Origin of the sequence: Thioalkalivibrio sp. AKL10, from assembly GCF_000381845.1 — a bacterium.
In the GTDB taxonomy this organism is placed as follows: Bacteria; Pseudomonadota; Gammaproteobacteria; order Ectothiorhodospirales; family Ectothiorhodospiraceae; genus Thioalkalivibrio; species Thioalkalivibrio versutus.
Map to the genome: position 1 here is coordinate 454646 of NZ_KB907142.1, position 113561 is coordinate 568206.

108 protein-coding genes and 3 pseudogenes (2 of these 111 running past the window's edge) are annotated in these 113561 nt (G+C 66.9%); 64 read left to right on the plus strand and 47 right to left on the minus strand.

What is annotated here, in order from left to right; all coding sequences use genetic code 11:
• The 13 genes from G333_RS0102210 to G333_RS0102270 all read left to right on the plus strand — a co-directional run.
• Positions 1-1959: the 3' portion of a DNA topoisomerase I gene (locus G333_RS0102210; protein WP_019627543.1), read on the plus strand. Its footprint begins 576 nt before the window's first position; 1959 of the gene's 2535 nt are visible here — the last part of the coding sequence; the start codon falls outside the window, past its left edge; the stop codon is at positions 1957-1959.
• On the plus strand, positions 1946-2551 hold the full coding sequence (locus G333_RS0102215) for an L-threonylcarbamoyladenylate synthase (RefSeq protein ID WP_019627544.1): 606 nt from the start codon (positions 1946-1948) through the stop codon (positions 2549-2551). Before G333_RS0102210 ends, G333_RS0102215 begins: the two co-directional genes overlap by 14 nt.
• Positions 2552-2567: 16 nt before the next feature.
• The gene (gene hemF / locus G333_RS0102220; RefSeq protein ID WP_018144654.1) at positions 2568-3497 is read left to right on the plus strand and encodes an oxygen-dependent coproporphyrinogen oxidase; all 930 of its coding nucleotides are present in this window, start codon (positions 2568-2570) and stop codon (positions 3495-3497) included.
• Positions 3498-3520: 23 nt separating this feature from the next.
• Entirely contained in the window at positions 3521-4537 is a 1017-nt protein-coding gene (gene hemB / locus G333_RS0102225) for a porphobilinogen synthase (RefSeq protein WP_019627545.1), read from the plus strand.
• Entirely contained in the window at positions 4534-5382 is an 849-nt protein-coding gene (gene aroE / locus G333_RS0102230) for a shikimate dehydrogenase (RefSeq protein ID WP_019627546.1), read from the plus strand. Before hemB ends, aroE begins: the two co-directional genes overlap by 4 nt.
• A 102-nt stretch (positions 5383-5484) precedes the next feature.
• Positions 5485-6147: an OmpA family protein gene (locus G333_RS0102235; protein WP_019627547.1), complete on the plus strand. Its 663-nt coding sequence runs from the start codon at positions 5485-5487 to the stop codon at positions 6145-6147.
• 192 nt (positions 6148-6339) lie between these two features.
• Positions 6340-6780 carry a type II 3-dehydroquinate dehydratase gene (aroQ, locus tag G333_RS0102240; RefSeq protein ID WP_018176254.1) on the plus strand — a complete coding sequence of 147 codons (441 nt, stop codon included), beginning with the start codon at positions 6340-6342 and terminating at the stop codon, positions 6778-6780.
• A 9-nt stretch (positions 6781-6789) separates the two neighbouring features.
• A complete protein-coding gene (gene accB, locus G333_RS0102245) occupies positions 6790-7245 on the plus strand; it encodes an acetyl-CoA carboxylase biotin carboxyl carrier protein (protein WP_018951815.1) in 456 nt (151 codons plus the stop codon).
• Positions 7246-7296: 51 nt separating this feature from the next.
• On the plus strand, positions 7297-8643 hold the full coding sequence (accC, locus tag G333_RS0102250) for an acetyl-CoA carboxylase biotin carboxylase subunit (protein WP_018938912.1): 1347 nt from the start codon (positions 7297-7299) through the stop codon (positions 8641-8643).
• Positions 8644-8674: 31 nt separating this feature from the next.
• Positions 8675-9556 carry a 50S ribosomal protein L11 methyltransferase gene (gene prmA / locus G333_RS0102255; RefSeq protein WP_019627548.1) on the plus strand — a complete coding sequence of 294 codons (882 nt, stop codon included), beginning with the start codon at positions 8675-8677 and terminating at the stop codon, positions 9554-9556.
• Positions 9557-9784: 228 nt separating this feature from the next.
• Positions 9785-10432, plus strand: a complete 648-nt coding sequence (locus tag G333_RS0102260) for a DUF3426 domain-containing protein (protein WP_019627549.1) — start codon at positions 9785-9787, stop codon at positions 10430-10432.
• 110 nt (positions 10433-10542) lie between these two features.
• Complete coding sequence (gene dusB / locus G333_RS0102265; protein ID WP_018176256.1) at positions 10543-11535, plus strand: tRNA dihydrouridine synthase DusB; 993 nt, start codon at positions 10543-10545, stop codon at positions 11533-11535.
• The gene (locus G333_RS0102270; RefSeq protein ID WP_018144664.1) at positions 11532-11858 is read left to right on the plus strand and encodes a helix-turn-helix domain-containing protein; all 327 of its coding nucleotides are present in this window, start codon (positions 11532-11534) and stop codon (positions 11856-11858) included. Before dusB ends, G333_RS0102270 begins: the two co-directional genes overlap by 4 nt.
• A gap of 93 nt (positions 11859-11951) precedes the next feature.
• Here G333_RS0102270 and G333_RS0102275 read toward each other — a convergent pair whose 3' ends face one another.
• A complete protein-coding gene (locus tag G333_RS0102275; RefSeq protein WP_018176257.1) occupies positions 11952-12713 on the minus strand; it encodes an inositol monophosphatase family protein in 762 nt (253 codons plus the stop codon).
• Positions 12714-12874: 161 nt separating this feature from the next.
• Here G333_RS0102275 and G333_RS0102280 point away from each other — a divergent pair, with 161 nt between their 5' ends.
• Positions 12875-13192, plus strand: coding sequence for a DUF2322 family protein (locus tag G333_RS0102280; protein WP_018938908.1), 318 nt, complete (start codon positions 12875-12877; stop codon positions 13190-13192).
• Positions 13193-13210: 18 nt separating this feature from the next.
• On the opposite strand, the gene G333_RS0102285 is transcribed toward G333_RS0102280, so the two are convergent.
• The 3 genes from G333_RS0102285 to G333_RS0102295 are packed head-to-tail and all read right to left on the minus strand — an operon-like array spanning position 13211 to position 14729.
• Positions 13211-13795, minus strand: a complete 585-nt coding sequence (locus G333_RS0102285; RefSeq protein ID WP_019627550.1) for a histidine phosphatase family protein — start codon at positions 13793-13795, stop codon at positions 13211-13213.
• Entirely contained in the window at positions 13792-14349 is a 558-nt protein-coding gene (ampD, locus tag G333_RS0102290) for a 1,6-anhydro-N-acetylmuramyl-L-alanine amidase AmpD (protein WP_018168377.1), read from the minus strand. Before ampD ends, G333_RS0102285 begins: the two co-directional genes overlap by 4 nt.
• Positions 14346-14729, minus strand: coding sequence for a thioredoxin family protein (locus G333_RS0102295; RefSeq protein ID WP_019627551.1), 384 nt, complete (start codon positions 14727-14729; stop codon positions 14346-14348). The genes ampD and G333_RS0102295 overlap by 4 nt, the downstream gene beginning before the upstream one ends.
• 86 nt (positions 14730-14815) lie before the next feature.
• Between G333_RS0102295 and G333_RS0102300 the strand changes: the two genes are divergently transcribed.
• On the plus strand, positions 14816-16867 hold the full coding sequence (locus G333_RS0102300) for a UvrD-helicase domain-containing protein (RefSeq protein WP_019627552.1): 2052 nt from the start codon (positions 14816-14818) through the stop codon (positions 16865-16867).
• A 2-nt stretch (positions 16868-16869) separates the two neighbouring features.
• Positions 16870-17664, plus strand: coding sequence for an endonuclease/exonuclease/phosphatase family protein (locus G333_RS0102305; RefSeq protein ID WP_081624489.1), 795 nt, complete (start codon positions 16870-16872; stop codon positions 17662-17664).
• Here G333_RS0102305 and G333_RS0102310 read toward each other — a convergent pair.
• Entirely contained in the window at positions 17627-19354 is a 1728-nt protein-coding gene (locus G333_RS0102310) for a potassium/proton antiporter (RefSeq protein ID WP_026330508.1), read from the minus strand. The two genes, G333_RS0102305 and G333_RS0102310, sit on opposite strands and share 38 nt — an antisense overlap.
• 88 nt (positions 19355-19442) lie before the next feature.
• Here G333_RS0102310 and G333_RS0102315 point away from each other — a divergent pair, with 88 nt between their 5' ends.
• On the plus strand, positions 19443-20402 hold the full coding sequence (locus G333_RS0102315) for a lipid A deacylase LpxR family protein (RefSeq protein WP_019627554.1): 960 nt from the start codon (positions 19443-19445) through the stop codon (positions 20400-20402).
• Between the two features lie 10 nt (positions 20403-20412).
• On the opposite strand, the gene G333_RS0102320 is transcribed toward G333_RS0102315, so the two are convergent.
• The gene (locus G333_RS0102320; protein ID WP_026340859.1) at positions 20413-21387 is read right to left on the minus strand and encodes an MBL fold metallo-hydrolase; all 975 of its coding nucleotides are present in this window, start codon (positions 21385-21387) and stop codon (positions 20413-20415) included.
• A gap of 159 nt (positions 21388-21546) precedes the next feature.
• Between G333_RS0102320 and G333_RS0102325 the strand changes: the two genes are divergently transcribed.
• The 3 genes from G333_RS0102325 (at position 21547) to dut (ending at position 24145) form a co-directional block, all read left to right on the plus strand.
• Complete coding sequence (locus G333_RS0102325; RefSeq protein ID WP_019627556.1) at positions 21547-22143, plus strand: DUF502 domain-containing protein; 597 nt, start codon at positions 21547-21549, stop codon at positions 22141-22143.
• A 302-nt stretch (positions 22144-22445) separates the two neighbouring features.
• Positions 22446-23663: a bifunctional phosphopantothenoylcysteine decarboxylase/phosphopantothenate--cysteine ligase CoaBC gene (coaBC, locus tag G333_RS0102330; RefSeq protein ID WP_019627557.1), complete on the plus strand. Its 1218-nt coding sequence runs from the start codon at positions 22446-22448 to the stop codon at positions 23661-23663.
• 20 nt (positions 23664-23683) lie between these two features.
• Positions 23684-24145: a dUTP diphosphatase gene (dut, locus tag G333_RS0102335; protein WP_018951826.1), complete on the plus strand. Its 462-nt coding sequence runs from the start codon at positions 23684-23686 to the stop codon at positions 24143-24145.
• Positions 24146-24169: 24 nt separating this feature from the next.
• Here dut and hmpA read toward each other — a convergent pair whose 3' ends face one another.
• Complete coding sequence (hmpA, locus tag G333_RS0102340; protein WP_019627558.1) at positions 24170-25351, minus strand: NO-inducible flavohemoprotein; 1182 nt, start codon at positions 25349-25351, stop codon at positions 24170-24172.
• 176 nt (positions 25352-25527) lie between these two features.
• Here hmpA and argB point away from each other — a divergent pair, with 176 nt between their 5' ends.
• Positions 25528-26406 carry an acetylglutamate kinase gene (gene argB, locus G333_RS0102345; protein WP_018168391.1) on the plus strand — a complete coding sequence of 293 codons (879 nt, stop codon included), beginning with the start codon at positions 25528-25530 and terminating at the stop codon, positions 26404-26406.
• On the opposite strand, the gene G333_RS0102350 is transcribed toward argB, so the two are convergent.
• Entirely contained in the window at positions 26396-27064 is a 669-nt protein-coding gene (locus G333_RS0102350; RefSeq protein ID WP_018951828.1) for a DUF4124 domain-containing protein, read from the minus strand. The genes argB and G333_RS0102350 overlap by 11 nt on opposite strands.
• Between G333_RS0102350 and G333_RS0102355 the strand changes: the two genes are divergently transcribed.
• Positions 27057-27818 (plus strand): sulfite exporter TauE/SafE family protein, encoded by a 762-nt coding sequence (locus tag G333_RS0102355; RefSeq protein WP_019568856.1) that lies wholly within the window; start codon positions 27057-27059, stop codon positions 27816-27818. The two genes, G333_RS0102350 and G333_RS0102355, sit on opposite strands and share 8 nt — an antisense overlap.
• A gap of 233 nt (positions 27819-28051) precedes the next feature.
• On the opposite strand, the gene G333_RS0102360 is transcribed toward G333_RS0102355, so the two are convergent.
• The 3 genes from G333_RS0102360 to G333_RS0102370 all read right to left on the minus strand — a co-directional run bounded on the left by G333_RS0102360 (position 28052) and on the right by G333_RS0102370 (position 32892).
• The gene (locus G333_RS0102360; RefSeq protein WP_019627559.1) at positions 28052-30235 is read right to left on the minus strand and encodes an HAD-IIB family hydrolase; all 2184 of its coding nucleotides are present in this window, start codon (positions 30233-30235) and stop codon (positions 28052-28054) included.
• Positions 30232-31629: a glycoside hydrolase 100 family protein gene (locus G333_RS0102365; protein ID WP_018168395.1), complete on the minus strand. Its 1398-nt coding sequence runs from the start codon at positions 31627-31629 to the stop codon at positions 30232-30234. Before G333_RS0102365 ends, G333_RS0102360 begins: the two co-directional genes overlap by 4 nt.
• 180 nt (positions 31630-31809) lie before the next feature.
• On the minus strand, positions 31810-32892 hold the full coding sequence (locus tag G333_RS0102370; RefSeq protein ID WP_018938892.1) for an EAL domain-containing protein: 1083 nt from the start codon (positions 32890-32892) through the stop codon (positions 31810-31812).
• 116 nt (positions 32893-33008) lie between these two features.
• On the opposite strand from G333_RS0102370, the gene msrB reads away from it, so the two are divergent.
• Positions 33009-33407, plus strand: coding sequence for a peptide-methionine (R)-S-oxide reductase MsrB (msrB, locus tag G333_RS0102375; RefSeq protein WP_019627560.1), 399 nt, complete (start codon positions 33009-33011; stop codon positions 33405-33407).
• A 54-nt stretch (positions 33408-33461) separates the two neighbouring features.
• Positions 33462-34661: an MFS transporter gene (locus tag G333_RS0102380; RefSeq protein ID WP_019627561.1), complete on the plus strand. Its 1200-nt coding sequence runs from the start codon at positions 33462-33464 to the stop codon at positions 34659-34661.
• A 302-nt stretch (positions 34662-34963) separates the two neighbouring features.
• Here G333_RS0102380 and G333_RS15215 read toward each other — a convergent pair.
• From G333_RS15215 to gshA, 5 genes and pseudogenes are all read right to left on the minus strand, one after another.
• Positions 34964-35170 (minus strand): annotated as a pseudogene (locus G333_RS15215) (hypothetical protein).
• A gap of 374 nt (positions 35171-35544) precedes the next feature.
• A complete protein-coding gene (locus tag G333_RS0102385) occupies positions 35545-38685 on the minus strand; it encodes an efflux RND transporter permease subunit (protein ID WP_019627562.1) in 3141 nt (1046 codons plus the stop codon).
• Entirely contained in the window at positions 38682-39794 is a 1113-nt protein-coding gene (locus G333_RS0102390) for an efflux RND transporter periplasmic adaptor subunit (RefSeq protein WP_019627563.1), read from the minus strand. Before G333_RS0102390 ends, G333_RS0102385 begins: the two co-directional genes overlap by 4 nt.
• Positions 39795-39870: 76 nt before the next feature.
• Positions 39871-40887, minus strand: coding sequence for a glutathione S-transferase family protein (locus G333_RS0102395; RefSeq protein WP_019627564.1), 1017 nt, complete (start codon positions 40885-40887; stop codon positions 39871-39873).
• Between the two features lie 149 nt (positions 40888-41036).
• On the minus strand, positions 41037-42623 hold the full coding sequence (gene gshA / locus G333_RS0102400; RefSeq protein ID WP_019627565.1) for a glutamate--cysteine ligase: 1587 nt from the start codon (positions 42621-42623) through the stop codon (positions 41037-41039).
• A 175-nt stretch (positions 42624-42798) separates the two neighbouring features.
• Between gshA and G333_RS0102405 the strand changes: the two genes are divergently transcribed.
• From G333_RS0102405 to G333_RS0102450, 10 genes and pseudogenes are all read left to right on the plus strand, one after another.
• On the plus strand, positions 42799-43656 hold the full coding sequence (locus tag G333_RS0102405; RefSeq protein WP_019627566.1) for a helix-turn-helix domain-containing protein: 858 nt from the start codon (positions 42799-42801) through the stop codon (positions 43654-43656).
• 140 nt (positions 43657-43796) lie between these two features.
• Positions 43797-44885 (plus strand): class I SAM-dependent methyltransferase, encoded by a 1089-nt coding sequence (locus G333_RS0102410; RefSeq protein WP_019627567.1) that lies wholly within the window; start codon positions 43797-43799, stop codon positions 44883-44885.
• A gap of 152 nt (positions 44886-45037) precedes the next feature.
• Positions 45038-45178 (plus strand): hypothetical protein, encoded by a 141-nt coding sequence (locus tag G333_RS15140; protein ID WP_019568445.1) that lies wholly within the window; start codon positions 45038-45040, stop codon positions 45176-45178.
• 34 nt (positions 45179-45212) lie between these two features.
• Complete coding sequence (locus G333_RS0102420) at positions 45213-45665, plus strand: DUF302 domain-containing protein (RefSeq protein WP_018144698.1); 453 nt, start codon at positions 45213-45215, stop codon at positions 45663-45665.
• A gap of 45 nt (positions 45666-45710) precedes the next feature.
• Positions 45711-46325, plus strand: a complete 615-nt coding sequence (locus tag G333_RS0102425; protein WP_019627568.1) for a hypothetical protein — start codon at positions 45711-45713, stop codon at positions 46323-46325.
• Positions 46325-46846, plus strand: coding sequence for a TlpA disulfide reductase family protein (locus G333_RS0102430; protein ID WP_026340860.1), 522 nt, complete (start codon positions 46325-46327; stop codon positions 46844-46846). The genes G333_RS0102425 and G333_RS0102430 overlap by 1 nt, the downstream gene beginning before the upstream one ends.
• A gap of 126 nt (positions 46847-46972) precedes the next feature.
• On the plus strand, positions 46973-47371 hold the full coding sequence (locus G333_RS0102435; RefSeq protein ID WP_019627570.1) for a hypothetical protein: 399 nt from the start codon (positions 46973-46975) through the stop codon (positions 47369-47371).
• A 66-nt stretch (positions 47372-47437) separates the two neighbouring features.
• Positions 47438-47590: pseudogene (locus tag G333_RS15355) on the plus strand (UDP-2,3-diacylglucosamine diphosphatase); the annotation flags it as partial.
• A gap of 49 nt (positions 47591-47639) precedes the next feature.
• The gene (locus tag G333_RS0102445; RefSeq protein WP_019568449.1) at positions 47640-48041 is read left to right on the plus strand and encodes a hypothetical protein; all 402 of its coding nucleotides are present in this window, start codon (positions 47640-47642) and stop codon (positions 48039-48041) included.
• Between the two features lie 217 nt (positions 48042-48258).
• Positions 48259-49944: an alpha/beta-hydrolase family protein gene (locus G333_RS0102450; RefSeq protein WP_019627572.1), complete on the plus strand. Its 1686-nt coding sequence runs from the start codon at positions 48259-48261 to the stop codon at positions 49942-49944.
• A 12-nt stretch (positions 49945-49956) separates the two neighbouring features.
• Here G333_RS0102450 and G333_RS0102455 read toward each other — a convergent pair whose 3' ends face one another.
• Together G333_RS0102455 and G333_RS0102460 are read right to left on the minus strand one after the other, a co-directional pair.
• On the minus strand, positions 49957-50373 hold the full coding sequence (locus G333_RS0102455) for an ABZJ_00895 family protein (protein ID WP_019627573.1): 417 nt from the start codon (positions 50371-50373) through the stop codon (positions 49957-49959).
• Between the two features lie 94 nt (positions 50374-50467).
• On the minus strand, positions 50468-50830 hold the full coding sequence (locus G333_RS0102460; protein ID WP_019568452.1) for a hypothetical protein: 363 nt from the start codon (positions 50828-50830) through the stop codon (positions 50468-50470).
• A 251-nt stretch (positions 50831-51081) separates the two neighbouring features.
• Between G333_RS0102460 and G333_RS0102465 the strand changes: the two genes are divergently transcribed.
• On the plus strand, positions 51082-51729 hold the full coding sequence (locus tag G333_RS0102465; protein ID WP_019627574.1) for an outer membrane protein: 648 nt from the start codon (positions 51082-51084) through the stop codon (positions 51727-51729).
• 43 nt (positions 51730-51772) lie between these two features.
• On the opposite strand, the gene G333_RS0102470 is transcribed toward G333_RS0102465, so the two are convergent.
• From G333_RS0102470 to G333_RS0102480, 3 genes are all read right to left on the minus strand, one after another.
• Positions 51773-54952, minus strand: a complete 3180-nt coding sequence (locus G333_RS0102470; RefSeq protein WP_019627575.1) for an efflux RND transporter permease subunit — start codon at positions 54950-54952, stop codon at positions 51773-51775.
• 3 nt (positions 54953-54955) lie between these two features.
• Positions 54956-56011: an efflux RND transporter periplasmic adaptor subunit gene (locus tag G333_RS0102475; RefSeq protein ID WP_019627576.1), complete on the minus strand. Its 1056-nt coding sequence runs from the start codon at positions 56009-56011 to the stop codon at positions 54956-54958.
• A gap of 160 nt (positions 56012-56171) precedes the next feature.
• Entirely contained in the window at positions 56172-57227 is a 1056-nt protein-coding gene (locus tag G333_RS0102480; protein ID WP_019627577.1) for a hypothetical protein, read from the minus strand.
• 123 nt (positions 57228-57350) lie between these two features.
• Between G333_RS0102480 and G333_RS0102485 the strand changes: the two genes are divergently transcribed.
• Together G333_RS0102485 and fliL are read left to right on the plus strand one after the other, a co-directional pair.
• A complete protein-coding gene (locus tag G333_RS0102485; protein WP_018951849.1) occupies positions 57351-58187 on the plus strand; it encodes a zinc-dependent peptidase in 837 nt (278 codons plus the stop codon).
• Entirely contained in the window at positions 58184-58591 is a 408-nt protein-coding gene (gene fliL / locus G333_RS0102490; protein ID WP_019627578.1) for a flagellar basal body-associated protein FliL, read from the plus strand. The genes G333_RS0102485 and fliL overlap by 4 nt, the downstream gene beginning before the upstream one ends.
• Positions 58592-58739: 148 nt before the next feature.
• Here fliL and G333_RS0102495 read toward each other — a convergent pair whose 3' ends face one another.
• Positions 58740-59036 (minus strand): hypothetical protein, encoded by a 297-nt coding sequence (locus G333_RS0102495; protein WP_018144712.1) that lies wholly within the window; start codon positions 59034-59036, stop codon positions 58740-58742.
• 86 nt (positions 59037-59122) lie between these two features.
• The gene (locus tag G333_RS0102500; RefSeq protein WP_019611941.1) at positions 59123-61036 is read right to left on the minus strand and encodes an ABC-F family ATP-binding cassette domain-containing protein; all 1914 of its coding nucleotides are present in this window, start codon (positions 61034-61036) and stop codon (positions 59123-59125) included.
• A 265-nt stretch (positions 61037-61301) separates the two neighbouring features.
• Here G333_RS0102500 and G333_RS0102505 point away from each other — a divergent pair, with 265 nt between their 5' ends.
• Positions 61302-62225: a GGDEF domain-containing protein gene (locus G333_RS0102505; RefSeq protein ID WP_019627579.1), complete on the plus strand. Its 924-nt coding sequence runs from the start codon at positions 61302-61304 to the stop codon at positions 62223-62225.
• A gap of 46 nt (positions 62226-62271) precedes the next feature.
• On the opposite strand, the gene G333_RS0102510 is transcribed toward G333_RS0102505, so the two are convergent.
• Together G333_RS0102510 and G333_RS0102515 are read right to left on the minus strand one after the other, a co-directional pair.
• On the minus strand, positions 62272-63210 hold the full coding sequence (locus G333_RS0102510) for a hydrogen peroxide-inducible genes activator (protein WP_018169200.1): 939 nt from the start codon (positions 63208-63210) through the stop codon (positions 62272-62274).
• Positions 63207-63563: a DUF3301 domain-containing protein gene (locus G333_RS0102515; RefSeq protein WP_026289493.1), complete on the minus strand. Its 357-nt coding sequence runs from the start codon at positions 63561-63563 to the stop codon at positions 63207-63209. The genes G333_RS0102510 and G333_RS0102515 overlap by 4 nt, the downstream gene beginning before the upstream one ends.
• Before the next feature lie 96 nt (positions 63564-63659).
• Between G333_RS0102515 and G333_RS0102520 the strand changes: the two genes are divergently transcribed.
• From G333_RS0102520 to G333_RS0102535, 4 genes are all read left to right on the plus strand, one after another.
• Positions 63660-64490 (plus strand): inositol monophosphatase family protein, encoded by an 831-nt coding sequence (locus G333_RS0102520; protein WP_019627580.1) that lies wholly within the window; start codon positions 63660-63662, stop codon positions 64488-64490.
• Positions 64487-65890 (plus strand): adenylate/guanylate cyclase domain-containing protein, encoded by a 1404-nt coding sequence (locus G333_RS0102525; protein WP_019627581.1) that lies wholly within the window; start codon positions 64487-64489, stop codon positions 65888-65890. The genes G333_RS0102520 and G333_RS0102525 overlap by 4 nt, the downstream gene beginning before the upstream one ends.
• Complete coding sequence (locus tag G333_RS0102530; RefSeq protein WP_018169204.1) at positions 65887-67008, plus strand: tetratricopeptide repeat protein; 1122 nt, start codon at positions 65887-65889, stop codon at positions 67006-67008. Before G333_RS0102525 ends, G333_RS0102530 begins: the two co-directional genes overlap by 4 nt.
• An 84-nt stretch (positions 67009-67092) precedes the next feature.
• A complete protein-coding gene (locus G333_RS0102535) occupies positions 67093-68307 on the plus strand; it encodes a TraB/GumN family protein (protein ID WP_018176292.1) in 1215 nt (404 codons plus the stop codon).
• Between the two features lie 338 nt (positions 68308-68645).
• Here G333_RS0102535 and G333_RS0102540 read toward each other — a convergent pair whose 3' ends face one another.
• Genes G333_RS0102540 through G333_RS0102555 form a run of 4 tightly spaced genes read right to left on the minus strand, consistent with a single transcriptional unit; the run spans position 68646 to position 71723 of the window.
• The gene (locus G333_RS0102540) at positions 68646-69644 is read right to left on the minus strand and encodes a zinc-binding dehydrogenase (protein ID WP_019627582.1); all 999 of its coding nucleotides are present in this window, start codon (positions 69642-69644) and stop codon (positions 68646-68648) included.
• 59 nt (positions 69645-69703) lie between these two features.
• Positions 69704-70195: a Slp family lipoprotein gene (locus tag G333_RS0102545; RefSeq protein ID WP_019627583.1), complete on the minus strand. Its 492-nt coding sequence runs from the start codon at positions 70193-70195 to the stop codon at positions 69704-69706.
• 2 nt (positions 70196-70197) lie between these two features.
• Positions 70198-70782 carry a Slp family lipoprotein gene (locus tag G333_RS0102550; protein WP_018951856.1) on the minus strand — a complete coding sequence of 195 codons (585 nt, stop codon included), beginning with the start codon at positions 70780-70782 and terminating at the stop codon, positions 70198-70200.
• Positions 70783-70826: 44 nt separating this feature from the next.
• Positions 70827-71723, minus strand: a complete 897-nt coding sequence (locus G333_RS0102555) for an HDOD domain-containing protein (protein ID WP_019627584.1) — start codon at positions 71721-71723, stop codon at positions 70827-70829.
• Positions 71724-71917: 194 nt separating this feature from the next.
• Between G333_RS0102555 and G333_RS0102560 the strand changes: the two genes are divergently transcribed.
• Positions 71918-72712 carry a dienelactone hydrolase family protein gene (locus tag G333_RS0102560; RefSeq protein ID WP_018144725.1) on the plus strand — a complete coding sequence of 265 codons (795 nt, stop codon included), beginning with the start codon at positions 71918-71920 and terminating at the stop codon, positions 72710-72712.
• A 51-nt stretch (positions 72713-72763) separates the two neighbouring features.
• On the opposite strand, the gene G333_RS0102565 is transcribed toward G333_RS0102560, so the two are convergent.
• From G333_RS0102565 to metH, 5 genes are all read right to left on the minus strand, one after another.
• Positions 72764-74137: a response regulator gene (locus G333_RS0102565; protein ID WP_019627585.1), complete on the minus strand. Its 1374-nt coding sequence runs from the start codon at positions 74135-74137 to the stop codon at positions 72764-72766.
• A gap of 213 nt (positions 74138-74350) precedes the next feature.
• Positions 74351-75904, minus strand: coding sequence for a bifunctional GNAT family N-acetyltransferase/carbon-nitrogen hydrolase family protein (locus G333_RS0102570; RefSeq protein ID WP_019627586.1), 1554 nt, complete (start codon positions 75902-75904; stop codon positions 74351-74353).
• Between the two features lie 57 nt (positions 75905-75961).
• The gene (locus tag G333_RS0102575; RefSeq protein ID WP_018144728.1) at positions 75962-76285 is read right to left on the minus strand and encodes a hypothetical protein; all 324 of its coding nucleotides are present in this window, start codon (positions 76283-76285) and stop codon (positions 75962-75964) included.
• Positions 76282-76674, minus strand: a complete 393-nt coding sequence (locus tag G333_RS0102580) for a PH domain-containing protein (RefSeq protein WP_018938304.1) — start codon at positions 76672-76674, stop codon at positions 76282-76284. Before G333_RS0102580 ends, G333_RS0102575 begins: the two co-directional genes overlap by 4 nt.
• A gap of 136 nt (positions 76675-76810) precedes the next feature.
• Positions 76811-80602: a methionine synthase gene (gene metH, locus G333_RS0102585; protein ID WP_019627587.1), complete on the minus strand. Its 3792-nt coding sequence runs from the start codon at positions 80600-80602 to the stop codon at positions 76811-76813.
• 155 nt (positions 80603-80757) lie between these two features.
• Here metH and G333_RS14180 point away from each other — a divergent pair.
• Positions 80758-81492 (plus strand): annotated as a pseudogene (locus tag G333_RS14180) (arginyltransferase).
• 28 nt (positions 81493-81520) lie between these two features.
• Here G333_RS14180 and G333_RS0102595 read toward each other — a convergent pair.
• Both G333_RS0102595 and G333_RS0102600 read right to left on the minus strand, forming a co-directional pair.
• Positions 81521-82369, minus strand: coding sequence for a methyltransferase domain-containing protein (locus G333_RS0102595; RefSeq protein ID WP_019611935.1), 849 nt, complete (start codon positions 82367-82369; stop codon positions 81521-81523).
• Positions 82366-83184, minus strand: coding sequence for a class I SAM-dependent methyltransferase (locus G333_RS0102600; protein ID WP_018169217.1), 819 nt, complete (start codon positions 83182-83184; stop codon positions 82366-82368). Before G333_RS0102600 ends, G333_RS0102595 begins: the two co-directional genes overlap by 4 nt.
• 492 nt (positions 83185-83676) lie before the next feature.
• Here G333_RS0102600 and purH point away from each other — a divergent pair, with 492 nt between their 5' ends.
• The 3 genes from purH to G333_RS0102615 all read left to right on the plus strand — a co-directional run bounded on the left by purH (position 83677) and on the right by G333_RS0102615 (position 89348).
• Complete coding sequence (gene purH, locus G333_RS0102605; protein WP_019627589.1) at positions 83677-85242, plus strand: bifunctional phosphoribosylaminoimidazolecarboxamide formyltransferase/IMP cyclohydrolase; 1566 nt, start codon at positions 83677-83679, stop codon at positions 85240-85242.
• Between the two features lie 286 nt (positions 85243-85528).
• Positions 85529-86818, plus strand: coding sequence for a phosphoribosylamine--glycine ligase (gene purD / locus G333_RS0102610; protein ID WP_018938309.1), 1290 nt, complete (start codon positions 85529-85531; stop codon positions 86816-86818).
• A gap of 43 nt (positions 86819-86861) precedes the next feature.
• Positions 86862-89348 (plus strand): glycogen/starch/alpha-glucan phosphorylase, encoded by a 2487-nt coding sequence (locus G333_RS0102615; RefSeq protein ID WP_019627590.1) that lies wholly within the window; start codon positions 86862-86864, stop codon positions 89346-89348.
• 15 nt (positions 89349-89363) lie between these two features.
• Here G333_RS0102615 and cysQ read toward each other — a convergent pair whose 3' ends face one another.
• The 3 genes from cysQ to G333_RS0102630 all read right to left on the minus strand — a co-directional run bounded on the left by cysQ (position 89364) and on the right by G333_RS0102630 (position 91692).
• Positions 89364-90197: a 3'(2'),5'-bisphosphate nucleotidase CysQ gene (gene cysQ, locus G333_RS0102620; protein ID WP_018938311.1), complete on the minus strand. Its 834-nt coding sequence runs from the start codon at positions 90195-90197 to the stop codon at positions 89364-89366.
• A gap of 51 nt (positions 90198-90248) precedes the next feature.
• The gene (gene nudE / locus G333_RS0102625; protein ID WP_018144738.1) at positions 90249-90794 is read right to left on the minus strand and encodes an ADP compounds hydrolase NudE; all 546 of its coding nucleotides are present in this window, start codon (positions 90792-90794) and stop codon (positions 90249-90251) included.
• 193 nt (positions 90795-90987) lie between these two features.
• The gene (locus tag G333_RS0102630) at positions 90988-91692 is read right to left on the minus strand and encodes a hypothetical protein (RefSeq protein WP_018939197.1); all 705 of its coding nucleotides are present in this window, start codon (positions 91690-91692) and stop codon (positions 90988-90990) included.
• Between the two features lie 41 nt (positions 91693-91733).
• On the opposite strand from G333_RS0102630, the gene G333_RS0102635 reads away from it, so the two are divergent.
• Positions 91734-92471, plus strand: a complete 738-nt coding sequence (locus G333_RS0102635; RefSeq protein ID WP_018938313.1) for an HAD family hydrolase — start codon at positions 91734-91736, stop codon at positions 92469-92471.
• Here the strand turns inward: G333_RS0102635 and G333_RS0102640 are convergent.
• Entirely contained in the window at positions 92464-92703 is a 240-nt protein-coding gene (locus tag G333_RS0102640; protein ID WP_018144741.1) for a hypothetical protein, read from the minus strand. The genes G333_RS0102635 and G333_RS0102640 overlap by 8 nt on opposite strands.
• Positions 92700-93341 (minus strand): 7-cyano-7-deazaguanine synthase, encoded by a 642-nt coding sequence (locus G333_RS0102645; protein WP_018176310.1) that lies wholly within the window; start codon positions 93339-93341, stop codon positions 92700-92702. The genes G333_RS0102640 and G333_RS0102645 overlap by 4 nt, the downstream gene beginning before the upstream one ends.
• Before the next feature lie 43 nt (positions 93342-93384).
• Between G333_RS0102645 and G333_RS0102650 the strand changes: the two genes are divergently transcribed.
• Complete coding sequence (locus G333_RS0102650; RefSeq protein ID WP_019627591.1) at positions 93385-93846, plus strand: TerB family tellurite resistance protein; 462 nt, start codon at positions 93385-93387, stop codon at positions 93844-93846.
• Positions 93847-94157: 311 nt separating this feature from the next.
• Positions 94158-94820, plus strand: coding sequence for a sulfite exporter TauE/SafE family protein (locus G333_RS0102655; protein ID WP_018938316.1), 663 nt, complete (start codon positions 94158-94160; stop codon positions 94818-94820).
• Positions 94821-94869: 49 nt separating this feature from the next.
• Here the strand turns inward: G333_RS0102655 and G333_RS0102660 are convergent, their stop codons facing one another.
• The 4 genes from G333_RS0102660 to ppsA all read right to left on the minus strand — a co-directional run bounded on the left by G333_RS0102660 (position 94870) and on the right by ppsA (position 99449).
• Positions 94870-95322, minus strand: coding sequence for a DUF4426 domain-containing protein (locus G333_RS0102660; protein WP_018144745.1), 453 nt, complete (start codon positions 95320-95322; stop codon positions 94870-94872).
• A gap of 137 nt (positions 95323-95459) precedes the next feature.
• On the minus strand, positions 95460-96020 hold the full coding sequence (locus G333_RS0102665; protein ID WP_019568473.1) for a YggT family protein: 561 nt from the start codon (positions 96018-96020) through the stop codon (positions 95460-95462).
• A gap of 233 nt (positions 96021-96253) precedes the next feature.
• Positions 96254-97084: a pyruvate, water dikinase regulatory protein gene (locus G333_RS0102670; protein ID WP_018951869.1), complete on the minus strand. Its 831-nt coding sequence runs from the start codon at positions 97082-97084 to the stop codon at positions 96254-96256.
• Positions 97077-99449 carry a phosphoenolpyruvate synthase gene (gene ppsA / locus G333_RS0102675; RefSeq protein WP_019627592.1) on the minus strand — a complete coding sequence of 791 codons (2373 nt, stop codon included), beginning with the start codon at positions 99447-99449 and terminating at the stop codon, positions 97077-97079. Before ppsA ends, G333_RS0102670 begins: the two co-directional genes overlap by 8 nt.
• A 175-nt stretch (positions 99450-99624) precedes the next feature.
• Here ppsA and G333_RS0102680 point away from each other — a divergent pair, with 175 nt between their 5' ends.
• The 10 genes from G333_RS0102680 (at position 99625) to G333_RS0102725 (ending at position 108648) form a co-directional block, all read left to right on the plus strand.
• On the plus strand, positions 99625-100119 hold the full coding sequence (locus G333_RS0102680; RefSeq protein ID WP_051076217.1) for an ATP-dependent zinc protease: 495 nt from the start codon (positions 99625-99627) through the stop codon (positions 100117-100119).
• On the plus strand, positions 100116-101651 hold the full coding sequence (locus tag G333_RS0102685; protein ID WP_018938321.1) for an inactive transglutaminase family protein: 1536 nt from the start codon (positions 100116-100118) through the stop codon (positions 101649-101651). Before G333_RS0102680 ends, G333_RS0102685 begins: the two co-directional genes overlap by 4 nt.
• Positions 101651-102679: an alpha-L-glutamate ligase-like protein gene (locus G333_RS0102690; RefSeq protein ID WP_019627593.1), complete on the plus strand. Its 1029-nt coding sequence runs from the start codon at positions 101651-101653 to the stop codon at positions 102677-102679. Before G333_RS0102685 ends, G333_RS0102690 begins: the two co-directional genes overlap by 1 nt.
• Before the next feature lie 49 nt (positions 102680-102728).
• Complete coding sequence (locus G333_RS0102695) at positions 102729-103211, plus strand: transcriptional repressor (RefSeq protein ID WP_018144752.1); 483 nt, start codon at positions 102729-102731, stop codon at positions 103209-103211.
• A 43-nt stretch (positions 103212-103254) separates the two neighbouring features.
• The gene (locus G333_RS0102700) at positions 103255-103767 is read left to right on the plus strand and encodes a DNA-deoxyinosine glycosylase (RefSeq protein WP_019627594.1); all 513 of its coding nucleotides are present in this window, start codon (positions 103255-103257) and stop codon (positions 103765-103767) included.
• A gap of 148 nt (positions 103768-103915) precedes the next feature.
• A complete protein-coding gene (locus G333_RS0102705; protein ID WP_019627595.1) occupies positions 103916-105247 on the plus strand; it encodes a TonB-dependent receptor in 1332 nt (443 codons plus the stop codon).
• 83 nt (positions 105248-105330) lie between these two features.
• Entirely contained in the window at positions 105331-106257 is a 927-nt protein-coding gene (locus G333_RS0102710) for a metal ABC transporter substrate-binding protein (RefSeq protein WP_019627596.1), read from the plus strand.
• A gap of 92 nt (positions 106258-106349) precedes the next feature.
• Positions 106350-106958 (plus strand): ATP-binding cassette domain-containing protein, encoded by a 609-nt coding sequence (locus G333_RS0102715; RefSeq protein WP_026287955.1) that lies wholly within the window; start codon positions 106350-106352, stop codon positions 106956-106958.
• Entirely contained in the window at positions 106948-107718 is a 771-nt protein-coding gene (locus tag G333_RS0102720) for a metal ABC transporter permease (RefSeq protein WP_018938328.1), read from the plus strand. The genes G333_RS0102715 and G333_RS0102720 overlap by 11 nt, the downstream gene beginning before the upstream one ends.
• Positions 107719-107769: 51 nt before the next feature.
• Positions 107770-108648, plus strand: coding sequence for a hypothetical protein (locus G333_RS0102725; protein WP_018938329.1), 879 nt, complete (start codon positions 107770-107772; stop codon positions 108646-108648).
• A 285-nt stretch (positions 108649-108933) separates the two neighbouring features.
• Here the strand turns inward: G333_RS0102725 and folE2 are convergent, their stop codons facing one another.
• Positions 108934-109878, minus strand: a complete 945-nt coding sequence (folE2, locus tag G333_RS0102730; RefSeq protein WP_081618757.1) for a GTP cyclohydrolase FolE2 — start codon at positions 109876-109878, stop codon at positions 108934-108936.
• Positions 109879-109993: 115 nt separating this feature from the next.
• Between folE2 and dksA the strand changes: the two genes are divergently transcribed.
• The 4 genes from dksA (at position 109994) to G333_RS14565 (ending at position 112977) form a co-directional block, all read left to right on the plus strand.
• A complete protein-coding gene (dksA, locus tag G333_RS0102735; protein WP_018938331.1) occupies positions 109994-110395 on the plus strand; it encodes an RNA polymerase-binding protein DksA in 402 nt (133 codons plus the stop codon).
• A 38-nt stretch (positions 110396-110433) separates the two neighbouring features.
• On the plus strand, positions 110434-111696 hold the full coding sequence (gene zigA, locus G333_RS0102740) for a zinc metallochaperone GTPase ZigA (protein ID WP_019627597.1): 1263 nt from the start codon (positions 110434-110436) through the stop codon (positions 111694-111696).
• Positions 111693-112337: a DUF1826 domain-containing protein gene (locus G333_RS0102745; RefSeq protein WP_026287956.1), complete on the plus strand. Its 645-nt coding sequence runs from the start codon at positions 111693-111695 to the stop codon at positions 112335-112337. Before zigA ends, G333_RS0102745 begins: the two co-directional genes overlap by 4 nt.
• Before the next feature lie 154 nt (positions 112338-112491).
• Positions 112492-112977 (plus strand): hypothetical protein, encoded by a 486-nt coding sequence (locus tag G333_RS14565; protein ID WP_081624490.1) that lies wholly within the window; start codon positions 112492-112494, stop codon positions 112975-112977.
• Positions 112978-113091: 114 nt separating this feature from the next.
• Here the strand turns inward: G333_RS14565 and G333_RS0102755 are convergent, their stop codons facing one another.
• Positions 113092-113561, minus strand: partial view of a histone deacetylase family protein gene (locus G333_RS0102755; protein ID WP_019627599.1) — the 3' portion only. Its footprint extends 454 nt past the window's final position; 470 of the gene's 924 nt are visible here — the last part of the coding sequence; its start codon lies off the right edge, out of view; its stop codon occupies positions 113092-113094.

Genomic DNA, 113561 nt, shown 5'->3' on the forward strand with positions numbered 1-113561 from the left:
GAGTACTGGACGCTCGACGCCCTGACCGAACGCCAGGGCCAGTCGTTCACCGCGCGCCTGACCCACCTGGACGGCAACAAGCTGGACCAGTTCGACCTCAACAGCACCGAACTGGCGCACGACGCCCAGAAACGCCTGACCGACGCCGCCAGCGGCGAGCTCCGGGTCGCCAAGGTCGAGAAGAAGCAGCGCCGCCGCAACCCGGCCGCGCCGTTCACCACCTCGACCCTGCAGCAGGAGGCCTCGCGCAAGCTCGGCTTCACCGCCAGCCGCACCATGCGCACCGCCCAGCAGCTCTACGAAGGGATCGACCTCGGCTCCGGCGCGATCGGCCTGATCACCTACATGCGTACCGACTCGGTGGCCCTGGCCGGCGAGGCGATCGCCGAAATCCGCGGTCTGATCGAGGAGCGCTACGGGGCCAACAATGTCCCCGACAGCCCGCGCCAGTACAAGACCAAGTCGAAGAACGCGCAGGAGGCCCACGAGGCCATCCGCCCGACCTCCGTGCGCCACGTGCCGAACGAGATACGCGATCGCCTGAGCAGCGACCAGGCACGCCTGTACGACCTGATCTGGAAGCGCACCGTCGCCTGCCAGATGATCCACGCAACCTTCGACACCGTCGCCGCCGACCTGGTCCCGGGCGAAACCAGGCACCAGTTCCGCGCTACCGGCTCCACCCTGGTCGACCCCGGCTTCATCGCGGTCTACCAGGAGGGCCGCGACGACACGCAGGACGACGACGAGGACAAGCGCCTGCCGGAGATGGCCGAGGGCGACAGCGTCAAGCTGAACGAAGTCACCGCCGACCAGCACTTCACCGAGCCGCCGCCGCGCTACACCGAGGCCAGCCTGGTGAAGACGCTGGAGGAATACGGGATCGGCCGCCCCTCCACCTACGCCAGCATCATCTCCACCCTGCAGTCGCGCGAGTACGTGGAGATGGATGGCAAGCGCTTCATCCCGACCGACACCGGCCGGATCGTGAACAGCTTCCTGACCCAGCACTTCGACCGCTACGTGGACTACGACTTCACCGCGAAGCTGGAAGACGAGCTGGATGCCATCTCGCGCGGCGAGAAGGACTGGGTCCCGGTGCTGGAAGCGTTCTGGGGCGACTTCCGCGACCGGGTGAAGGAAAAAGAAGAGAACGTGACCCGCGCCGAGGCCGTGCAGTCGCGCGAACTGGGCCCCGACCCGCAAAGCGGGCGCCCGGTCAGCGTACGCCTGGGCCGCTTCGGACCGATCGTGCAGATCGGCACCAAGGACGACGAGGAGAAGCCGCGCTTCGCCGGCCTGCTGCCCGGGCAGAAGATGGACAAGGTCACCCTCGAGGAGGCGCTGGAGCTGTTCAAGCTGCCGCGCGATCTCGGCGAGACCCCCGAGGGCGAACCGGTGATGGTCAACATCGGCCGCTTTGGCCCGTACGTGAAGTACGGCTCCAAGTACGCGTCGCTGGGCCCGGACGACGATGTCTGGACCATCGAGCTGCCACGCGCGCTGGAGGTCGTCGCCGAGAAGAAGAAAAAGGACGCCGAACGCTTCATCAAGAGCTTCGACGCGGAAGGCATCCAGGTCCTGAACGGGCGCTACGGCCCCTACGTGACCGACGGCAACAAGAACGCCAAGATCCCGAAAGAGACCGACCCCAAGTCCCTGACGCTGGAACAGTGCCAGGAACTGATCGCCGCCGCCCCGGAACGCAAGGGCCGCGGACGCAAGGGGGCGACCAAGTCCACGGGCAAGACCGCTAGCAAGACGTCGGCCAAGTCGACCGCCAAGTCGACATCCGCGAAAAAACCGGCGACCAAGAAGAAGGCCACCGCCAGCAAGACGGGCGCGAAGAAGACCACCGCCAAGAAGACCCCGGCGAAGAAGTCGTCTACTGCGAAGTCCGCCAGCGCTGGCGACAACCGCCTGAGTGCCGAACCCTCCGGCGATCGTGGATCGGAATAACGCCCCGCTGCTGACCGCCGAGATCGATCCCGTCGCGCACCACGTGCGCGACGGCGGGGTGATTGCCTACCCCACCGAGGCGGTCTTCGGCCTTGGCTGCCGCCCGGACGCGCCGGAGGCGATCCAACGGATCCTGACACTGAAGGGTCGACCGGCAGCCAAGGGGCTGATCGTGGTCAGCGACCGGCTCGACCGCCTTGCCCCCTGGCTGGCCCCGCTGCCCGCCGACCGCCAGGCCGAGATCGACGCCAGCTGGCCCGGCCCCACAACCTGGCTGCTGCCCGTAACCCCTGACTGCCCCATCCTACTGCGTGGCGAACACGACAGCCTGGCCGTGCGCGTAACCGCCCATCCAGCCACACGTGCGCTGTGCGCCGCCACCGACAGCGCGCTGGTCTCGACCAGCGCGAACCGCGCCGGCGCGGACCCCTGCCGCACCTGGGATTGCGTTGCCTCACAACTCGGGGCGGGCATCGATGCGATCCTGCAGGCAGAATGTGGCGGGCGCGACGCCCCCAGCGCGATCCGCGACGCCCGCACCGGGGCCTGGCTCCGGGGTGAACCGGACCCCGACGCGAACACCGACCACTGATCAACCGGGACGCAGCATGAGCCAGGACAACGTCTCCATCGAGCGCGTAATCGACTACCTGCAGGGCCTGCAGGACCGCATCTGCCAGGGCCTCGAGGGCCTGGACGGCCGGGCCCGCTTCGAGGAGGACGCCTGGGAGCGCCCCGCCGGCGGCGGCGGGCGCACCCGCGTGCTGCGTGAGGGCGCGGTGTTCGAGCAGGCCGGGGTGAATTTCTCCCACGTGATGGGCGACAACCTCCCGGCCTCGGCCACCGCCCACCGTCCGGAGATGGCCGGGCGCTCGTTCCAGGCCACCGGCGTGTCCCTGGTGATCCACCCGCACAACCCCTTTGTTCCGACCTCGCACGCCAACGTGCGCTTCTTCATCGCCGAGAAGCCCGGCGAAGACCCCATCTGGTGGTTCGGCGGCGGCTTCGACCTGACGCCCTACTACGGCTTCGACGAGGACTGCACCCACTGGCACCGTACCGCCGAGGCCGCCTGCCGCCCGTTCGGCGAGCACCTCTACCCGGCGCACAAGAAGTGGTGCGACGAGTACTTCCACCTCAAGCACCGCGACGAACCGCGCGGCGTGGGCGGGCTGTTCTTCGACGACTTCAGCGAGGGCGGCTTCGAGCATGCCTTCGGCTACATGCAGAGCGTGGGCAACGCCTACCTCGACGCCTACGCCCCGATCGTCGAGCGCCGCCGCGCCACCGACTTTGGCGAGCGCGAGCGCCAGTTCCAGCTCTACCGCCGCGGGCGCTATGTCGAGTTCAACCTGGTCTACGACCGCGGTACCCTGTTCGGCCTGCAGTCGGGCGGGCGCACCGAGTCGATCCTGATGTCGCTGCCGCCGCTGGTACGCTGGGAGTACAACTACCAGCCGGCGCCCGGCACGCCCGAGGCCGAACTGTACGAACGCTATCTGAAGCCGCGCGACTGGCTCGCCGAGACTGCCGGCTGACTCCAAACACGCAAGGACCTGGCATGACCGCACCGATCGCCCCCTATCCCGCCGGCCGCCCGCGCCGAATGCGCCGCGACGGCTTCTCCCGCCGCCTGATGCGCGAACACCACCTGCGCGCGGACGACCTGATCCTGCCGGTATTCGTCACCGAGGGCGAGGGCGTGCGCGAGGCGGTGCCGTCGATGCCTGGCGTGGAACGCGTCTCCATCGACCAGCTGCTGGAAGAGGCGGCCGCCGCCGTGCGCCTGGGCATCCCGGCACTGGCGCTGTTTCCGGTGGTTCCGGGCGAGAAGAAGAGCCTGAACGCACAGGAGGCCTGGAACCCCGAGGGCCTCGCCCAGCGCGCGGTGCGCGCACTGAAGGCGGCGCACCCGGATCTCGGCGTGATCACCGACGTCGCCCTGGACCCGTTCACCACCCACGGTCAGGACGGCATCATCGACGACGACGGCTACGTGGTGAACGACATCACCACCAAGGCCCTGGTGAAGCAGGCGCTGTCGCACGCAGCGGCCGGTGCCGACGTGGTGGCCCCCTCCGACATGATGGACGGGCGCATCGGCGCGATCCGCGGCGCCCTGGAGGACGGCGGGCACGTGCACACGCGCATCCTCGCCTACTCCGCGAAATACGCCTCCGCCTTCTACGGCCCGTTCCGCGACGCGGTGGGCTCGGCCGGCAACCTCGGCAAGGGCGGCAAGGAGACCTACCAGATGGACCCGGCCAACGGCGACGAGGCCCTGCACGAGGTCGCGCTGGATCTCGCCGAGGGGGCCGACATGGTGATGGTCAAACCGGGCATGCCGTACCTCGACGTGGTGCGCCGCATCCGCGACGAATTCCGGCGCCCGACCTTCGTCTACCACGTCTCCGGCGAGTACGCGATGCTCAAGGCCGCCGCCGAGCGCGGCTGGCTGGACGAGCGTGCCTGCGTGCTGGAGGCCCTGACCGGCATGAAGCGCGCCGGGGCCGACGGCATCCTCACCTACTATGCGCGCACCGTGGCCGAATGGCTGGCGGAGGACGCGGCGCGATGAGCGAGCCGCGTCCGGATCGCTACGCGGTGGTGGGCAACCCCATTCACCACTCGCTGTCCCCGCGCATCCACACCCTGTTCGCCGAACAGACCGGGCAACACCTCGTGTACGAAGCCCGCCAGGGCACCCCCGGGCAGTTCGCCGAGGAGGTCAACGCCTGGTTCGCCGAGGGGCTCAAGGGCCTCAACGTGACCGTTCCATTCAAGGAAGAGGCCTTCGCCCTGGCCCGGGTGCTGAGCGACCGGGCGCGCCATGCCGGGGCAGTCAACACCCTGTGGCGGGACGGCGACCACCGGATCCACGGCGACAACACCGACGGCGTCGGATTCTGTCGGGATCTCGACCGCCTCGGCTTCGACGTGCGCAATCGCCAGGTCCTGATCCTGGGGGCCGGAGGCGCCACCCGCGGCCTGCTGCAGCCGCTGCTGGAAGGCGCACCCGAGGTGCTGATCATCGCCAACCGCACCGTGGCCCGCGCCGAGGGGCTGGTGGATGCCTTCCGGGATATCGCCCCGGCCACCCGGCTCTCCGCCTGCGGCCTGGACGCCCTGCCGCAGGGTCCGTTCGACCTGGTGGTCAACGCCACCGCCACCGGTCTCGGCGACGATGCACTGGCACTCCCCGAGCACCTCGTCCACGCGGACAGCCTGGCCTATGACCTGGTCTACGGCGCCGGTGCCAAGCGCTTCCTGGACTGGGCCGCCGGTGCGGGCTGTGTACGCGGCAGCGACGGCCTCGGCATGCTGGTGGAACAGGCGGCCGAGGCCTTCTCCATCTGGCGCGGGGTGCACCCCGAGACGGATCCCATTCTGCGTCAACTGCGTCACGAAATCGCTCCCGAATAGCCCACCCACAACCCGGGTTCATGGACGGTTCACGCGCCACAGCGCAAGCTGAACCTATTGCCCCGTATCCGCACGGGGCCAGCGAATACTGGGAGATTCATCATGCAACGCATTCTCGCCCTGGCCGTCACCAGCGCCCTGGTACTGGTGGTGGGCTGCACCACCACGGATCCGTACACCGGGGAAGAACGCGTCTCCCGAGCCACCATCGGGGCCGGCATCGGGGCCGCCACCGGTGCGGTGCTCGGCAGCGTCACCAGCAGTCGCAACCGTACCCAGCGCGCCATGATTGGTGCCGGCATCGGGGCCCTGGCCGGTGGCGCCATCGGCAACTACATGGACCGCCAGGAGGACGCCCTGCGCGAACAGCTGCGCGGCACCGGCGTGAACGTGACCCGCGATGGCGACAACATCATCCTCAACATGCCGAGCAACATCACCTTCGATTTCGATCGCAGCGAGATCAAGCCGCAGTTCCATGACGTCCTCGACTCGGTCGCACTGGTGCTGGAGGAGTTCGACCAGACCGGGATCGAGATCGCCGGGCACACCGACAGCACCGGCCGGGTGGAATACAACATGGACCTCTCCGAGCGCCGTGCCGAGAGCGTGGGTCAGGCCCTGATCCGCCGTGGCGTACAGCCGGTGCGGGTGCACACCATCGGCCTCGGGCCGCACCAGCCGGTCGCTACCAACGACACCGATGCGGGCCGCGAACAGAACCGCCGCGTCGAACTCACCCTGTTCCCGCTCACCGCCGACTAACCTGCACGTTCCGTGCCCGGCACCCCGGCGCTCGCCGGGGCGCCGGGCCGACCCCATTCTGGCGACGTCTCCAGCGCCTCGCGCTGGACACTCCTACCCTTCCTGCGGCAGAATCCCGATCATTCGCTGCATCGTGATTTTTCGGTGCAATCGCGTCCATTCTCGACAGGATCGCTACCGATTCCCCCTGCCATGGCGTCCATACTGCTGCTCAACGGCCCCAACCTGAACCTGCTGGGACAGCGGGAGCCGGAGCGCTACGGCGTACAGACCCTGGCAGACATCGAGACCGACCTTAAAGCCCGGGCGGAACAGGCCGGCGCGACCCTCGACTGCTTCCAGAGCAATCACGAAGGCGACCTGATCGACCGCATCCACGCCGCCGCCGGCGAGGGCGTGGAGCACATCCTGATCAATCCGGGCGGCCTGACCCACACCAGTGTCAGCCTGCGCGATGCCCTGCTGGGCGTCGCCATCCCGTTCTACGAGATCCATATCAGCAACATCCACGCCCGCGAGCCCTTCCGCCAGACCTCGCGCCTGAGCGATGTCGCCGCCGGCCTGGTCAGTGGCTTCGGCGTCATTGGCTACCGGCTGGCGCTGGATGCGGCGCTTGCAGCTATCAAGGACTAAGAGGCTTCCATGGACATTCGCAAGGTCAAGAAACTGATCGACCTGCTCGACGAGAGCGGCATCCACGAGATCGAGATCCACGAAGGCGAGGAGTCGGTGCGCATCACCCGCTCCGCCAGCGGGACGCCCATGGCCGCCGCCCCGGCCCCATTGCCCCCAGCGGCGCCCGCCGCCGCGGCGGCCCCGACCGCAGCCCCGGCGGGCGCGACGGAGGCCGCACCGGAAATGGACGGTCATCGGGTCACCGCACCCATGGTCGGCACCTTCTACCGGGCGCCGAGCCCGGGCTCCAAGCCATTCGTCGAGGTCGGCCAGACGGTGGAGGCCGGCGAGACCCTCTGCATCATCGAGGCCATGAAGATGCTCAATCCGATCGAGGCCGACCAGGGCGGCACCATCCGCGACATCCTGGTCGAGAACGGCAACCCGGTGGAATACGGGCAGCCGCTGTTCATCATCGGATGAACCCATCCGCCGGGCGTCACACCCCCGGCTTCGCTGGAAACAGGTTCGAGCATGTTTGAAAAAATTCTGATCGCCAACCGCGGCGAGATCGCCCTGCGGGTCCTGCGTGCCTGCCGCGAAATGGGCATTGCCACCGTCGCCGCCCACTCCAGCGCCGACCGCGACCTGAAGCACGTTCGCCTGGCGGACGAGTCGGTCTGCATCGGCCCTGCGGCCTCGGGCGAAAGCTACCTGAACATTCCCGCGCTGATCGCGGCCGCCGAGGTCACCGACGCCGGCGCGATCCACCCGGGCTACGGCTTCCTGTCGGAAAACGCGGACTTCGCCGAACGCGTGGAGTCTTCGGGCTTCGCCTTTATCGGTCCGCGCGCCGAGACCATCCGCCTGATGGGCGACAAGGTCTCCGCGAAGCAGTCGATGCTGGAGGCCAACGTGCCCTGCGTCCCCGGTTCCGGCGGCGCCCTGGGCGACGACGCGGACACCAACCTGGCGCTGGCGCGCGAGATCGGTTACCCGGTCATCATCAAGGCCGCCGCCGGCGGTGGCGGCCGCGGCATGCGTGTGGTGCACACCGAGGGCGCGCTGCTGAACGCCATATCGCTGACCCGCAACGAGGCGCAGCAGGGGTTCGGCAATGACACCCTGTACATGGAGAAGTACCTGGAACACCCGCGCCACGTGGAGTTCCAGATCCTCGCCGACAGCCACGGCAACGCCGTGTGCCTGGGCGAACGTGACTGCTCCATGCAGCGACGCCACCAGAAGGTCATCGAGGAGGCACCGGCCCCGGGTATTACCGATGACCAGCGCCAGGCCATGGCCGAACGGCTGATCCGTGCCTGTCAGGAGATCGGCTACCGCGGCGCCGGGACCTTCGAGTTCCTGTACGAGAACGGCGGGTTCTATTTCATCGAGATGAACACCCGGCTGCAGGTCGAGCACACCGTCACCGAGCAGGTCACCGGCATCGATCTGGTGCGCGAACAGATCCGCATCGCCGCCGGGGAACCCCTGGGCTACACGCAGGACGACGTGCGCATCACCGGTCACGCGATCGAGTGCCGCATCAATGCGGAAGACCCCCGTACCTTCATGCCCAGCCCCGGGACCATCCAGCAATACCACGCGCCGGGCGGACCGGGCATCCGCATGGATACCCACATCTACAACGGCTACATGGTGCCGCCGTACTACGACTCCATGATCGGCAAGCTGATCGCCCACGGCAACAGCCGCGAGATCGCGCTGGCGCGCATGCGCGGCGCCCTGGGCGAGATCGTGGTGGACGGCATCCAGACCAACGTCGCGCTGCACCACGACCTGATGATCGACGCGAACTTCCAGCGCGGCGAGACCGATATTCACTATCTCGAGAAGAAGCTCAAGGCACAGGCCTGACCCTTCCCCCTCGCGCCACGAGCCTGATGCCATGAGCCTTGCCGAACTTGAATGCCAGATCAGCCCGGAACAAGCCGAGCCGCTGGAGGACACCTTGTTCGAACTGGGTGCCGTCAGCGTCGAGCTGTTCGACGCCGCAGACGAACCCCTCTTCGAGCCGCCCCTGGGCACCCATCCCCTGTGGTCCACCGTGCGCCTGAAGGCGGTGTTCCCGGACACCACCCAGGCAGACCTCGCCGCCGCCGCGCTGGCGCGCCAGGCGCAGGCCCCGGAGGCGATCCAGGTCCAGGCGATCGAGGACCAGGACTGGGTCCGCGCCGGGCTGGACGGTCTTGGCGCCATCCATTGCGGCGGCGCACTCTGGATCGTGCCCTCCTGGGAGGACGAACCGGCGATCGAGGAAGGCACCTTCGTGCGCCTGGACCCCGGTCTTGCCTTCGGGACCGGCAATCACCCGACCACCGCGATGTGCCTGGCCGCCCTGGCCCAGCAGCCACCGCGCGATCAAGAGGTCCTCGACTACGGCTGCGGCTCGGGCATCCTCGCGATCGCCGCCCTGAAGCTGGGCGCACGCCATGCACTGGGCATCGACATCGATGAACAGGCCGTGCAAGCCACCCGCAGCAATGCCGACTCCAACGCCATCCCGCCCGCACAGATGGAGACGGGGCTGACCGATCACCCTGTGCCCGACGCGGCCTATGACCTGGTGCTGGCCAACATCCTCGCCAAGCCGCTGATCGATCTGGCACCGGAGTTGGCTCGGGCGGCGAAACCGGGCGCACGCATCCTGCTCGCCGGGCTGCTCGAACGCCAGGCAGACGAGGTCATCGCGGCCTACTCTGACACCTTCGATATCGGCGTCGAGGACTGTCGCGAAGGCTGGGCCCTGCTCGGCGGCCGCCGGCGCTAGGGAGACGCTGAGTCATGGACGCGCCCGGCCGAGTCGATCGCTCTCAACGGCAAGGCGCCGCAAGCACAGGATCGCCCGGCTGCAGCAACGCGCCGCAAGCCCATCAACAGGCCCCATCGGGCGAATCCTCGCGACACCTGACGCCCAGCCCGTAGGATGCTGGCCCGCTGCCCCCAATGCGGCGTCACCCACGCCCTCGCCCGCGGGGCCAAGCTCCGCCAGAGGCGAGTGCACTGCTCCAATTGCGATGCCGAGTTCGATCTGTTCCCGGCACTGGAGATCGGCGGCGCGGGCGAACGCGTGTTGGGCCAGGGGCTCCTCCCGGCACGCCAGGCGCCCCTCCACGCCATCGAGCGGGCCCCGGGCGCGGCAATACCCCTCAACATCGAACGCCACGCAAGCCCCCTGGGCTCGGCAAACACGATACGCCGGCGCTCCTGGCCGGGGGTCATGCTGGCCGCCGCCCTGATGCTGCTGCTGGGCGCGCAACTACTGGCAATCCCGCCCGTGGCACCGGACCGGAGCCCCCAGCTGGACCAGGCCCGGGCGCAAGTGTGCGCGGCCCTCCCCTGCCCGACCTGGCACCCGCGGCGCGCCCCTGGCCAAGTCCGCACCTCGGCGCCCGATTTCTTCACCACCAGCGACGGCACTCTGCACCTGCAATTCGTGCTCGAGAGCCCGATCCGGCAGGCCTGGCCGATCCTCGATATTCGCCTGACCGACCAGCTTGGGACGCCCCATGGCACCCTCCGGCTAACCCCCGACGACTACACCGACACCCACGCACCGATGAATGCCCACTCCCCCCATTCCGTGCGTCTGGCCGTTGCCAGCCCTCATGGCCACATCACCGGCATCGAAATCCAGCCCCGGTAATTCCCGGGTCCAAGCTCGCGCGCATTCACATGGTTTCGCGATCGACCGCACCGGAAACCGCGCAGGTTAGCTGCTAGACTGGCCCGCTTGCTCCCGACCCGATAGCCCCGATGCAGCTCGGAACTCACCACTTCCCCGACCCTGTCGTGTTTCTGGCGCCGATGGCCGGGGTCAGCGACCGTCCGTTTCGGTTACTGGCCCGCCGCCTGGGGGCCAGCGCGGCGGTATCCGAGATGGTGACCTCCGACACCCGACTATGGACCAGCGACAAGAGCCGCCACCGCCTGGATCATCGCCAGGAGCCGCGCCCGCGCATCGTACAGTTGCTGGGTAACGAACCCGAGGCCCTGGCCGAGGCCGCACGCGAGAACGTGCGCCGCGGCGCCGACGTGATTGACCTGAACCTCGGCTGTCCGGCCAAGAAGGTCTGCAGCAAGGCCGCCGGATCGGCGCTACTGGGCGAGCCGGAACGGGTGCGCGAACTGCTCCAGGCGCTCACCACCGCGGTCACGGTCCCGGTGACCCTGAAGATGCGCCTGGGCCTCGACCGCGAACGGATCAACGGCGAGACCATCGCGGCCATTGCCGAGGACTGCGGCATTGCGATGCTGACCGTGCATGGCCGCACGCGGGCCGATGCTTATCGCGGAGAGACGGACTACGCCGCCATCGCGCGCATCGTCCGGGCCGTTTCCATCCCCGTGCTCGCCAATGGCGACATCACCGGCCCCGAAAAGGCCCTGCAGGTACTGGATACGACCCGCGCGGCGGGCGTGATGATCGGGCGTGCCGCCCAGGGCCAGCCCTGGCTCCCGGGCCAGATCCGGGCCGCGCTGGCGGGCGAACCGATACCGCCGGCACCCGGGCGCGCCGCCCGCCTGGCCCTGATCGAGGAGCACATTGGCGAACTGCACGCCCAATACGGCGAACCGCAGGGCGTGCGCATCGCGCGCAAGCACCTGGGCTGGTATCTTCAGGGCCTGGGTCTCGACGAGGCCCGCACCCGGGCGGCCCGGGCTGACCTTCTCGCCGCCCCCACGGCCAGCGAACAACTGTGGCGCCTTCGGGCCCACCTGACGGGAATCGCAAGCGAGGCTGCATGAGCATGAACATGCCACTCGAACAGGACCCAGAGGTCCACGAGACGCCGGTTGCAGGCGTCCTCCCGTCCGACTGTGTGCTGGCCGAGTCCGTGCGCCATGCACTGGACCAGTACTTCGAGACCCTGGATGGGCAGAGCAGCCACGATCTCTACGCGCTGGTGATGAACGAGGTGGAGCGCCCCCTCCTGGCCAGCGTGCTGGAGCGCTGCGGGGGCAACCAGAGCCGCGCGGCGGCCCTGCTCGGGCTCAACCGCGCCACCCTGCGCAAGAAGCTGCGCACCCACGGACTGGTGGGAACCAACGGGAACGGCGCCGGAGAATAACCCCCGGCGCCGGCAACCCCATGCGCCCAAACCGAGCCGCCGGGAAGGCGCTTATCCATACGCGACCAGCAGTCGCTCGGATTTGGACGACTGCTAGCCCTTCCAGCCCAAGCGGGTCAGGGCCGTACGATGCAGTTCCGGGGTGGCCGCGGCCAGGACATTCGCGGTCTGCAGGTCCAGTTCGCCGCCAGAGAGGTTGGTGAACACGCCCCCCGCCTCGCGCACGATCACCGCCAGTGCGGCGATATCCAGGATATTCACGTCCGACTCGACGATCAGGTCGATGCTGCCGCGTGCCAGCAGGTGGTAGTGGTAGAAGTCGCCGTAGCCACGGGTGCGGTTCACCTCGGCCGTGATGCCGCCCAGTGCCTTCCAGCCTTCGGCATTCTGCGCCAGGGACTTGAGGTTACCGGTGGACAGGGAGGCCCGCCCCAGATCGGTGGTCTTCTCGACCGCGATCGGGTCGCCATTCAGGAACGCGCCCTGGCCCTTTTCCGCCCAGGCCCGCTCACCAAACTGGATGCCATTGGACAGCCCCAGGATCAGGTCGCCCTTGTACATCAGCGCGATCTGGGTGGAGAAGAACGGGTAGCGACGCACGAAGCTCTTGGTGCCGTCGATCGGGTCAATCAGCCAGACATAGTCGGAATCCATGTCCGACTGCCCGGTCTCCTCGCCGTAGAAACCGTGATCCGGGAAGTGCTCGCGGATCACCTGGCGGATCGCCTGTTCGCTCTCCACGTCGGCCCGGGTCACCGGGGTATCGTCGGGTTTGGTTTCGACGTCGACCCCCGCCTCGTAATAGTGGCGGATTACCTTCTCGGCGGCATCGGCGGCGGCCTGGGCGGCCTCCATGAACGCGCTTCGCGACATGTTCGTGTCCCCTCGACAAAAGCCGCTATCTTAGCATGTGGCGCCTTCGTCGCTGACCCGGCGCGACCCTGCCGCCTTCGCGGGTTGGTTGTCGCCACCGGGTCATGCCCCGATAATGCCGCCATTATTTCGAGGAGCCCGACATGTCCAAGAAGCTGCCCGACGTCAGCAATATCGAACGCCTGGAATTGTTTGGCGAAGACTACAACCCCACCGCAACCATCGAAAACGTGGAAGGCCAGAGCCTGTCGCTGCAGATCTACTACCAGCTGGCGCTGGACTTCGGCGGCATCGGCCCCAAGGCGGCCAACTCGGGGCTGCTGATGTACGGCAGCCACGCCGATGACGCCCGCGCCAACCCCGGCAAGCACCCGAACATCGATCGTCTGATCGACGTGCTGAACAACGACTTCTACCTGTCGGTGAAGGCCGTCCCCAAACGCAGCAACCAGGCCGGGTAAACCGGAGCGGCGTCCGACTCAAACCCGGTTGGCGTGGATCAGGCGCCAGCCCCGGGTCGGGTGCCGGTGCAGGCGGGTGCGGCTGGCATAGTCGCATTCCAACTGGAACAGCCGCGCGTCCGGCACCCCCATCACCCAGCCCACCAGGGCGCGGATCACCCCGGCGTGTACGACCAGCAGCACGCGCTCGGCCTCCAGGGGCCGCAACGCCACCTCGAAGCCGGTCTCCACCCGCCGCCGAAAGTCCGCCAGCGGCTCGGCCCCTGCCGGCCGCGCGTGGACTGGGTCGGCGTAGAAGGCGCGGTACTCCTCCGGCCGGTCACGCTGAAGCTCAACCCGGGTCCGCCCCTCCCAGTCGCCGAAGCCCACCTCGCGCAGATCCGGCGCCAGGGACAGCGGTAAATCCTGTCCGGCGGCGAAGCGTTCAGCGAAGGCGCGGCAACGCTGCATCGGCGAACTGACCACGTACTGCCAGCCGGCCTCGCCTTTCACCGCCTGCTCCATCTGGGCCCACCCGCGCGGGCTCAGCGGATCGTCGCAGCCATGACCGCGATAGCGCTGACCGCCCTCCGGCTCCCCGTGGCGCAACAGATCCACAATCATGCCGTCACCGCCTGCAATTCCCGCCGCAGGCGCGTCCAGTCGAAGCAGGGCCCGGGGTCCGTCTTGCGCCCCGGCGCGATGTCGCTGTGACCCACCAGCCCATCCGCGCCAATACCGGGGTAGCGCGCCCGAAGCCAGCCCACCAACCGCGCCAGTTCGGCGTACTGCGCCGGGGTGAACGGATCCTCGTCGGTCCCCTCGAGTTCGATCCCGATGGAGAAATCGTTGCAGCGCTCGCGTCCGCACCACTGCGACGCCCCTGCATGCCAGGCACGGCGGGAGAACGGCACGAACTGGGTGGCCCACCCGTCGCGGTTAATCAGCACATGCGCGGAGACATGCAACGCCGCGATCTCGGCAAAGTAGGGATGGGCCTGCGGATCCAGCCGGTTCTGGAAGAGCTCGGCGATATGCGGTCCGCCGAACTCGCCGGGCGGAAGACTGATCGCATGCACCACAATCAACTCCGGGTCCTGTCCCGGCGGGCGGGCATCCTGGTTCGGGCTTTCCACCACGCGCGCGGGCGGCCACCAGTCGATGTCGCTCGAGGTCATGGTGCCTCCTCGGGTGGGCGCGCGAGGCAGGCGGTCAGCGCCTCGCGCAGCAGGGGCAACCGGGGCGGGGCCTCCAGGCGACCGTGGTAGGCGCCCGCCTGGAACACGAACAGCGCCGGCAGATGGAAGACCTCGAATTCGCGCACCAGGGCGGTATCCGTCTCGGCGTCCACCACGAACAAGGCAGGCGCATCCGCGGCCGCCTGCCACTCCGCCAGGACCCGCCCCATCACCTTGCAGGCGCCACAGCCCTGGCGCGTGAACAGAATCACCGCCGAGCCCAGCACATCCATCAGGCGCTGATGAAAATCAAACTGGGTCAGACGCGGGAGCGACCCGTCCGTCCCGGCCGCGGCTGCAGTGCCCGACACATCGGTCAATGGCTTACCCTCACCGTTACTGTCTTTATGAATGCTGGATCGTGGGTTAGTTTACGCGCCCCGCTGAGAAGGAATCGATCACCCCGGTGTCTGAACTGAATCCTCAACAACAGGCCGCCGTGACCACCACGGACCACCCACTGCTGGTGCTGGCCGGAGCGGGGTCGGGCAAGACGCGCGTGATCACCGAGAAGATCGCGCACTTGATCGAGCAGCGCGGGCTCGAGGCGCGCCGCATTGTTGCCATCACCTTCACCAACAAGGCGGCGCGCGAGATGCGCGAGCGCGTGCAGGGCCGCCTGGCGCGCGAGCAGGCACGCGGGCTTAGCGTCTCCACCTTTCACACCTTCGGGCTCAATTTCCTGCGCCGTGAACTGCAGGCGGCCGGGCTGCGTGCCGGCTTCTCCATCCTCGACCCGGGCGACTGCCGGCAGTTGCTGCGCGAGATCACCTACCGCGACGACACCGGCTCCGAGGTGGACGCACTGGTCGGCCACATCAGCCGCTGGAAGAACGACCTGATGACGCCGGCGGAGGCGCTGCACGAGGCGAGTCAGATGACCGATGCCCCGGAGGCCATCGCCGCCGCCAACCTCTACCCACGCTACGAGGACGCCCTGCGCGCCTACAACGCGGTGGACTTCGACGACCTCATCAAGCGCCCGGTGGACTGCCTGCGCGATGATCCGGAGCTGCGTAACCGCTGGCAGGACCGCATCCGCCACCTGCTGGTCGACGAGTACCAGGACACCAACTCCGCGCAGTACCAACTGGTGCGCCTGCTGGTTGGCGTCAGTGATGGACTGACGGTGGTGGGTGACGACGACCAGTCGATCTACGCCTGGCGCGGCGCGCGCCCGGAAAACCTCGTGCGCCTGCAGGACGATTTCCCGCGCCTGGAGGTGATCAAGCTGGAGCAGAACTACCGCTCCACCAACCGCATCCTGCACACCGCGAACGCGCTGATCGCGAACAACCCGCACGTGTTCGAGAAGCGCTTGTGGAGCGCGCTGGGCGAGGGCGAAAAGATCGAGGTCATCGGCTGCTCCGACGCCGACACCGAGGCGGCGCGCGTGGTCTCCGAGCTGATGCGCCGGCGTTTCCGTCTCAACGCGGGCTGGGGGGATTTCGCGATCCTCTACCGCAGCAACCACCAGTCCAGGCTGTTCGAGAAGCTCCTGCGCGAGCAGGGTATCCCCTACCGCCTGAGCGGCGGCCAGTCGTTCTTCGAGAAGGCCGAGATCAAGGACCTGGTTGCCTACCTGCGCCTGCTCGCCAACCCGGACGACAACACCGCGTTCCTGCGCGTGGTCAACGTCCCGCGCCGCGAGATCGGGCCAGCCACCCTGGAAAAGCTCGGCCACTACGCCAACCAGCGCGGCACCTCCCTGTTGCAGGCCGCGCGCGGCGCCGGTCTTTCCGAATACATGGATGCCCGCGCCCAGGCCCGGCTGGAGCGCTTTACTGACTGGATTGACGGCTTTCAGCGCCGCGGCGCGGAAGAGTCCCCGGACGTCCTGCTACGCGCCCTGGTCGAGGACATCGACTACGAATCCTGGCTGTTGGAGAACAGCCCCAACCCGCGCGCAGCGACCCGGCGCATGGACAACGTGCGCGAATTCATCGACTGGGTCGGGCGCATGGGCGGAGCGAACACCACGGCCGAATACGGTGATGACGAGGCCGAGGACACCCGCAGCATGGGTCTTGCCGACATCGTCAATCGCATCAGCCTGATGGACATCCTCGACCGCAACCGGGATTCCCAGGACGGCAACGAGTCGGTACAGCTGCTGACCCTGCACACCGCCAAGGGCCTGGAGTTTCCGCATGTCTGCCTGGTCGGCTTCGAGGAGGAACTGCTGCCACACCGCGTCAGCGTCGAAGACGACTCCATCGAGGAGGAGCGCCGGCTGGCCTATGTCGGCCTGACCCGCGCCCAGCAAACCCTGCTGATCACCTACGCCCAAAGCCGAAGCCGCTACGGCGAAAGCCTCGATTGCGAGCCCTCGCGCTTTCTCGACGAACTCCCCGGGGAGCATCTCGACTGGCCCGACGCCAAGCCGCCGGACCCCGAGACCCAGCAGCTCACCGCCCGCGCCCACCTCGCCGGCCTGAAGGCCATGCTCGAAAAATAGGGATGAGGCTCGTCAGCTGGAACTGCAACGGGGCGTTGCGCAACAAGCTCGATGCAATCAGCAGACTGGATGCCGATGTACTCGTCGTTCAGGAATGCGAGGATCCCGCTCACTCGACTCCGGCCTTCCACCAGTGGGCCGGCAATTACCTCTGGGCCGGCGAATCACGGCACAAAGGCATCGGAATATTTCCGCGAAATGGCCATTCGGTTCGTGCCCTGCACTGGTCCGGAAACTTTCAGCTGCCCGGGCTTTCCGGGACCAGCCCGGCCCTCGAATGGGCCACGAACGATCTGAAACTATTTCTGCCGTTCGTGCTGGACGAGAATCAGGTCTTCATCGCTGTCTGGACCAAGGGCAGCAACCAGCAGGCCTTTCGGTACATCGGACAATTCTGGAAATATCTCCAGATCCACCGCGAACAAATCCGTCAGCATCAGGCGGTCATCGTTGGCGACTTCAACAGCAACACGGTCTGGGATCGCCCCGACCAATGGTGGAATCACACCGACGTCGTGTCCGAACTCGAGGCAATCGGGCTGCGAAGCCTTTACCACCACCAGTTCGACGAATCACAGGGCGGCGAGTCCCAGGCCACGTTCTATCTCCAGCGAAACGCGAACAAGCCTTATCACATTGACTACGCCTTCGTACCCCACGACCAGCTGGCACAGAGCGCGATCGAAATTGGCTACCCGACCGATTACTGGCTGAAAGTCAGCGACCACATGCCCCTGCTTTTAACCTGGCAGGACATGATCACGAAGGCTTCAGCAGCTTCAGGCCGACGCGGGTGATGCGGGCGCCGTCCATCTCGCGGATGACCAGGCGCATCGGTCCGAGATCGACGGCATCGCCGACGACCGGTTCGGCCTGGAGCTCGCGACGCAGATAGACCTCCAGGGTTTCACCCTGGCGTTCGGGCGGGACCGGGGCGCCATAGGCCATGCCGACTGCGCCGAGCTGGGCGTCGCCGTTGAGCGCAAATTCGCCGAACACGCTGCGCTCGGTGAGGCGTTCCGGCACCTCGTCCTTGGGCACGAACAGGCGGTCGAGGTCATGCAGATCCGCGGGCGTGACCATGATGTAGAGATGGTCGCCGGCGTGCAGATCCAGCAGCTCCAGGGTCTCCAGCAATTTGCCCTTGCGCAGATGCGCCACCACCCGTGCGCTGCCCGGCAAGCGGAAGTTCGACCAGGCCTCGCGCACCACCGGGGTGGTCTCCGCCAGACGGTAGCCGACCAGCTCCATCTCCTGCTGCCCCGGGATGTCGAGCTCGGTGCGCTGCACCCGCGCGGTGGTGGGGGGCAACTCCAGCCCCAGCCAGCGTGCCGAGGTGGCGACGGTCCAGCCCTGCACCAGTAGCGAGATCAGCACGACGAAGAACACCACGTGGAAGAAGTAGCCAGCCAGTTCCAGCCCGGCCAGCAAGGGGAACAGCGCGAGGATAATCGGCACCGCCCCGCGCAGACCGACCCAGGAGATGAACACCTGCTCGCGCCAGGGAAAGCGGAATGGGTAGAGGCAAATCCACACCGCCAGCGGCCGCGCGATCAGGATCAGCACGGCGGCGACCAGGCCGGCGTCCAGCGCCACCGGCGGGAGCTCGGACGGGGCGACGATCATGCCCAGCATCAGGAACATGCCGATCTGCGCCAGCGAGGCGATGCCGTCGTGGAAGCGCTTGATGTTCTGCGAGGCCTCCAGCGGTCGGTTGCCGAGCAGCAGCCCCGCCAGGTACACGGCGAGGAACCCGGAACCGCCGACCAGCCCGGTGAGCCCGAAGATGGCCAGTGCCCCGGCCATGGCAAACAGCGGATAAAGCCCGGCCGCCATCGGGACCCGGTTGATCAGCGCGAGCAGGGCAAAGCCGCCACCCACCCCGAGCAACGCGCCCAGGCCCATCTGCTGGATGAACTCGACCAGCACCACCAGGCCGAACTGCTGTTCCGGCAGCAGCAGCAGTTCGATCAGCACAATGGTCAGGAAGATCGCCATCGGGTCGTTGGAGCCGGACTCGATCTCGAGCGTGGCGCCGACACGGCTCTTCAGCTCCAGCCCGCGCGAGCGCAGCAGGGAGAACACCGCCGCAGCATCGGTAGACCCGACAATCGCCCCGAGCAGCAGCCCCTCCAGCCAGGACAGTCCCAGCCACCACACGGCGAACGCCCCGGTCAGCCCCGAGGTGACGATGACCCCGAGTGTGGCCAGCCCCAGCGCCGGCTTCAGCCCGATGCGGAAATTGCGCGCCGGTGTGCGCATCCCGCCGTCGAACAGGATGATCGCCAGCGCCGCCGAGCCGATCAGATAGGCAACGGTGATATTCTCGAACACCAGACCGCCCGGGCCTTCCGGGCCCAGCAGCATCCCGATGACCAGGAACACCAGCAACAGGGGCACACCCAGCCGCGAGGTGATCACGCTCGAAAGGATGCTCCCCAGCAGCACGATCGCGGCCAGGAAGATGATCTGGTTGGAGAGGTCCATGCGCCAATCATACCGGAACACCCCCGCATCCCGACGGCGCTCCACCCGCTGGAGAGAGGCTGGCCTGCTGGCCACGGCACTCCTGTGCGTGGCGGTCGCCAGCCCAACCAGCCTGGCCGGTAGCGGCGTCGATGCCTTGCACTTCGAATTCGAGAACGACCTGTTCGGGGGCGAGGATCGCTACTACACCAACGGGGTTCGCATCGGCTGGACGCGCAGCGAGGAACGCGTGCCACCGTGGCTGCGGACTGTGGCGGACAGCCTGCCGTTCTTCCTCCGTCGCGAGGAGCCCGAACGCCTGAAGGCGGCGATCCACCTGGGTCAGAACATGTACACCCCGGAGGATATCGAGCGCACGACGCCGGACCCGGATGATCGCCCCTACGCCGGCTGGCTGTACCTGAATTTCAGCATGGCCGCGGAACACGACAACCGCCTGGACCGCCTGCAGGTCACGCTGGGCACGGTCGGCCCGGCCTCCCTGGCCGAACGCACCCAGAGGGAGGTCCACAGCTGGTCCAGCGCACCGGAGCCAAAAGGATGGGATCACCAGATCGGCAATGAACCGACGCTGATGCTGGCCTACGAACGCCAGCTGCGGGGCCGGTCACACCGCACGCCAAACGGCTGGGGCGCCGACCTGACCCCGCACTGGGGCGCGGCCGCCGGAACCCCCTTCACCTTCGCGAATGCCGGCGCCATCGTGCGCGCGGGGCGCAACCTGCCGGGCGATTACGGCCCGCCCCGAATCCGCCCGGCCCTGTCCGGCACCCACACCTTCGAGACCACCGCGCGCGTCGGCGGCTATGCGTTTGCCGGTATCGACACGCGGCTGATGCTCTACGACCTGTTCCTGGACGGCCCGGTCTTTCGTGACGGGCCATCGGTGGACAAGCACCCCGTGGTGGGCGAACTCACCGCCGGGGTCGTGTTTCATGTAGGCGGGTTGCGCCTGGGCTACACCCATGTCTGGCGCTCGCGCGAATTCAGCGGGCAGGCCAAGGGCGCCGCCGAGTTCGGCTCGCTGCACGCCACCTGGCAGTTCTGAACACGGGGATTCAGAACACCGCGGCCTCGACATCCGGGTACGTGGTAGCCACCGAGCGGTCGATCTTGTCGTCGAAGCCGGGGTAGTGATCGATCAGGTCACCCATGCGCTCGCGCACCAGCGGCACGGTCTCGAAGTCGGCCAGCCCCTGTTCCACACCTTCCTCGATCCCCTCCCAAAGCGTGACCAGATAACGCTGCAGCCGGGCCAGCGTCTGCGCATCCTCCAGCCGACCGTGGCCGGGTACGACCACCGCCGGCTCCAGCGCGATCAGCTCGTCCAGCAGGTCGATCCATTGCGCGACATCGCCATCCCAGACCGACGGCGCACGATCGCTGTAGACCACGTCCCCGGCCAGCAGGACCCGCGTCTGCGGCAGCCAGATGCTCAGATCGCCCGGCGAATGGGCACCCCCGGAGGGAAGAATCACCACCTCGGTGCCGCCAAGGTCACGGGTGATACGCTCGTCCACCGCAACATTCGGCAACAGCGGCGTGGTGTCACCGGTCGCGCCCTCGGTCATCTCGCGGAAATTCTCGACCCAGCCTTCGGCCTCCGTCTCCATACGCGCGGTCGCGGCGGAACCGGCCATGATCTCCGGGTCGGAATCGGCGAAGGCGTGGTTGCCCAGCCAGTGATCCCCGTGGCTGTGGCTGTTCACGATCCAGCGCACCGGCTGATCGGTGACCTCGGCGATCGCCTCGCGCAGCGCCACACCCATGGTCTCGGAGGAACCCGTGTCGAACACCAGCACCCCGTCGTCGGTCACCACAAACGCCATGTTCGCGTTCCAGCCGAGGTTCTCGCGACTGGGGAGATCCCGCGCCGGCGTCATCACCGCATAGACGCCCGGCGCCACCGCCTCGGGCGTCATCGCGTAGTCCTCGGGCGCGGCCGCGTCCGACTCCCCCGCGATGGAGGCCTGCGGTAGCACAACCGCCGAGACTACCAGCGCCAGCACACCCAACCCGGTCCATCTACTCATGATTCACTCCCTCTACCGGCAACAATGCCACTCAAACCCAATTCATAGACTGCACCCGATCACGGAAGTGCCGCCCCGAGCAAGCGTGGACCGGCAGCCGACCGTACTGCGGACGCGGATGCGTTAGCATTCCGGAGACCCCCCTGCACGGAGCCTTTTGTGCGCCGAATCTCCCGCACCTTCCTGACCGGCCTGGCCGCGATCCTCCCGGCCGCGATCACGCTGGCCCTGCTGTGGTGGCTGGGCAGCACCGCCGAGGATGTCCTCGGGGGCCTGCTGCAGGCCGTCCTGCCGGATCTGCTCTACTTCCCGGGCATGGGGATCCTGGCCGGTATCGGCCTGATCTTCGGCCTCGGGGTGTTGCTGCAGGCCTATGTCGTGCGCTGGCTGTTCGACTGGCTGGAGGGCCTGATGCAGCGCATCCCGGTGATCAAGACGATCCACGGCACCGTGCGCGACGTCACCAACCTGCTCTCCGGCGACATCCATCAGCGCTTCGGGAAGGCCGTGCTCGTCACGTTTCCCGGCACCGACTTCAAACTGGTCGGCTTTGTCACCCGCGAGGATTTCGAGGGCCTGCCGGACAACCTGGGGGGGCCGGAGACGCTCGCGGTCTACATGCCCATGAGCTACCAGATCGGCGGCTACACCCTGATGCTGCCGCGCGAGCGGGTCGAGCCGCTGGACCTGCCGCTGGAGGATGCAATGCGCTACGCCCTGACCGCCGGCGTCTCCGCGCGCAAGGACAAAGGCTAAGGAGACGCTGATCAATTCGCACGTCCGCGTTGGTGCCCCATTTTTTCCGAGACAAGGCGCGGTGCGCAGTGCCGTAGTCACTCTACGGTCAAGCGGCGCAACGCAGAATCGGGGAAAATGGGGCGCCAACCCCTTGAGGGCTCGGCCGCCTTGCCTTCTGGATTCGGGCCCGCTGACGGCGTTGCGGCTCGCTTATGTAGCTCGGCTACACTTCGCTCGCCGCGCCTTGTCATCGAGCAAAATCGACTCGAGCGCGAACGTGCGAATTAATCAGCGTCTCCTTAAGGGGTAGAATCCGCCACATGACGGATCACGACACCCAGCCCCGGATACTGGTCGGCGTCAGCGGCGGCATCGCCGCCTACAAGGCCTGCGAGCTGGTGCGCGAGCTCAAGCGCGCCGGCTGCGCGGTGCGCGTGGTGATGACGGCGGGTGCCCGCGCCTTCGTGACCCCGCTGACCTTCCAGGCCCTGTCCGGCGTGCCGGTGCGCACCGAACTGCTGGATGCCGAGGCCGAATCCGGCATGGACCATATCGCCCTGGCGCGCTGGGCCGATCGCATCGTGGTCGCCCCCGCGAGTGCCAACCTGATTGCCCGCTACGCCCAGGGCCTGGCGGACGACCTGCTGAGCACCCTGCTGCTGGCCACCACCGCGCCGGTCACCCTGGCGCCGGCGATGAACCACCGCATGTGGGCACACCCGGCCACGCAGGCCAACATTGCGGCCCTGGTCGAACGCGGCGTGACCCTGATCGGACCCGACAGCGGCGACCAGGCCTGCGGCGAGCAGGGCGAAGGCCGCCTGAGCGAGCCGGCCGCGATCGCGCGCGAGCTGCTACAGCCGGCCGACGCCCCGCTGGCGGGCCGCCAGGTGCTGATCACCGCCGGCCCCACCTTCGAACCGATCGATCCGGTGCGCTTTATCGGCAACCGCAGCTCCGGGCGCATGGGCTTCGCCCTGGCCGCGGCCGCGCGTGATGCCGGGGCACGCGTGACCCTGGTGCATGGCCCGACCGCGGAAGCCATGCCCGCTGGCGTCGAGGGCGTTGCCACCGAAACCGCCGCCGCCATGCATACAGCGGTCATGGAACGCCTGCCCGCGACCGACATCCTGATTGCAGCGGCGGCCGTGGCCGACTACCGCCCGGCCGCACCACACGCCCAGAAGATCAAAAAGTCCGACCCCACGATGAACCTGGCCCTGGAACGCACCGAGGATATCCTCGCCGACGCCGCGCGCCAGGCGGCCACGCTCCCCCGGCGCCCATTCCTGGTGGGCTTCGCCGCCGAGACCGAGCACCTGCGCGAGCACGCCGACGCCAAGCGCCGAAACAAGGGGCTCGACCTGATCGCGGCCAATCGCGTCGGTGAGGGCCTCGCCTTCGGCACCTCCGACAACGAGCTGCTGTGCCTGTGGGAGGGCGGCGAGCGCACGCTACCGAACCAGCCCAAGGCCCAACTGGCGCGCGCGCTGATCGACCTGGTCATCAAGCGCCTGAACCCACGCGAAACAGATTAGTCATTGCCAAGGAACCCCGAATGTCCGTCCCCGAGATTGACCTGAAGATCCTCGACCCACGCATGGGCGCGGACTTCCCGCTGCCCGCCCCGGCCACCGACGGCTCTGCCGGCGTGGACCTGCGGGCAATGATCGAGGCCCCGCTGACGCTGGAGCCGGGCACGGCCGAGCTGATCCCGACCGGGCTGTCGATCCACATCGAGGATCCGGGCTATGCCGGGATGATCCTTCCGCGCTCCGGGCTCGGGCACAAGCACGGCCTGGTGCTGGGGAATCTCGTGGGCCTGATCGACGCCGACTACCAGGGCCCGCTGATGGTCTCCTGCTGGAACCGGGGCGCGAGCGCCTACACACTCGAGATCGGCGAGCGCCTGGCCCAGCTCGTCATCGTCCCGGTCATCCAGCCGAAGTTCCGCGTGGTCGAGGACTTCGAGGAAACCGTCCGCGGCGCGGGCGGCTTCGGGTCTTCGGGCCGGGGCTGACCCCGGCCCGGCACCCCAACCGCATCAGGTCTCCAGCGCGGAGGCGGGCCCGAAGAACTCGTAGTTCACCCGGTCGTCCGGGATACCCAGCCCGCGCAGGTGGGCGCGCACCTGCTGCATGAAGGGCTTCGGTCCCAGGAAATAGACATCCACCTCGCGGCTGTCGGGCAGCCACTCGGCGAGCTGCTCCCGGGTCAGGAAGCCTTCCGCATGCGGCTGGTCGCCGGCACGCGGTTCGCTGTAGCAATAACGACGCGTCAGAGCGGACACCTGTTCTGCCTGACGTTCCACCCAGTCATGGAACGCATGCACGCCACCGTGTCGGGCACAGTGGAGAAAGTGCACCTCGCGACCGTCCGCCAGCGCCGCCTCGGTCATCGCCACCGCGGGCGTAATCCCGACCCCCGCGGTCACGAAGGCCACGGGGCGATCCGACGCCCGCAGCACGAAATCGCCGGCCGGCGGGAAGACATCCAGCACGTCGCCCTCCTGAACCCGGTCATGCAGGAACGTCGAGGCAACACCGCCCGGCTCGCGCTTGACGCTGATGCGCAGGCTCTTGCCGTTCGCCGCCGCCGACAGGGAATAGTTCCGCCGTACCTCCTTGCCGTCGATCATCAGGCGCAGCCCGAGGTATTGCCCTGGCTGGTGCGGCGGGACGGGCTGACCGTCCACCGGCTGCAGATAGAACGAGGTGATCTCCTCGCTCTCGGGGGACTTGCGCTCCACATGAAAGGCGCGGGCACCACGCCAGCCGCCGGGTTGCTGCTCGTGCGCGGTGTACACGCCCTCTTCGGCCTCGATCAGGATGTCGGCCAGTTGCTGATAGGCCGCGCCCCAGGCCTCCAGCACCGCATCGGTCGCGACCTCCTCGCCCAGCACCTCGCGCATGGCCTGCAACAGGCAGGTGCCGACAATCGGGTAATGCTCGGGCTGCACCTGCAACGAGACGTGCTTGTTGACGATCTGGCCCACCAGCGGGCCCAGGGCCTCCAGTTGGTCGATGTGCCGTGCGTAATTCAGGACCGCATTGGCAAGTGCCCGTGCCTGTTCGCCACTGGCCTGATGCGCCTGGTTGAACAGCGGCTGCACCTCCGGGTAGTCGCGCAGCATGATCTCGTAGAAGTGACGGGTGAGGGCTTCGCCGCCGGATTCCAGCAGCGGCACGATTTGCTGGATGATCGCCTTCTGTTCGGTCGAGAGCATGGGACACCTTCATTTGCTGTATGTGATGCGCAGCTTTATACCCGCCACGGCGTCACCGGTCAAACCATGCATATAGAATCGACCTTCAAGGAGACGCTGACCCATGGCCGCCCCGACGCACCCACAAGGCGGGGTGCTAAACTGCGCGGCTGCGAAACCCGACAACCGGACCCGCCATGGATACCCAGACGGCCCATTCCGTTGCCCACGTACTAATTGAAGCGCTGCCCTATATCCAGCGCTTCGCCGGCAAGACCATCGTGATCAAGTACGGCGGCAACGCCATGACCGAGGACCACCTGAAGGCCTCGTTCGCGCGTGACATCGTTCTGCTCAAGCAGGTCGGCGTGAATCCAGTGGTCGTGCATGGCGGCGGGCCGCAGATCGGTGAACTGCTGAAACGCCTGGGCAAGGAGACGGAATTCGTCAACGGCCTGCGCGTGACCGACCGCGAGACCATGGACGTGGTGCAGATGGTGCTCGGCGGGCTGGTGAACCAGGAGATCGTGTCGCTGATCAACCGCTTCGGCGGCCGGGCCGTCGGCCTGACCGGCAAGGACGGGCAGATGATCCGCGCGACCCCGTTGCGCGACTACGGCGCGGCCGAGGGCGAACCCAGCGTCGACCTGGGCCATGTCGGCCAGGTGGAAGGTGTGGACCCAAGCATCGTCCACACCCTGGATCAGAGCGACTTCATCCCGGTCATCGCCCCGATCGGCTTCGACCGCGACGGCAAGGCCTACAACATCAATGCCGACACCGCGGCCGAGAAGCTCGCCGTGGTGCTGGATGCGGAGAAGCTGTTCCTGCTGACCAACACCCCGGGTGTGCTCGACGGCAGCGGGGCGCTGCTACCGCGCCTGGCCGCGCCGGAGGTGGATGCCATGATCCGCGACGGCACCATCCACGGCGGCATGATTCCGAAGATCCGCTGCGCCCTGGATGCCGTGCGCAGTGGCGTGAACGCCACCCACATCGTGGACGGCCGAGTGGAACACGCGGTACTGCTGGAGCTACTGACCGACCAGGGTGTGGGGACGTTGATCAGTCGTTAACGCGGCCGTTCAGCACCAGTTGCTGAAAGTCGCGGCGGTCCAGATCCAGGCGCTCGTGGATCGCGGACAGGCGCTCACGCTGACCCCGACGATACTGGCGCTCGCGGGCAATGCGCGCGTCCAGCTCGTCCAGCTCCGCCCGGTAACGATCCGCCAGCGGGGAGTTTTCATTGACGCCGTCCAGCTGCCGGCGGATGCGCTCGCGTTCACGCAACAGGGTCTTTTCCTGGGCCTCGCTGCGCAGGACGTTGCCGCCAATCGATCGCTCGCGGCGCTCGCGCAGCTCCTCGATCTCCTCCAGCGAGGTGTAAGCCCGGCGCAACTGGTGCTCGCGCGCAACTCGATCCTGTCGCGCGCGCTGCGTCGCCTCCAGGTTGCGTTCCGCCTGCTCGCGCTCGGCCGCGGCCTGCGCCCGCTCCTCGGCGCTCATCGGGGCCGGCAGGATCTCGCGCATACGCCCCTCGGAGTCGTAGATGCGGCGTTCGCGCTGGCTGGTCTCGGGCTGCGGAGTGCTGGAATAGTGTACGGTCCCGTTATCATCCACCCAGCGGTAGATATCCGCCTGGACCGGGACCGCGAGCCCCAGCAACAACGCACCGGCCAGCGCCGGGCGAAAAACCCCTGACCGCTGCCCGTTCCACACACCCCAAATGACCATTTTCGAACACCTCGGACTCGTCTTCATCGCCATCGTGGCCAACGGGTTCTCCGCGTTGGCCGGTGGCGGGGCGGGCCTGTTGCAATTGCCCGCCCTGATTTTTCTGGGCCTTCCCTACCCCGTGGCACTGGCCACCCACAAGATCGCATCCGTGGCTCTGGGTGCCGGTGCCGGCCTGCGCCACTTCAAGAAAAGCACATTCGAGCCCACGCGCCTAGCCATTATCCTGCTGGCCGGTCTGCCTGGGGTGTTAATCGGTGCCTGGCTGGTGTTGGGGATCCCGCCGCGGGCCGGCGAAATCGCCCTGGGCCTGCTGACCATCGGCCTCGGCTGGTACTCCTGGCGCCGCCCGCAGCTCGGGCAGGTGGTGCGCGAGATCGGCTTTTCCTGGAGCCACGCCCTGATCGGCGCGGCCGGTCTGTTCCTGATCGGCATCCTGAACGGCTCGCTGGCCTCGGGCACGGGGCTGATGGTCACCCTGTGGCTGGTGCGCTGGTACGGCATGAACTATACCCAGGCGGTCGCCTACACCATGGTCCTGGTCGGCCTGGTCTGGAACGGGGCGGGCGCCCTGATGCTCGGGACGCTCGGCACGGTGCAGTGGAACTGGCTGCCGGCGCTGCTGGTGGGCAGTTTTGTTGGCGGATATCTGGGCGCCTGGGCGGCCCAGCACTACGGCAACCGCCTGGTCAAACGCGCCTTCGAGGTCGTCACCGTCCTCACCGGGATCGCCCTGCTGCTGCCCGTGCCCTGACGCCCTGCCTCACCAGGGCAATCCACCATGAAGCACACGAAGGCACGAAAGGCGACCATGCGCTTCGTGCAGGAAGGGCATGGCCTGGAAGTGATTGGCCGTCCCCGCAAATCCGCAGAGCGAAATGGGTTTGGCGGCAACATCCACCCACTCCGCGATCTTCGAGTCCTCTGTGGCGCAACGGCCTTGGCCCTTCTTCGGGCCTTCACGCGCTTGGCGCTAGCAAACGCGGGCTATTCTTCGGCCTCGGCGTCGCCCGGGCTTTCGCAGCGGTTGAGGAGGTCGAAGTGCTCGATCCCTTCGAGGAGGCCCCGCGCGTGCGTGGCCCCGGCGAAGAAGATGCGCTGGAAGCCGCGCAGGCTCTCCAGCTCTGGCTGGTGGTTGCCCACCACCGTCCCCAGCAGGCGCCCGCGCAGCATGTCCTCGTCGTTACCGGAATCGCCGGCGACCAGCACGTGCTCCAGCGGGATGCCCCACTTGTCGGAGAGATAGCGCACCGCCAGGCCCTTGGAGGCGCGCACCGGCAGCAGGTCGAGGAACCGGTCGTGCGAGTAGATCACCCGGGCGTGCAGGTCCTCGCGGTACAGCCGGGTCTCCACCGTCTTCGCATCCAGACTGCCGGGCGGCTCGACGAAAAAGCTGACCTTGAATGCGCGCTGGTCGACATCCGGCTGAAGGACCAGATTTTTCTCCTGCTGCAGACATTCACGCAGCCGGTCCGGCTCCCAGCGATGACTGATATGTCGCGCCCAGCCGCGATCCTCGGTCTGCTTGGTGCCGTAGTGGATCTCGCTGCCCACCGAGGTGATCCAGACGTCCGGGGTGGGCACGCCATGCTCCTCGAGGATCGCCGCGGCCGAATCGATGCGCCGGCCGGTGGCGACACCAAAGGCAACCCGCTTGCGATTGCGCTTGAGCCAGGCGACGAAGGCACGAGTGGCCTTGTCATCGCCCAGCAGGGTGTTGTCGATGTCGGTGATCACGGCGCGATCCATCTGCGCCAGGTGGCCGGAGACCCGGCGCTCGTGGTGGCGCTCCTGGCGCACCTCGCGGGTCAGCGACTTCACCAGCTTGACGTATTTCTCGGCGTGGCCGTCCCAGGAATAGTGCTGGCGCACGCCCTTGAGCCCGGCGCGCGAGTAACGCTGCCAGCGCGGACGATCCGCCAGGATGCCCTGGATCGCGTCGGCGATGCCTTCCGGGTCCAGCGGATCGATCAACTGGCCGTTGTGGCAGCGCGAGATGATCTCCTCCGGTCCGCCGTCGTTGGTGGCCACAATGGGGGCGCCGCTGGCCGCGGCCTCGATCAGGGTCAGGCCGAAGGGCTCGGTCAGCGCCGGGTTCACGAACACGCCCTTGCTGGAGGCCACCAGGCGGTAGAGATCCGGCACGTCGTCGGAGTCGTGGTGCTTCGGGTATGCCACCAGGCCATGCAGGTCGTGGCGATCGATCCGCAGGAGCAGATCGGTCATGACATCGCGCGCGCCCTTGTCGAGGTCGGCGATGTCGTCACGGTTACCGGCAACGATCAGCAGGTTCGCGTTCTCGCGCAGCCAGTCATTCCCGGCGTAGGCCTCCAACAGGCCGCGGATGTTCTTGCGCTCGTCGGCGCGCGACAGGGCCATGATCAGCGGGCGATCGGGGGTTTCCAGGAAGCGCCGGACGGCGGCCCAGATCGGGGGCTTGCGCTGGCCCCGTTTCGGCGGATGGAAGCGCGTCAGGTCGGTGCCCGGCGGAATCACCTCCATGCGCTCCGGCTGATAGTTGTCGTAGGTCGCGTACTGTTCGCCAATCTCCTGGCGGGTACTGGCAATCACGCGGTGGGCATGGGCCAGCGCCTCCTCCTCGGCATGAATGCGGGTGGAGATGTTGTAGCGCGCCTCGATGTCGGCGTCCGACATCCCGCTCTCGCGCAGGCGTTCGCGCTTGACCCGCCCCAGCGAGTGGCCGGTCTGCAGCATCGGCGCGCCCAGCAGGTTCGACAGCTGCACCGCGACATGCCCGGCATCGGCGTAATGCCCGTGGATCACGTCCGGCCGCAGCCCCACCCGCCGGATATGCCCCAAGGCGTTGTCGGCGAAGCAGTCCAGATAGGGCCAGAGCTTCTCCTTGCGCAGGTAGCGCCGCGGGCCGCAGTCCAGGCGCACGATATGGGCCCCGTCGCCCAGGTCTTCTTCCGGTTCGGCGTAGTCGGCGGATACCTTGCTGTCAACCACCCGCCGGGTCAGCAGGTCAACCCGGCCGACCTGCGGGTGGCGGGCCAGCGCGCGCGCGAGTTCGACCACGTAGAGCGTCTGCCCGCCGGTGTCGGCGTCGCGACCCAGCTCCAGCTCCCGTCCGCGGACCAGGCCGTGGACACTGATCAGGACGAGATAAAGGCCTTCACCGTCGCGTGACTTGCTCTGGGTCTTTTTCATGGCACCTCGGGTTCCGGGCTGTCAAACAGGCTGAGGGTCTCGGGGTTGTCGATCAGGCCCTGCGAAACAAGCACCGCGGTCGCCGACCAGGTCTGGCGATAGTTGGCTCGCCGGCCGACCAGACGACCATGGCGCCCGTCGTAGTACTCCGGCCAGTTATCGCGATACAGACGCTCGGCCGCGACCGCATGCACGCTACGCGCGAGATCCGGCCGCCCGACGCGCAGGGCCGCGCCGGTGAACGCCCACAACAGTGCCGGCCAGTTGCCGCCGTTGTGGTAGGACCACGGGGTGTTCTTGGGATCGGACCCGGTCAGCAGGCGCCACTCCTCGCCCACCATCGCCGGATAGCAGATCTTGACCGGCATGGTCCCGATCAGGTCCTCGAAGCGCTGCTCGAAGGTCTGCATGATCGACCGCGACTGGTGCTCGTCGGCCAGCCCGAACAGCACCGCCAGCAGGTTGCCGAAACTGAAGAAGCGAAAGTCCATGCGTCCGGGGCCGAGGTTGCCGACCAGGTAGCCGCTCTCCGAGGGGATCCAGTCCACCAGCCAGTCGGGGATGCTCTCGGGATAGATGTTCAGCGAGTTCTCTGACTCGTGGCCGAAGTGCTCGGTGCGATAGCGATGGATATCGTTCAGCCGCTCGAGATCCAGCCAGTAGTAATTGCGAATGTAATCGGACAGCTGCCGCGTACGAATCGCGGACTGCTCGCACAAGAGCTCCGAGTCCTTGTCGCAGGGTTCGAGCATCGCCAGCGAGGCCTTCAGCATCCCGTAGAACAGGGCCTGGATCTCCAGCGGGTGGCCGAACACCCCCATGCGCCGATCGATCATGAAGCTGCCGTCCGGCACCAGCAGGGTCGGGAAGACCTCGAAACGGTCCTGCAGGCAGATGCTCAGGATCAAGCGGATGCCGCGCTGCACATCGGCACTCTTGATGAAATCGGTATCGCCCGTGCGGTTCTGGTAGGCCCGCAGCAGCAGCACCCACCACATCATCGAGTCGACCGGCGCCACACGCCCGATCGCGCGATCGCCGAAGTCCGCCGCCAGGGACTCGCGCCCGTTCTCGTCGGTGAACACGCGGAAGCTCGCCGGCATCACCCGCGGCAGGCGGCGATGGCCCTCGATCTCTTCCTGGGTATCGCGGATCTGCAGGATCAGCGCGAGGAAGTCGCGCACCACCTCGGGCTCGTCGTTCAGCAGATAGACCAGCCCCGACGGCACAAAGTCACGGATGAAGCAGTCGGCATAGTTTTCCGCAGGCGCCCGCTCGTCCAGGCTGGCCACCGTGCCCACCGTGCGCCCGCGATAGCGCACCTCGGCATCGTGCAACAGCTGGTAGGCGGATTCGAGCGTCGGATTGCGGGCGTCGGGCGGGAGCTGATTCATAAACACCGGGTTCAGGGAAACGCTAGTTGATAATGTACTCACTCGCGCGCGAGTCGATTGTGTTTGCAGACACGGCTCGGCGAATGAGGTGAAACCATGCTACATGAGCGCACCGCCGCGCTGGATGCGACCACGCATCGACCGCCTCCTCTTTCACTGGTTCGAGTCGCATCACTCCGATCAGGCCTGCTCGGGGTGACGCGGCAGCGGCGGCTCCGCGGCCGGGCGCGCGAACAGGTAGCCCTGACAGAGATCCACGCGTTCCTTGAGCCAGCGCCACTCGTCCACAGTCTCCACGCCCTCGGCCACCACCCGGATATCCAGATCCTTGGCCAGCTCGATGATCTTTTCGAGGATCTTCTGCTGGTAGATGTCCTGGTCGATCCCGCTGACCAGTTCGCGGTCGATCTTCACGAAATCCGGGCGCAGTTGCGACAGCATGTTGAGCGATGCGTACCCCGCCCCCAGGTCGTCCAGGGCGACCTGGAACCCGGCGCGGCGATAGCGCTCGACGATCCGCGACAGGTGCTCCATGTCGTTGACCTGGTCGCTCTCGATCACCTCGAACACGAAGCCGGCGGGCCCCGGCTGGCCCGGCACGCGAGACATGATCTCGCGCACGGTCGTTTCCAGGCAGAAGGCCGGGTCATAAATCGCGGTCGGGTTGAAGTTGATGAACAGATGGCTACGGACCCCGCGCTCACTGGCACGACGGATGGCATTGATCCGGGCGGAACGATCCAGATGGAACAGCAGCTCGGCATTGCGCGCCGTCTTGAACAGGTCCAGCGGCGGGATGATGTCGCCATCCGGTGTGGAGGCGCGCACCAGGGCCTCGTAGGCAAAGACCTCGGTGGGGTTCGCGGCATGCACAATCGGCTGGAAGTGGAAGTCCAGGGTGTCGTTGGCCAGGATCGCCGAGAGATCGCGCGCGTTGTGCCGCGCAATCAGCGTGGACAGCAGATGGGTGTCCTGCAGATGCGCCAGCCCGAAGTCCTCGCCTTCCGGCACGAAGGTCGCGCGGCAACCGGCCTGCTCGGAGCTGCTCAGGGCCTGCTCCAGCCGCACCAGCATCTCGCCCAGCCCGCCGGCACCCTTGACCGGCAGGGCCAGGATGCCCGAGCTCGGCTCTGCGCAGGGCAATTGCTCGTCCACCATGCGTTGACGCAGGGCCGCGCGGGTGTGCGCCAGCACCGGTGCCAGGTAAAGAGTGCCGGAGGCCGCCGGCAGCAGATCGATACGTTCGCAATCGGGACAACCCACGACCACCTCCAGCGGTCCAGTCTTTGGTCACCCGGCCGAGAACCGGGGATAATTTTCCCGGTCCACCGGAAGACCCATTCTCGGTTCGCAAACAATAGCATCAACCCGGAGATCACATGAGTTCATCCCCACGCCCGACCGACGCCGAACTGCGTGACCGCCTGACACCGGAGCAGTATCACATCGCCCGCGAGGGCGGGACCGAGCGGCCATTTACCGGCGCCTACAACAACCACAAGGCCGACGGCCTCTATCACTGTGCTGCCTGTGGCGCGGCGCTGTTCGATTCAAAGGCCAAGTTCGACTCGGGTAGCGGCTGGCCCAGCTACACGGCCCCCGTGTCCGCTACTGCCGTCGACGAACACCGCGACCGCACTCTGGGAATGGAGCGCACCGAGGTACGCTGTGCCGCCTGCGACTCCCACCTGGGCCACGTCTTCCCGGACGGTCCGGAACCCACCGGGTTGCGCTACTGCATCAACTCGGCGGTGCTCGAGTTCCATCCGCGCGGCTGACCCAGTTACCCGAACCGGGCCATGAGGCCCGGGCCCAATGCCGAAGGGAATCTCATGTCCGGCCAGACCACCCCGCGCGAGCGCGCGAACGTCCTGATCCTTGCCCTCGGCCAGGCCCTGTTCCTGATCGCCGCGGTCACCGTGATGACCCTGAGCGGCGTGGTCGGCGAGCGCCTGGCCAGCGACCCGTCGCTGGCCACCCTGCCGGTCGCCGCGATGATGATCGGGACCCTGGTCATCACCCTGCCGGCGTCGCTGTTCATGAAACGCTTCGGAAGGCGCACAGGCTTCCTGCTGGGGGCGGGTGTCGGCGGCTTCGGCGGGGCGGCAATCGCCGCGGTCGGGGTATTCGCCGAGGCCTTCTGGATCTTCGTGCTCGGCAATCTCCTGCTGGGCGCCTACCAGGCCTTCGCGATGTACTACCGTTTCGCCGCGGCGGATGTGGCCAGCGACGCCTTCCGCCCGCGCGCCATCTCGCTGGTCATGGCCGGCGGCGTGGCCGCGGCCTTCCTCGGCCCGTGGAACGCCCACCATGCCCAGGCCCTGCTGCCACAGACGCCGGAAGCCGGTCCCTACCTTCTGCTCGGGGCACTGGCCCTGCTGGCCATGCTGCTGCTGGCCTGGCTGCGCGTACCAGCACCCCCGGCAGCAGAACGTGCCATATCCCGCCCCCTGCGCGAGATCATGCCCCGGGGCCGGTTCGTCGTTGCGCTGACGACGGCCGCCCTAGGCTACGCGGTGATGATCCTGCTGATGACCGCAACCCCGCTGGCCATGCGCCAGGCCGGCTTCGACATGGGCCAGGTCGCCCTGGTGATGCAGTGGCACGTGCTCGGGATGTTCGCCCCCTCCTTCGTCACCGGCCACCTGATCACGCGTCTCGGACTTACGCGCGTGCTGGCGCTGGGCAACGCGCTGGTGCTTTTCAGTGTCGCCATCGCCGCGCATGGCGAGACGCTGGCGCACTTCTGGCTGGCGTTGTTCCTGCTGGGGGTCGGCTGGAACTTTCTGTTCATCGGCGGTAGCACCCTGCTCACCACGACCCATACGGCCGGCGAAAAGGGCAAGGTCCAGGGCGTGAACGACCTGACGGTGTTCACCCTGGTCGCCGCCGGTTCGTTGCTGGCCGGTGCGCTACTGCGACCGCTGGGCTGGGATGGCCTGAACCTGGCGATGCTACCGGTGATCGCGGTACTGACCGTCGCCATCCTCTGGCTCTGGCGCGACGACGCCCACGCCCCGGAACGCGCCTGACCGGTCCATTCCCGCCGACCACGCTCGTCCTCCCGCCGTGCGGTCCGCGATCATGGCGCATCATCGGGTGTTTAAGGTGGCTTCGGTCTGCCACCTGCCATGTTGTGGCAGGCCCCGGTTCGTCATCGGTGTTTACGTGCCTTCGTCCGGCCGCCTGCCGAGCGCTGACTCGCCAGCGCGCCGCGAGGTACTTTCTTGCTTGCCCAAGAAAGTACCCAAAGAAGGGCACCCGGATTCCGCCCGGGAACCTTGCTCCAGGGCCCTCGGGCCGGCGGCGCTGAACTCGCTACGCTGCGCTTCGCTCAGACATCCAGCGCCTTCTCCCGGCCCGAGGACCCTTCCGCAAGGGGCTCCATACGGGAGGGGAACGTCAAAACAGCAGATATTCCGGCCCCGTGGCACAACAAAAGGCACAGCCGCTCGAACACCCCCGGCGCCCGCTACGCGGGCGCGGCACGCCATGGCCGCAGGCCGAGCGTGCCGAAGATGTATGAAGACCTAGCCATTATCCGCTGGCAAGAACGCTGGGATCGCCGTTGTTTGGACCTGCCTCCCCGTTGTCGTCGCGCCGAGTGGAGAGGCTTTTCGCGGGAGAAAAGGCGCTGGATGTCTGAGCGAAGCGCAGCGTAGCGAGTTCAGCGCCGCCCGCGAAAAGCCTCGGAGCGAGGGAAACCCCGGCCCGCGCAGCGGGCCGGGGTCGCGGCAGTCGGGCGTGTTTCTTGGGTACTTCTTTGCACGAGCAAAGAAGTACCTCGCGGTGCGCTCGCGAGAGAGCGCGTGGCAGGCGGTCAGACGAAGGCACGTAAACACCGGAGGATGAACCAAGCCTAGCCACAACCGTCGCCGGCAGCAGTCCGCAGCCGTCTACCGAAATCCTGAGCGATCAGGGCGAGGCGCGGGCGCCCCTACGCTCGCCATCGACGTCATCGACCTCGGCGTCGAGGTCATGCAGGCGGCGGGTGGTCGCCAGCGGCGAGGTCGTGCCGCGGGCGACCAGGCGGTAGGCCGCGGGGATCACGAACAGCGTGAACAGCGTGGCGAACAGCACGCCGGAGAACACCGCTACCCCGATCACGAAGCGCGTCTCCTCGCCCGGGCCGGAGGCCAGGATCAGCGGAATCGAACCGGCCACGGTGGTCAGCGCTGTCATCAGTACCGGCCGCAGACGCATGCGCGAGGCCTCGAGGATCGCGGTATCGAAATCGCGCCCGCGATCGCGCAATTGGTTCGCGAACTCCACGATCAGGATGCCGTTCTTCGCTGCCAGCCCGATCAGCATGACCATGCCGATCTGGCTGTAGATGTTCAGCGTCTGACCGGTGACCGTCAGTCCGATCAGCGCCCCGACCACCGCCAGCGGCACGGTCAGCATGATCACCAACGGATGGACGAAGCTCTCGAACTGCGCCGCCAGGACCAGGAACACCACCAGCAGGGCCAGCGCGAACACGAACAGGATGGCCTCGGAGCCACTGCGCAAATCCAGCGACTCGCCCTTGTAGTCGATCCCGGCCTCGGCCGGCAGCAGCTCGGCCGCCTTCGCGTCCAGGGCGTCCAGGGCCTCGCCCAGGGTCATGCCGTCACGCAGCCCGGCGGTCAGGGTCACCGCGCGCGAACGGTTGTAGCGCTCCAGCGACGACGGGCCGGCCTGCTCCTCGTAGGTCACCAGGCTGGACAACGGCACCATCGAGCCAGAGCTTGAGCGCACGTAGAGGTTGTCGATATCCCCGGGCGTGCGGCGCTGGTCGGCCAGACCCTCGATGATGACGTCGTATTCCTCGCCGCGATCGACAAAGGTGGTCACGTCGCGACCGCCCAGCACGATGTCCAGCGTGCGCCCGACATCGCGCATGGAAACGCCCAGGTCCCCGGCCCGATCCCGGTCCAGACGCACGTTGAGCTGCGGCTGGGTGGGTTCGTAGTCCAGGTCCACACGGGTCAGACCGTCGATGCCCTCGGCGGCCTCGCGCATGATCTCGCCCCATTCCTCGAGCTGATCGTAATCCGGCCCGGAGATGACAAACTGCACCGGCGGACCGATACGGCCACTCGAGAGCCCCTGACGCATGATCACCCGCGCCTCGACTCCCGGCATCTCGTCGATGATGCCGCGGATCTGGTTGATGACCTCCTGGCCCGAGACGTCACGGTCATCCCAGTGCTCCAGGATCGCGATCACGAAGCCGTTGTTCATCAGCTCCGAACCACCAAAACCGCGCGGCGTGCGCACCAGTGCACGGCGAATCGGGCCATCCTCGATCAACGGCTGGATGCGTGCCTCGACCTCGGCCATCTGCCGGCTCATGTACTCGAAGTTGGCGCCCTCGGGGCCATCCACCAGCACGAAGAAAGATCCGCGATCCTCCTGCGGGGCAAATTCTTCGGGCAGTTCCGCAAACAGGTACCAGCCGCCCGCCAACACGGCGGCGAGGAGCGGCAAGACCAGCCAGGAGCCCTTGAGCCCCTTCGCCAGTATCCGACCGTAGCCAGCCTCCAGCGCGGCAAAGCCGCGGCCGATATAACGCGCCACGCCGGTCTCGTCGTCGCCCTTGTGCATGAGGCGCCCGGCCAGCACGGGGGCCAGGGTCAGTGCCACGATGCTGGAGAAAAACACGGCAATGGCCATGGCGATGGCGAACTCGGTGAATAGCTGGCCCACCGTGCCGTCGAGGAAGGCCAGCGGCACGAATACCGCGATCAACACGGAGGTCGTCGCGACGATCGCGAAGCCCACCTGCCCGGCGCCGCGATAGGCCGCCAACAGTCCCGGCTCGCCGCGCTCGATGCGCCGGTGGATGTTCTCCAGCATCACGATCGCGTCATCCACGACCAGGCCGACCGCCAGCACCAACGCCAGCAGGGTGAGCAGGTTGACCGAGAATCCGAACAGGCTGATGCCGATGAAGGCCGCGGTGATCGCCACCGGGACGGTCACCGCCGGGATCAGGGTCGCGCGCCAGCTGCCCAGGAACAGGTAAATCACGAACACCACGGCCGCGGTCGCCACCGCCAGGGTGATGTAGACCTCGCGGATCGCGCCCTCGATGAACACCGATTCGTCGTAGGTGGTCACCAGCGAGGTACCCTCCGGCAGGGAATCCTGCAGGCTGGCGGCCATGGCCTTCACCCCATTGGCCACCTCCAGCACGTTGGCATTGGACTGGCGGATGATCCCCAGCCCGATCATGTCCTCGCCATTGCCGCGGAACTCGCTGCGCTCGGTATCCGCGCCCACGTTCACCTCGGCGACATCGCCCAGGCGCACCAGTTGTCCGCCCTCGCCACGCTTCAGCACCAGACCGGAGAAATCCTCGGGCGTGCGGTACTGGCGCTCCACGCGCACGGTGAATTCGCGCTCCAGCGAATCCAGGCGCCCGGCCGGCAATTCCACGTTTTCCTGCTGCAAGGCGTCAGCGATGTCGGTCACGGTCAGCTCGCGCGCGGCGAGGGCCTCGCGGTCGACCCAGATACGCATCGCGTAACTGCGGGCGCCGCCCCGGCGCACCAGCCCCACGCCATCCACTACCGAGAGGCGGTCGATCAGGTTGCGCTCGGCGTAGTCCGCCAGCTCCAGCGCATCCATCGTGGTGCTGGCAAGGTTCAACCACAGGATCGGGTTGGAATCGGCATCCGCCTTGGTCACTTCGGGCGGGTCGACTTCGTCGGGCAGATCGCCCAGTACCCGGCTGACCGCCTCGCGCACGTCATTCGCGGCGGCGTCGATGTCGCGACTCAGATTGAACTCGATGGTGATGCGCGAGCGCCCGTCCTCGCTGGAGGACTGCATGAAACGGATCCCCTCGATCCCCGCGATGCGGTCCTCGATCCGCTGGGTCACCTCGCGCTCGATGATCTCGCCACTGGCGCCCGGATAGATGGTGTCCACCGACACCACCGGCGGATCGACATCGGGATACTCGCGCAGAGGAAGGCTGTCGTAGGCGATCAGGCCGAAGGTGATCAGCAGCAGGTTGAAGACAATCGCCAGCACCGGCCGGCGATTGGCGACGTCCGAGATAATCATGTGTCGGCCCCGGCCTCGCCGTTGCCGTTATCGGAATCCGGTGCGCGCGGCGGGAGCACACGCACTTCCCGCCCGTCACGGACCCGCGAGACCCCTTCGGAAACCACGGTATCCCCCGGCTCCAGGCCATCCAGCACCTCGGCGTAGCCCGGGTCGCGGCGGCCAATACGGATGCGCACGCGCTCCACCGTGCCGTCGTCGCGCAGCCGGAACACGAAGTGCTGATCGGCGACCTGCTGGATGGCACCCTCCGGCACCCCCGGGCGTTCGACCGGGTCCAGCGGCAGACGGATGTTTACCAGCATGCCGGGGCGCAGCAATAGATCGGGATTCTCGACCAGGGCGCGCACGGTCAGGGTACGGGTAGCCACGTCCAGACGATTGCTGACCGCCGCCACCTGCCCTGCGAACTCTCCGCTCGCGCTGCGGCCCGCTACTTCCATACCCAGACCGATGGCGGCGGCATGGCGCTCGGGCACGGCGAAATCCACTTTCACCACCGATACATCATCCAGCTCCACGATCGCGGTACCCGGACTCACCAGGGAGCCGGGGCTGACCTGGCGCAAGCCCAAACGGCCACTGAACGGAGCCCGGATCACCCGGTTCGCAACCCGCGCCTCCGCGGCGGCCAGACGGGCCTCGGCCTCGTTCAGCCGCGATCGCTGCTGATCCACCTGTTGCTGCGTGACCACGCCATCGGCCACCCGGTCGCGCACACGGTCCAGTTCGCGCCGGGCCTCGTCCACCTGCACGCGGATCTCGCGCAGGGCGGCGCGTTCTTCGTCGGCGTCCAGGCGCACCAGCACGTCTCCGGCCTCGACCGCATCGCCATCATCGAACAGGATTTCGACCACACGCTCGGTCACGCTCGCGGTCACCACGACCGACTCGTTGGCCTCCACCGTGCCCAGGGATTCGACCATGGTCTCGAAGGTGCGCGGAGCCACCTCGCTGACCCGCACCGGCGTGCGCTCGTCGCGTTGGGACGCGGCGGGGGCATCGCCTCCCTCGTCACGGGCGCCATCCTCGGGGCCGAACGCAAACCAGGCCGCGGCCACGATCGCCACAACCAGGACCAGCCCCAGGAACCCGCCTATCGCCTTCACTTGCCTTTCCCCCGACACGAATGCGGCCCGGCATCTAGCCGGGCCACGGTTGAACCTCCCAACAGTGTAACGACCGTCACGTTTCGTCGACGTTCCGCAACACGGCCGGCAGCTCGCCCAGGGGGCGGCCATGCGGCCGGGTGTAGTCAATCATTGGCCCCTTCGGCACGATGCCGCTGGGGTTCAACATCGGGTGACTGCCGTAGTAATGCGCCTTGATGTGGTCCATGCGCACCGTCTCGGCCACCCCCGGGCGCTGGTACAGCATGCGCAGATAGGCGGAGAGGTTCGGGAAGTCCAGCAGCCGCTGGCGATTGCACTTGAAATGGCTGTAGTACACCGGATCGAAGCGCAGCAGCGTGGTGAACAGCCGCCAGTCGGCCTCGGTCAGTCGCTCGCCAACCAGGAACGGCTGGCGTGCCAGGCGCTCCTCCAGCCAGTCCAGGGTCTCGAACAGACGGTCGAAGGCCGCCTCGTAGGCCTTCTGGCTGGTCGCGAAGCCGCTGCGATACACCCCGTTGTTCACGTTCTCGTAGACCCGCTCGTTGACCGCGTGGATCTCCTCGCGCAGATCTTCCGGATAGAAATCCAGGGTGTTGCCGGTAATACCGTCGAACGCGCTGTTGAACATGCGCACCATGTCCAGCGACTCGTTGTTCACGATGCGGTCGGTCTGGGTATCGAACAGCGCCGGCACGGTGATGATGCCGGTGTAGTTTGGATCGGTACGGGTGTAGAGCTCGTGCATGTAGCGCGAGCCGTGCACCCGGTCCCCGGTGCAACCGTCGCAGTCATCAAACGACCAGCCGGCGTCACCCATGTAGTGGTGCACCACCGAAACCCCGATATGCGGCTCCAGACCCTTCAGTTTGCGCAGGATCAGCGTGCGGTGTGCCCAGGGGCAGGCGTAGGAGACATACAGGTGATAGCGCCCTGACTCGGCCGGATAGCCGCCGTCACCCATCGGGCCCGGCGAACCATCCCTGGTGACGTAGTTACGATACTGCTGGTCCTGGCGCACGAACTCGCCGCTCTCGTCCGACTCTTCTTCCAGCCAGCCCTCGCGCAATTCACCGTTGATCAAAAGACTCATGCCATGCTCCTGCCGTCTGAGCCCGGCACCGAATGCGCGCACGCCTCAACGGCTGAATGTATGTGATAGCCCGATCATCCCATCGATTTTATCGAAGATAAATCGCGTTAAATGCGGTCAACCGTTCTACAAAATCGAACGAACCCGGTTCAGGAGGCCCGCAGGGTGCCGTCGAAATAGCGCGTCAGGAAGGTATCGAAGTCCAGCTCGTCCGCCTGCTCGATGGCCGCCTGATCGGCCAGGCTCTCGCGGGCCAGGGCCTCCAGCGTCTCGGCGCGCGGCAGCGGCCCGTTGAAGCGAAAGGCCTCGCGGTGCTGGGCCGACAGGCGGCGCGCGTAGGAGTAGAACCCCTCCTCGCGCGCCATCATGTCTTCCAGCATGCGCGCGGACGGGGTCAGATCCGCCTGCTCGACCTTGCCCCACTGCTCACTGAGCGCCCGGCGGTAGGGGTCACCCGGCAATTCCTGATCCAGAACGGCCGCCACCGGTCGCATCAGCGCCAGCAGCTCGCGCGCCCAGGCCTGGAGCGCAACGCTCTCGCCCCCCCGGCGCAGCTCGAGGCCCGGGCGACGCCCGTAATGCGCGACGTCCAGCAGGTTGCGGTCGATCGCGTCCAGCTCGCCGTCGGCCAGCAGCGGGCTCGGCTGCAGCAGACAGGCCAGCGCGAACACCTCGAGAAAACGCAGCTGGGTCTCGTCCACCCCCAGTGGGTGCTGGGCGTTGATGTCCACCGAGCGCAGTTCGACGTATTCGATGCCACGCGCCTCCAGGGCGTCGGTCGGCTTCTCGAAACGCTCCAGCGGCTGCTTGGGCCGCACGGTGGAGTAGTACTCGTTCTCGATCTGCAGGATGTTGGCATTCAGCTGGCGATACTCGCCATCCACCTTCACCCCGATGTGCTCCCACTCGGGGCTGGGGGTATTGATCGCACAGCGCAGGGAGTCGACATAGCCGGCCAGCGAGTTGTAGTCCGCCTTGATGCCGGTGTCCGCCTCCTTGCGGTTGGTGTAGCCGATATCGCCCATGCGCAGGCTGGTGGCATGCGGCAGATAGGAGGTGTCGTCGTCGAAATCCTCCAGCACCGCGCCGTGGCCTTCGAGAAAGGAGTTGCAGACGGCCGGCGACGCCCCGAACAGATAGGGCACCAGCCAGCCAAAGCGCAGCAGGTTGCGGATCATCCCCATCATGCGCTCGTCGCGGAAGGCGCGGCCGTCGGGCGCACCGAGCACGTCCGCCAGGGCCGGCCAGAATTCCGGGCGCGGGGAGTAATTGAAGTGGACCCCGGCGATCACCTGCATCTTGCGTCCGTAGCGATGCCCGAGACCGATGCGGTAGACGGTCTTCATGCGCCCGGCGTTGGAGGCACCGTACTGCGCGACCGGAATCGCATTGTCATCGGCCGTCACACAGGGCATGGAGGTCGACCACAGGGTCTCGTCGCCGACGTTGGCGGCGGCGAAGGCCTGCAGGTCGTGCAGGAAGCCGAGGGTCTCGCGTACATCCTCGAACGGCGGCGTCACCAGTTCCAGCAGCGCCTCGGAGTAATCCGTGGTGATGTATGGATGCGTCAGCGCGGATCCCAGCGCGGCCGGGTGCGGCGTAAGCGCCGGCGAGCCTTCCGGCCCGACCCTCAGGGTCTCCTTTTCCAGCCCGATCTGCCCGTGCAACCCGACACCCGCCAGCGCCTCGGCCAGCTGGTGCGTCAGATCCTGCAGCTTGCGCTCGTCCGTACTCACGTGATGGTAACCCTGCGGTCATCGAAACCCGGCGAACATACCCGAATGCAGCGCCACGGTCACATACGACCCGGCGCGGTCCGCGAGGTTCGTGCGACGCCTGCACCGCAAGCGGTTCCCAAATGGCCTATAACAAAGTTGCGGGGTACACGGAATGCTGCAACGTTCATCCAGCATGCTCGACTTCTTCGCCCGGGGACGTGACGCGCCGTTCCTGGAGGAGGCCCGTGCGCGACCCGATCTCCCGGTGCCGATGATCGAGAACGCGCACCCGGCCGGCCACCTGAGCACCCCGCCAGTCTGCGAACTGATGCTGAGCCAGTCCGTGGGCACCCCCTTTCGCTACCACTGTGACATCGGGGCCGGTCCGTTCTCCGGTTGCGCCGGCCCGCGCGAATTCGTGGTGATCGCCCCGCAGGTCGCGGGACGCTGCCATATGCGGGACCCGGCACGCATGCGGTTTTTCGGCATCCCGCCCGAGCTGGCCCGGGACTGCCTGGAGCGCGACCCCGGCGATCCGCTGGACTTTGGCCACCTGCATACCCGCCACCACCGGGACCCCCTGATCACCCAGGCCCTGGATGCCCTGTGGCAGGAGATGGACCGTGACGACCCGGCCGCGCAACTGTTCGTCGAGAGCATGCTCGCCGTTCTGGTTGTGCGCCTGGCCCGCATGGCCGAACACGACCGGGACCTGGACAGGCGCCGGGGCGGCCTGGCACCGCACCAGTCGGCACGGGTGATTGACTACATGCAATGCCACCTGGATCAGCGCATCACGCTGCGCGATCTGGCGGCCCTGACCGGACTCTCGCCCTGGCACTTCGCGCGCGCCTTTCGCGATACGCACGGCCTGCCACCCCATCGCTATCTCACGCGCCTGCGCGTGGAGCACGCCCGCGACCTGCTGACCCGAACATCACTGAGCATCACCGAGATCGCTGCCGCGACCGGCTACTCCCCGCAACAGCTGGTCCGCCATTTCCGCCAGGCCCTGGGTATGGCCCCCGCGGCATACCGGCGCCAGCATTAAAACGGATTCATGCGCCCCTGAACTCCACCGCAAGATTCGCCCCACCCCCGCAAGATCGTGACCGCCCGCAAGGGCTTCCCCGCCTAGGCTCGAAGTAACGCCGACACCCGGCCCGGCTTGTCCTGGCGGAGGTCCACTGTATGCCGTCAGCCCCGCAATGCCTGTCACCCCCATCTGCCGCCGAGGCCTTCGGCGAGCATCTGGTCAACGTGCTCAACCACGGCGCGCTGTGCCTGACCCTGTCGATCGGGCACCGCACCGGGCTGTTCGACCACATGCGCGACCGGCCGCCTGCCACCTCCGGCGAGATCGCCGCAGCCGCGGGCCTGAACGAGCGCTACGTACGGGAATGGCTCGGGGCCATGGCCACCGGCGGCATCGTCACGGTGGATGCGGATGGCCCACGGTTTGCCCTGCCCGCGGAACACGCCGCCTGCCTGACGCGCGCGGCAGCGGCCGACAACCTGGCCGTGTTTGCGCAGTACATCGGCCTGCTGGGTGGGGTGGAGGACACGATCGTTGCGAAATTCCGCACCGGCGGTGGCGTGGGGTACGAGCACTACACGCGCTTCCACGAGGTGATGGCCGAGGACAGCGGCCAGTCCGTACTGTCGTCACTGGAAAGCGACATCCTGCCCCTGGTTCCGGGCCTGACCGACCACCTCGAGCGCGGCATTCAGGTCCTGGATATCGGCTGCGGCAGCGGGCGCATCCTCAACCAGTTGGCCACGCTCTACCCGCACAGCCGGTTCACCGGCCTGGACCTGTCCACAGAGGCTATCGAGCGCGCCCGCGCCGAGACACGCGCCACCGGGCTGGGGAACGTCGAATTCATCCAGGCCGACGCGGCCGAACTGGATCGGCATGTCGCCGCGCAACAGTTCGCGCTGATCACCACCTTCGATGCCATCCACGACCAGGCCGACCCGCTGGGCGTACTGACGGGCATTCACCGCGCGCTCGAGTCCGAAGGCATCTACCTGATGCAGGACATCCGCGGCTCCGGACAGATTCATGGCGATCTCGAGCATCCGCTCGGACCCTTTCTCTACACCATCTCCTGCATGCACTGCATGCCGGTATCGCTCGCCCGGGGCGGACCCGGCCTGGGCGCGATGTGGGGCGAGCCCCGGGCACGTGACTACCTGGAGCGCGCCGGCTTTCACGACATCCGGGTCCACCAGCTGGTCCACGACCCTCAGAACAACTGGTACGTGGCCACCCGTTAACGACGGCGCGAGGAGGACTCATCCATGACCACAGCCAATCCCTACGAACGCCTGGGCAGCAAGGCAGCATCTTCGACGAGGGGAACACGGATGCATCTGCAACGGCACCGGCGGCCTGCAGGGACCGCGACAGGCTGACCATCCATCGCGGCATGAACATCCGCGAGGAGGCGTTCGCCGCCGTGGTCGACGACCTCGCCGAGACCCTGGACGGACTCGGGATTGGGCAGCGCGAAAAGGAAGCGCTGCCGATGATCTCCGAGTCACTGAAACCGGAGATCGTTCGCGTCTGACGCGCCTTCACCCACCCACCTGGAGGACACGATCATGAAAACACTCACACCCATCGCCGCCTTCACGCTGGCCACTGCACTGGCGCTGTCCGCCCCGCTGGCAGCCACCGAGCCAGACGACCACTTCATCATCCGCGACTGCGAACAGTCGCGCGCGGACCTGGCGGGGGCGATTCGCGAATACGCCGAAAACGAGGAGGACTGGATCTTTCTGGCCGAGTTCGACCTGGCCGGCGGTGACATCACCGCGCTCAAGGTCTGCTACCTGCCGCTGGGACCGGACATCCTGGATGCCGGGCTGCATGTCGGGGCGATGATGCCCTGCGGCCACATCGGCCTGTACGAGGAGGACGGGGGCACGAAACTGTCCATGCTGCACCCGAAGTTCATGACGACGCTGCAGCCGCACCCGAGCCTTGAACGTGCCGTGGAAAACGCCGAGCCCGCCTTCGAGGCGCTGCTGGATCATGTCCTCGGTGGGTCGTAGGGACGCCGCGCCAAGCCACCCCGTCGGTTTGCCACGAGGCGCCCAATGCCCGGCCCAGGGTTGACGGTCGTCGCATGGACGCTTCTGGCTCTGGCGGGGCTGGCCCTTCCGGGCGGCACCGGGACGGCGGAGGAGATGCAGGTGGATACCGACCCCGACAGTGGGCTGATGACCTGGCACTGGCAGGGCGAGGGGCTTTCTCTGGACCTCGCACAGCGGCTCCCGGACCAGACCCGCGCGTTCTTCCTGGGCCGCGGGTTCGACACCGAGGATGCGACGTTCATCGCCGGCCACTGCGTGTTTCAGGGCGTCCTGCGCAATACCGACCGCAGCGCATCGGCCACCGTGGACCTGCGCCAATGGCGCAGCCAAACGCCCAACGGGGCCGCGCGACCGCTCCCCAACCGCGACTGGCAGGACAAGTGGGCGAGCCGGGAGGTTCCGGAAGTAGCCCGCATCGCCTTTCGCTGGGCCTTGTTCCCTGGCGAACACCGGTTCCAGCCCGGCGACTGGCTGATGGGCATGATCGTCTTCAAGCACCCGCCCAGCACGACATTTGATCTGACCGTGCACTGGCGGCAGCAGACGACCCTGCGGCAGTCCACCCTGCCCGATCTGCGCTGCGCCGGGGAACCGGAACGGGACGAGGCCGAACCATGATGAACCGGCGCCGCTTCCTGGCTGCAATCCCCGGTGGCCTGCTCGGCCTTTCGCTGCGGTCCGTGTGGGCGGAGGCCACGCACCTGACCGCGCTGGATCCACGCCCCAAGGGCCCGCCCCTGGCACTGGAGGACATCGATGGGCAGCACCACCGACTGGAGGACTATCGCGGACGTGTGGTGGTGGTGAACTTCTGGGCCACCTGGTGTCCACCCTGTCGCGACGAGCTGCCGTCGTTGCAACGGCTCTGGGAGCAGTTGCGCGATGCGGGCCTGGTGGTGCTTGGCGTGAACGTGGGCGAAGACGCCGATCGCATCTTCTTCTTTACCGCCGACTACCCGGTCGATTTCCCTCTGCTGCTGGACCAGGATTCCGCCACCATCGACCGCTGGCCGGTTCGCGGCATCCCCACCACGTTCATCATCGATCCCGAGGGCCGCATCGCCTACCGCGCCATCGGCGCCCGCGACTTCGATCATCCACGCCTCCTCGAGCGCCTGCGCGCGCTCGGGCTCGACTGACAGCCCGCTGCAGCGCCCATGGCGCTTTCTGCGGGGCGGCGGCCTTCCCGGATATCGCGGCCGCCCGGTATCCCGATGCCGGCCGATCTTGTAAATTAGCAATCCCTAATAATCAAGGGATGAGACGTGGAGTCGTCCGGAGAACACCGCAGCTGGGAGGACCGGGTCGTGGATGCGCTACGCGCGCCCGCGACCTGGCTGTTCGTGCTGGGGCTCGTGCTCGGTGCCGCCGCCGTGCACTGGGGCGTCGAGCGCCCACCGGCCGAGGGGGCGTTGATGGTCACGGTGCACAATGACAGCGACGTGCTGATCCAGGCGATCCACTTCGACTTCGGCCACGACCTGTCGGAATCGAGCATCCGCGAGGGCCAGATCCGCCCCGGGGAACACCGGCGGGTGGCACTGAACCATGTGCCCGCCGCCGGCTTCAACATGGAAATCCGCTACGCCGACGGGCAGGTACAGGAGTTTTGCGCCAACCGCGGCGTGGAAGGCTGGGAACAGGAAGTCCGGGTCTACCGCTAAGGACACACCGCCCCGGCCAGGTGTTCAGGTGCCGGCCAGCACCGGGGCGACATCGGCGAATGCAAAGACTGGGTCGAACACTGCACCGCGTTGGTGGAGGACCGCGCCGGCAACCTCAGCCTGCTGCACTGGTCCGATCATGGCACTGTGCAACACGCGCAGACGGACACCCCCGCGGTCAATACACTCGATCTTGATTCGCTCCTGGCCAAACGATAGGCAGGCGCCTGTCACCGGGCTGTCATGGCCCTGTAGTACCGTGGCCACAATGAACGAATCGCGATCGCGTCACTGGGCGGGAGCCGGCGCCGACCTGCTCCTGCTGCTGCAATCCGTCGAGAACCACGAGCAGGCCCGGCGCCTGGCGCGTGTGGCCGGCTGGGTGCTGGTGTTCGCCGGGGTCGTGGTGGTGATGCTGGGTGTCCTGGTGCAGCACACGCCCACCATGCTCGAGGGCACGCTGGTCGCCCTGCTGGCACTGGTGGGCGGCTGGCTGCGCAGCCGGGTCGCCGCCACACTGCTGATGCTGCTGATGGCACTGGGGCTGGCCACCGGCCTCGCGATGGGCGCGGCAACCGGCGGACTCCTCCTGCAGGTCGCGCTGTTCGGCGTGGCCCTGCGCATGGTCGAGGGCAGCTTTCGCTTTCGCAAGTCCGTCACAACCCAATAGGCCGTATTACGAGGCAGCGAAGCACGAGGGGTCGAAGCACGTTAAGAGGCAATGGTGGCGCCGGACAGCGATTGCTTCGTCGCTGCGCTCCTCGCAATGACGGGGACACAACAAAACGCGATATCGGCGGGCCACTCGCGGGCGCGGATACTTGAATCCAGCCGGCGGGGCGGACAGGATGAGCGCCTCCATACCCCGCCAAGGAAGCGCGAACGCGATGTCCGTCGTCGGCCGCCTGCAAACCCGCCTGCGAGCCTTCATCTGGCCGGCCTGGGCCACCCGCATCCTCGGGACGCTGTCGATCCCGGGGCTCATCCTGGCCACGCTGTTCTTTGCCGCCTCGCTGACCCCCAGCCTGATCCCGCGCACCGACGACGTCCAGGGCATCCTGTCCGGGGTATCGCTGGCGGCCGGCTACGGCCTGGGCGTGTTCTTCCACTGGCTGTGGTCATACCTGGAACTGCCGGAGCTCGGCGAACGCACCCACAACACCCTGGTCGTGATCGCCGGCGGCGGGGCCATGCTGATCGTGCTGATCTTCCTGTGGCAGGCCACCGAGTGGCAGAACAGCATCCGCGCGCTCATGGAACAGGAGCCGGTGGACGGTGGATTCCCCATCCGCCTGGGGCTGATCGCAGCGGCGGTGTTCATCGCCACGCTTGCGGTGGCGCGGCTGTTCCAGTTGCTGGTGCGCTTCCTCGCGCGGCACCTGCGCCGCTTCATCCCGCGCCGGCTGTCCAACGTAATTGGCGTGCTGGTGGCGGCCGGGGTGTTCTGGGCGGTGATCGATGGGGTCATCCTGGAATACAGCCTGCGCGCCGCCGATCGCAGCTTCCAGCAGTTCGACGTACGCGAACACCCCGGGGCGGAGCAACCGGGCGCGACCTTCCGCACCGGCAGCCCGGCCTCGCTGATCAGCTGGGACGAGGGCCTGGGGCGCCAGGGCCAGCGCTTCATCGACCAAGCCCCGGACGCCGCCGCGATTAGCGACTTCTCCGGCGAGACCGCGCTGGACCCGATCCGCGTGTATGTGGGGCTGAACGCCGCCGAGACCATCGAGGAACGCGCGCGACTGGCCCTGCAGGAGATGCTGCGGGTCAATGCCTTCGACCGTTCGGTGCTGGTGCTGGCCACGCCCACCGGACGCGGCTGGGTAGACAACCGTGCGATCCAGCCGGTCGAGTACCTGCACGGTGGCGATGTGGCCACCGTGGCCGTGCAGTACTCCTACCTGCCGAGCTGGTTGTCGCTAATGGCGGAATCGCAATACGGTCACGAGACCGCCCAGGCGGTGTTCGCGGAGATCTACGGCTACTGGAAACAGTTACCGCCGGACGCCCGCCCGGACCTGTACCTCTACGGCCTTAGTCTGGGCGCGCTGAACTCCGAGCGGGCCGCGGACCTGTACGACGTGATCGGCGACCCGTTCTCCGGCGCGCTGTGGGCCGGCCCTCCGTTTCGTAGCGAGACCTGGCGCGACATCAAACGCCAGCGCCAACCCGACTCGCCGGCCTGGCTGCCGCGCTTTCGCGACAGTTCGGTGGTGCGCTTCACCAATCAGGGAAACCACCTGGACATCCCCGGCGCCGAATGGGGCCCGATGCGCATCGTCTACCTGCAGTACGCGAGCGACCCGGTCACCTTCTTCGAGCCCCAGGCGCTGTACCGCCAGCCAGAATGGATGCAGGCACCGCGCGGCCCGGACGTCTCTCCGGACCTGACCTGGTACCCAGTCATCACCATGCTGCAACTGGCGGTGGACGTAGCGATCGGCGATGCCGCCCCGCGCGGCTACGGCCACGTCTACGCCACCGAGCACTACATCGATGCCTGGCAGGCAGTGACCAACGCAGACCGGTCCGCGGACGAGATCGAGTGGCTCAAACGCCACCTGGCCGACTGACCGACAGGGTGCCTACCCCGGGCTTTCCCCGGCGACCAGGCCTCGCTTGCGCAGGTTGCGGCCCGTGAAGTTAACCATTGCCACCAGGGTCCCGGCATACAACAACGCGACGCCCCCCACGATCCCGAGCATCACGGCGTCCCGTGCAATCCCCTCGGCCCACATCACCAGCAGGGTGAGCGGAATCTGTGTACCGAGGAGCACCGCGATCATGGCGGCGATCACGCGCCACTTCTCGGCGCGCGACAGATAGCGCCCGTTCCTGCGCCCGAAGGACTCGCAGGGCCACACCACCGCCAGCGCCAGAATACCCATCCCGATCGCCGTACCAGCTTGATCCAGATCGAAATAGGCGCCCGCTACCATGGCAGCGATCGACAGCGCGAAATAAAGCAGTACAAATCGAAACAGCAGATCCTTGATGGACATCGTCTCCCCTCCCTGGGATATCTGAAAGCCGCACCACCCTGTGCGGCCTGGATGCATGTCGGAGTACCCCGACATACACGATCATGACATGCGGCTACTGCTCGGTGAACTTGGCACCTTCGACAATCACCGGATAGCTGTAACCCGCCCCGAAGTCGCGATCCAGGATCAGCGTTCCGGTCACCGCGACCCGGTCACCCACCTCGGGCATTTCGGTGGAGGTGATGGTGATGTAATCACCCTCGCTGCCCGTACCGTCGACGAAGTGGATGAAGTTGCGCCCCATGATGTCGTCGTTCACCCGGCCCACAATGCCTTCGAGCCGGACCTCTTCCCCATCCAGCTCGGCCGGGGCCTGATTCAGTTCCTCCACCGTATGCATCGGTTCGGCGCTCGCCACGCCCCACCCGAGCAACCCCACCAATAGTCCCGCCAGAATTCCCGCTTGTCCGCGCATTGCTCGACTCCTGTTCTTTTTACTTTCTTGTGTGCGTACGGGAGGCGCTGATCAGCGCCTCCCTGGGTGAACCGCCCCGGGATCGCAGGAACCCATGCCATAAATGGATGCGTGGGGCACCCACACGCCCGGCGCTCTATCGTCCCATTCTGGCACACAAGGGCGGGCGCCCCATCTAGCCGCCTATGCCACTATGCGCCCGGACGGGGCACCCGTTCACTTCCGCCACCACACCACAAAGGAGAGCCACCATGTCCAGCTATTATCGCCTTGCCACCGCCGTGACCGGCACCTGCATCCTCTTGGCCTCGGCCGGAGCGGTTCAGGCGAGCCCCTTTCACGGTTCCTACATCGGCGGCCAGCTCGGCTGGGTCGGTTATGACATCGACTACCGCGAAGGCGGCGACGGAGGTATCTCCGGCCTTAGCGCCTCTGGCCTCACCGGCGGCGTAATGACCGGCTGGGGCACTGTCCTGGACAACGGGCTTTACCTGGGCGTCGAGTTCGATGCACAGACCGAGGATGCCGATCTGACAGTTCGGATTGACGACGCGGAACTTGGCATCGACAGCAAATACAGCTATGGCATCACCGGCCGGCTGGGCACCACGGTAAACGACAACGTCCTGTTCTACGGCCTGGCGGGTTACCAGCGTTCGCGTCTGGACTACCGGCTGACGGAAACGGACGAGGACATGTCCATCCGTTTCAAGGACAACCTCGACGGCGCCCGCGTCGGCCTGGGGGTCGAATACCAGATGGACAGTCGCCTGTTCATGCGCGCCGAGTATTCCTACACCTTCTACAGCAGCGAACGCTACCGCATCGAGGACGACGTTGTGCTGCGCTTCGACCCCGACGCCTCGCGCTTCATGGTCGGTCTCGGCTACCGCTTCTAGCATGCTGTCACGGCCCGCGAGCCACTCGGTAGCGGGCCTTTTTTCAGGCTGTGCGGGCAGCGGCGTCCCGCATGCCTCCGGTCAGGCGCCGCTTCACCCCCTCCGCGGCCCGGTTCACCACCAGGTACAGGCAGGGCACCACCAGTAGCGTCAGGATCATCCCGGCGATCAGGCCACCCACCACGGTCAGCGCCAACGGGCGCATGATCTCCGCCCCTTCGCCGAGGCCGATGGCCAGCGGCAACATGCCCAGCACCGTCGTCAGCGTGGTCATCAGGATCGGGCGCAGGCGCAATGCCCCGGCCTCCACGACCGCCCGCGCCGGGCTCAGGCCACGGAGTCGACGGCCCTGCTCGATGTACTCCACCAGCAGAATCGCGTTGTTCACCACCACCCCGATCAGCAGGATCGCGCCAATCATCACCGGGGCGGAGACCGGGGTGCCGGTCGCCCACAGGATCGCGACCACCCCGGTCAGCGACAACGGCGCGGCCGCCACGATCACCAGCGGATTCGCCAGGCGCTCGTACTGCACCGCCAGCACCACCAGCACCAGGAAGATCGCGAGCGCCACCACCGTGGCCATCTCGCGCTGGGTCTCCTGGATGGTCTCCCACTCGCCCCCGATCAGCAGACTGTAGTGCTCGGGCACATCCACCTCGGCCAGACGCTGCTCGACCTCGGTCATCACCGAGCCGACATCGTTCACTTCGGTATTGATATCGCCGTTCACGCGCACCACCCGGCTCTGGTTCTCGCGTTCGATATGCGCGGGCCCCTCGCCGATCTCGAACTCGGCCACGTCCGCCAGCCGCACCGGGTCTCTGTTGTCGCGGAACAGGATCATCCGCCCCAGGGTGGCCGTATCCTGCACATCCTCGCGCGGCAGGCGCACGCGCAGGTCGTACTCGCGATCGTCACGGACGTACTGCGTCGGCACTGATCCCTCCACCGCGTCGCGAATCGCCTGCCCCACCTGGCCCACCTGCAAACCCAGCGCAGCCGCCCGCTCGCGGTCCACATGGACGCGCAGAATCGGGCTCTGGTCCTCGCGCCCGACCTCGACGCCCTCCAGGCCCCGGATGCCTTCGAGGCGCCCGGCGATCTCGCGGGCAATGCCGCGCATCTCGGTCAGATCCGCCCCGACCACCGCAATCGAGAGGTCATCCCCGGTGATACTGAACTGCAGCCCCTGGATACTCGGCGGTCGCACGGTAATCCGTGCCCCGGGGAGTTCCAGCGCATCCATTGCCGCCTGCGCCTCGGCCACCCATTGTCCCGCGCTCATCTCGCGCTGTCCGGCCGGGGTCAACTGGACGGTGATATTGGAGGTGCCCGGGCGCTCGTTGACCACGCCGCCACCTAGGTGCCCGCCGACCATCGCGAACACGCTCTCCACATGCGGCAGATCTTCCAGCGCGGCCTCGATATCGCGTGCGGCGGCATCGGTCTCGTGCGGCGGGGTTCCCGGCGGCAGGACCATGCGCACGCTGACCTGACCATCGTCCACCTGCGGCAGGAACTCGGTACCAAGCTCCCCGCCGACCTGCACCGCACCAGCCAGCAACACGACGGCCGCCCCCAGCACCGCCCAGCGCAGGCGCAAGACCTTCGGCAACAGACGCCGGTAACGTCGGCGTAGTCCCTGCACCCCGCGATCAAACCCACGCAGCAGCCAGGTCCGGTCCAGCCCACTCTCCCAGCGGATGCGCGAAAGAAGGGCCGCGAGCATCGGCACCAGGGTGATGGCCACGGCCAGGGTCGCGATGATCGCAAACGAAAGCGTCAGGATCAGCTCGCGGAAGATCAGCGCCCCGATCCCGGTGATCAGCAGGAACGGGAGCACCGCGGCCAGATTGGTCAGGGTGCCGGCGGTCACCGCCGAGACCACCTCGCCGGCCCCGTCATGGGCCGCCTGCTCCGGCGACTTTCCGAGTTTGTCGCGATGGCGGACGATGTTCTCCAGCATCACGATGGCGTTGTCGAGCAACAGCCCCACCCCCAGCGCGAGCCCGCCGAGGCTGATGATGTTCAGGGTGAGCCCACCCAGGCCCATCATGGCGAAAGTCGCCATCAACGCGATCGGGATCGACAACCCGATAATGAAGCTCTTGCGCAGGCTGCCGAGAAACAGGAACACCGCCAGCATCGCCAGCACGCCGCCCAGGATCGCAGCGGTACCCACCGAACTGACCGCGCCACGAATGAACGGCGCGGAGTCGCTGACGACCTCCCACTGGATGTCCTCGGGGATGAACCCCGAGCGCTCGAGTCGTTCGAGCGTGGCGCGCACCGAGTCCACCGACTCGACTGTGTTGGCGTCCGGCAGCTTGAACACGGACACGCGCGCGGCCGGCGTGCCGTCTAGGCGGATGAACAGGCGCTGCTCGCGGTGGCCATCGCGCACCTCGGCCAGCTCGCCGAGGCGCACATGCGCGGACTGCGGCCCCGGCAGCGGGATCAGCACATTGCGCACGTCCGCCTCGGAGGTAAACAACCCCTCGGTCTTGGCCATCACGTCAAAGGTATCGGAGGTCACCCAGCCCCCGGCCACCTCGCGGTTCTCGTCCTCCAGCGTCGCGCTGATCGCCGCCAGCGAAAGGCCATAGCCGCGCACCCGCTCCTGGTCGAGGATCACCTCCAGCTCGCGCTCCTGCCCGCCGGAGGCCTCCACCGAGGAGATGCCGTGGATCGCGATCAACTGCGGCGCCAGCTGGTGTTCCACCCAGTCGCGCACCGCGGTCTCCGAGCGCACGGTAGAGGAAAACCCCGCCTCCCAGATCGGGTCCTGCGAGGGGTCGTACTTGTACAGGCGCAGGGATTCGAAATCGTCCGGCAGCTGGGTGCGCGCGAGCTCCAGGTGGCGCGCTGCGTCCTGCAACGCCAGATCCAGGTTGGTGCCGTACTCGAACAACAGATTGACGTTGGTGCGGCCCTCGGAGGCGCGGCTGTAGATGCGGGTCAGGTTCTCGGTGGCCGCGAGGTTGCGTTCCAGCACGCGGGTCACCTGTTCCTCCATCACCTCCGGCGAGGTGCCGGGATGGTTCACGGTCACGCGGATATGCGGATACTCGACGTGCGGCAGCAGGTCCACCGGCAGACGATCGACAAAGAACATGCCGAGCACGATCACCACCGAGGCCAGCGCCATGATCGCCACCGGTCGGCGGATGGAGAAGCTGGTCACCCGCCCGCGCGGACGGTCCTCCGGCTCGGCGGCCATCTTCTAGCCCCGCCAGCCGACGATGCGCACGCGCTGGCCCTCGCGCATGTCGATCGGGTTGGTGGCCAGCACGATGTCGCCGTCCTCCAGGCCGTCCGTGATCTCGGTCCATGGGCCTCGGGTCACGCCGGTCTCGACCGTGCGTCGCTCCAGCTGCTCGTCCACCACCGCGTAGACATAGCGTTGGTCGCCGTCCTCGCCGATGGCGGCGGCCGGGACCGCCAGCACATCCGGGCGTTCGTCGACCGTCATGCGGATGCGCCCGAGATTGCCGGGACGCACGCCGTTGTCGGCCGCCCCGGCCGGCAGGGCAATCTCCACCGTCACCTGCTGGGAGTCCGGCGAGGCGGCCGGAAAGATGCGGCGGATCTTCGCGACGTAATCGGCATCCGGAAACGCGTCCAGCTGAATGGGCACATCCTGGCCCACCACCAGATCGCGCACGTCCAGCTCGGACACCCCGGGGCGCAGGACCAGCGTAGTGGTATCGACCAGCTCCAGAAGCGTGTCGCGCGCGGCGACCGCCTCCCCGGGCTCGACCATGCGCTCGGTGATCACGCCGTCACGGCTGGCGGCGAGCGCGCCGTAGTCCACCCGCGCCTGCCACAACGCCTGTTCGCTCTCGGCCGAGCGCAACGCGGCACGTGCCCGTTCGTAGCTGGCTCGGCTGGCAATCCCCTCGTCACGCAACTCGGCACTGCGCGCGTATTCCAGCCGGGCCTCCTCGACATGCGCCTCGGCCCGCACCAGCTCCGCGCGCTCCTCGGCCACGTCCAGCTCGACCAGGGTCTCGCCCTGCTCCACGCGATCGCCTTCCTCGACATGCACCGCCTCGACCACACCATCGGTGCGCGCCGCCAGGCGCACCCACGCCCGCGGCTCGACCCGCGCGGACACCATCAGCTCGCGCGACAGATCCCGCGGCTGAAGCTCCACCGCCGCGATCGGCGTCGCGGCCTCGGCGGCCGGCTCGTCACCCGCCTGCGAGGGCTCGCCCCCGCAGCCTCCCAGCCCCAGGGCAAGCACCACCAGCAACAGACCACCCACCCAGCGCGGCAATGGCACAGCTCGCGGGGAGCGCGGCAGAAAAGGCCGGGGCGACCGCCGCCGAAGGAACAGGGTATCGAGTCGCATGCGCCGGATCGCTCGTGGGGAGTGGACGAAAGCACAGGGTAGCCGCTATGTACCCCTCGACGCAGGAATGGCCCTGCGGGTTCCGTCAGGCGCTCAGGTCGATCTGCTGCACACTGCCGCTGCGGCCATCCTCGCCCACCCAGACGCCGGTCGACTGCACCTGCCCCAGAAGGCTGTTGTCGCCGCCGCGACGGAGATCAAAAGGCGTGCTGACATGCCCGAGGTAGATCGCCCCGACGCCCACCTCGCCCAGCGCCAGCAACTGATCGCGGCCCTGGGCGTCGCGGGTCCACACGCGCAGGCGGTCGTAAACCGGATCCGCCGCATCAATCCAGCCATTGCCGTCATGATCGAACCGTCGCAGTTCGGCGAAGCCATCACCGGTCAGCGGGCCAAAGAGCTCGGAGCCGTCATCGACCTGGCCGCTGCCAGACCGGTCGATCGCGAGAAAACCACTGCCGGGTTGCAGAAAGGCCACCTGTTGCGGCGAACCGTCGGCGTCCAGGTCGAATTCGAAGCGGGTGTCCGTAAGAGCGGCCGCCGGGGCGTCGAAATTGATCACCAGCGGATCGTGCAGCTCCGCATCCATGCCACCCTGCAGACGGCTATGCTCGATGAACTCGCGGCTCATGGTCAGCGCAATATCCAGGTCGATGGTCTTGCCGTCAGCCGTGTGCACGCGCCCCTGAGCCTGGAACGATGTCCTCTCGACCTCGACCCGGGTCTGCTCCACGGACCAGGCGACACTGAACCCTGCCGCCGGACGAGGGGGGCGCGCAACGGGTCGCTCGAGGGGTTCCGGCGGGGTGTCGGCCGGCTTGAGGTCGGCGGGATCGATCACCCGGATCTCGCGCCCGGTAAAGCGCTCCAGAATCAGTCGCAGGAGCTCGGTACGCAGCTGGTCCACCGAGGTCAACTCGCTGTCCGCCGGGGCTACGTCCACGAAGGAGGGCCGTGCGGCCGCGGCAGGAGAGGAATTCTGCAAGGCACGCGCTGCCGGGGCCGGATTCGCGGGCGGCTCCGGCACCTGTCGGGGACGCACCGCACTTCCCTCGACCACGGTCATGCGAGCCTCGCGCCGCGTCGCCTCCAACGCAAAACGCTGGCTCGATAACTGCATGGAATAATCGGCAATCTGCATGATGCCCCGTCAGTTTTTCCGGTTGCAGGGCATAACGGCCGCGGGGCGGCAATCATTAGCCGCCCCGCGGCAATCGCCGGCCGCAGGCGGACGCATGCCCGCCAAACGTGCGACGATTGACGGATGGATTCGACGCCGAATTTTCCCTTGCGCGGCCTGTTCCGGCGCATCCTCGGGCCCTTTGCCGGCCTGGAACCCGAGGCCGTGCAACTGGACAACGACGAGTGGGAGGCCCTGCGTCGACGGGCCCCGTTCATCGCCCGCCTCACGCCGGAAGAGCGCTCCCGGCTGCGCGAACTGGTCGGCCAGATCCTGGCGCAAAAGGAATTCATCGGCATCGCCGCGGAACCGGAACCCTGGCAGTGCCAAGTGATCGCCGCCTACGCCGCGCTGCCGGTGCTGGAACTGGGCCTCGAACCGTACCGCGACTGGCGCACGCTGATCCTGTATCCCGACACCTTCGTGCCCGAACACGAGTGGGTGGACGAGGCCGGCATCGTCCATCAGGGGGCGATACCCCAGTCCGGCGAGGCCTGGGAACGCGGCCCGGTCATCCTGTCGTGGAACGATGTCGAGCGCGACGGCGCTGTGGTCGTGCACGAGATGACCCACGTACTGGACGCCGGCAACGGCGAGGTGAACGGGTTTCCGCCACTACGCCGCGGGCAGTCGGCCGGTGCCTGGACGGAGGATTTCTCGCGGGCCTTCGAGGCTTTCGTGGAGGCCGTGGAGTCCGGCGAGATCGACGAAGCGGAGCTGCCGCTGGACCCCTATGCGGCCACCGCCCCGGAGGAGTTCCTGGCCGTCGCAACAGAGTCCTTTTTCTTCGAGCCGGCGCGCCTGCGCGAGGCCATGCCCGAAATCTATGAACATCTGGTGGCATACTTTGATCAGGAGCCTCATCGACGCGGCGACCTGATCGCCTCCAGCACGCAACCCGCCCCGGAGCACACACCATGACCCGCAGCCCCTTTCGTTCCCTGCACCTTGCTCTTCTGGGGATTGTCCTGATGCTGACCGCGCCCCTCGCGCTCGCCGTGGACGACCTGGACAGCCATTACGTGACCCTGGAGCCGGTGGTGGTGAACATGGCGTCCTCCGACCGCGGACGCTACCTGCAGGCCTCCATCCAGCTGGAAGGCAACGACCTGGAAGACGCCCGCGCGATCCGCGAGCACATTCCCGCAGTGCGCGACCGACTGATCCGCATCCTTGGCGGGCGCAGTCCGGACAGCCTGACCGGCGGTGGCGCGCGCGAGGATCTGCGCAACGAGGCCACGGAGGAGCTGAACGAGTTGCTCGAGGAGATTACCGGCTCGCCCCGGATCGCAGCCCTCTACTTCTCGGATTTCATCCGCCAGTAACGCTCGCTCTCCAGCGAACCGCTCACCGGCAAGGAAAAGCCCCCGGCAGCACAGGCTACCGGGGACCGATGCTCCCGCCAGTACATGACGGGATCGAGCCCCGCTGGGGGCTCACTCCATAATCGATCATCGCTCCTTGATGGAACGATCAGTGCGGCCGATGCAGCAGCGGCATCTCGCCACGCTCCATCATGTGCCGGATCAATGCAGCCCGACCGGGCTCTTCCTGCTCCAGCTCGTCGGCGCACTGCGAAGGCTCGTGCGCGGCCTCCGATAGCATGACCTCCAGCTCGCGCAGGTCGACCTTGGGTTCCTGCAGGTCTTCCGGCTTCGGGTTCTCCAGCATGTTGGTTTTCCAGAACATGCGCGGGTGCCAGCAATGCAGCTTCGCATCCGGGTTGTGAAAGAGCTCGACACAGCGACGATTCAGTTCCTGTGCATTCATGGGGATCACTCCTCGCTCCAATGCATTCACCCTTATGTATAGACCCCGCAATACCCGAGTTCAAGGGTTGGTCTTTGAAGAGGGCCTCACTCCGCAGTCTCACCCTGGGCGGATTCCAGCGCCTCCAGCGCCTCCATCCACTCGGCCTCCGCCGTCTCCAGCCGACTGCGCAAATCGCCCTGTTCGCGGGTCAATTGGGCCAGACGATCCGCCGCCTCATCGGCGTACAGCGCCGGATCGGCCAGCTCGGTCTCCAGCGCATCCAGTCGTTCCTGAACACGGACACATTCCTGCTCGGCTCGGTCCGCACTCTTTTTCAGTGGCTTGAGCGCGGCACGCGCCTGCGCCGCCTGCTGCCGCCGTTCCTTCTGTGACAGTGCCGGACCACTCGGGGACGTCGTGGCGGGCGTTCCAGGGTCTTTCGCGGCGACACTTTCCCGCTCGCGGGCCTTCAGCTCGCGGGCGTAGTCATCCAGGTCCCCCTCGAAGTCGCTCAGGTGGCCGCCTTCCACCTTCCAGAAACGGTCGCAGACGCGAGCCAGCAGTTCACGGTCATGCGCCACCACCACCAGGCCACCGGCATAGTTCTCCAGCGCCTCGGCCAGCGCCTCGCGCATGTCCAGATCCAGGTGGTTGGTGGGTTCATCCAGCAACAGCAACGAGGGCGCCTGCCAGATCAACAGCGCCAGTACCAGGCGCACCCGCTCCCCGCCGGAACACTGACCCACCGGAGCGTCCGCTTTCTCGCCGGGAAAACCCATGCCACCGAGAAAGTTACGCAGGCGCTGCTCCTCGGCGCGCGGGTCCTGACGTTGCAGGTGCACCAGGGGCGAGGCCTTCAGGTCCAGCTGCTCGCTCTGGTGCTGGGCAAAATAGCCGACCTTCAGGTTCGGCTCCACGCGGCGCTCGCCCGCGGTCGGGGCCAGCTCGCCGGCCAGCAGCGTCAAGAGTGTCGATTTCCCGGCACCGTTCGGGCCCAGCACGCCGATCCGGTCCTCGGGGCGCAGACGTAAAGTCGTCGGATGCAGGCGGACGCGATCCCCGGATCGGACTTCGGCATGATCCAGCGCCAGCAGGGGGTCGGGCAGACGCTCCGGGGTCGGAATCTCCAGGTGAATCGGCCGGGCCGCGCGGATCACCGCAACCTCGTCGAGCTTCTCCAGACGCTTCAGTCGGCTCTGGGCCTGGCGGGCCTTGCTCGCCTTGGCACGGAAGCGACGGACAAAGTCCTCCAGGTGGGCGCGCTCGGCCGCCACCTTTGCGGCCGACGCCTCGCTCTGGGCCATGGCCTCGGCGCGCTTGGCCTCGGCGTGGGTGTAGCTGCCGGCGTACAGCGCGATACCACCGCGCTCGATGTGCGCGATATGGGTGCAGACCGAATCAAGAAACCGACGGTCATGCGCAATCACGATCACCGTCCCCGGATAACGCGCCAGCCAGTCCTCCAGCCACAGGATGGTCTCGACATCCAGGTGGTTGGTGGGCTCGTCCAGCAACAAGAGATCCGAGCGCGTCATCAGCGTGCGCGCCAGGCCCAGGCGCATGCGCCAGCCGCCGGAGAAATCGCTCATGGGCCGATCCGCATCCGCCGCAGCGAATCCGAGGCCCGCCAGCAGTCGGCGCGCACGGGCATCGGCCGTCCAGCCGTCAATCGCCTCCAGCGCGCCAAACAGGCGGGCCTGCTCGGCGCCATCGGACACCTGCTCCAGGCGCTGCTGCAGGTCGCGCAGTTCGGTATCCCCATCCAGCACGTAGTCCACGGCCGAGCGCTCGCTCCCCGGGACCTCCTGTGGAAGGTGCGCCACCACCCATTCCGCGGGCTGGTCGATTTCGCCGGCATCCAGGCTCAATTCGCCCTGCAACGCCGCCAGCAGGCTGGATTTTCCGGACCCGTTGGCGCCGGTCAGGCCGACGCGCCAGCCCGCATGCACGGTGAGGCTGGCGTGCTGCAGCAGGATCTGGCGGCCGCGACGCAGCTCGATATCTTGTATTCGAATCATGCGGCGCAGTGTAGGGCAAGCGCGCGTCCGGCTCATGTAGACCGGCCGTTCCTCGGGAAACGCCGCCCCGGCGCAGGGTGTCAGAATCCTGCCACCCCTTGCCGCCTGCAGCGGTGAGGACCTGCCGGGGGCGGCGAAAAATCGCCGATTTTCCGTCAATGCCTCCGTTATCCGTGACACAAGTCTCTGTTTTCACTAAACATACGATAAGTGGCATGGATCTGGCTTTACTCTCGATCCAACGATCGATGCAAGCGAGACGGCCATGAACCGCGACGGGAACGCCCACAACCTGCGACTGGTATCCGCCAAGGGCAAGACGACTGGCGATGCCGGGACGCCCTTTGATGCCCTTGCCTTCGTGCAGGCCCTGTCCTCCAGCCTCGAGCTCGGGACCGTCCTCGCCCGCCTGCAGGAACACCTGCACGCCCAGGTCCACCACAGCGGCTGGTTCTTCATCCTGCAGGAGAGTGACGAGACCTGGTCCGGCGGCGACGAGGATCGCCATCGCATCGAGTACGGCATGAGCTTCCACAACGAGACCATGGGCTCGCTGATCCTGATGCGCGGACGCCGCTTCAGCGACGACGAACAGCAGTTGATTGAGGCTTTGCTGGGGCTGGCCGCCCCGGCACTGGCCAACGCCCTGCGTTTCCAGCGCCTGAACGAAAGCCTGGAGACCGATGAACTGACCGGTCTCGGCAACCGCCGCGCCTTCGAGAAACAGGGCGCCCAGTGGCTGGCCGACTGCCGCCGCCAGGATCGCCCGATGTCGGTGCTGGCGATCGATCTCGATCACTTCAAGCAGATCAACGATGAATACGGCCACAGCGTGGGCGACGACATCCTGCGCCTGGTGGCGCAGACCCTGCGCAGCACCACCCGCGAATCCGACCTGTGTGTGCGCATGGGCGGCGAGGAGTTCCTGGCGGTGCTGCCCGGCGCGGATCTCAGCCGCGCCATGGAATGCGGCGAGCGCATCCGCCTGGCTATTGCCGCCCTGCGCGCCTGCGCCAAGGCCACCGACAAGTCCGCGCTGGAGAGCGACGGCGCGGTCAAGGTGACCGCGAGCATTGGCGTGGCCGGCGTCGGGCGCGGCGCCACCCTGCAGTCCGCCTACCAGGCGGCGGACGAGGCCCTGTATGCGGCCAAGCAGGCCGGGCGCAACCGCGTCCTTGCCGGCAACTGAGCCCCGGCAGCCCATCCCGCGCGAATCCGCATTGCCTTGAAGCCGCCTACCCCGCGCCGGGCTGGATAAAATCGACGCAGGTCAGCGGGGTCGAGAGCACCGCGCGCCGCAGCGCCTCGATGGCCTCCGGACGCGGGAAGCTGGTGCGCCATGCCAGGGCCACACGGCGGCTGGGCGCCGGATCCTGAAACCGCCGCACGGCCAGCAGTCGCTGGGCATAACGATCCGCCCCCACCGCCGTGCACGGGAGGATCGTTACCCCCATCCCCGAGGCCACCATGTGGCGGATTGTCTCCAGCGACGACCCCTCCAGATTGCGCGGCGTACTGCCATCCGCAGTCACCGTACGCTGACAGTCCGGGCAGCGCTCCAGCACCTGGTCGCGAAAACAGTGTCCGGCGCCCAGCATCAGCAGGGTCGCATCGGCCATGTCCTCCAGGCGCAGGGGTTCCTTGTCCTTCAGCGGGTGCGCCGCCGGCAGCACGGCCATGAACGGTTCGTCGTACAAGGGAAGCGTGACCACGCCCGGCTCCTCGAACGGCAACGAAATGAGGATCGCGTCGAGCTCACCCTGCTTGAGCCGCTCGCGCAACCGCCCGGTGTAGTTCTCATCGATCACCAGCGGCATGTTCGGCGCGCGCTCGTGCAGCGCGGGGATCAGCTCCGGCAGCAGGTACGGACCAATGGTGTAGATCGCACCCAGGCGCAGCGGGCCGGAGAGTTGATCCTGACTCTGTACGGCAACCGAGCGCAGCTGTTCGACCTCGGCCAGCACGCGCCGCGCCTGCGCGATAATCTGCTCACCTGCCGGCGTCACGTTGACCTCGCCGCGGCCGCGCTCGAACAGTGTCACGCCCAGTTCTTCCTCGAACTTGCGCACCGCCACCGACAGCGATGGCTGACTGACATGGCTGGCCGCGGCCGCCCGCCCAAAGTGGCGGGCATCGGCGACGGCGACCACATACCGCAGCTCGCTCAGGGTCACCGGGGCGCCCCTCCGCTGTTGTCATCGCTGTCCAGCCCCTGAAACTCGCGGCCGCCGTCCGGCCAGTCCAGGGTCACGCGCTTCAACTGTCGGCCTTCCAGCGAGATCTCGCCGGGATGTCGCCCCGCCCCATCGGCGGAAAACTCGAAGCGGTAGCGGCGTTGCAGGGCCAGGCCGCGGTCGCCCCAGACCAGGCGCTGACCGGTACGCACGACGGTGGCATCGAGCAACTGCACCCCTGCCCGCTCGCAGGCCTGCCGCCCCACCCGACGGGCACGTTCGTTGGCACGCCAGGTGTCATTAACGTAAAACCCTATCAAGGCAATGGATATGATTATGATCAAGCCTGTCATGGACCGGTATGATAAGCGCAAACGAACCCGAGTTTTTCCGGGCATGCCCGGCCGTCTCCGGTTCGTTTACCTTGCCACCAGCGTTTCCGGGTCTGCATGACTACCACTGCCATCCCCTTCTCCGATCTCGCGCAGGGCCTGCGCGAGATCGGGCAGCAAGAACTGCTGCCCCGCTTCGAGGCCGATATCGCCGTTGATTACAAGGCAGACGGCAGCGTAATCACCGAGGCCGACCACGCGGTGGATGCGCGTGTACGCACCCTGCTGGGCGCATACGGACAGGACACGCCGGTACTGAGCGAGGAACAGGCACGCGGCGAACAGGCACGCGTACTGGAGACCGCCCCCGCCTTCTGGCTGGTGGACCCGCTGGACGGCACCTCCAATTTCGCCGGTGGCATGCCCTTCTTCGCCATCTCCATCGCCCGCATCGAGGGTGACCGGGTCACCCATGGCGCGACCTACGATCCGGTACGCGAAGAACTCTTTACCGCCACCGAAGACACCGCGCTGGAACTCAACGGGGTCACTCCGCCGGCGACCACTCGCCCTCCCGTCACGGAGCTGGGCCGCGCCATCGCCCTGGTGGACTACAAGCGCCTGGATGCCCCCCTGGCGGGTGAGCTGGCCTGCAACGCGCCGTTTCGCTCGCAACGCAACCTCGGCGCCTGCGCCCTGGAGTGGGCCTGGCTGGCCGCCGGGCGCGCCGATCTGTACCTGCACGGTGGCCAGGCCCCATGGGACAGCGCGGCTGGTGGGCTGATGCTCGCCCGCGCCGGCGGTGCCATGTGCAACCTCGCGGGCGAGCCCGTATTCGAACGATCGCTGACCAAGCGCTCCGCGGTGGCGGCGCGCTCCGACACCCTGCTCGCCGACTGGCGGGCGTGGCTGGCCCCTTGGCTTGCCGCCCCGGAGCCCCCCTCGTGATCCGCCGCCGCAAGTCCGGCGGTGGCGCCCGCCTGGGCGTCGGCAGCACCGACTTCACCCCACGCTACCTGCCGATCGCATGGAAGATCGTCGCGGCGATCGCCGGGCTGACACTGGCCGGGATCGTGACCCTGTCGGCTGTGGTGCTGAACCAGGTCAGCAACGTGCTGGACAACCAGATTCGCGCCCAGGCCGAGAGCACCGTGGCGCCGGTCGCGCGGACCTCGGCGGAACTGATGCTGGCCGAGGACTACCTGACCCTGGAGACCCTGCTGAACTCACTGGTGGAGGAGGGGCGCGTCGAGTCCATCGCCGCCTACGCGATCGACCGCGGTCAGGTTGCCCGCGCCGGGACACCCCCGGAGCAATCCCTCACCGACGGGGTGTGGCCGCTGGCACCGACGATGGAACCCTACCGACGCAACGTGCGCTTTCAGGATGTACAGGTGGGCTACATCGAGGCCTACATCGACACCTCGCCAATGCAGGAGCTAATCCGCAACACCCTGAACGCCGGGATCGCCACGGCCGTCGGGGTGTTTCTGCTGAGCCTGATCCTGGCAATCGACATCAGCAAGCGCCTGGTGCGCCCACTGGAACGCCTGGCCGAGAGCATGCGTTCGCGCGCCCGCCCCATGGATGACCAGGGCAACACGCTGCCGATGGTGCGCCAGGACGAGATCGCCCAGCTGACCGACGCCTTCAACGATATGGCGCGCGACCTGCTGCGCAAGGACCAGGTCGAGGCCGCCCTGCGCCGCTACGTGTCGGACGCCATCGCCCAGGACATCCTGGAGAATCTGGACCGGGTGGAGCTGGGCGGACGCGCACTGGAGGGATCGGTACTGTTTGCCGACATCCAGGGCTACACCGCGCTTTCGGAGCGCTGCAGCCCGGAGGCCCTGGGCCGCATGCTCAACGAATTCTTCGGTCCGATGTCGGAATGCATTGCCCGTCACGGCGGCACGGTGGACAAGTACATGGGCGACTGTACCATGGCGGTCTTCGGCCTCGGGGCGGATGCCGGGAACCATCGCCTGACCGCTGTGCAGACCGGCCTGGCCCTGCTGGACACCGTCGCCTCGATCAACGCCGAGCGTGAACGCCGCGGCGATACCCGGGTGGAGTTCCGTATCGGCCTGAATGCCGGCGAGATGCTGGCCGGCAACATGGGGGCCGAAGACCGCATGCAGTTCACCGTGGTCGGCGACACCGTCAACCTCGCAGCCCGCCTGGTCACGGTCGCGCCCGCCGGCGGGCTGGTCACGACTGCCGCATTCATGGAGCACGAGCAGGTGAAGGGACAGTTCCGCACCGAAGACTGGGGCACCCACGAGCTGCACGGGGTCAGCGAAGCCGTGCCCACCACCCGGGTACTGAACGCTACGGATCGCACATGACTGCAGCCCGCGGCCTGTTCCCGCTCGCGAGCATCCTGCTGGCCCTTCTGCTGGTCCAGGGCTGCGCCGCTCTGGACCCCTTCGCCCCGCCCGAGCAGCGCATCGAACGCGCCCTGGAGACGGGTAACTACCAGCATGCCCTCGAGCTGATCGACGAGCACGATCCGGAACCGCGAGCCCGATGGGCCGAGCGCCGGGCAGCCATCGAGGACGAGGCCGCGACCGCCGCGGCCGAGGCGATGCACGAGGCGCGCGCCGCCTCGGCCGAAGGCGCGGTCGCTCAGGCCCTGGAGATCCTCGAGACGGCCGAGGCACAACTGCCGCCGGACAGCGAACGTCGGGAATTCATCAGCCAACTGGAACGCCAGCGACAGGTTGGATTGCAGACCCTGCAGCAACGCCACGACATCCTCGAGGCGCGGGCCCTGGTCCAGCGGCTGCGCCTGCTCGAGGTGATGCGTCCGTTGGTGCGCCACAGCGAACGACTGCCGGACGATCCCGACCGCCTTGCCAATCGTCGCGAGCCCCTGGCGCGGGCGCTGGATGGCTACGCCGCCGACACCGATGGCGAGGAACGCTTGGAGCTACTGCACCTGGCCCAGGGCCTGGCCTCCGACTCCGAACGCGCAGAACGCATCGCGCGCCTGGAGCGGGAACTGCGCCAGGCCGAAGCCCCCGAGATCGAGGAAGAGGTCCCGCGTTCCACCATCAATGCACGCCTGCGTCAGGCCCTGGAGGCGGGCGAATTGGCCACGGCGGCGCGCTGGTGCCGCAACGAGATCACCCCCGACACCGACGCCTCCGGCCCGGACCAGGCCGCCCAGCGAGCCCATCGCGCGCTGTGCGAGGAATGGCGCGAGCGCCGAGACGCGCGCGCCGAGACGCTGCTGGAGGAGGGCCGCAGCCATTATTCCGCCGGTGACATCGAAGAGGCCCTGAGACACTGGGAAGAGGGGCTCGAACTGGCGCCCGACCATGCCGGACTCCTCTCGGCCCACGAGCGTGCGCTGCGCGTGGTCGAACGCCTGGAGAGCCTTCGCGTGCCGGAACCGCTCCCCGAAGCGGAGGCAGACAGCCCGCCCGACGACGTGCCACAGGCCGAGCCCGATGCCCCGTAGCGCGCGATCCGGCGGCCGGCGCTGCGGGCCGCGCGTATTCGCCGTAGAATACGGCCCGCCCACCGGAGCAAGAGCCCGCCACGCATGAATCCCGCCGTCCAGGAACTGATCGCCGACGAACCCCACCGCGTCCTGCAACTGGGCGACACTGAAGTCGTGGTGCTGGGCACCGCGCACGTGTCGCGCGCCAGCGCCGACAAGGTCCGTGCCCTGATCGACACGGGGGCCTTTGACAGCGTGGCGGTCGAGCTGTGCGAAAGCCGTCAGCGCGCGATGCTGGACCCCGACGCAGTCGGGCGCATGGATCTGTTCAGCGTGATGCGCAAGGGCCAGGCCCCGATGATCGCCGCCAGTCTGGCGCTCGGGGCCTACCAGCAACGCCTGGCCGACCAGTACGGCATCGAACCCGGCGCCGAGATGCGCGCGGCCATGGACGGCGCCCTGGATAATGGCCTCCCCCTGGCCCTGATCGACCGGGATATCGGCCTGACCCTGCGCCGCACCTACCGCGCAGTGCGCTGGTGGGAACGCATGGGGCTGATCGGCGGACTGTTCAGCTCCGTACTCTCGCGCGAGAAGATCGACGAATCCGAGATCGAGCGCCTGAAGGAAGGCGACATGCTGGAGTCCACCTTCAGCGAGTTCGCCGAGCAGTCCGAGGACCTCTACCGCACCCTGATCGAAGAACGCGACCACTACATGGCCGCCCACCTGCGCCGCCTCGCGGCGAGCCCGGAGACCCGCTGCATCCTCGCGGTGGTGGGGGCCGGGCACCTGCCGGGGATTGCCGAACAGGCCGAGGATCACCTGACCCCGCCGGACGCGATCCTCGACGCCCTGGACCAGGCCCCGCCCAAGGCGCGCTGGCCCAAGGTCGTCCCGTGGGTGGTGATCAGCGTGATCCTTGCCGGCTTTGCCATCGGCTTCTCGCGCAACCCGGATATCGGCCTGCAGATGGTGACCGACTGGGTGCTGATCAATGGCGGCCTGGCGGCCCTCGGCGCGATCATCGCCATGGCCCATCCGCTAACCGTACTCACCGCGGCCCTGGCGGCCCCGCTGACCTCGCTGAATCCCACCATCGGGGTCGGCTTTGTCGCGGCCGCGGCCGAGCTGTTCCTGCGCAAGCCGCGGGTCTCCGACTTTGCCAGTCTGCGTCAGGACACCACCACGCCACGCGGCTGGTGGCGCAACCGCGTCTCGCGCGTGTTGCTGGTGTTCCTGCTGACCACGCTGGGCTCGGCCGCCGGCACCTACATCGGCGGCGCCCGCATCTTCAGCCATCTCTTCGGCAGCTAATCTCCTCCCCCGCGCGCTTCAGGAGTCCACCCCGAAGCGCGCGAAGGGCGCTTTCACCACAGAGGGCACGGAGAGGGGTGTGTTGGCAGCACGACGTGGTCGAAGCCGTGGCCCTCGCAATCCTGCAATTTCTGAGGCCGCAGTGCCCGTCGTCATCGCAAGCCGCGAAGCGGCGTGGCGATCTGCGCGGACTGGCGCGACGTTTGGGTAATGCCTCGATCGCTAAACAACGCCCCGACGGAACCGCCGCCTCGCCTTTCTCCATGCCCTCCGTCGTGAATCGCCCTTGACCTTGCCCTTCTGCGTGTCTTCGTGCGCTTCGTAGTTGCAAGACCCGCTTATTCGGGGATGCGCAGCACGAGCTTGCCGCGGCGGCCGCCGGCTTCGATGCGCCGGTGGGCCTCGGCGGCTTCGGCCAGCGGGAGGGTATCCTCGACGTTGACCTGCAAGCGACCGCTGGCCAGCCGGGCCAGACCCTCGGCCACCAGGGTGGCCTGGTGCTTCAGACGGCGGCGATCATTCTCCAGCATCGGGGTCAGCATCAGCTCCAGGCTGATGCTCGGGTTGCGCAGCCGCGCCGGGTTCCAGTCGGTATCCTCCGGGGGGGCCAGAAGGGTCACCAGATCCCCGCCATAGGCCACCTGCGTCAGTCCCTCGCGGAAGACCTCGCCACCAACGGTGTCCAGCACGATGTCGAAGCCACGCCCATCGGTGTACTGCATGATCGCGTCCGCGGCATCCGGCTTGCACAGGTCGACGACATCGCCCCCAAGTGCGGTGACAATCGTGCCCGCCTCGTCGCGCCGCACCAGCCCCAGTACCCGGCCGCCGGCGGCGCGTGCGATCTGTACGGCCATCTGCCCGACCCCGCCGGCCGCCGCGTGGACCAGCACGCTCTGGCCGCGCTGCAGGTCGGCCCGCTCGAACAGGGCCTCCCAGGCGGTCAGCCAGGTAAGCGGCAGGGCGGCGGCCTGGGCATCGGATACCGCCGCCGGCACCGGGACCACCGCGGCCTCGGGCACCACGACCTGTTCGGCGTAGGTCCCCGGATCAGCCCCGACCCCACCAAAACAGAAGGCAACCCGCTGCCCCGGCCGCGCGTGATGCACGGCGCTGCCACATTCCTCGATGATGCCCACCCCATCGCAGCCCGGCGTGTTGCGCGGCGCACCGGGGACGATCATGCCCCCGGCGCGCACCTTCGTATCCACCGGATTGACACCGGCCGCCAGCATCCGGATGCGGACCTGGTCGGGGGCCGTGAGCGCCGGCTCCGCTACTTCGTCCAGACGCAGGGCCTCGGCGGCTCCGGGTTCGTCGAACACGACTGCTCGCATGAATACTCCTCGTTGCATGGGGATTCGTGGAAACGCGCGCCGGCCGCCCCGAGTGCGGCCTACAGGCCGATCCCGATGCCTATGCCAAAGCGCACACCACCGGAAGATCGTGCCGGCTCGGGCTCCGGCCACAGGTGCACCGAGTGGGCCTCCAGCACCGGGAAGACGTAGTCCAGCTCGCCGATCCGGCCGTCCTCGACCCCGGTCACCGTGCCGACACCGGTAACCCGGCGCCCGGCACGATAGTCCACCGGGTCGGCGAAGCCCTCCACACGCAGGCGGAAACGCCCGGTGGTGGACTGCCGCGTCTGTGGCTCCTGACGACTGAGCGGGTACCCGACCACCTCGATGAAGGTCGCCTCGGCGCGATTGTCCACGCGCGCGATGACCCCGCCCCATACCTGCTCGTCGGGCGGCAGGCTATCGGCGGTGACTGCACGCGGCTCGACCTGCACGGCCGGGTCATCCGGGGCCTCCAGCGGGCCGGACGCGCAGGCGGCCAGGAACACGGGCAGCAGCAATGCCAGAAAAGGATGCAGGAATCGGGTCATGCTCACCAGTACCAGGGATGCGGGTGATAGCGCCCATAGAGGCCGTAACGCGGGCCCCAGGGGCTATAGAACGGGTCATAAAACGGGTCGTAGAACGGATCGCGATAGCCGCGCTCCGTCGGTGGCGGGCGCCGCGACCACAGGTAGACCGCATCCGCCTGCAGCGTAACGAAGGTATAGGCGTAGTCACCGATGCGGCCCTCCTCGATCCCGTGGATGACACCCCGCACGGTCACCTCGCGGCCTTCCTTGTAAATCTGCGGGTCGAGGAAACCGCTGCTGACCACGCGGAAGCGCCCGGGTGAGCGATCCGCCTCCTGCGGTCGCCCCTGGCGATCGAGTTCGCGGGCCACCACCTCCAGCCGGGTACCGCCCGAGGTGTTCTCGATGTCCGCAATCACCCCGCCCCAGACCACGGTCTCGCCCTTCACGGCCTCGGGATCCGCCAGCACCTGATCACGATCGGGGGCGGTAACAGGCAACGGGGAAAGCGCCGCCGGAACCCCGGCACACCCTGTCAGCAGGAGCAGCAGCCCCGCCAGGACCAGCGCGCGCAATCGTACCAGTGGCAATGCCCGACTCTGCATAGCCGATGGGACTCGAGCGCCAGCCTCAAGTTCACGGCGAGCAGTCATGGCCGCGGCTCCCCCTCGTGCGCCGGATCGCAAAGGTCCTGCACCGCCAGCACCTCGTGCTGGGCCTCCTCCACTGCGGAGAGCAAGACCTCGGGGGCCAGGTGCAGGGCGTCCCACACCGCCGGATCTACCGGGGGTGCATCCGCCCAGTCGCGCGAATCGATCTCGGCGAGATGGGCACCGGTGTTGGCCAGATGCACCAGCATCACGGCGGTGCGATTGCGCTCCGGCGCCTGCAGCGGCTGATGGTGACCGGCGAGGCAGTCGACCAGGAGTTCCGGCAGACCCCAGTGCGCGGCCAGGGCCCCACCCAGCTCCGCATGATCGAAGCCCAGTTGCGCGCGCTCCGCGCCCTGCGGGCTCAGGCCGTCGCCAACATCCAGACTGGAGAGGAAGGCCCGGTGGGCCGATTCCGGCGACTGCGAGAACAACAACAGCTTGCCAAGATCATGCAGCAGGCCAGCCAGGAAGATCCCGCTGGCCTGGCGCGGCGACACGCGCATCGCCAGTTGCCGCGCGATCACCGCGCAGTAGGCCGAATGGCGCCAGAACACCTCCAGCGGCAGGCGTTCCTGATCGGGGATGCTGGCCGTGGCGCGGGTGATCGCGCTCGCCACCACCAGACGCTGCAGGGCATCGCGACCCAGCATGGCAATCGCGCGGTCCACCGAGTCAACCGGACGCGCCGGGGCATAGGCAGGGCTGTTGGCGATGCGCAGGACCAGGGCCACCAAGCCGGGATCGCGTCCCAGGCTGCTGGCGATCCTGGCAGCCGTGGCGTCATCCTCCTCCAGCAGGCGCGCAACCTCGAACACCACCTGTGGCATGGCCAGAAGCTTGTCAGCCGACTGGACGCGGGCCTCAAGGGAATCGTTGGCAGATCGGTCGGACATGGGTGGATCCTCTTGCCGAGGCGGAACGGGGATCGCTGCGCCTCACTCGTCCTGTTTCGAGGCCACCTCGCGCACGTGGCCCCGACCTCTCTACTGTAGCCGCTGTCCCCTTCGTTGTAACCCGGCCGGGCGCGAACCATACTCGCAAGCCCGGGTCGAAAAAACGACGCGTCGACCACCAAGGAGGTGCCCATATGTTTAGCAAGCCCGCATTTGCGCCGCTGGCCGTTTTGCTCGCCGGCCTGCTCCCCGGCATGGCCCTGGCCGGTATCCAGACCGAAGAGATCGCCTACGACCATGACGGCGACGAGATGACCGGCTACCTGGCCCACCCCGAAGGCGACGGGCCGCACCCGGCGGTCCTGGTCATTCACGAATGGTGGGGCCACAACGACTACGCCCGCGACCGTGCCGAACAACTGGCCCGCGAGGGTTACACCGCCTTCGCCCTGGATATGTACGGCAGCGGCAAGTTGGCCGATCACCCGTCTACCGCCGGCGAATTCGCCGGGGAAATCCGCGAGAATCGCGACCTGATGCTGAGCCGCTTCCAGGCCGCCTACGACTGGCTGCGCGCGCATGATGCCAGCGCGGATGCGGCGCCCTCCGCGGTCGGCTACTGCTTCGGCGGCACCGTGGCCCTCGAGGCCGCGCGCGCGGGGATGGACCTGAACGTGGCGGCGAGCTTCCACGGCGGCCTGGGAACCGAGCACCGGGCCGAGGCCGGCAAGGTGTCGGCCGAACTGCTGTCCTTCACCGGCACCGCAGACCCGATGATCCCGCCGGAGCAGGTCGCCGGTTTCCAGGAGGAGATGCAGGAGGCCGAAGTACGCTACACCGTGGTGGAATTCTCCGGCGTGAAGCACAGCTTCACCAATCCGGGGGCCGATGCCATTGCCGAGGAGTTCGGCATGCCGGTCGGCTATGACGCCCGCGCCGACCACGATTCCTGGAACCACCTGCTGGGTGTCCTCCGCGATCGGCACTAAACCCGATGTACGGCGGGCACTGCCAGGTGCCCGCCCCTTTCACGCGGAGCCTCAGGTCCCGCGCAGGTAGATCGCCACCCCCAGGACCACGATCACCGCCAGCACCCCGACAAACGCCAGCCGGAACCAGCGACGCCCCGCCAGACGTGCGGGTCGCGCGTGTTTCGCATCGAACAGGGGCGCCCGCAGGCTGTCCTCCGGCTCCGCCTTGACCGTTTCGCCCCGACTTGGCTCGCTCGCCGGCTCCGCCGCAGCAGTGGTGCTGTGGCCGGTCAGGGCATGTTCCAGATCACGGATCCGGCCACGCAGGTCCTGGTTGCGTTGCTGGGCCTCCGCCAGCTCCCGCTCGCGGGCCACCAGGCGGTCACCCAGATCCGAAGCCGAATCCTGGCTATCCGAACAGCGCTGCTCGGCCTCGGCCTGGGCCTTCTCGGCCGCCGCGGCGCGCTCGCACTGCTGGTTGCGCTCGCGGCGCAGGCGTTCGGCCTCGCCCCGCGCGACCTTCAGCTCCGTCTGCTGCTCCTCACGCTGGCGCTCCAGGTCGACGAGCTCGTGGTCCAGGCGGACATTCTCGCTCTCGAGCTCGCGCACCCGGCTACGCAGTTGTTCGGTCTCGCGGTCGGGCTCGGTCGACTCCGGGGGACCCTCAGCCTCGAGTTCTTCCACGCGCACACGCATGGCCGCAAGCTCCTCCTCGCGGGCCGCGGCCTGTTCCGCTGCTGCCGCGACCTCGTCGTCCCGCGCCCGCGCCTCGGCCAGCGCCGTCTCGGCCTCCTCCAGACGCCCCTGCAAAGTCTCGATCTCGCGATCCCGCTCTTCCGCGCGCTGGAATGCCGCCGTGGACTCGTCGCGGGCCTCGCCCAGGGCGGTGCGCAGACGCTCCAGCTCTTTCTGCGCCTCGCGCTCATTGGAGGATTGCTGCCGCAGCATCAACTCGCGGCGCAGGCGCTCGACCTCGTCGCGCAACGCCTGGTTCTCGGCGGAGTCGGGGGCCCCTCCGGAGGGGGGCGGCTCGGGGACCGGCGGCGGTGGCAGGAGTTCGGCCACGACCTCGCGCACACGGGTGGGAACAAACGGCTTCATCAGGACGGCATTGGCCCCCAGTGAGCGCCATTCGTCGCTGGCCGCCTCGTCGCTCTCCTGACCGGTCACGATCACCACCGGGAGGTCCGTGGGGAGGTCATCGACGCCATCACGAATACGCAGCAGGAGATCCTGCCCGTCGATGCCCGGCATCGAGAGATCGGTCAGCACCAGCCCGATATCGGGATACTGCTGAAGCAGCTCCAGGGCCTGTTCGCCGTCGGCCGCCTCGTAGACGGTGTTCTGACCCTGCAGAATACGTTGCAACGCAACCCGGATGACCTTGGAGTCATCCACCACGAGGATCGCGGCGCGTTTTGGGTCCGGTATCTGATCGCTCATGCTTCCCCCTGACTGACATCCGCCCGCCTGACAGCGGCACGGCCGTAGACCACGCTGTACCCCCAGTGGCCGAGCATCCCTAGACTCGCAAGACTACGGGCCCCCGCGTCCGGATGCCAGTGGGGTCGCCGGGGCAACCGGACGCGGTTCACACTTTCTCGCTTCGGGCGATTGGCCCGCGGAGCGTCATGCGCGACCACCGGTCCGTGTTTGCTACACGGGCTTCGACTTCCACTTGACCGAATAGAGGTCGCGCCGACGATCACGCAGATTGCGCACCGAGCCGTGATTGCGCAGTTCTTTCAGGTTGTCGAGGTCGAGATCCACGATCAGGGTCATCTCGGTGTTGGGGGTCGCCTCCGCGGCCACCGCGTCGTGCGGGAAGGCAAAGTCGGACGGGGTGAACACCGCAGCCTGGGAGTACTGCATGTCCATGTTCTCGACCTTGGGCAGGTTGCCCACCGAGCCGGACATGACCACGTAGCACTCGTTCTCGATCGCGCGGGCCTGGGCGCAGCGCCGTACCCGGAGATAGGCATTCTTGGTGTCGGTCCAGTAGGGCACGAACAGGATCTGCAGGCCGTGATCGGCCATCACCCGCGGCAGTTCGGGGAACTCCACGTCGTAGCAGATCAGGATCCCGATCTTGCCGAAGTCGGTGTCGAAGACATGCACCTCGTCGCCGCCCTGCAGTCCCCAGTAGGACACCTCGTCCGGGGTCACGTGGATCTTGTACTGGCGGTCCCAGGTGCCATCGCGGCGGCACAGATAGGAGACATTGCGCAGGACATCATCCGTGTACTCGGGCATCGAGCCGGCCACGATGTTGATGTTGTAGGCCAGCGCCAGGCGCACCATCTCCTCGCGGACCGCCTCGGTGTACTCGGCCAGGCGGCGCACGGCCTCGGCCGGGTAGTCCTGGTTGAAGGCCCCCATCAACGGGCCGTTGAAGAATTCCGGGAACAGCACGCAGTCCGAGCGATAGCCGGAAACCGCATCGACGAAATACTCCACCTGCTGGAACAGGGAGTCCAGGTCCACCGTCGGGCGCATCTGCCACTGGACGACGCCGATGCGCACGTCCGAGCGGCTGCCGCCGATCAGCTTTTCCTTCTCCTCGTAGTAGATGTTCAGCCACTCGATCAGCGTCGCGTAGGCCCCGGACTTCTCGTCGTCCGGCAGGTAGTTGGTGATGATCTTGCGGACGTGAAAGTCGTTCGCCAGCTGGAATGTCAGGATCGGGTCGATGATCTCGTGGTTCTTCACCCGGCGTACGTACTGCTGCGGCGTCAGCTCGTCGCGGTACGGCTCGTAGCCGGGGATACGCCCACCGGCGACGATCGCCCGCAGGTTTAGCTTCTCGCACAACTCCTTGCGCGCGTCGTACAGGCGCCGGCCCAGGCGCAGCCCGCGATAGTCCGGATGCACGAAGATGTCCACGCCGTACAGCGTGTCGCCGTCCGGGTCGTGGGTGGTCAGGAAGCCATTCCCGGTGATCTGCCAGTAATTGTGCTGATCGCCGAAGCGCTTGTATTCGACGATCAGGCTGATCGCCGCGGCGACCACCTTGCCATTGTCCTCGATGCAGATCTGGCCCTCGGGGAAGCGCATCACCTGGGAGCGGAACTGCGCCTCGCTCCAGGCACCGTCGAGGTCGTGATAGACCCGCTCCATGATCTCGCGGATGTCCTCGTAGTCCTCGATCCGGGTCGGGCGCAGGGTCAGATGGTGCTGGGGATTCGCGTCGTTGTCGGCGTCAGTGGTCACGCTCGGGGCTCCGGGGCTTGTCGGGGACGGGAAGGATGCACGGGGAGCTGGCCCGGATCAAAAGATCCAGGCCAGCATCAGCCAGAAGAACACAAAGAACAGGAAGAAACCGGGGATCATGAACTGCAGCTCCCCGATCAGCCCCTCGCCGGCGGCCAGGGCGAACACGATGGACACCAGTACGGACACGATGGCCGCCACCAGCGCCGCGTTCTTGAGCCCCATACCGTCATCGAACGTCAGCGCGACCCAGTCCGACAGCCCCGGGAGGGACACGGCCGCCGCCAGCACCAGCAGGGCGACGAGCAGGGCCACCAGCGCCGAGGTGCCGAGCAGGATACGCAGCGCCAGACGGCTGTCCCGCCGGTCCGCACGGCTCACGCCACGCCCTCGCGACGGCCTCGCACATATTCGCGCACCCGGTTGGGGTCCGGGATGCCGTTAACCCGGAATTCCGGATTGTCGCCGGTGGTGTACACCGCGATGCGGCCCACGCGGAAGATGCGGTCGAAGAAACTCTGATCCACCTTCACCGTGCGGATCTGACCGATGTCGAGGTCCACATGCGACTTCGACAGCAGGCCCCGTTCCAGATGCACCTGATCGGCGTCGATGCGCAACCGTACCGAGCGCGTCTGGAGGTACCACCACAACAGGATCAGCAAGCCGAGGCCGAAGGCCGGGATCAGTAACACGCTAAGGATGAAGCCGAACGGATGATTGCGGAACATCGCCGGTCGAGCGTCGATCGCGGGTTCACGAGCGGACATGCGCGGACTCCAGTTGGGGACAAGCCCGTCCAGTTTGGCGCGGTACCCCAAACAAAGCGAGCCCCGCACGGGGCGGGGCTCGCAGTTTTCCGGGCAAGGGCCAGTCGGCCAGCCCACCCGGGGCAGGATCGCGAAGTTACGCGGTCCGGGCGTCGCGCTCGGCCTTGGCTTCCGCCTTGGCCTCGTCGCTGTCGTCGTAGCCGAGGTTTGGCGCGAGCCACCGCTCGGCCTCCTCGAACGACATGCCCTTGCGCTTGGCGTAGTCCTCGACCTGGTCGCGGTTGACCTTGCCGAGACCAAAGTAGCGCGATTCCGGATGCGCGAAGTACCAGCCGGAGACGGCCGAGACCGGCAGCATGGCGAAGCTCTCGGTGAGCGTCATGTCAGCATGCTCTTCCGGCTGCAGCATCTCCCACAGGGTCGCCTTCTCGGTGTGCTCCGGGCAGGCCGGGTAGCCGGGCGCCGGACGAATACCCTGGTACTTCTCCTCGATCAGGTCCTCGTTCTCCAGCGACTCGTCGGGGACATAGCCCCAGTATTCGCGGCGCACATGGTAGTGCATGCACTCGGCAAAGGCCTCGGCCAGACGGTCCGCCAGGCTCTTCACGAGGATGGCGTGATAGTCGTCGTTGGCCTTTTCGTATTCCTTGGCCTTGGCGTCGACATCACCACCGGCGCTGACCGCGAAGGCCCCGATGTAGTCCGGACCACCGGCTTCCTTGGGCATCACGAAATCGGCCAATGAATGGCTCGGCTGCCCGCGACGCTTCTCGGTTTGCTGACGCAGGTGGTGCAGCTTCTTCAGGACCTTGGAGCGGCTATCGTCGGTGTACACCTCGATGTCGTCGTCATCAACGGTGTTCGCCGGGAAGAAGCCGACCACGCCACGGCAGGTGACCCACTTTTCGTCGATCATCCGCTTCAGCATGTCCTTGCCATCCTTGAACAGCTTGCGCGCCTCTTCGCCGACCTTCTCGTCATCCAGGATGCGCGGGTAGGCGGCGTGCAGCTGCCAGGAGTGGAAGAACGGCGTCCAGTCGATGTACTTGGCGACCTCGTTGAGATCGTAATCATCGAAGCGCAGCAGTACGGTGCCGTCGCCATGCGGGTGCAGCACCTTCGGCTGCCCCGGCAGTTCGTCGGTTTCCAGCGCCTTCGGTTTCGGCGGCGTGTAGTCAGACCAGTCGATTGTCGGCTTGTTGGCGCGCGCCTTGTCGAGCGTGACCCATTGGGTCTTCTTTTTGCGCCCGGCGTTCTGCACGCGCAGCTTCTCGTACTCCTCGCGGACGTCGGCGGCGTACTTCTCGCGCAGCTCGGGGCTGATCAGACTCTGGGCCACGCCCACGGCACGCGAGGCGTCCTTCACCCAGACCACCGGACCGGAGTAGTTCGGCTCGATCTTCACCGCGGTGTGGGCGCGCGAGGTCGTCGCGCCGCCGATCATCAGCGGGGTCTTCATGCCTTCACGTTCGAGGTCGGCGGCGAAGTTGGCCATCTCCTCCAGCGAGGGGGTAATCAGACCGGACAGGCCGATGACGTCGACGTCGTGTTCCTTGGCGGCCTTCAGGATCGAGGCCCCCGGCTGCATCACGCCGATGTCGATGACCTCGAAGTTGTTGCACTGCAGCACCACGCCCACGATGTTCTTGCCGATGTCGTGGACGTCGCCCTTCACCGTGGCCATCAGGATCCGGCCGTTGTTCTCGGTGCCGGTCTTCTCGGCCTCGATGTACGGGATCAAATGAGCCACGGCCTTCTTCATCACGCGGGCGGACTTGACCACCTGCGGCAGGAACATCTTGCCCTCGCCGAACAGGTCGCCGACCACGTTCATGCCGTCCATCAGGGGGCCTTCGATTACCTGGATCGGGCGGTCATACGCCTGGCGTGCCTCTTCGGTGTCGTCGACCACGTAGGTGTCGATACCCTTGACCAGGGAGTGCTCGAGACGCTTGGAGACTTCCCATTCGCGCCACTCGAGGTTCTCTTCCTTCTTGCCGCCGCCCTGGCCCTTGTACTCCTCGGACAGTTCGAGCAAACGGTCAGTGGCGTCGTCGCGGCGGTTCAGGACCACGTCCTCGACCGCTTCCTTCAGCTTCGCGTCGATATCGTCGTAGACCGCCAGCTGGCCGGCGTTGACGATACCCATGTCCATGCCCGCCTTGATGGCGTGATACAGGAAGACGGCGTGGATCGCCTCGCGCACCGGCTCGTTGCCGCGGAAGGAGAACGATACGTTGGACACGCCACCGGAGATCAGCGCGTGCGGCAGGTCGTTCTTGATGCGGCGGGTGGCCTCGATGAAGTCCACGCCGTAGTTGTTGTGCTCTTCGATGCCGGTAGCGACCGCGAAGATGTTCGGGTCGAAGATGATGTCCTCGGCCGGGAAACCAACCTTCTCGGTCAGCAGCTTGTAGGCCCGGGTGCAGATCTCGACGCGACGCTGCTCGTTATCCGCCTGGCCGTCCTCGTCGAAGGCCATGACCACGATCGCGGCGCCATAGCGGCGGCACAGCTGGGCCTGCTTGATGAAGTTTTCCTCGCCCTCCTTCATGGAGATCGAGTTGACCACCGGCTTGCCCTGCACGCACTTCAGGCCCGCTTCGATGATCTCGAACTTGGAGGAGTCGATCATCACCGGGACGCGGGCGATATCGGGCTCGCCGGCCAGCAGATTCAGGAAGCGGACCATTGCCTCCTGCGACTCCAGCATGCCCTCGTCCATGTTGATGTCGATGATCTGGGCGCCGCCCTCGACCTGGTTCAGCGCGACTTCCAGCGCGACGTCGAATTCCTCGTTCTGGATCAGGCGCAGGAACTTGCGCGACCCGGTCACGTTGGTGCGCTCGCCGACGTTCACGAACAGCGAATCATCGGTGATGTTGCACGGCTCGAGACCCGACAGGCGGCAGGCCGGGGCGATCTCCGGCAGCTTGCGCGGCGCGTGCTTCTCGACCGCCTCGCGCATGGCCCGGATGTGCTCCGGCAGCGTGCCACAGCAACCGCCGATGATGTTCAGCAGGCCCTGCTCGGCCCACGGGCCGACATCCGCGGCCATCTGCTCCGGGCTCTCGTCATAGTCGCCGAACTCGTTCGGCAGGCCGGCGTTCGGGTGCGCGGACACAAAGGTATCGGCGATGCGCGAAAGCTCTTCCACGTACTGGCGCATTTCCTTGGCACCCAGCGCGCAGTTCAGGCCGATCGAGACCGGATTGGCGTGACGCACGGAGTTCCAGAAGGCCTCGGTGGTCTGGCCGGACAGGGTACGGCCGGAGGCGTCGGTGATCGTGCCGGAGATCATGATCGGGAGGTCCTTCCCGAGCTCGTCTTCCAGCGTCTTCACCGCGAAGATCGCGGCCTTGGCGTTCAGGGTGTCGAACACCGTCTCGATCAGCAGCAGATCGACGCCACCCTCGACCAGGGCCTCGGCCGCTTCCTTGTAGGACGCAACCAGGGTGTCGAAATCGACGTTACGCGCGCCGGGGTCATTCACGTCCGGGGAGATCGACGCGGTGCGGTTGGTCGGGCCAAGGATGCCGGCGACGTAGCGCGGCTTGTCCGGGGTCTTTTCGGTCCAGGCGTCGGCCGCCTTGCGCGCGAGCTTCGCGGATTCGCGGTTCAGCTCGGGGACCAGGTCCTCCATGTGGTAGTCCGCCATCGCGATGCGGGTACCGTTGAAGGTGTTGGCCTCGATGATATCGGCACCGGCCTCGAGATAGTCGTTGTGGATCTGCTCGATGATATCCGGGCGGGTCAGCGACAGCAGGTCGTTGTTGCCCTTCAGGTCGGATTCCCAGTCCTTGAACCGCTCACCGCGGTAATCGGCCTCGTCCAGCTTGTACAGCTGGATGGTGGTACCCATACCGCCGTCCAGGATCAGGATGCGCTCTTTCAGCGCGTTCTCGATGTCTTTGCGTGTTGCCGTCATGTGCCGTACACCATTGGTTTCGAATGGGATAAGTGTACACGCCGGGGTTCCATCCCGTGCGTGGAGCCCACCCTGGTGGCAGGCTCTTTCAAATTGCGTCGCAGCCCCGGATGCGGCCTGGTTGCGCCCGTGAACAGAGCTGTCACGATAGCGCCATGCAGGAACATCCGATCCGCTGGTTCATTACTGCCCCGCAGGCCTGCCCCTATCTGGACGACCGCGAGATGCAGAGTTTGCTGGTCGACCCCGCGGTCAGCCTGGGCGGCGCGCGCTTCGGCCAGCTACTGGCCGAGGGCTTTCGCCGCAGCGGTCAGTTTGTTTATCGGCATCACTGCCCCGAGTGCGCGGCCTGCGTGCCCGTACGCATCCCGGTTGCGGCCTTCCGCCCGAACCGGAGCCAGCGCCGCTGCCTGGATCGCAACCGCGATCTCGCGGTGACGATCCGCCGGCCGCCGGAACAGCCCGGGACATCGCCCGCCGCCGATCTCGACGAGCACATGCTGCTGTTCTCGCGCTACCAGACCGCCCGTCACACGGGCGGTGGCATGGAACAGATGGGACGCGAGGAATACGCGGGAATGCTCGCCCACCGCAACGGCCCAGTGGATCTGATCGAATTCCGCCAGGCCGACATGCTGGTCGCGGTGGCCGTCACCGATCGCACCCCCCAGGGGTTGTCGGCGATGTACAGCTTCTTCGATCCGGATCAGCCGCGCCGCGGCCTGGGCACCCTCGCAATCCTGACCCAGGTGGCGCATGCGCACCGCCTGGGTCTGCCCCATGTCTACCTCGGCTACTAGATCGACCAGGCGCCGAAGATGGAATACAAGACCCGGTTCCAGCCGCTCGAAGGCCGCATGGACGGGGTCTGGAGGCGGCTGCCCGCCTGACGGCGGCCAGCCACCCCTCGCGCGCGGCCTAGCGGGCCGGCTTGCGGAAGCGGAAGATGCCCCAGGTCAGGTAGCCCGAGTTGCCGCCATCGACCCAGTGCTGCAGGCCCTGCTTCATGCGGTCGATGTAGTCCTGCGAGATGTAGTTTTTCAACTCGTCCTCGCGGGACTCGAGCTCCTGCTTCACGCGACCGTAATGGGTCGAGATCTGGCTGGAGTGTTCCTCGAAGCTGACCTCTTCCAGGCCGGCCGCCTTGGCCGCCTCGCGGTACAGCGCCGGGCTCGCCAGCGAATCCAGGTGGATGCGGGCCAGAATCGGGTCCAGCACGCCATCCGGGCAATCGTCGGTCTGCATCGGATCGGTGAAGATCAGCCAGCCACCCGGCTTCAGGACGCGCGCGGCCTCCTGGATCACCTTTTTCTTTGCCTCGTTCTGGCTGTGCAGGAAGGAGTCCTCGGACCAGACGACATCGTAGGATTCGTCCGGCTCGTCGACCTTCTCGAAGGAGCCATCGACCACGGTGATCTTGTCGTCGAGGTGGCGCGCCTTGTTGATCTCGCGATCGCGCTCGTTTTCCTTCTCGGACAGGTTCAGCGCGGTGACATCGCAACCGTAGTTTTCCACTAGGTAGCGGGCGACACCGCCGTAGCCGGCGCCCATGTCGAGCACGCGCCATTCCGGCTGCGGCTCGCCCAGGAGGTCGGACATGTGCGCGACCGTGCGACGGCTGGCGTCGCCGATCGGCTCGTCCTTGTACTCGTACAGCCCGATATGGAGGTCTTCACCGCCCCACACCATCTTGTAGAAGGTGTCGGCGTCCTCGCTGTTGTAGTAGTCGCGAGCGGTTTCGACTACGTCGGAGTAGTTCTCGCTCATCGTTCCTCACCCTCGATATAACGCTTGTCGGCCACGTGGATGAAGAAGTCCGGATCACTCTCGCGATAGGTCTCCTGGAAGTCCCCGTAGGTCTCGATCTTCTGGAAACCGACCTCGCGCATCAGGCGGCGGACATAGGCCTTGCGCAGCGGGAACATGTTCAGGAAGTACTCGGAACCATCCGGGAACTTGTACTGGAAGCGCGCCAGGCCTTCGTCAACGTGGGCCGGCTGCACCTGGACGTTGTCGCCGCAGTAGTAGTAGGTGTGCTTGGACGAGTAACCGTGGTCCATGATGGTGTCGTAGTTGCGCTGGTCGAGGATCAGCACGCCATCGTGGTTCAGGGCGGAGTAGAACTCGGCCAGGGCCTTGCGGCGGTCGTGTTCATTGAACAGGTGGGTAAACGAGTTGCCCAGGCAGACGACGGCGTCGTAGCGGCCGTAGATGTCGCGATTCAGCATGCGCCAGTCGGCCTGCACGGTGCGCAGGATGTGACCCCGCTTGCGACCGTTCTCGAAGGCCTTGACGAGCATCTCGGGGGCGCCGTCGGCGGTCACCACGTCAAAGCCCGCTTCGCGCAACTGTACGGAATGGAAGCCGGTGCCGGCGGCGACGTCGAGCACGCGCTTGGCGCCGCGCTTCTTCAGTTCTTCGATGAAGAAGGTGCCTTCGCTCTTGGCGCGGTTGTCCCAGTCGATCAGGTCATCCCACTTGTCGACGAAGCCGGTGGTGTACTCGTTGAGATAGTTCTCGGTATCGCGACGTTCGGTCGGCTTCTCGCCGAAGTCCTGATCATTCTTGATATTCGCTGCCATGCTGGTTCCTCTTGGCTTTGCTGCTGTTGTAAGCGTGACTGGACCGGCCTCTGGGCCGATCCGTCGGCACAACACCCCGCAAACGCAGTAAACCGCGACCTCCGCATCACACGGCGGTCTCGCCAGCAGCCCGATCGAGCCAGGCGGGTGCCGCCCGGTGTTCGGGTATCAATGCGCCGGGTGCGTTGTTCGCAGCACCCGACACCGGCCTGGCCGGTTCTTCCTGCACATCCGGAGGGCAATCGGTACCCGGATGCCGAGCCGTGGTCTGGCGGGCCCATCCCGCCTGGCTCGGGGATCGTTTACGGCGCCGCGCGATGCGTCTGAACGCGGGCGTTGTGTCCGAAATCGTTTTTATACCCTGAAGGTTTTGCGCAAAAATTACAAGCTGAGGGCCCGTCTGGCGACCTCGGCTTCGCGACTGCGAATGCCGATCCATCCGGGCCGCGCGTTCGATATAATGGTCGTTTTGCAGCGATCCCGAGGCCCCGCATGACCCCCAGCCGCCCTATCCAGCGCGCCCTTTTGTCGGTCTCCGAGAAGACCGGCGTCGTGGAGCTCGCCCGCGCCCTGCATGAACGCGGCGTCGAGCTTCTGTCCACCGGCGGGACCGCCCGCCTGCTGGCCGAAAACAACCTTCCGGTAATCGAGGTTTCCGCGCACACGGGCTTCCCCGAGATCATGGATGGCCGAGTCAAGACCTTGCACCCGCGCATCCACGGCGGGCTGCTCGGCCGGCGCGACATCGACTCCGCGGTGATGGCTGAGCAGGACATCCCGCCGATCGACCTGCTGGTGGTGAACCTCTATCCCTTCGAGGCGACGGTGGCCCGTCCCGGCTGCAGCCTGGAAGACGCCATCGAGAACATCGACATTGGCGGCCCGGCGATGCTGCGCGCCGCGGCCAAGAACTACCGCGACGTGGCCGTGGCCACCAGCCCCGACCAGTACAGCGAGATCGCCGCGGCCATCGGCGACCATGGCGAGGTGCCGCAGTCGCTGCGCTTCCGCCTGGCGGTCGCGGCTTTCGATCACGTAGCGCGCTACGATGCCGCGATCAGCAACTACCTCTCGGCCCTCGACGAGGATGGCGAAGCGGCTCCGTTCCCGGGACAGCTGAACGCCACCTTCGAACGCGTCGAGACCCTGCGCTACGGCGAGAATCCGCACCAGCGCGCCGCGTTCTATCGTGATCCACAGCCTGCACCCGGCACCCTGGCCAGCTACCGCCAGCACCAGGGCAAGGCACTCTCTTACAACAACCTGGCCGACGCCGATGCCGCCTGGGAATGCGTGCGCCAGTTCGAGGCCGGGGCCTGCGTGATCGTCAAGCACGCCAACCCCTGCGGCGTGGCCGTCGCCCCGACCCAGCTGATGGCCTACGAACGCGCCTTCCAGACCGACCCGACCTCGGCCTTCGGCGGCATCATCGCCTTCAACCGGCCGCTGGACGGCGATACCGCGCATGCGATCGTCAGCCGTCAGTTCGTCGAGGTGGTCATCGCCCCCGAGGTCACCCAGGGCGCGCTGCGCGCCCTGACCACCAAGAAGAATGTTCGCGTGCTGGAGATCCCGCCGGCGGGTGTCGGTCCCGGCCTCGACTACAAGCGCATCGGCGGCGGGCTCCTGGTACAGGATGCCGATCGCGGCAGCCTGGCCGATGTGGAGCTGAAGACCGTGACCGCGCGCGCGCCCTCGGAACAGGAGATGAAGGACCTCTGCTTCGCCTGGCAGGTGGGCAAGTACGTGAAGTCCAACGCGATCGTCTACGCCCGCGACGAACAGACCATCGGGGTCGGTGCCGGGCAGATGAGCCGGGTGTATTCCGCGCGCATCGCCGGCATCAAGGCCGCCGACGAGGGCCTGCAGGTGGCCGGCTCGGTCATGGCCTCGGACGCCTTCTTCCCGTTCCGCGACGGTATCGACGCGGCGGCCGAGGCCGGCATCACCGCGGTGATCCAGCCCGGCGGCTCGATGCGCGACCAGGAGGTGATCGACGCCGCCAACGAGCACGACATCGCCATGCTGTTCACCGGCATGCGCCACTTCCGTCACTAACAGGGAGACACTGATCAATGCACACGTTCGCGTTGACACCCCAGGTTTGGGGGGACCAGGCGCCTCGTGCAGTGGGTAGCGGGTCTACCCACAAACGACGCAACGCAGGATCGGGGAACCTGGGGTGCCAACCCCGGAGGGGCTCGGCCGCTTTTGTGCGCGCACGGCGTTGCGGCTCCCTTGTGCAGAATGACTGCACCGCGGTCACCGCGCCTTGTTCGCACGCAAAAGCGACTCGAGCGCGAACGCGTGCATTGACCAGTGTCTCCCTGACCCGGGGCCTCTCATGAACGTACTGGTAATCGGCAACGGCGGACGCGAACACGCCCTGGCGTGGAAGCTGGCGCAGTCCCCGCGCATCGAGCGCGTCCTGGTGGCCCCCGGGAACGCCGGGACCGCGCGCGAGGCAAAATGCGAGAACGTCGAGATCGGCGTCACCGACATCGACGCGCTACTGGCCCTGGCCGAGCGCGAGGCAGTGGCCTTTACGGTCGTCGGCCCGGAGGCCCCGCTAGTCGCCGGTGTAGTGGATGCGTTCCGCGCCGCCGGCCGGCGCTGCTTCGGCCCCACCGCGAAGGCGGCGCAGCTGGAGGGCTCGAAGAGCTTCGCCAAGGACTTCATGCAACGCCACGGCATCCCGACCGCCGCCTACGGCAGCTTCGAGGACGAGACCGCGGCGCTTGAGTTCATCGCTACCCACGGCGCACCCATCGTGGTCAAGGCCGACGGCCTGGCCGCTGGCAAGGGCGTCATCCTGGCGCAGACCGAAGACGAGGCGCGCGCCGCCGTTCACGACATGCTGGCCGGCAATGCCTTTGGCGAGGCCGGGAACCGGGTGGTCATCGAGGAATTCCTGCGCGGCGAGGAGGCCAGCTTTATCTGCATGGTGGATGGCGAGCATGTCCTGCCGCTGGCCTCCTCGCAGGACCACAAGGCGCGCGACAACGGCGACCGGGGCCCCAACACCGGCGGGATGGGGGCCTACTCGCCCGCCCCGGTGGTGACAAATGCCCTGCACGAGCGCATCCTGCGCGAGGTTATCGAGCCGACCGTGCAGGGCATGGCCGCCGATGGCGAACGCTACACCGGCTTTCTCTATGCCGGCGTGATGGTCGACGCCGCAGGCAACCCGAAGGTGCTGGAGTTCAACTGCCGCTTCGGCGACCCCGAGACCCAGCCGATCCTGAGCCGCCTGGATTCCGACCTCGGCGAACTGGTCGAGGCCGCGCTGGAAGGCCGCCTGGACCAGGTCCGGGCCGAGTGGGATGCGCGCGTGGCGCTGGGCGTGGTCCTAGCCGCCGGCGGTTACCCCGGAACCTACCGCAAGGGCGACGCCATCACCGGCCTGGAGGCCGTGGAACGCGATCCCAATGCCCACGTGTTCCACGCCGGGACCGCACAGGGCGAAGACGGAACGATCGTCACCGCCGGGGGCCGTGTGCTGTGCGTGGTCGGCCTCGGCGAGGACGTGAAGGCCGCGCAGAAAAAGGCCTACGCAGCCGTACAACAGATTCATTTCGACGATATATACTGCCGAACAGATATCGGCTATCGCGCCGTCGCCCGGGAGGGATAACCCCGGGCAACGGCGCGTCTACCCCCTCCTGGAGAACCACCCGATGGCCGCCCCCGAAGTCACGCACCTGCCCAACCTCCCCAACGACGCGGAGGGCCTGCGGCAATCGATCCGCGATGCCGTGGTCCGCGTGGTGGGGGAAGACCCGCGCGAAGCCACCGAACGCGACTGGATGGAAGCACTCGCCTTCGCCATCCGTGAACGCATGGTGGAGCGGCGCCTGTTGACCCGCCGGCAATTCGCCGACGAGGACGTCAAGCGCGTCTACTACCTGTCGCTGGAATACCTGATCGGGCGCATGCTCGAGGCCAACCTGCGCAACATGGGCATCCTCGAGCCGGCACGCCAGGCGATGGCGGACCTCGGCGTGGACCTGGATACCATCCTCGACCTGGAAGACGACGCCGCCCTCGGCAATGGCGGCCTCGGGCGCCTGGCCGCCTGCATCCTCGAGTCGCTGGCGACCCAGGGCTACCCCGGCTACGGCTACGGCATCCGCTATGAATTCGGGATGTTCCGGCAGGAGTTCGAGCCCTACCAACAGGTCGAGCACCCGGACAACTGGCTGCGCTACGGCAACCCCTGGGAATTCCCGCGCTCGGATCGCAAATTCCCGATCCACTTCTACGGCTACGTGGTCGAGCATCATGACCCCGACGGCTCCACCCGTTACACCTGGGAGGACGGCGAGGAAGTCCTGGCCATGGCCTACGACTACCCGACGGCGGGCTACGGCCGGCGCAACGTGAACAATCTGCGGCTGTGGGCGGCCAAGGCCACCCGCGACTTCGACCTGCGCTACTTCAACGAGGGCGATTACATCCGCGCCGTCTCGGACAAGGCCGAGTCGGAGACCATCTCGATGGTTCTGTACCCCAACGACACCATGGCGGTCGGCAAGGAACTGCGGCTGAAACAGGAGTATTTCTTCGTCTCCGCTTCGCTGCAGGACATCCTGGAGCGCCATCTGGCACTCGGCTACAGCCTCGATGAAGTGCCCGACAAGATTGCGATCCAGCTCAACGACACCCACCCGGCGATCGCCGTGGCGGAACTGATGCGCCTGCTGGTGGACCACCATGAACAGTCCTGGGACCATGCCTGGGACCTGAGCCGGCGCACCTTCGCCTACACCAACCACACCCTGATGCCCGAGGCCCTCGAGACCTGGCAGGTGGAGTTGATGGAGCGCGTTCTGCCACGGCACATGGGGATCATCTACCGTATCAACCAGGATTTCCTGGAAGAGGTCCGTCACCGCTATCCCGGGGACAACGACCGCCTGACCCGGCTGTCCATCATCGACGAGGACCATGGCCGCCGCGTGCGCATGGCCCACCTGGCCGTGGTCGGCTCGCACCACGTCAACGGCGTGGCCGCGCTGCATACCCAGCTGTTGCAGGAGACCCTGTTCGAGGACTTCTACGCCCTGTGGCCGGAACGCTTCGTCAATGTCACCAACGGCGTGACCCCGCGCCTGTGGATGATCCAGTCCAACCCCGCGCTCACCGAACTGCTGGGCCAGCGCATCGGCAACGACTGGCAGTACAACCTGGACCGTCTGCGCGCGCTGGAGCCCTACGCCCAGGATCCCGAACTGCAAAAGGCGTTCATGGACGTGAAGCGCGCCAACAAGCAGCGCCTGACCGACCTGGTCCGTGAGCGCACCGGCGTGGAGTTGAACCCGGACGTGATGTTCGACGTGCAGATCAAGCGCATCCACGAATACAAGCGCCAATTGCTGAAGCTCCTGCACGTGGTGGATCTCTACCGGCGCATCCGTGCCGGCGAGGACGTCCCGCCGCGCGTGGTCCTGTTCGGCGGCAAGGCGGCGCCCGGCTATGCCCGCGCCAAGGGCATCATCCAGGTGATCAACGAGGTGGCCGACATCGTGAACCACGATCCGGCCGTGGGCGACCGCCTGAAGTGCGTGTTCTTCCCCAACTACGAGGTCAGTTCCGCCAGCATCATCATCCCGGCGGCCGATGTCTCCGAACAGATTTCCACCGCCGGCTTCGAGGCCTCCGGCACCGGCAACATGAAACTGGCACTGAACGGCGCCCTGACCATCGGCACGCTGGACGGCGCCAACATCGAGATCCGCGACGCGGTGGGCGAGGAGTCTATCTTCATCTTCGGCATGACTGCCGACGAGGTGGTCGAGCATCGCCGCAACGGCCCGAGCCCCGAGGCCATCCTGGCGCAGCAGCCCAACCTGGCCGCCGCGGTGGAGATGATCGAATCGGGGTTCTTTACCTGCGACGACCCGGGGACCCATGGCGACCTTGGGCGCTACCTGCGCCACGAGGACCCGTTCTTCGTGATCGCCGACTATCCAGCCTACGCCGCGGCCTGCGACCGGGCGGATGCCCTGTACGCCGACCGTACCGCATGGGCCGAGGCAGCCATCCTGAATGTCGCGCGCATGGGGTACTTCTCCATCGACCGCACGGTGCGCGACTACGCCGACCAGATCTGGGATATCACGCCGGAGCCGGTGGCCCCGTCGCGGACCAACGGCGCCGCCTGACGCGGAGCGGGGGACTCAGGCGTCGGGAAGCCCCAGGCGGCGCAACCAGCCGTCGGGGTTGCCCGCGCACACCAGGAATTCGGGGTTCAGCAGGCTTTCGCGCGTGTTGTAACGCAGCTCCTGCCCGTGGAGATCCGTCACCCGTCCGCCTGCGGCCCGGACCACGGCGTGCGCCGCGCCGGTATCCCACTCGCTGGTGGGCCCCAGACGCGGATAGATGTCGGCAGCTCCCTCGGCCACCAGGCACAGCTTCATCGAGCTGCCCATGCTGACCAGGTCGTGGGGCCCCAGACGGTCCAGCGCGACCTTGAGTCGCTCCGCCCCGTGCGAACGGCTGCCCGCCACCAATGGGTGATCGGTGCCAATACGGTCGCGCGCCACTGCGATTTCCCACGGGGGCTGATCCTCGTCACGGCGAATGGCCACGCCATCGCGATGACCGGCGTACAGGCGCTTGAGCACCGGGCACCAGACGACGCCCAGCACCGGCTCGTGGTCGTGGATCAGGGCCACGTTCACGGTAAATTCGCCGCTGCGCTTGACGAACTCGCGGGTGCCGTCGAGGGGATCAATCAACCAGTAGGTCTGCCACTGGCGACGGCGCTCGAAGGGCACGTCCTGCCCCTCCTCCGACAACACGGGCCAGTCGGGGTCGATGTCGGCCAGCCCATGGGCAAGGATCCGGTGGGCAGCCAGATCGGCCTCGGTGAGCGGCGAATGATCGGCCTTTTCGGTGACCGCAAAGCGCGTCTCGTAGAGTTCGAGGATCGCGTGGCCGGCCTGGTCGGCCAGCGCAGCCACCTCGTGCATCAGGGCAGTAAGAGCCGAATCCTTCGGCGGAGCATGCATGGGGAACTCCCGTTTTCCCGAAACGTTCCGCCTAGCTTGGCAGGGTTGCGCTCAGGCGTCGAGGTAATCGCGCACCATGTACAGCGCGGCGATGGAGCGCGCCTCGGTCAGATCTTCCCGGGCGACCAGCTCGGTCAGCCGGTCCAGCGACCAGGGGACCACCTCGAGCGCCTCCGGCTCGTCGCCTTCCGCGGCCTGCGGATACAGGTCCTCGGCCAGCACCAGATGGGTCTGGTGGGCCATGTAGCCGGGTGCCACGGTCAGCGCGCCCAGGTGGGTCAGGCGATGCCCGGCGTGGCCAACCTCCTCCATGATCTCGCGGTTGGCGGCAGTCAGGATGTCCTCGCCCGCCTCCATCCGCCCCTTGGGCAGACCCAGCTCGTAGCGGTGGGTGCCGGCGGCATACTCGCGGATCAACAGGACGGTCCGGTCGGTCTGCACCGGGGCGATGATCACCGCCCCATGGCCGCGACTGACCAGACGCTCGAAGCAGGTGCGCGCACCATTGCTGAATTCGAGATCCAGCTCCTCCACCTCGAACAGGCGGCTGCTGGCGACCGTACGGCGGCCCTGGACATCCGGCTTGTCTCGGCTCATGCGCCCTCCGGGAGACATGTAGGAAAACGCTGCTTAATGTACACGCTCGCGTTGGCACCTTAGGGGGTCCGCCGCCTTTTCGCGCGCACGGCGCCGCGGCTCACCTCTGCCGCACAGGGACTGCACGGCAGCGCCGCACCTTGGTTGCACGCAAACACGTCAAGCGCGAGCGGGTAAATGCGTCAGCGTTTCCCTAATGGCTGTTGCGTAGCCGCACCAGGGTACGCAGTTCGCCCTCGAACAAGGTGTCGAACATGAAGCCATGATCGGAGGTGACCACCTCGAACCCCTCCTGGTCGGCCGGATCGGTCTCCGCCAGACGCAGGTCAAGATCGCCCCAGCTCACGGCCATGGTGACGCGCATCGGGAAGTAGCCATCCAGGAAGCGGCGCACGAACGGGCCGTTCTCCAGGCGATAGACGCCGTCCCCCTCGTCTTCGACGATCTTCATGCGCGCGGTCACGCAGACCTCGGCGTCCCGCTGCACCCCGCGCAGGTCCACGCGATCGCCCTCGGCACGCGCGGATTCGATGTTGCGGGTGGACTCGACCTGGAGCTCGTCGATTCTGGCTTCATTGTACACAATGACCATGCGCCGAATGGCCGCCACATCATTGTGACACTGGCGCAGATCGGCCCAGCCATCCTCCAGCGAGGACTGCGTGATGCGGATCTGGTTCTGGTGGTGATGCGGAGTCCGGTCCGGCTCCTCCAGCAGGAAGGTCAGCTCCGGACTGGTGGTCTGGGTCTGGTCCGGGGAGACCGTCTCGCCCCACAGGCTGTCGTCCTCCAGCGGGTCGTAGTCCGAGTCGCCGGGGTCCATTCCCTGCACGGCCAGCGGCAGCGCCATCAGCGCAAGGAGCAGGGGCGCGGGAAGGAACCGCGATTGGGGTACCATGGGGGCCATCGTCGTCACCCTCTTTCGTGTAGCCGTTAGCTGTGGACCTGCAAAACCCCGAAAAAAATCCGCGCCCGCCCGCGGCCCGCGCCGCGATCGCCTGGGATCGCATCGACACTGTGCTGTTCGACATGGACGGGACGCTGCTGGATCTGCACTTCGACAATCGCTTCTGGCGTGAACTGATCCCGCAGGAATACATCCGCTGCCAACCGGATGACCCGGAATGCGCGCGCCGCCGCCTGGAGGACGAGATGCAGCGGGTGCGCGGCAAGCTGGAGTGGTACTGCGTGGATCACTGGACCCGCTTTACCGGTCTGGACATCCTCGGCCTGAAACGCGAGCTGGCCCACCACATCGCCCTGAAACCGCATGCCGATCAAGTCCTGGGTGCCCTGCAAAGGGCCGGGCGGCGGCGGGTGCTGGTCACCAACGCCCACCCGCAGGTCTACGCCTTCAAGCACCAGCTCACCCGCATTGGCGACCGCCTGGATACCATTGTCTCCGCCCACGACCTCGATTGCGCCAAGGAAGACGGCAGCTTCTGGGAACGCCTGCAGCGGGTCGCACCGTACGCTCCGGAACGTACGCTTCTAGTCGACGACAACCTGCTGGCGCTGGCCAGCGCCGCCGGAGCAGGGATCGCCGAACTGCGGGGGATGCGCTACCCGGACGAGCGCGGCGAGCCCATGCACTCGGGGGACTTCGAACTGCTGGAATCGCTCGCGGACCTGTTGCCCGGCCTGAGCGACCCGGGAGGCGTGGCGGCTGCTACTTGACCGGTGTCGGCAGGTTGCGGATCAAGTCCAGTCGGATCTGCACCGTACGGCCCTCGCATTCCCCGTCGAGCCAGTGGCACCCGTCCGCCTCGCGCACCTCGCGCGGGGTCACCTTGCCCCACCAGGCCTGGCTGGAATTGGGCTCGACCCAGTTCAGCTGCAGGGTCTCACCGGTAAGGATGGCGATCTCCAGACGCTCGGAGACATGACGGGGAATGGCGGGATCGGTCATCGGGGGGCTTCGCGGTAGTCGGTCGGGTCGGGGATGCCGGCCGCGGCGAACGCGGCACGCCGGGCCTGACACTGCGGGCAACGCCCGCACTGCCGCGATTGTGCCAGAAGGCAGCTCCAGGTGTGACGCCAATCGATCCCCAGCGGGTCGGTGGCGGCAATGATCTCGGCTTTGCTCCGGTCGATCAGCGGGGCCTCGACCTGCAGGCCGGGCACCAGACCTGCGGCCAGCTCCGAGACCTGCTGCACAAACCCCGGTTGCGAACCCGGACCATGCCCCTGATCCTCGCGGTTCAGCGCCAGCAGGATGCGTGCCGCGCCGTGGTGCTCGGCCAAGTTGACCGCCAGAGCCAGCACCAGCAGATTGCGCTGGGGCAGCGGCACGTGCCCGACCCAGTCGTTGCGGCGGGTGAAGGCCGTGCGCAGGGACTGGAGATCCAGCGCGATGGGGGCGCAACCGTAGACCGCCGACAGATGCTCCACCGCGGTCCATTCGCGCGCGGCATTGCGCTGGCCGTAGTCGACCCACACGGCACGCAACAAACGACCGGCGGCATGCTCCTGCGCCAACAAGGCGCTGCTCTCGATGCCGCCGGAGAGCAGGAGAAGATCGGGGGATTCGGGCCGGGCGGATTCCATTCGGGCACCATACCGCACAGCGCAAGACCACGGAGACCCTGACTTGATCGAACAACTACGCAGCCACTGGCAGCGCCTGCTGGGCGCCGAACGCAGCGACCGCCCCGAGGGCGCCTCCGAGGAGCGCCTGCAACGCGCCGCGGCGGCGCTGATCATGGAGGTCTGCCGGGCCGACTTTGATCTGCACGCCGAGGAACTGGAGTCCGTGCGCGCCAGCCTGATCGAACTGTTCCGGCTGGATCGCGATACCGCCGATGCGATGCTGGAGATCGCCCAGGAGGATAGCGACGAACTGATCTCCATCCATCCTATGGTGCGCGAAGTGAACGCGTCCTTTGATGCCGGGCAGAAGACCGACATCATGCGCGCCCTGTGGCGTGCCGCCTGGGCCAACCGCGACCTCAACAAGCGCCAGGAAGCGGTAATCCGGCACCTGGCAGACCTGCTCTACATCCCGCACGCGACCTTCATCCGCACCAAGCACGAGGTCCTAGGGAAACACTGATTCATGTACACGCTCGCGTTGGCACCCCAGGTTCTTCGAGACAAGGCGCGTCGTGCGGCGGGTAGTCGTTCTACCCGCAAGCGGCGCAACGCCGTATCGGGGAACCTGGGGTGCCAACCCCACAAACCATTCAATGCAGGGGCTCGGCCGCTTTTGCGCGCGCACAGCGTTGCGGTTCCCTTGTGCAGAATGACTGCACGGCGGTCACCGCGCCTTGTTCGCACGCAAAAGCGACTCGAGCGCGAGCGTATACATGAAGCAGTGTTTCCCTGGGCGATGCGGCCGACCCTCGCTGACCGAGGCGCTTTCTGATGAGTGATCCGGGTACCCTGCTGGCGGCCCTGGCCGTGGGCATCCTCGGTGGCGTGCACTGTCTGGGGATGTGCGGCGGCATCGTCGGCGCGATCTCCATGGGCCACGGCCGCCGCGGACCCGGGCTCGATCTCCTGCTGGCCTATAACCTCGGGCGCATGGCGAGTTACGTGGTCGCCGGCGCGCTGGCGGGATGGCTGGGGGCCAGCCTGCTCGGCGGCCTGCCCGCCGGGCAGGCGATCCTCCAGGGCATCGCCGCCGTCTTCCTGATCCTGCTCGGGCTCTATCTCGGGGGCTGGTGGCCGGTCCTGGCCCGTCTGGAAAAGGCCGGTGGCGTACTGTGGCGCCGCATCGAACCGCTGGGCCGGCGTTTCCTGCCAGTGCGCCATGCCGGTCAGGCGCTGATGGTTGGCGGGCTGTGGGGCTGGCTGCCCTGCGGCCTGGTGTACAGCGTGCTGGCCTGGTCGCTCAGTGCCGGCGGCGCGCTGGAAGGGGCCGCCCTGATGGGCGCCTTCGCCCTGGGGACGCTGCCGAATCTGCTGCTGATGGGGGTGTTCGCCGCGCGCCTGGCGGCCTTCGTGCGCCGCCCCTGGGTCCGCCGGATCGCCGGCGGCGGGGTCGCACTGTACGGCGCATGGATGCTGCTAGGCCTGGTGCTTTGATGCCCCGCCCGAACGAGCGGGGCATCGTTCGCAGGCCCCGCGGCGGGGCTCAGTCGGCGTAAAAGTCGCGGGTGAAACGGATCGGCAGCGTGCGGTCGCTGTCCGCCGGGGTAATGTCGATCTGGAACTCGAGCGTTTCCCCGCCACGCACCGTCACCTCGGAGAGGTGATAGATGGCATCACCGTCCTGAATCTCGCGGAAGCGCAGACTGCGCATCTGGTCATTCATGTTGGTGGCCGAACCACTGACTTCCGCGGAAACCGCCTGCAAGCCGTTGTCGCCCCGCTCCATCACGCTGATGTTGACCATGGCCCGGTTGGAACTGCGCCGCACGTCATAGGCCCGCGCGACCTCCGGGGACAGGAAGGTGGTGTTGATCACGTTGTAGTAGACGACGTAATTGTCGAATTCCGCCTCGTTGGCGGATGCGATCGAGCTTCCGAGAGCAACCGCCGCCAATGCGACGAGAAAGCCGGTGATGACCCGATGCACTCTTGCCATGACTGACTCCTGTTCCGTTTGAGAAACGGGGACCTGGCGGCGGCATTGCCACAGGGGCCCCTCGTCCCGAGTCTAGCCCGTTTTGCACCCGAACTGGCAAGGCCGCCCCGCGCATTTCGCCCGGGCGTCGATCTACCTCAAAAAGAGCGCACGATAATCAGCAAGATATAAAGCCCAACCAGGGCGATCATTGGCGAAAAATCGATCGCGCCGGTATTCGGCAGGGCCCGGCGCAGAGGGCCGAGGATGGGGCGGTTCACCGCTCCCGCCAGCCGCATGATGGGGTTGTTGGCGGAACCGCCCCCCGCCTGAAGCCAGCTCATCACCACCTCGGCAATAAGCGCGATGATGAAGACCCAGATCACCGTGGTCAGCAATTCCCGGATTGCCACGGCCAGGATAATCCCGACCCCGGCATCCACACCCACAATCAGCACGCGCAACCAGATTTCGATGAACTTGAGCACGATCATCAGCACGATCGCGGCCAGATCCACCCGCCCGACCGAGGGGATCACGGGCCGCAACACCCGCAACGGCGGGTCGGTCAGCATCACGATGGTCTGCGATATCGGGTTGTAGTAATCGGCCCGCACCAGGCCGAAGATCGTCCTCAAAATCAACAGGATGATATAAATCCCGAAGACAACGCCAACGAGGAAGATGGCGATCTCTTGTCCGGTTCCGGTGGCGGGCATGCAGACTCCTTGCGATGCAGCGAGTTAACCGCGCCCATTCTCCGGCAAGCCCGGCGGGATGCCAAGCGAGGGAGACGCGGATCCAGTCGCCCGTACGCGCTCGACTCGATTTTGTTCGGTGACAAGGCTCGGTAAGTGAGGTGTAGGCAAGCTACATAAACGAGCCGCAACGCGCTCCGTGGGCGCCAACGCGGACGAGCGAATGAAGCAGTGTCTCCCATGGGAGACACTGCTCAAACGCCGCGGCGGGTATCCATGCAGTCGCGTACGCGAGTCGCGATCTCCTCGATCGACAGCTCGGTCACGTCCAGATGCGGGATCTGCCAGCTATCGAGGAACTCCTGGATCGCCGCACACTCGGCCCGGCACTGGGCCAGGCTGGCATAGCGGCTGTCGGGCCGGCGGCCCTCGCGGATCTGGGCGAGCCGCTGCGGGGTGATCGTCAGCCCCACCAGGCGCCCACCCAGGCCGCGCAGCCCTTCCGGCATGTGCGGGATGTCGCCCTGGCGCAGGTCCTCCGGGACCAGCGGGTAGTTCGCCGCGAACAGCCCGTAGTTCATGGCCAGATAGAGGCTGGTCGGCGTCTTGCCGGAACGCGAGGCACCCAGCAACACTACGTCGGCCACCGACAGGTCCTGCACGGCCAACCCATCGTCGTGCGCCAGGGTGTAGTTGAGCGCTTCGATGCGCCGGTCATAGCGGCTGACGTCACCCATGCCGTGGGCACGCCCGGAGACCGACTGCGCCGTCGCCCCCAGCAGATTCTCCAGCCGCTCGAGCTGCTCGCCGAAGACGTCGATCACCGGCACCGGGCTCTGGCGAAGATCGGCCCGCAGATCGGCATTGGCCAGGGTGGCCACCACCAGGGCAGGCTGCGGCCCGGCCTCGACCCGGGCGAACACGGCGGCCAGGCGCCCGGGCGTCTGCACGAAGGGCAGCCTGTGCCAGGCGGGGTCGACATCCGGAAACTGGGTGAACAGCGAGCGCGCCAGGGTCTCCGCGGTAATCCCGGTGCCATCCGAGACCAGGTAGACCTGCGGGCACTGGGCGACGGAATCAGCCATCATCCGGCCCCCCGACCTTGGCCAGCTGCTCCCAGGTGGACAACAGCGAATCGGGGTTCAGCGACAGCGAATCGATACCCTCGTTCATCAGCCAGACCGCCAGCTCCGGATAGTCGGAAGGGGCCTGCCCGCAGATCCCGACGTACTTGTCGGCGCGGCGGGCAGCACGGATCGCCATGCTCAAGAGCGCCTTCACCGCGTCGTTGCGCTCGTCGAAGGAATCGGCCACCAGCCCGGAATCACGGTCGACCCCCAGGGTCAGTTGGGTCAGGTCGTTGGAGCCGATGGAGAAGCCGTCAAAGTGCTCGAGGAAACGCGCCGCCAGCAGGGCATTCGACGGGATCTCGCACATCATCACGATCTTCAGACCTTGTTCGCCGCGGCGCAGGCCCTCCTCGCCCAGCACCCGGATCACGTCCTCGGCCTCGACGAGGGTGCGCACGAACGGGACCATGATCTGCACGTTGTCCAGGCCCATCTCGTCGCGGACCCGGCGCAAAGCCTCGCACTCCATCGCGAACGCCGGACGAAAACTCTCCGAGCGATAGCGCGAGGCCCCGCGAAAGCCGAGCATGGGGTTCTCTTCCTGCGGCTCGTAGCCAGCACCACCGATCAGATGGGCGTACTCGTTGGACTTGAAGTCCGACAGGCGCACGATCACCGGTTCCGGCGCGAAGGCCGCCGCCAGCGTCGCGATACCCTCGGACAGCTTGCGCACGAAGAACTCGCGCGGACCATCATCAAAGCCACGCAGGTGCTCGGCGATACGCTCCTGTACCTCGGGCTCCAGGCGATTCGGGTCCTCGGCATAGTCCAGCAGCGCCAGCGGGTGCACGCCGATGGTGCCGTTGATGATGAACTCCAGCCGCGCCAGACCGATCCCCGCGTGTGGCAGCTGCGAGAAGGCGTAGGCCCGCCCGGGGTTGGCCACATTCAGCATCAGCTTGACTGGCAGCTCCGGCAGTTCGCCGATCTCGGTCTTCTTGACCGCGTAGTCGAGTCTGCCGGGGTACACATGCCCGTCGTCGCCCTCCGCACAGGAGACCGTCGCCTCCATCCCGTCGCTCAGCACCTCGGTTGCGTTACCGCAACCGACCACCGCCGGTATGCCCATCTCGCGGGCAATGATCGCCGCGTGGCAGGTACGTCCGCCGCGGTTGGTCACGATCGCAGCGGAGCGCTTCATTACCGGCTCCCAGTCGGGATCGGTCATGTCCGCGACCAGAATGTCGCCCTCTTCCATGGTGTGCATCGCATCCGGCGAATCCAGCACGCGCACGATACCGGCCCCCACCTTCGAGCCGATTGCACGGCCGGTCACCACCGGCTCGGCGTCGTGCGGCGCCAGTTCGTAGCGCTCGCCCGCACCCAGCTCGACCCGGCTTTCCACCGTCTCCGGCCGCGCCTGCACGATGAACAGCTCGCCGGTCTCGCCATCCTGCGCCCATTCGATGTCCATCGGCCGTCCGTAGTGCTGCTCGATGGCAACCGCATAGCGGCCCAGCTGCTCGGCATCGGCATCCGAGAGGCAGAAGCGGTGGCGCAGGTCCGTCGGGGTGTCCTCGGTGCGGGTACCGTCCTCCGTGAGCACCATGCGCACGGCCTTGGTGCCCAGGGCACGGCCGATGATGGCGCGTTTTCCGGCCGCCAGCGCCGGCTTGTAGACCTGATACTCGTCGGGGTTCACGGCACCCTGCACGACCGTCTCGCCCAAGCCCCAGGCCCCGGTGATGAACACCGCATCGCGGAAGCCGCTCTCGGTATCCAGGGTAAAGATCACGCCACTGGCGCCGACGTCGGAACGCACCATGCGCTGGATGCCGGCCGACAGCGCGACCTCGTCATGGGCAAAGCCGTTGTGCACGCGGTAGGCGATGGCGCGGTCGTTGTAGAGACTGGCGAAGCACTCGCGCAGCCGCTGCAGCAGGGCATCAATGCCGCGCACGTTGAGGAAGGTCTCCTGCTGCCCGGCAAACGAGGCCTCGGGCAGATCCTCGGCGGTAGCCGAGGAGCGCACCGCCACCGGCACGTCATCGCCCAGCTGCGCGTAGTGCTCGCGCACCGCCTGTTCCAGTTCGGCCGGCAGCTCGGCCTGCTCGACCCAGCCACGCACCTCGCGCCCGGCCGCGCGCAGCGCCTCGATGTCGTCGATATCGAGGTCCGCCAGGCGGGCCTTGATCTGCGCGTCCAGCCCGTCCTTCGCCAGCAAGGCGCGATAGGCATCCGCGGTCGTGGCAAATCCGCCCGGCACGCGCACCCCGGCGGCGCCAAGCTGGCCCAGCAGCTCGCCCAGCGAGGCATTCTTGCCACCCACCCGGGCGACATCGTTCATGGTCAAATTGGCGAGATCGACTACCCAGCGCATGGCAACTCCTGGACTCCGGGGAAACAGTGATCGGCGTTTACCCGGCTTTGTGACCCCCTTAACGGAGGACGGGAACTGTGATCAGCTAGACTTCACTATTTTGTAACCTTCAGGAGACTGCGTGACTGCCCCAGCCACCCGTCGTTCCAGCTTAACCGAATCCATCCTGCTGACCATGCTGCTTGGCCTGGCGGTCCAGACGCAATCCGCCGCGGCCCACGAGTCGGGGGCCTCCTTGGCCATCCTCGGTGTCGTGGAGAACGTCCTGATCGTCGAGGAAGGTGTTGCGCTGGAGGCGCGCATGGATACCGGCGCCACCTCCTCCTCGCTGAACGCGCTGAACAAGGAGCGCTTCGAGAGGGACGGCGAGGACTGGATCCGCTTCGAGATCATCGATCCGGAAGACGAGGACGCACGCATCACCCTGGAGCGACCCATCGAGCGCATCGTGCGCATTCGCAGGCACAGCGGAGACTCGCAGGAGCGTCCGGTGGTGCGAATGGAGTTCTGCATCGGGGACCAGCTCCTGACCGCCGACACCAGCCTGATCGACCGCACGGCCCTGACCTACCAGGCCCTGATCGGGCGCAGCCACATGGCCGGACACATCCTGGTGGACTCCGGGGAGGAACATCTGCGCGCACCCAATTGCGCGGCGGATGACCAGTGAGGCGCTTCCACCTGCCGATCCTGATCGTACTGCTGAGTGCGATCGGACTCGGAGTCTTCGCCTACAAGGTCAGCGCGCTGGGGATGCCCCTGCAGCCGGACGCCACCGCCGAGACCTGGCAGGTGGAGGCCCGCGTGCGCTTTCAGGCCACCGGCGAGGCCACCACGGTGCAGCTTCGAATCCCACACCGCCTGCCGAATTTCTCCATCCTGGACGAAGGCTTCGTATCCCGCGGCTACGGCCTGAACACCGTCCTTCAGACGGAGGACCGCCTGGCCCAGTGGACAACCCGTCAGCCGCGCGGCGAACAGGTGCTGTACTACCGCGCCACGCTCTACCGTGACGGAGACGACCGCTCGGAATCCGACTACCCGGGGCCAGTGGCCGTGCCCGACTGGACCGAACCCTTCCGTTCGGCCGCCGAGGCGCTGATCGATGACGTCCGCGGACGCTCCTCGGACATCCAGAGTTTTGCCTCGGTACTGGTCAATGACCTCGCCAATGCCGCACCGGCTTCCAATGCGGCCGTGTTTATCGAGAGCGACGACAATCGCGCCCGCCGGGCCGAGACCCTGATCGAGCTGCTGGCCACCGCGCGCATCCCGGCCCGGCAGGTGACCGCCCTGCGCCTGGTCGACGGGCGCCGCGACATCGAGCCGCAGACCTGGCTCGAGGTTCACAACACGCGGCGCTGGGTGCCCATCGACCCGGAGAATGGCGAAATCGAGTACCCCGCCGACGTGGCCGTTTGGTCGCACGGCGACGCCCCGCTCCTGGAGATATCCAACGGCGAGAACGCGGAGGTGCGCTTTGCGGTGGCCCGCGGGGTGCAGGATGCCCTGGCGACCATCCAGCGCTTCGGCGACACCCTGGACAGTCGCTTCCTCGACTTCTCCACCCTGAACCTGCCGCTGGGCACACAGAACACCTACCGGGTGCTGCTGATGGTGCCGCTGGGCGCGATGATCATCGTGTTCCTCCGCAACGTGATCGGCGTGCAGACCTTCGGCACCTTCATGCCAGTGCTGATCGCGCTGTCCTTCCGCGAGACCCAGCTGCTGGCCGGGATCATCCTGTTCACGCTGATCGTGTCGTTGGGTCTCGTGGTGCGCTTCTACCTCGAGCACCTCAGACTGCTACTGGTCCCGCGCCTGGCGGCAGTGGTCAGCGTGGTCATCATGCTCATGCTCGGCATCAGCATCTTGTCGCACCAGCTCGGCTTCGAACGCGCCCTGGCGCTGTCACTGTTCCCGATGGTCATCCTCGCCATGACCATCGAGCGCATGTCGGTGGTCTGGGAAGAACACGGCCCCGCCGATGCCATCACCCAGGGAATTGGCAGCCTGGCCGTCGCGGCCGCGGCCTACGGGCTGATGGCCAACCGCCAGCTGGAACACCTGTTGTTCGTGTTCCCGGAATTGCTGCTGGTCCTGCTGGCCATGACCCTGCTGCTGGGACGCTACACCGGCTACAGGCTCAGCGAGCTGTTCCGCTTCGGACGCATCCAGGATGCGATGCGGAGGACCGACTAATGCCGACCTGGCTGCCGCGCTTCGTGCGCCCGAAACTGTTGAAGGAACAGGGCATCGTCGGCATGAACGCCCGCAATGCCCGCTATATAGCCGCCTGGAACGCACGGCGCTTCTACCCGCGGGTGGATGACAAGCTGCAGACCAAACAACTCGCCCTGGATGCCGGGCTCTCGGTGCCGGATCTGTACGGCGTCGTACGCACCCTGCGCCAGATTCGCGACGTGCGGAAGCAGCTGCGGAACTATAAAGACGGCTTCGTCATCAAGCCGGCCCACGGCGCGGCCGGCGACGGCATTCTGGTGATCGACGGCTGGCGCGGCGATCGGCCTCGTCGGGCCGGTGGCCGCGCCATGGAGCTGAGCGAACTGGACGATCACATCGCCAACGTCCTCTCGGGCATGTACAGCCTGGGTGGCCGACCGGATGCCGCCATGATCGAGCAGCGGGTGCGCTTCTCCTCGATCTTCGATGAGGTCTCGCATCAGGGCGTGCCGGATATCCGCACCGTGGTCTATCGCGGCTACCCGGTGATGGCGATGATGCGCCTGCCAACCCAGGACTCCGACGGCAAGGCCAATCTGCACCAGGGTGCCGTGGGAACCGGCATTGACCTCGGCTCCGGCCGCACCATCGGCGGCGTGCGCTACAACCGGCCCTGCCGCGAGCACCCCGACAGCGAAAAGAGCATTGTCGGTCTGCAAATCCCCGGTTGGGACCAGCTGATGGAACTGGCCGCCGGCTGCTTTGAGCTGAGCGAGCTCGGCTACCTGGGGGTGGACGTGGTGATCGATGCCGACCGCGGGCCGCTGATCCTGGAACTCAACGCCCGGCCCGGGCTCGCCATCCAGATTGCCAACGGCGAAGGCCTGGACCACCGCATCCTCGCGGTGGATGCACACATGGTGGCCCGCGACATCGAGCCGGCCGCCGAACGCGCCCGGTGGTCCGCCGAGGTCTTCGCGCGCCCCGAGGCGACCCATCCAACCGAGCCCGACACCGAAACCACCCGCGCCGCCGAACCCGCCTGATCAGCGAGGCGGTTACGGGCACCGTGATCGTTTGGGCTATCCTAGGCGCATGACTGCCGCCGCCGAGACCAAGACGCCGGACATCGAACAGGCCCTGGCCGACGCCGAACGCGTCTGCGCCACCCGTGGTGCACGCCTGACCGAGCAGCGCCGGCGCATCCTGGAGCAGATCCTGCGCACCGAGGGCGTCATCAAGGCGTACGACCTGATCCACGCGCTGTCCTCCGATGATCACAGCATCAAGCCGCCAACCGTGTACCGCACCCTGGCCTTTCTGCTCGAGCAGGGCCTGATCCACCGTATCGAGAGCCTCAACGGCTTCGTCGCCTGCTCGCACCCCGGCGAGCGCCACGAGTCGGCCCTGATGATCTGCGACGGCTGCGGCCAGATCACCGAGTTCCACACCCCGGAGCCGGCCAGCCAGGCGCTGGAGCACGAGGCCGAGGCCCAGGACTTCGCCATCGACTCGCGCATGGTGGAGCTGCATGGCCAGTGCGGGGACTGCCGCCGGGGTCAGCAGGACCGCGCCTGACGCCGCGCCTCTGCACAACAGCCCACCTGAACCCCGCCCTCCAATGACCGCCGCCACGCCGACCCTCGAGGCGTTCCCGCCCATCCTGCGTGCGGACACCCGCCTGATCGTGCTGGGCAGCTTTCCCGGCGTCGCGTCGCTGGAAGCCCGGGCCTACTACGCCCACCCGCGCAACCAGTTCTGGCCGATTGTCGGGCAGATCCTGGGCGCCCCCTTCCCGGAAATGGATTACCCCGAGCGCATCGAGCGCCTGCTCGACCACGGCGTGGGCCTCTGGGACGTCTACGGGGCCTGCTCGCGCGAGGGGAGCCTGGACAGCGCCATCCGCGCCCCGGTCCCCAACGATCTCGCCCGCCTGACCCGCGAGGCCCCGGGCCTGCGCGTGATCGTCCACAACGGCGCCGAGAGCGCGCGGCGCATCCGCGAGACCCGCGCCCTGGGCGTCGAGGCCCTGCGCCTGCCCTCCACCAGCCCCGCCAACGCCCGCCTCAGCCTGACCGAGAAGCTGGAACCCTGGCGCAACGCCTTCGCCCTCGCTGGCCTTCCACGCGACTGACCGGCACCGCACCGGCTCGCAAGATTAGGGTTGAATCGCGAATTGTTATTGTATAACGTTTATTAGCGTTTCGTTACGCTATAACAGTCCATTTCCGTTGATTGGCACTGCCCAGAACAGCAGACTGCCGCGCAACCAGGAGCCCAAAATGCCTCGCACTCCGCACTCCCGCCCGGTCCTCGCCGGCCTGACCGCCCTGACCCTCGCCGCCCCCGGAGCCGCTGCGGCGCAATGGACCGCCAGTGACGACAACTCGTCCTGGGGCCTGGATGTGTCCCTGATTCTCGAGGGCGTCTACTACAACGAGCTTTCGCACGGCATAAGTGATCCCGCCGGCTTCGACGATGGCCACGACCACGGACATGACCATGGGCATGGTCACGACCACGGTTTCGACGATGGCTTCAACCTCGGCCACAGCGAACTGGTCTTCGAGGCCAATCTGGGCGACCTCTTCGATGGCGTGCTTATGCTCGGCTTCGACGACAGCGACGTCGAAGTTGAAGAAGCCTACCTGACCACCCGCGCCCTGCCCGGTGGCTTCCAGATCAAGGCGGGTAAGTTCCTGTCCGACATCGGCTACATCAACAGCCGCCATGTGCATGACTGGGACTTCGTCGATCGCCCGCTGGTCAACGAGTACCTGTTCGGCGACCACGGCTTGCAGGAGACCGGCGTTCAGGCGACCTGGGTTGCCCCAACCGAGACCTACACCCAGCTGGGCATCGAGCTCCTGCAGGGCGACGACAGTTTCATCCCCTATCAGGGTTCCGGCGGCTCCCACACCACTAACGCAGGAGACGAGATCAATTCCTCGTTTTCCAATGTATCCGGGCCGCGCCTGATCACGGCCTTCGCCAAATTCGGACCGGATCTGGGTCCCGATCACGCCGCGCAATTCGGCATCTCCGGCGGCTACGCCCGCACCTGGCAGCAGGAAACCGAACACGGATCCGGCCTTGAAGAATGGGACGGCGATGCATGGTTCGCTGGACTGGATGCGGTCTACAAGTACAGCTCCGGCCGTGCCTACGGTCATGGTGACTGGCGCGTACAAGGCGAGTACTTCTACCGCGAGATCGACGTCGACTATCAGCGTCGACAGGATCAGACCACGATCGCAGATAATGCCGTAGGCAGCAGCAAGGCCAAGCAGGATGGTCTGTATCTGCAAGCGGTATACGGCTTCGCACCACGCTGGGAAGCTGGCCTGCGCGCCGAGGCCCTTGGCCTGACCAACGACGGACTGCCCGGTAACGAACGCGATCAGAATAGAGTCCGTCAGTTCGCCACCCCATCCTTCGGCACCTCCTATCGCCACTCCGCCCAGGTGACCTTCCGCCCGGTGGAGCCGGTGTTCCTCCGGGCTCAGTTGTCGCAGAACGACTTCATCGATGACGACGGCCATCGCGACCGTGGCCTGGAGTTCATGCTGCAGCTGAACGTGGCCCTCGGCGCCCACGGCGCCCACCGCTTCTGATCCGTATTGCCTTGTTCAGGGTCGGCAGGACCGTTGATGCCCTGCCGACCCCATCCGTATCCCGTTATCACCAGGAGTCCCGCATGTTTTTTAGCAAGACTCGCACCCGTATCACCCGTACGCTCGCCGCTGTTGCCTCGGTGGCGGCGCTTACCCTCATCCTGCTGCCGTCGCAGGCCGCCGCCGGACTGAACATCGTCGCCACCACCTCCAGTCTCGGCGCCATCGCACGCGAGATTGGCGGCGATGAGGCCGACGTCCGCGTACTCGCACCGCCGGACCGCGATGCCCATTACCTCGACGCCCGCCCCAGCTTCATGGCCGCCCTGCGCCGCGCCGACATGCTGCTGGAGCTGGGCGCCGGCCTGGAAGAAGGCTGGCTCCCGGCCGCCCAGCGCGGCGCCAACAACCGCGCGATCAACTCGGGGCAGCCGGGCCACTTCCGGGGCGCGGACAAGGTCGAACTGCGCCGCTCCATCACTATGGACGGGCCGAACATGGGCCACGTGCATGAAGAGGGCAACCCGCACTTCAACGCCGATCCTTTGCGTATGGCCGAACTCGCTCTAGCCCTGGGCGCGCGCATGGGCGAGCTCCGCCCCGACCAAGCCGACATCTTCATGGAGCGCGCCGAACGTACCGCCGAACGCCTGCGCGAACATGCCGAGGCCCTGGCCGAACAGGTAGAACCGGATCAGCGCATCGTGGTGTATCACGAGGATCTCGACTACCTGGAAGAATGGCTGCCGGTGGAGATCGTCGGCTACCTCGAACCCGCCCCGGGCATCCCGCCGACCGCGCGCCACCTGCGCAGCCTGGTCAGTGATCTCGAAGGCACCGAGGGCACCGTCCTGTACGCCGAATTCCAGCCGCCGCGCGGCGCCGAGTTCCTGGAGCGCAATCTCGGCTGGCCCACCCATGCCGTGCCGCTGGATCCGCCCGCCGATTCGGCGCTGGAGGGTTATCTGGATCTGATGACCACCTGGGCGCAAAGCCTGCCCCAGCGGTAACCTGCCGGCACAAGCCTGCTGAAGGTTCGGACCCGGAAAGTCACTTTCCGGGTCCGTTATCATTTGCGCCTTCCCAACTCTGTCGAGCCCACATGCCGCCGAACGCCACCCCTGCCATCCTGAGCGTGCAGTCCGCCCGGCTCGGATTTGATCGTCCGGTGCTGGGGCCATTGTCAGTTGATATACCCAATGGTGCGCGCTGGGCCTTGACCGGCCCCAATGGCGTTGGCAAATCCCTGCTACTGAAGGCCGTTACGGGCCAGGCACGGGTGCATGGCGGCCGGCTGCACCTCGCACCCAATGTTGATGTCAGCTTGCTGGGACAGGACCATCCCCGGCGACAGCCTTGGCCCTTGTCCGGACACGACTGGTTCCGGGCGATGGGGGCAAATACTCCGGATCAACCCCGCATACAGGCACTGCTCGATCGCCGGCTCGACCGCCTGAGCGGCGGTCAGTGGCAACTCCTGCGTCTCGCCGCCGCGTTGCACAGCGGCAGCGCACAACCGTCACGTGAGCGCTTGGTCCTGCTGGACGAGCCGGCCAACCACCTTGACGCCGAGGTGCGGGGTGACGCCGTCGACCTGATCGCCGCACTTCCAGCCAACGCGACACTGGTCATGACCAGCCACGATGATGACTTCCTGCGAGCCATCGGCGTGGAGAACCACCCACTAGAGGGCTACTTCGATGCTGGGTGACCTCCTGCTCGTTCCGTTCGTCGCCGGGCTGCTGGTCACGGCTGTACTCGCGCTGGCCGGAGCCGGGCTGTTCCTGCGCGGCTCAGTCTGGCAGGCACTGGCACTTGGCCAATGGGCGGCGGCCGGCGGGGTCCTGGCCTCCGTGCTGCACTGGCCGGTACTGCCCGTGGCACTGGCCCTAGGCGCTGGCGTAATGGCGCTGCTGCAACGCACTCCGGACCGCGAGCGTCTACCGCTTGCCGTTTTCCTAGCCGGACTGGCCGCGGTCACGTTGCTCGCGGCCAATTTCTCGCAGGCCAGCCTCGCCGCCGCGGCCTGGGCCGAGGGTCAGCTGTACTTCGCGGGACCGCAGGAACTCTGGGCTGTTGCGGCACTGGCACTCGCCAGTCTCATGTTAGTACCCGGCTTGCTGAAGGTATGGCGCCATGCTCAGCTCGCCCCCGACGTGCCCGCCAAGCGCGCCCCGGCAGCATGGCTGCGCCTGACGGAGATTGCCTGGCTGGTGGCGGCGATCGTGCTCGGCAGCATGGTCCTGGGCCTGCCAGCCGCGCTAGCCAGCCTGCTGCTCCCAGCCTGGGGCGCCGCCCATCTGGCGCGCGACCTTCGCGGCCACTTCCTGTGGGCGCAGTCGCTCGCCCTGGCAGGATTCCTGATCGCCTGGAGTCTAAGCCTCCCGCTGGACCAGCCCTTCGCCCCGGTACTCGTACTGGTGAACGTCGTACTCGCTCTCGTCGCCCGCATGGTCGCGATCTGGCGCTGAACTGACGGCCCTCGGCCTATTCAATTCGAGGGCCGACCCAGGAGTTGAAAAATGCCTCTCAAAACTACGCACAAGAAAAGCTCCCACACGACTTCATCGACCGCCAAGGCAGCGGATTCGCCGATCTTCCAGGCGATCGAGAAGCTCCAGGGTGAGCGTCCCTGGGGCAGTTTTCTGGATGCCGGAACCGGGCGGAAGTCGGTCGAATGGATATGCGGCCTGGACACCGAGCGCTGGACGGCCGTAACTGCCTCCAATCAGATGGCGACGACCGTGAAGAAGGCAGCGGGCACGGCCCGTCGCCGCCAGGACCGCATCATGGTCGGCAACTGGATGTCGGAGCAGCTGCTGTTTGGTGAACGCTTCGATACCGTCCTGCTCGACTACTTCATCGGCGCGATCGAAGGCTTCGCCCCCTACTGGCAGGACCGCGCACTGCACCGGCTGCGACCCCACGTGGGCGAGCGGCTGTATCTCGTCGGCGTGGAACCCTATGTAATGACCGAACCCAAGACCGAGTCCGACCGCATCGTGCGCGAAATCGGTCGCCTGCGGGATGCCTGCCTGCTGCTCGCGGGGAACCGCCCCTATCGCGAATACCCTTCGTCCTGGGTCATGCGCCATCTCGGGATCGCCGGCTTCCGAGTTCTGGATGTCCGCTATTTCCCGATTCACTACCGCGAGCGCTTCGTCAACGGCCAGCTCGACCTGTGCCTGCGCCAGCTGTCGCACTTCAATGACGATAGCCTGGCAAAGGCCATGCACCAGAAGATCGAGGCGCTGCGGGAAACCGCCCTGCCGCTGGCCCGAAGCAAGGAGGGCCTCCGGCACGGGGCGGATTACCTGATCGCGGCCGAGCCGATGGCCGACCGGCATCGCAGCCTGCCCGACGCGGCAGGCACCCCGCAGTCAGTGCCGTCCGGGCCGTAGCACGGGCTACGCCATCGTCACCCTGGGCCCGAACAGGCCTCAGTCCGTTTGACAATGCACCGCAAGTGCGTATGATTCTCATTTAGATGCGCAGCCCGGACAGCTGTGTGTCGCCAGGACGAAAGGTGACTTCCTGCCTTTGGTCTCTCCAACCTCCGTAAGCATTGCCGCCGGATTGCGTATCCGGCGGCTTTTTTACGTGTCCACACACTTGCCGAAAAGCGACGTGGCAGATGCCTGACCAACCCCACCGCCTTGTGGCGGTCCACGGTCCGACTGGCTGCTTCAGCGTTCCGCTGACGGCAGACGCACGACCCGCGCCACGGCGTCGTGTGCATGCAGGCTCTCGCGGTGGCGAACCTGGATGCGATAGCCGCGGGCGGAGTACTCCGGGCGCAGGGTGCTGTCCAGGCGCCGTACGGCGTCTTCGCAGAACATCAGGTTGCGGCCGTTGGCGAGCGCGAAGGCCTTCTCGTCGATACGCTTTACCGCGGTCTGCAGGGCGGTGCCCAGCGCCTGTTCGACGCGATCGATCAGGTCGGGCAGGGGCAACCTCGATACCAGCGGATCCAGACCGACCGTGACGGTTGCCTCGCTGCGCTGGCTATGGGGCGTCGCGACAATGCCCTCGGCCCGGCCCAGCCATTCGCGCACGGTTGCCGCATCCACGGCCGAGCGTGTGAAGTCGCGGTCGAACTGTTCCTGGATCGCCTGCCGCGCCAGGGCGGCGGAGCAGGGACAGGTGGAGGAATAGCCCACCTGAACCTCCAGCTCCAGGGACACCGCCCCGGACTCGCTGCGTGCAGCGATCCGGAACGGGTAGCGCTTCCAGCCCGCGGCGGCACTGACCAGGGCCGGCCGTTCCAGCGGCAGCTCCCCGGCAAGACGGACCTCGGCCACGCTGGACAGACCATCGTGCGAAGCCAGAAACGCCTCGAGCACGCCACACAGGCGCGCAACGTCCAACTCGCGGGACTCCAGCTGCCGTAGGGCCCCGTAGAGCCGTGACATATGGATGCCGCGCGCGCCCGCGTCGTCGAGGCTCACTCCCGCGCTAGCCCGGGCGATCACTGGCTGGCCGGTCAGATACAGCGGAAGGGTGATGTCTTCCATACCCACCCAGTCGAGCGCGGAGGCGTGCGTAGCAGCCGACGCGGCAATATCCGGTAGCGGATCCGGCGCGGAGGTTTCCCTATCCGGCGAGACCGGAGACACACATTTAGAGGACATAAGACACCTTGTTGCAGGCGGGTCGACCCCATCACAGGACGGTGGCCGATCCGTGTTGTCGGGGCTCAATCGAAACGTTATGGTATAACATCCCACGCGCAACCGACGGAACCCCATGACCCGTGACGAACTGCTGGCCATGCCTGACGAGGCCTACATGAACGAGGCCCAGCTTGCGTACTTCCGCGAGCGCCTGCTCGACATGCGCGAGGAGATCCTGGCCGACATGGAGGGCGCCCGGGACGGACTGCGCGACAACGAACGCACCCCGGACGAGCTCGACCGGGCGGCAATGGAGGAGTCGCGTCTTCTGTCGATGCGGGTGCAGGAGCGCGAAGGCCGCCTACTCCGAAAGATCGATGCGGCCCTGTTCCGCGTCGAAACCGGCGATTACGGCTACTGCGAGGTAAGCGGCGAACCGATCGGTCTGCCCCGCCTGCTGGCACGCCCGACGGCGACCCTCTGCATCGAGGTCAAGGAACGCCAGGAAAAGACCGAACACGTCTACAGCCGATAGCCCCGAACACTGCCCGCAACCGAATATCAGGAGGCACCATGAAACGTCTGCCCGTTACCGTCCTTTCCGGCTTTCTCGGAGCCGGCAAGACCACCCTGCTAAACAATATCCTGCACAATCAGGCAGGCCTGCGCGTCGCCGTGATCGTCAACGACATGAGCGAGGTGAATATCGATAGCGCCATGATCCGTGGCGGTCAGGATGCGGTCACCCGCACCGACGCCCGCATGGTCGAGATGACCAACGGCTGTATCTGCTGCACGTTGCGCGACGACCTCCTGGTCGAGGTTCGCCGTCTCGCCGAATCCGGCCAGTACGATTACCTCGTGATCGAGTCCACCGGCATCTCCGAACCCATGCCGGTGGCCGCCACCTTTGCCTTCCGCGACGAGGATGGCCAGTGCCTGGACGACGTGGCGCGTCTGGACACCATGGTGACGGTCGTGGACGCCGGCGCGCTGTTGCAGGATTACGCCTCCAGCGACTTCCTGGGCGAGCGCGGCGAGTCCCTGGGTGAAGACGACGAACGTACGGTGGTCGACCTGCTGGTGGACCAGATCGAGTTCGCGGACGTAATCATCCTCAACAAGATGGACCGTGCCTCGGCGGATCAGGTGGATACCGTGCGCGGTGTGGTGCGCGCCCTAAACCGCGAAGCCAAGGTCATCGAGACCACCCACGGCAAGGTATCGCCGCAGCAACTGCTGGGCACCGGGCGTTTCGATTTCGACCGCGCCTCCCAGGCCGCCGGCTGGGCCCAGGAAATGATGGGTGGACATACCCCGGAGACCGAGGAATACGGCATCTCCAGCATCGTTTACCGCGTCAATCGGCCGTTCCACCCGGAGCGCTTCTTCGCCCTCCTGCACGAGGAGTGGCCCGGCATCATCCGCAGCAAGGGCTGGTTCTGGCTGGCCTCGCGCCCCGACTGGGTCGGCACCCTGTCTCAGGCTGGCGGCGCGCTGACTCACCACGCCGCGGGGTTCTGGTGGGCCTCCGTACCCCCCGAAAAGCGTCCGACCGACGAAGACTGGTGGGCAACCGCAATCGCTCCCGTCTGGGATGAACATTTCGGCGACCGGCGCCAGGAAATCGTGCTGATCGGCATCCACATGGACGCGGATGCGATGCGCAAGCGTCTCGACGCATGTCTCCTGACGGACGACGAGATGACAGCCGGTCCAGAACGCTGGCTGAGCTACGCGGACCCCTTCCCGGTCTGGCACCTGGGGCCCGAGGCCGCGGAGCGCGAGGCGGAAGCCCCGGCCGCCAGCGACACTCGGTCGGACGTTCCCGCATGACGGCTACTCAAACCTCGCCACCAGCCGCGGCGCGTTCGCGGCACCGCTTTGTTGACCGGGCTGCCGAGCTCAAGGGCATTCACCGCAACGATGTGAATGCCCTCATATGGCGGCGGTGCATGAATGCACCGTTGCAGGAGCAGGCCCGCGCACTAGCCGCAAGTGAAAGCGACATGGTCCTGAACACCTGCTGCCGGCCAGACCAAGTGCGTGAACGGCTTCTGGAGCACACCGCCCTGTCCCCGTTCAGGGTCCACCGTCTGGCATACGACCTCGAGCGGCTGGCACACAACTTCGCGGTGGCCGCCCACGCGCTCAGCGTTCGCATCCAGCTCGAGGTTCTGCACGGTCAACCGTGTCCGATGTTCCATGTCGACAACAACGTCCTGCGGATGGTCTGCAGCTACACCGGACCCGGGACCGAATATGCAGACGATCGCTACGTGAACCGGGACCGGCTGCGTTGTGGCGACAACGAGGGCGTTCTCGGGGGGCATCCGCCGGTGACGCTGGATACCGGGGCCGTCATCCTCATGAAAGGCGAGCGCTCACCCACTTGCGCAGGCCTGGGGGCGGTCCATCGCTCACCGCCACTGGCGGACAATGCCCGACGCCTGCTCGTGCGGCTCGACCACCCCTGATCGAACACCATCCCATAGCTCCAAAAGAAGCCCGGGAGACGCGGAGCGATCACAGGATCCGCATCTTGCCGCAAAAACTGCGATTCATTGCTTGACTCCCGCCTCCCCTTCGAGGAACATAAATGCGAATCGTTCTCGTTTGCAAGGAGTTAACATGTTCACCCTCGACGCATGGCTTGAAAACCCCGACCCCTCGCTGCGGATCATCGACGATCACTCCCGCCGGGTCGTGGCCGAGTGGCGCGGGCAGGAACTCCGGGATCTGCTGGACTCGGGCATCATTGCCCCGACCGATTGCTGCGGCCCGCATAGCCGCGACACCGTCCACGAAACCATCCGGAACCTGATCCTGGAGGCCTGCCTCGAAGGCATTACCGTCCAGCGCAGGGCGCCGCAGCCACGCCCGGACGCCCAGGCACCCCCAATGGCGAACCGATCCAGAGTTAACGCTGCAAACCCTGAAAAGCGCCATTGCCGCCCGCACTCCGGCCGACCAGCCGACCCACAGCGCAACCGCCAGCGGCGAGTCACCTGTGCACAAGGCCCAGCAGGAGCCCCCCGCCCCACGAAAAAGACTCGCAACGCGGCCAAGGGGCATGTCCTCCACCTGGTGTTTCGGAAGCACCCACCACTTCACTGATTCCGATGAACCGCGCCGGGCGCATCGTTCACCCGAAGTCACCGAGGCAGGGACTCGCGTGCCGATGGCCCCGCCCCTCGCCCCGCTACGGGTCAGAAGTGTGCGCGGGCCTGCTCAGAACGGACCAAGGACACGCATATGCGCCACCACACTGCGTCCCAGGGCGCTCAGGGCGTAGCCACCCTCCAGCATGGAGACCACGCGCCCATCGGCGTGACGCTCGGCCAGGGCCACCAGCTCACGAGTGATCCAGGCGTAGTCATCCTCGGCCAGCAACAGGCGCGAGAGCTCGTCCTCGCGATGGGCATCGAATCCGGCGGAGATCAGCACGAGTTCCGGGGCAAAGGCGTCCAGCGCATCGAACCAGGCCCCAGCCACCGCGTCGCGCCACTGCTCCCCCGACGATCCGCCGGGTACCGGGACATTCAGGCAGTTGTCGGCCAGCGGCGGGATGCCCGACCCGGGATAAGCCGGATGCTCGAAGGCGGAAGCGAACAGGATGGCGTCATCACCCGCCACCAGGGACTCGGTGCCGTCGCCATGGTGCACGTCGAAGTCGACGACGGCGATGCGCCCCACACCAT

Bases quoted from the DNA above. Each gene is read 5' to 3' on its own strand.
- G333_RS0102380 (WP_019627561.1), top strand. From the start codon at position 33,462: ATGTCCGGCCAGACCACCCCGCGCGAGCGCGCGAACGTCCTGATCCTT.
- aroQ (WP_018176254.1), top strand. From the start codon at position 6,340: ATGGCGTCCATACTGCTGCTCAACGGCCCCAACCTGAACCTGCTGGGA.
- ampD (WP_018168377.1), bottom strand. From the start codon at position 14,349: ATGACCTCGAGCGACATCGACTGGTGGCCGCCCGCGCGCGTGGTGGAA.
- G333_RS0102695 (WP_018144752.1), top strand. From the start codon at position 102,729: ATGACTGCCGCCGCCGAGACCAAGACGCCGGACATCGAACAGGCCCTG.
- G333_RS0102705 (WP_019627595.1), top strand. From the start codon at position 103,916: ATGCCTCGCACTCCGCACTCCCGCCCGGTCCTCGCCGGCCTGACCGCC.
- G333_RS0102595 (WP_019611935.1), bottom strand. From the start codon at position 82,369: ATGAGCGAGAACTACTCCGACGTAGTCGAAACCGCTCGCGACTACTAC.
- purD (WP_018938309.1), top strand. From the start codon at position 85,529: ATGAACGTACTGGTAATCGGCAACGGCGGACGCGAACACGCCCTGGCG.
- G333_RS0102715 (WP_026287955.1), top strand. From the start codon at position 106,350: ATGCCGCCGAACGCCACCCCTGCCATCCTGAGCGTGCAGTCCGCCCGG.
- dut (WP_018951826.1), top strand. From the start codon at position 23,684: ATGTCCGTCCCCGAGATTGACCTGAAGATCCTCGACCCACGCATGGGC.
- G333_RS0102725 (WP_018938329.1), top strand. From the start codon at position 107,770: ATGCCTCTCAAAACTACGCACAAGAAAAGCTCCCACACGACTTCATCG.
- G333_RS0102305 (WP_081624489.1), top strand. From the start codon at position 16,870: ATGAGGCTCGTCAGCTGGAACTGCAACGGGGCGTTGCGCAACAAGCTC.
- G333_RS0102270 (WP_018144664.1), top strand. From the start codon at position 11,532: ATGAGCATGAACATGCCACTCGAACAGGACCCAGAGGTCCACGAGACG.
- G333_RS0102445 (WP_019568449.1), top strand. From the start codon at position 47,640: ATGAACGAATCGCGATCGCGTCACTGGGCGGGAGCCGGCGCCGACCTG.
- accC (WP_018938912.1), top strand. From the start codon at position 7,297: ATGTTTGAAAAAATTCTGATCGCCAACCGCGGCGAGATCGCCCTGCGG.
- G333_RS0102385 (WP_019627562.1), bottom strand. From the start codon at position 38,685: ATGATTATCTCGGACGTCGCCAATCGCCGGCCGGTGCTGGCGATTGTC.
- G333_RS0102320 (WP_026340859.1), bottom strand. From the start codon at position 21,387: ATGAGTAGATGGACCGGGTTGGGTGTGCTGGCGCTGGTAGTCTCGGCG.
- hmpA (WP_019627558.1), bottom strand. From the start codon at position 25,351: ATGCTCTCGACCGAACAGAAGGCGATCATCCAGCAAATCGTGCCGCTG.
- G333_RS0102450 (WP_019627572.1), top strand. From the start codon at position 48,259: ATGTCCGTCGTCGGCCGCCTGCAAACCCGCCTGCGAGCCTTCATCTGG.
- G333_RS0102670 (WP_018951869.1), bottom strand. From the start codon at position 97,084: ATGGCTGATTCCGTCGCCCAGTGCCCGCAGGTCTACCTGGTCTCGGAT.
- purH (WP_019627589.1), top strand. From the start codon at position 83,677: ATGACCCCCAGCCGCCCTATCCAGCGCGCCCTTTTGTCGGTCTCCGAG.
- G333_RS0102505 (WP_019627579.1), top strand. From the start codon at position 61,302: ATGAACCGCGACGGGAACGCCCACAACCTGCGACTGGTATCCGCCAAG.
- G333_RS0102395 (WP_019627564.1), bottom strand. From the start codon at position 40,887: ATGAGTCTTTTGATCAACGGTGAATTGCGCGAGGGCTGGCTGGAAGAA.
- G333_RS0102540 (WP_019627582.1), bottom strand. From the start codon at position 69,644: ATGCGAGCAGTCGTGTTCGACGAACCCGGAGCCGCCGAGGCCCTGCGT.
- G333_RS0102465 (WP_019627574.1), top strand. From the start codon at position 51,082: ATGTCCAGCTATTATCGCCTTGCCACCGCCGTGACCGGCACCTGCATC.
- G333_RS0102480 (WP_019627577.1), bottom strand. From the start codon at position 57,227: ATGCAGATTGCCGATTATTCCATGCAGTTATCGAGCCAGCGTTTTGCG.
- G333_RS0102560 (WP_018144725.1), top strand. From the start codon at position 71,918: ATGTTTAGCAAGCCCGCATTTGCGCCGCTGGCCGTTTTGCTCGCCGGC.
- dusB (WP_018176256.1), top strand. From the start codon at position 10,543: ATGCAGCTCGGAACTCACCACTTCCCCGACCCTGTCGTGTTTCTGGCG.
- G333_RS0102235 (WP_019627547.1), top strand. From the start codon at position 5,485: ATGCAACGCATTCTCGCCCTGGCCGTCACCAGCGCCCTGGTACTGGTG.
- zigA (WP_019627597.1), top strand. From the start codon at position 110,434: ATGAAACGTCTGCCCGTTACCGTCCTTTCCGGCTTTCTCGGAGCCGGC.
- G333_RS0102500 (WP_019611941.1), bottom strand. From the start codon at position 61,036: ATGATTCGAATACAAGATATCGAGCTGCGTCGCGGCCGCCAGATCCTG.
- G333_RS0102580 (WP_018938304.1), bottom strand. From the start codon at position 76,674: ATGTCCGCTCGTGAACCCGCGATCGACGCTCGACCGGCGATGTTCCGC.
- G333_RS0102615 (WP_019627590.1), top strand. From the start codon at position 86,862: ATGGCCGCCCCCGAAGTCACGCACCTGCCCAACCTCCCCAACGACGCG.
- G333_RS0102600 (WP_018169217.1), bottom strand. From the start codon at position 83,184: ATGGCAGCGAATATCAAGAATGATCAGGACTTCGGCGAGAAGCCGACC.
- ppsA (WP_019627592.1), bottom strand. From the start codon at position 99,449: ATGCGCTGGGTAGTCGATCTCGCCAATTTGACCATGAACGATGTCGCC.
- G333_RS0102690 (WP_019627593.1), top strand. From the start codon at position 101,651: ATGCCGACCTGGCTGCCGCGCTTCGTGCGCCCGAAACTGTTGAAGGAA.
- G333_RS0102350 (WP_018951828.1), bottom strand. From the start codon at position 27,064: ATGGTCATTTGGGGTGTGTGGAACGGGCAGCGGTCAGGGGTTTTTCGC.
- G333_RS0102455 (WP_019627573.1), bottom strand. From the start codon at position 50,373: ATGTCCATCAAGGATCTGCTGTTTCGATTTGTACTGCTTTATTTCGCG.
- G333_RS14565 (WP_081624490.1), top strand. From the start codon at position 112,492: ATGTTCACCCTCGACGCATGGCTTGAAAACCCCGACCCCTCGCTGCGG.
- argB (WP_018168391.1), top strand. From the start codon at position 25,528: ATGGATACCCAGACGGCCCATTCCGTTGCCCACGTACTAATTGAAGCG.
- G333_RS0102495 (WP_018144712.1), bottom strand. From the start codon at position 59,036: ATGAATGCACAGGAACTGAATCGTCGCTGTGTCGAGCTCTTTCACAAC.
- G333_RS0102365 (WP_018168395.1), bottom strand. From the start codon at position 31,629: ATGAATCAGCTCCCGCCCGACGCCCGCAATCCGACGCTCGAATCCGCC.
- G333_RS0102700 (WP_019627594.1), top strand. From the start codon at position 103,255: ATGACCGCCGCCACGCCGACCCTCGAGGCGTTCCCGCCCATCCTGCGT.
- cysQ (WP_018938311.1), bottom strand. From the start codon at position 90,197: ATGCATGCTCCGCCGAAGGATTCGGCTCTTACTGCCCTGATGCACGAG.
- G333_RS0102545 (WP_019627583.1), bottom strand. From the start codon at position 70,195: ATGACCCGATTCCTGCATCCTTTTCTGGCATTGCTGCTGCCCGTGTTC.
- G333_RS0102360 (WP_019627559.1), bottom strand. From the start codon at position 30,235: ATGAAAAAGACCCAGAGCAAGTCACGCGACGGTGAAGGCCTTTATCTC.
- dksA (WP_018938331.1), top strand. From the start codon at position 109,994: ATGACCCGTGACGAACTGCTGGCCATGCCTGACGAGGCCTACATGAAC.
- G333_RS0102630 (WP_018939197.1), bottom strand. From the start codon at position 91,692: ATGGTACCCCAATCGCGGTTCCTTCCCGCGCCCCTGCTCCTTGCGCTG.
- G333_RS0102420 (WP_018144698.1), top strand. From the start codon at position 45,213: ATGAAAACACTCACACCCATCGCCGCCTTCACGCTGGCCACTGCACTG.
- hemF (WP_018144654.1), top strand. From the start codon at position 2,568: ATGAGCCAGGACAACGTCTCCATCGAGCGCGTAATCGACTACCTGCAG.
- prmA (WP_019627548.1), top strand. From the start codon at position 8,675: ATGAGCCTTGCCGAACTTGAATGCCAGATCAGCCCGGAACAAGCCGAG.
- G333_RS0102430 (WP_026340860.1), top strand. From the start codon at position 46,325: ATGAACCGGCGCCGCTTCCTGGCTGCAATCCCCGGTGGCCTGCTCGGC.
- folE2 (WP_081618757.1), bottom strand. From the start codon at position 109,878: ATGTCCTCTAAATGTGTGTCTCCGGTCTCGCCGGATAGGGAAACCTCC.
- G333_RS0102285 (WP_019627550.1), bottom strand. From the start codon at position 13,795: ATGATTGTGGATCTGTTGCGCCACGGGGAGCCGGAGGGCGGTCAGCGC.
- G333_RS0102655 (WP_018938316.1), top strand. From the start codon at position 94,158: ATGAGTGATCCGGGTACCCTGCTGGCGGCCCTGGCCGTGGGCATCCTC.
- G333_RS0102530 (WP_018169204.1), top strand. From the start codon at position 65,887: ATGACTGCAGCCCGCGGCCTGTTCCCGCTCGCGAGCATCCTGCTGGCC.
- G333_RS0102275 (WP_018176257.1), bottom strand. From the start codon at position 12,713: ATGGAGGCCGCCCAGGCCGCCGCCGATGCCGCCGAGAAGGTAATCCGC.
- G333_RS0102460 (WP_019568452.1), bottom strand. From the start codon at position 50,830: ATGCGCGGACAAGCGGGAATTCTGGCGGGACTATTGGTGGGGTTGCTC.
- G333_RS0102555 (WP_019627584.1), bottom strand. From the start codon at position 71,723: ATGTCCGACCGATCTGCCAACGATTCCCTTGAGGCCCGCGTCCAGTCG.
- G333_RS0102310 (WP_026330508.1), bottom strand. From the start codon at position 19,354: ATGGACCTCTCCAACCAGATCATCTTCCTGGCCGCGATCGTGCTGCTG.
- G333_RS0102640 (WP_018144741.1), bottom strand. From the start codon at position 92,703: ATGACCGATCCCGCCATTCCCCGTCATGTCTCCGAGCGTCTGGAGATC.
- G333_RS15140 (WP_019568445.1), top strand. From the start codon at position 45,038: ATGAACATCCGCGAGGAGGCGTTCGCCGCCGTGGTCGACGACCTCGCC.
- metH (WP_019627587.1), bottom strand. From the start codon at position 80,602: ATGACGGCAACACGCAAAGACATCGAGAACGCGCTGAAAGAGCGCATC.
- G333_RS0102280 (WP_018938908.1), top strand. From the start codon at position 12,875: ATGTCCAAGAAGCTGCCCGACGTCAGCAATATCGAACGCCTGGAATTG.
- G333_RS0102565 (WP_019627585.1), bottom strand. From the start codon at position 74,137: ATGAGCGATCAGATACCGGACCCAAAACGCGCCGCGATCCTCGTGGTG.
- G333_RS0102720 (WP_018938328.1), top strand. From the start codon at position 106,948: ATGCTGGGTGACCTCCTGCTCGTTCCGTTCGTCGCCGGGCTGCTGGTC.
- G333_RS0102410 (WP_019627567.1), top strand. From the start codon at position 43,797: ATGCCGTCAGCCCCGCAATGCCTGTCACCCCCATCTGCCGCCGAGGCC.
- aroE (WP_019627546.1), top strand. From the start codon at position 4,534: ATGAGCGAGCCGCGTCCGGATCGCTACGCGGTGGTGGGCAACCCCATT.
- G333_RS0102355 (WP_019568856.1), top strand. From the start codon at position 27,057: ATGACCATTTTCGAACACCTCGGACTCGTCTTCATCGCCATCGTGGCC.
- msrB (WP_019627560.1), top strand. From the start codon at position 33,009: ATGAGTTCATCCCCACGCCCGACCGACGCCGAACTGCGTGACCGCCTG.
- nudE (WP_018144738.1), bottom strand. From the start codon at position 90,794: ATGAGCCGAGACAAGCCGGATGTCCAGGGCCGCCGTACGGTCGCCAGC.
- G333_RS0102485 (WP_018951849.1), top strand. From the start codon at position 57,351: ATGGATTCGACGCCGAATTTTCCCTTGCGCGGCCTGTTCCGGCGCATC.
- accB (WP_018951815.1), top strand. From the start codon at position 6,790: ATGGACATTCGCAAGGTCAAGAAACTGATCGACCTGCTCGACGAGAGC.
- G333_RS0102645 (WP_018176310.1), bottom strand. From the start codon at position 93,341: ATGGAATCCGCCCGGCCCGAATCCCCCGATCTTCTCCTGCTCTCCGGC.
- G333_RS0102660 (WP_018144745.1), bottom strand. From the start codon at position 95,322: ATGGCAAGAGTGCATCGGGTCATCACCGGCTTTCTCGTCGCATTGGCG.
- G333_RS0102745 (WP_026287956.1), top strand. From the start codon at position 111,693: ATGACGGCTACTCAAACCTCGCCACCAGCCGCGGCGCGTTCGCGGCAC.
- G333_RS0102535 (WP_018176292.1), top strand. From the start codon at position 67,093: ATGAATCCCGCCGTCCAGGAACTGATCGCCGACGAACCCCACCGCGTC.
- G333_RS0102425 (WP_019627568.1), top strand. From the start codon at position 45,711: ATGCCCGGCCCAGGGTTGACGGTCGTCGCATGGACGCTTCTGGCTCTG.
- G333_RS0102665 (WP_019568473.1), bottom strand. From the start codon at position 96,020: ATGCCCGCCACCGGAACCGGACAAGAGATCGCCATCTTCCTCGTTGGC.
- coaBC (WP_019627557.1), top strand. From the start codon at position 22,446: ATGACGGATCACGACACCCAGCCCCGGATACTGGTCGGCGTCAGCGGC.
- G333_RS0102520 (WP_019627580.1), top strand. From the start codon at position 63,660: ATGACTACCACTGCCATCCCCTTCTCCGATCTCGCGCAGGGCCTGCGC.
- G333_RS0102680 (WP_051076217.1), top strand. From the start codon at position 99,625: ATGCTGCTTGGCCTGGCGGTCCAGACGCAATCCGCCGCGGCCCACGAG.
- G333_RS0102550 (WP_018951856.1), bottom strand. From the start codon at position 70,782: ATGCAGAGTCGGGCATTGCCACTGGTACGATTGCGCGCGCTGGTCCTG.
- G333_RS0102515 (WP_026289493.1), bottom strand. From the start codon at position 63,563: ATGACAGGCTTGATCATAATCATATCCATTGCCTTGATAGGGTTTTAC.
- hemB (WP_019627545.1), top strand. From the start codon at position 3,521: ATGACCGCACCGATCGCCCCCTATCCCGCCGGCCGCCCGCGCCGAATG.
- fliL (WP_019627578.1), top strand. From the start codon at position 58,184: ATGACCCGCAGCCCCTTTCGTTCCCTGCACCTTGCTCTTCTGGGGATT.
- G333_RS0102470 (WP_019627575.1), bottom strand. From the start codon at position 54,952: ATGGCCGCCGAGCCGGAGGACCGTCCGCGCGGGCGGGTGACCAGCTTC.
- G333_RS0102405 (WP_019627566.1), top strand. From the start codon at position 42,799: ATGCTCGACTTCTTCGCCCGGGGACGTGACGCGCCGTTCCTGGAGGAG.
- G333_RS0102710 (WP_019627596.1), top strand. From the start codon at position 105,331: ATGTTTTTTAGCAAGACTCGCACCCGTATCACCCGTACGCTCGCCGCT.